The organism is Haloarcula hispanica ATCC 33960 (assembly GCF_000223905.1).
GTDB lineage: Archaea > Halobacteriota > Halobacteria > Halobacteriales > Haloarculaceae > Haloarcula > Haloarcula hispanica.
Genome location: NC_015948.1, coordinates 275,806 through 384,503, shown reverse-complemented (window position 1 = coordinate 384,503; position 108,698 = coordinate 275,806). Strand labels below are relative to the sequence as shown.

The 108,698-nt window shown below is 63.5% G+C and carries 120 protein-coding genes and 1 pseudogene (1 of these 121 running past the window's edge); 63 read left to right on the top strand and 58 right to left on the bottom strand.

What is annotated here, in order from left to right; all coding sequences use genetic code 11:
- Positions 1-24 precede the first annotated feature (24 nt).
- Genes HAH_RS01975 through HAH_RS01965 form a run of 3 tightly spaced genes read left to right on the top strand, consistent with a single transcriptional unit; the run spans position 25 to position 1,627 of the window.
- On the top strand, positions 25-588 hold the full coding sequence (locus HAH_RS01975; RefSeq protein WP_014039401.1) for an AAA family ATPase: 564 nt from the start codon (positions 25-27) through the stop codon (positions 586-588).
- Positions 585-1,007 carry an RNA-binding domain-containing protein gene (locus tag HAH_RS01970; RefSeq protein WP_014039400.1) on the top strand — a complete coding sequence of 141 codons (423 nt, stop codon included), beginning with the start codon at positions 585-587 and terminating at the stop codon, positions 1,005-1,007. Before HAH_RS01975 ends, HAH_RS01970 begins: the two co-directional genes overlap by 4 nt.
- Entirely contained in the window at positions 1,004-1,627 is a 624-nt protein-coding gene (locus HAH_RS01965; protein ID WP_014039399.1) for an HAD family hydrolase, read from the top strand. The genes HAH_RS01970 and HAH_RS01965 overlap by 4 nt, the downstream gene beginning before the upstream one ends.
- Positions 1,628-1,684: 57 nt before the next feature.
- Here the strand turns inward: HAH_RS01965 and HAH_RS01960 are convergent, their stop codons facing one another.
- The 3 genes from HAH_RS01960 to HAH_RS01950 all read right to left on the bottom strand — a co-directional run bounded on the left by HAH_RS01960 (position 1,685) and on the right by HAH_RS01950 (position 4,335).
- A complete protein-coding gene (locus tag HAH_RS01960) occupies positions 1,685-2,029 on the bottom strand; it encodes a hypothetical protein (protein WP_014039398.1) in 345 nt (114 codons plus the stop codon).
- 242 nt (positions 2,030-2,271) lie between these two features.
- Positions 2,272-3,327 carry a molybdopterin-dependent oxidoreductase gene (locus HAH_RS01955; RefSeq protein WP_014039397.1) on the bottom strand — a complete coding sequence of 352 codons (1,056 nt, stop codon included), beginning with the start codon at positions 3,325-3,327 and terminating at the stop codon, positions 2,272-2,274.
- A 51-nt stretch (positions 3,328-3,378) separates the two neighbouring features.
- Positions 3,379-4,335 carry a lamin tail domain-containing protein gene (locus HAH_RS01950; RefSeq protein ID WP_044952137.1) on the bottom strand — a complete coding sequence of 319 codons (957 nt, stop codon included), beginning with the start codon at positions 4,333-4,335 and terminating at the stop codon, positions 3,379-3,381.
- A gap of 87 nt (positions 4,336-4,422) precedes the next feature.
- Here HAH_RS01950 and HAH_RS01945 point away from each other — a divergent pair, with 87 nt between their 5' ends.
- Both HAH_RS01945 and HAH_RS01940 read left to right on the top strand, forming a co-directional pair.
- Positions 4,423-5,316: a CBS domain-containing protein gene (locus HAH_RS01945; RefSeq protein ID WP_014039395.1), complete on the top strand. Its 894-nt coding sequence runs from the start codon at positions 4,423-4,425 to the stop codon at positions 5,314-5,316.
- A gap of 123 nt (positions 5,317-5,439) precedes the next feature.
- Entirely contained in the window at positions 5,440-6,174 is a 735-nt protein-coding gene (locus tag HAH_RS01940) for a GNAT family N-acetyltransferase (RefSeq protein ID WP_014039394.1), read from the top strand.
- Between the two features lie 21 nt (positions 6,175-6,195).
- Here HAH_RS01940 and HAH_RS01935 read toward each other — a convergent pair whose 3' ends face one another.
- The 4 genes from HAH_RS01935 to HAH_RS01920 all read right to left on the bottom strand — a co-directional run bounded on the left by HAH_RS01935 (position 6,196) and on the right by HAH_RS01920 (position 9,393).
- Positions 6,196-7,242, bottom strand: coding sequence for a nucleoside recognition protein (locus HAH_RS01935; protein WP_044951650.1), 1,047 nt, complete (start codon positions 7,240-7,242; stop codon positions 6,196-6,198).
- A 101-nt stretch (positions 7,243-7,343) separates the two neighbouring features.
- Positions 7,344-7,910: a magnesium transporter gene (locus HAH_RS01930; RefSeq protein WP_014039392.1), complete on the bottom strand. Its 567-nt coding sequence runs from the start codon at positions 7,908-7,910 to the stop codon at positions 7,344-7,346.
- Entirely contained in the window at positions 7,911-8,489 is a 579-nt protein-coding gene (locus HAH_RS01925) for a magnesium transporter (RefSeq protein WP_014039391.1), read from the bottom strand.
- Between the two features lie 55 nt (positions 8,490-8,544).
- Positions 8,545-9,393, bottom strand: a complete 849-nt coding sequence (locus HAH_RS01920) for a DUF7537 family lipoprotein (RefSeq protein ID WP_014039390.1) — start codon at positions 9,391-9,393, stop codon at positions 8,545-8,547.
- A 131-nt stretch (positions 9,394-9,524) separates the two neighbouring features.
- On the opposite strand from HAH_RS01920, the gene HAH_RS01915 reads away from it, so the two are divergent.
- The 6 genes from HAH_RS01915 (at position 9,525) to HAH_RS01890 (ending at position 15,254) form a co-directional block, all read left to right on the top strand.
- Positions 9,525-10,916 (top strand): substrate-binding protein, encoded by a 1,392-nt coding sequence (locus HAH_RS01915; protein ID WP_014039389.1) that lies wholly within the window; start codon positions 9,525-9,527, stop codon positions 10,914-10,916.
- 132 nt (positions 10,917-11,048) lie between these two features.
- Positions 11,049-11,987, top strand: a complete 939-nt coding sequence (locus tag HAH_RS01910; protein WP_014039388.1) for a branched-chain amino acid ABC transporter permease — start codon at positions 11,049-11,051, stop codon at positions 11,985-11,987.
- Positions 11,984-13,075: a branched-chain amino acid ABC transporter permease gene (locus HAH_RS01905; protein ID WP_014039387.1), complete on the top strand. Its 1,092-nt coding sequence runs from the start codon at positions 11,984-11,986 to the stop codon at positions 13,073-13,075. The genes HAH_RS01910 and HAH_RS01905 overlap by 4 nt, the downstream gene beginning before the upstream one ends.
- Positions 13,072-13,830, top strand: coding sequence for an ABC transporter ATP-binding protein (locus tag HAH_RS01900; protein WP_014039386.1), 759 nt, complete (start codon positions 13,072-13,074; stop codon positions 13,828-13,830). The genes HAH_RS01905 and HAH_RS01900 overlap by 4 nt, the downstream gene beginning before the upstream one ends.
- A complete protein-coding gene (locus HAH_RS01895; protein ID WP_014039385.1) occupies positions 13,827-14,570 on the top strand; it encodes an ABC transporter ATP-binding protein in 744 nt (247 codons plus the stop codon). The genes HAH_RS01900 and HAH_RS01895 overlap by 4 nt, the downstream gene beginning before the upstream one ends.
- Positions 14,571-15,254: a thioredoxin family protein gene (locus HAH_RS01890; protein ID WP_014039384.1), complete on the top strand. Its 684-nt coding sequence runs from the start codon at positions 14,571-14,573 to the stop codon at positions 15,252-15,254. It begins immediately after the preceding gene.
- Between the two features lie 8 nt (positions 15,255-15,262).
- On the opposite strand, the gene HAH_RS01885 is transcribed toward HAH_RS01890, so the two are convergent.
- Positions 15,263-15,661: a universal stress protein gene (locus HAH_RS01885; protein ID WP_014039383.1), complete on the bottom strand. Its 399-nt coding sequence runs from the start codon at positions 15,659-15,661 to the stop codon at positions 15,263-15,265.
- A gap of 109 nt (positions 15,662-15,770) precedes the next feature.
- On the bottom strand, positions 15,771-17,183 hold the full coding sequence (locus HAH_RS01880; RefSeq protein WP_014039382.1) for a signal recognition particle protein Srp54: 1,413 nt from the start codon (positions 17,181-17,183) through the stop codon (positions 15,771-15,773).
- A gap of 262 nt (positions 17,184-17,445) precedes the next feature.
- Between HAH_RS01880 and HAH_RS01875 the strand changes: the two genes are divergently transcribed.
- The 3 genes from HAH_RS01875 to HAH_RS01865 are packed head-to-tail and all read left to right on the top strand — an operon-like array spanning position 17,446 to position 19,484.
- Positions 17,446-18,354: an AEC family transporter gene (locus HAH_RS01875; protein ID WP_044952133.1), complete on the top strand. Its 909-nt coding sequence runs from the start codon at positions 17,446-17,448 to the stop codon at positions 18,352-18,354.
- A gap of 48 nt (positions 18,355-18,402) precedes the next feature.
- Positions 18,403-18,777 carry a cupin domain-containing protein gene (locus HAH_RS01870; protein ID WP_044951649.1) on the top strand — a complete coding sequence of 125 codons (375 nt, stop codon included), beginning with the start codon at positions 18,403-18,405 and terminating at the stop codon, positions 18,775-18,777.
- A 56-nt stretch (positions 18,778-18,833) separates the two neighbouring features.
- Complete coding sequence (locus HAH_RS01865) at positions 18,834-19,484, top strand: bifunctional 4-hydroxy-2-oxoglutarate aldolase/2-dehydro-3-deoxy-phosphogluconate aldolase (RefSeq protein ID WP_004964639.1); 651 nt, start codon at positions 18,834-18,836, stop codon at positions 19,482-19,484.
- Positions 19,485-19,535: 51 nt separating this feature from the next.
- On the opposite strand, the gene HAH_RS01860 is transcribed toward HAH_RS01865, so the two are convergent.
- From HAH_RS01860 to HAH_RS19830, 6 genes are all read right to left on the bottom strand, one after another.
- A complete protein-coding gene (locus tag HAH_RS01860; protein ID WP_044951645.1) occupies positions 19,536-20,081 on the bottom strand; it encodes a hypothetical protein in 546 nt (181 codons plus the stop codon).
- A 350-nt stretch (positions 20,082-20,431) separates the two neighbouring features.
- Entirely contained in the window at positions 20,432-20,671 is a 240-nt protein-coding gene (locus HAH_RS19070) for a hypothetical protein (RefSeq protein WP_129755952.1), read from the bottom strand.
- Positions 20,672-20,980: 309 nt separating this feature from the next.
- Positions 20,981-22,267: a signal recognition particle-docking protein FtsY gene (gene ftsY, locus HAH_RS01855; RefSeq protein WP_014039376.1), complete on the bottom strand. Its 1,287-nt coding sequence runs from the start codon at positions 22,265-22,267 to the stop codon at positions 20,981-20,983.
- Between the two features lie 7 nt (positions 22,268-22,274).
- Entirely contained in the window at positions 22,275-22,736 is a 462-nt protein-coding gene (pfdA, locus tag HAH_RS01850) for a prefoldin subunit alpha (protein WP_014039375.1), read from the bottom strand.
- Complete coding sequence (rpl18a, locus tag HAH_RS01845; RefSeq protein ID WP_004594032.1) at positions 22,733-22,906, bottom strand: 50S ribosomal protein L18Ae; 174 nt, start codon at positions 22,904-22,906, stop codon at positions 22,733-22,735. The genes pfdA and rpl18a overlap by 4 nt, the downstream gene beginning before the upstream one ends.
- A 122-nt stretch (positions 22,907-23,028) precedes the next feature.
- The gene (locus HAH_RS19830) at positions 23,029-23,166 is read right to left on the bottom strand and encodes a hypothetical protein (protein WP_014039374.1); all 138 of its coding nucleotides are present in this window, start codon (positions 23,164-23,166) and stop codon (positions 23,029-23,031) included.
- Positions 23,167-23,262: 96 nt separating this feature from the next.
- Here HAH_RS19830 and HAH_RS19825 point away from each other — a divergent pair, with 96 nt between their 5' ends.
- Positions 23,263-23,427: a hypothetical protein gene (locus HAH_RS19825; protein ID WP_023843110.1), complete on the top strand. Its 165-nt coding sequence runs from the start codon at positions 23,263-23,265 to the stop codon at positions 23,425-23,427.
- A gap of 24 nt (positions 23,428-23,451) precedes the next feature.
- Here the strand turns inward: HAH_RS19825 and HAH_RS01840 are convergent, their stop codons facing one another.
- From HAH_RS01840 to HAH_RS01830, 3 genes are read right to left on the bottom strand one after another with little or no spacing between them, the layout of a single operon-like run.
- Positions 23,452-24,117, bottom strand: a complete 666-nt coding sequence (locus tag HAH_RS01840) for a translation initiation factor IF-6 (RefSeq protein WP_023843109.1) — start codon at positions 24,115-24,117, stop codon at positions 23,452-23,454.
- 2 nt (positions 24,118-24,119) lie between these two features.
- On the bottom strand, positions 24,120-24,398 hold the full coding sequence (locus HAH_RS01835) for a 50S ribosomal protein L31e (protein ID WP_004518347.1): 279 nt from the start codon (positions 24,396-24,398) through the stop codon (positions 24,120-24,122).
- Positions 24,398-24,550 carry a 50S ribosomal protein L39e gene (locus HAH_RS01830; protein WP_004518346.1) on the bottom strand — a complete coding sequence of 51 codons (153 nt, stop codon included), beginning with the start codon at positions 24,548-24,550 and terminating at the stop codon, positions 24,398-24,400. Before HAH_RS01830 ends, HAH_RS01835 begins: the two co-directional genes overlap by 1 nt.
- 186 nt (positions 24,551-24,736) lie before the next feature.
- Between HAH_RS01830 and HAH_RS01825 the strand changes: the two genes are divergently transcribed.
- Positions 24,737-25,189, top strand: a complete 453-nt coding sequence (locus tag HAH_RS01825) for a hypothetical protein (protein ID WP_014039372.1) — start codon at positions 24,737-24,739, stop codon at positions 25,187-25,189.
- On the opposite strand, the gene HAH_RS01820 is transcribed toward HAH_RS01825, so the two are convergent.
- The 3 genes from HAH_RS01820 to HAH_RS01810 all read right to left on the bottom strand — a co-directional run bounded on the left by HAH_RS01820 (position 25,186) and on the right by HAH_RS01810 (position 27,262).
- Positions 25,186-25,998, bottom strand: coding sequence for a ZIP family metal transporter (locus HAH_RS01820; RefSeq protein ID WP_014039371.1), 813 nt, complete (start codon positions 25,996-25,998; stop codon positions 25,186-25,188). The two genes, HAH_RS01825 and HAH_RS01820, sit on opposite strands and share 4 nt — an antisense overlap.
- A 258-nt stretch (positions 25,999-26,256) precedes the next feature.
- Positions 26,257-26,820 carry an RNA 2',3'-cyclic phosphodiesterase gene (gene thpR / locus HAH_RS01815; protein ID WP_014039370.1) on the bottom strand — a complete coding sequence of 188 codons (564 nt, stop codon included), beginning with the start codon at positions 26,818-26,820 and terminating at the stop codon, positions 26,257-26,259.
- Positions 26,821-26,863: 43 nt separating this feature from the next.
- Entirely contained in the window at positions 26,864-27,262 is a 399-nt protein-coding gene (locus HAH_RS01810) for a hypothetical protein (protein ID WP_023843107.1), read from the bottom strand.
- Between the two features lie 84 nt (positions 27,263-27,346).
- On the opposite strand from HAH_RS01810, the gene HAH_RS01805 reads away from it, so the two are divergent.
- The 7 genes from HAH_RS01805 (at position 27,347) to HAH_RS01775 (ending at position 34,897) form a co-directional block, all read left to right on the top strand.
- On the top strand, positions 27,347-28,075 hold the full coding sequence (locus tag HAH_RS01805) for a tetratricopeptide repeat protein (protein WP_014039369.1): 729 nt from the start codon (positions 27,347-27,349) through the stop codon (positions 28,073-28,075).
- Positions 28,072-28,362, top strand: a complete 291-nt coding sequence (locus HAH_RS01800) for a DUF424 domain-containing protein (protein WP_004594041.1) — start codon at positions 28,072-28,074, stop codon at positions 28,360-28,362. The genes HAH_RS01805 and HAH_RS01800 overlap by 4 nt, the downstream gene beginning before the upstream one ends.
- Before the next feature lie 64 nt (positions 28,363-28,426).
- Positions 28,427-28,873 (top strand): hypothetical protein, encoded by a 447-nt coding sequence (locus HAH_RS01795; protein WP_014039368.1) that lies wholly within the window; start codon positions 28,427-28,429, stop codon positions 28,871-28,873.
- A gap of 546 nt (positions 28,874-29,419) precedes the next feature.
- Positions 29,420-31,156 carry a hypothetical protein gene (locus HAH_RS01790; protein WP_228841583.1) on the top strand — a complete coding sequence of 579 codons (1,737 nt, stop codon included), beginning with the start codon at positions 29,420-29,422 and terminating at the stop codon, positions 31,154-31,156.
- Positions 31,157-31,162: 6 nt separating this feature from the next.
- Entirely contained in the window at positions 31,163-32,143 is a 981-nt protein-coding gene (locus HAH_RS01785; RefSeq protein ID WP_233425844.1) for a DUF1616 domain-containing protein, read from the top strand.
- A 151-nt stretch (positions 32,144-32,294) separates the two neighbouring features.
- Complete coding sequence (locus tag HAH_RS01780) at positions 32,295-33,350, top strand: DUF354 domain-containing protein (protein WP_014039365.1); 1,056 nt, start codon at positions 32,295-32,297, stop codon at positions 33,348-33,350.
- A gap of 128 nt (positions 33,351-33,478) precedes the next feature.
- A complete protein-coding gene (locus tag HAH_RS01775; RefSeq protein ID WP_023843105.1) occupies positions 33,479-34,897 on the top strand; it encodes an oligosaccharide flippase family protein in 1,419 nt (472 codons plus the stop codon).
- On the opposite strand, the gene HAH_RS01770 is transcribed toward HAH_RS01775, so the two are convergent.
- Entirely contained in the window at positions 34,872-36,080 is a 1,209-nt protein-coding gene (locus tag HAH_RS01770) for a glycosyltransferase family 4 protein (protein ID WP_014039363.1), read from the bottom strand. The genes HAH_RS01775 and HAH_RS01770 overlap by 26 nt on opposite strands.
- A 213-nt stretch (positions 36,081-36,293) precedes the next feature.
- Between HAH_RS01770 and HAH_RS01765 the strand changes: the two genes are divergently transcribed.
- The 14 genes and pseudogenes from HAH_RS01765 (at position 36,294) to HAH_RS01705 (ending at position 51,052) form a co-directional block, all read left to right on the top strand.
- Positions 36,294-37,616 (top strand): twin-arginine translocation signal domain-containing protein, encoded by a 1,323-nt coding sequence (locus HAH_RS01765; protein ID WP_014039362.1) that lies wholly within the window; start codon positions 36,294-36,296, stop codon positions 37,614-37,616.
- A gap of 101 nt (positions 37,617-37,717) precedes the next feature.
- On the top strand, positions 37,718-39,442 hold the full coding sequence (locus tag HAH_RS01760) for a right-handed parallel beta-helix repeat-containing protein (protein ID WP_233425843.1): 1,725 nt from the start codon (positions 37,718-37,720) through the stop codon (positions 39,440-39,442).
- A pseudogene (locus HAH_RS20455) lies at positions 39,420-39,887 on the top strand (polysaccharide deacetylase family protein); the annotation flags it as partial. The gene HAH_RS01760 and the pseudogene HAH_RS20455, both read left to right, overlap by 23 nt.
- A gap of 327 nt (positions 39,888-40,214) precedes the next feature.
- Entirely contained in the window at positions 40,215-40,427 is a 213-nt protein-coding gene (locus HAH_RS20120; protein WP_233425842.1) for a polysaccharide deacetylase family protein, read from the top strand.
- A 161-nt stretch (positions 40,428-40,588) separates the two neighbouring features.
- On the top strand, positions 40,589-41,581 hold the full coding sequence (locus HAH_RS01750; RefSeq protein WP_044951633.1) for a glycosyltransferase family 2 protein: 993 nt from the start codon (positions 40,589-40,591) through the stop codon (positions 41,579-41,581).
- 55 nt (positions 41,582-41,636) lie between these two features.
- Positions 41,637-42,560 carry a glycosyltransferase gene (locus HAH_RS01745; protein ID WP_023843102.1) on the top strand — a complete coding sequence of 308 codons (924 nt, stop codon included), beginning with the start codon at positions 41,637-41,639 and terminating at the stop codon, positions 42,558-42,560.
- Positions 42,557-43,636 carry a GNAT family N-acetyltransferase gene (locus HAH_RS01740; protein ID WP_014039357.1) on the top strand — a complete coding sequence of 360 codons (1,080 nt, stop codon included), beginning with the start codon at positions 42,557-42,559 and terminating at the stop codon, positions 43,634-43,636. The genes HAH_RS01745 and HAH_RS01740 overlap by 4 nt, the downstream gene beginning before the upstream one ends.
- Positions 43,637-43,663: 27 nt before the next feature.
- Positions 43,664-44,689 (top strand): GNAT family N-acetyltransferase, encoded by a 1,026-nt coding sequence (locus tag HAH_RS01735; protein WP_014039356.1) that lies wholly within the window; start codon positions 43,664-43,666, stop codon positions 44,687-44,689.
- Positions 44,690-44,935: 246 nt separating this feature from the next.
- Positions 44,936-45,520, top strand: a complete 585-nt coding sequence (locus tag HAH_RS01730; RefSeq protein ID WP_014039355.1) for an acyltransferase — start codon at positions 44,936-44,938, stop codon at positions 45,518-45,520.
- Entirely contained in the window at positions 45,517-46,590 is a 1,074-nt protein-coding gene (locus tag HAH_RS01725; protein WP_014039354.1) for a DegT/DnrJ/EryC1/StrS family aminotransferase, read from the top strand. Before HAH_RS01730 ends, HAH_RS01725 begins: the two co-directional genes overlap by 4 nt.
- Positions 46,583-47,575 (top strand): Gfo/Idh/MocA family protein, encoded by a 993-nt coding sequence (locus tag HAH_RS01720; RefSeq protein ID WP_014039353.1) that lies wholly within the window; start codon positions 46,583-46,585, stop codon positions 47,573-47,575. Before HAH_RS01725 ends, HAH_RS01720 begins: the two co-directional genes overlap by 8 nt.
- A complete protein-coding gene (locus tag HAH_RS01715; RefSeq protein ID WP_023843101.1) occupies positions 47,559-48,938 on the top strand; it encodes a nucleotide sugar dehydrogenase in 1,380 nt (459 codons plus the stop codon). Before HAH_RS01720 ends, HAH_RS01715 begins: the two co-directional genes overlap by 17 nt.
- A gap of 216 nt (positions 48,939-49,154) precedes the next feature.
- Entirely contained in the window at positions 49,155-50,402 is a 1,248-nt protein-coding gene (locus tag HAH_RS01710) for an aminotransferase class V-fold PLP-dependent enzyme (RefSeq protein ID WP_014039351.1), read from the top strand.
- Between the two features lie 110 nt (positions 50,403-50,512).
- Positions 50,513-51,052 carry a cupin domain-containing protein gene (locus HAH_RS01705; protein WP_014039350.1) on the top strand — a complete coding sequence of 180 codons (540 nt, stop codon included), beginning with the start codon at positions 50,513-50,515 and terminating at the stop codon, positions 51,050-51,052.
- A 24-nt stretch (positions 51,053-51,076) separates the two neighbouring features.
- On the opposite strand, the gene HAH_RS01700 is transcribed toward HAH_RS01705, so the two are convergent.
- Positions 51,077-51,553: a protein-tyrosine phosphatase family protein gene (locus tag HAH_RS01700; protein WP_023843100.1), complete on the bottom strand. Its 477-nt coding sequence runs from the start codon at positions 51,551-51,553 to the stop codon at positions 51,077-51,079.
- A 159-nt stretch (positions 51,554-51,712) separates the two neighbouring features.
- On the opposite strand from HAH_RS01700, the gene HAH_RS01695 reads away from it, so the two are divergent.
- A complete protein-coding gene (locus HAH_RS01695; protein WP_014039348.1) occupies positions 51,713-52,141 on the top strand; it encodes an iron-sulfur cluster assembly scaffold protein in 429 nt (142 codons plus the stop codon).
- 57 nt (positions 52,142-52,198) lie between these two features.
- Positions 52,199-52,960, top strand: a complete 762-nt coding sequence (locus HAH_RS01690; RefSeq protein WP_014039347.1) for a class I SAM-dependent methyltransferase — start codon at positions 52,199-52,201, stop codon at positions 52,958-52,960.
- A 19-nt stretch (positions 52,961-52,979) separates the two neighbouring features.
- Here the strand turns inward: HAH_RS01690 and HAH_RS01685 are convergent, their stop codons facing one another.
- Positions 52,980-54,989, bottom strand: a complete 2,010-nt coding sequence (locus tag HAH_RS01685; protein ID WP_014039346.1) for a heme-binding protein — start codon at positions 54,987-54,989, stop codon at positions 52,980-52,982.
- 123 nt (positions 54,990-55,112) lie between these two features.
- Here HAH_RS01685 and HAH_RS01680 point away from each other — a divergent pair, with 123 nt between their 5' ends.
- Positions 55,113-56,039, top strand: coding sequence for a S49 family peptidase (locus tag HAH_RS01680; RefSeq protein ID WP_014039345.1), 927 nt, complete (start codon positions 55,113-55,115; stop codon positions 56,037-56,039).
- Position 56,040: 1 nt separating this feature from the next.
- On the top strand, positions 56,041-57,117 hold the full coding sequence (locus HAH_RS01675) for a DUF4350 domain-containing protein (RefSeq protein WP_014039344.1): 1,077 nt from the start codon (positions 56,041-56,043) through the stop codon (positions 57,115-57,117).
- Positions 57,118-57,195: 78 nt separating this feature from the next.
- Here HAH_RS01675 and HAH_RS01670 read toward each other — a convergent pair whose 3' ends face one another.
- The 5 genes from HAH_RS01670 to HAH_RS01650 all read right to left on the bottom strand — a co-directional run bounded on the left by HAH_RS01670 (position 57,196) and on the right by HAH_RS01650 (position 60,309).
- On the bottom strand, positions 57,196-57,513 hold the full coding sequence (locus HAH_RS01670) for a DUF5783 family protein (RefSeq protein ID WP_014039343.1): 318 nt from the start codon (positions 57,511-57,513) through the stop codon (positions 57,196-57,198).
- Positions 57,514-57,636: 123 nt separating this feature from the next.
- The gene (locus tag HAH_RS01665; protein WP_014039342.1) at positions 57,637-57,870 is read right to left on the bottom strand and encodes a hypothetical protein; all 234 of its coding nucleotides are present in this window, start codon (positions 57,868-57,870) and stop codon (positions 57,637-57,639) included.
- A 95-nt stretch (positions 57,871-57,965) separates the two neighbouring features.
- Positions 57,966-59,429, bottom strand: coding sequence for a single-stranded-DNA-specific exonuclease RecJ (locus HAH_RS01660; protein ID WP_014039341.1), 1,464 nt, complete (start codon positions 59,427-59,429; stop codon positions 57,966-57,968).
- 75 nt (positions 59,430-59,504) lie between these two features.
- Positions 59,505-60,050 (bottom strand): hypothetical protein, encoded by a 546-nt coding sequence (locus HAH_RS01655; protein ID WP_014039340.1) that lies wholly within the window; start codon positions 60,048-60,050, stop codon positions 59,505-59,507.
- A gap of 4 nt (positions 60,051-60,054) precedes the next feature.
- The gene (locus HAH_RS01650) at positions 60,055-60,309 is read right to left on the bottom strand and encodes a hypothetical protein (RefSeq protein ID WP_023843099.1); all 255 of its coding nucleotides are present in this window, start codon (positions 60,307-60,309) and stop codon (positions 60,055-60,057) included.
- A 216-nt stretch (positions 60,310-60,525) separates the two neighbouring features.
- Here HAH_RS01650 and HAH_RS01645 point away from each other — a divergent pair, with 216 nt between their 5' ends.
- Positions 60,526-61,251 carry a PspA/IM30 family protein gene (locus HAH_RS01645; RefSeq protein ID WP_014039338.1) on the top strand — a complete coding sequence of 242 codons (726 nt, stop codon included), beginning with the start codon at positions 60,526-60,528 and terminating at the stop codon, positions 61,249-61,251.
- 36 nt (positions 61,252-61,287) lie between these two features.
- Here the strand turns inward: HAH_RS01645 and HAH_RS01640 are convergent, their stop codons facing one another.
- The 6 genes from HAH_RS01640 to HAH_RS01615 form a co-directional block, all read right to left on the bottom strand.
- A complete protein-coding gene (locus HAH_RS01640) occupies positions 61,288-62,076 on the bottom strand; it encodes a uroporphyrinogen-III synthase (RefSeq protein WP_014039337.1) in 789 nt (262 codons plus the stop codon).
- Positions 62,076-62,837, bottom strand: coding sequence for a uroporphyrinogen-III C-methyltransferase (cobA, locus tag HAH_RS01635; protein ID WP_014039336.1), 762 nt, complete (start codon positions 62,835-62,837; stop codon positions 62,076-62,078). The genes HAH_RS01640 and cobA overlap by 1 nt, the downstream gene beginning before the upstream one ends.
- Positions 62,834-64,003 (bottom strand): hydroxymethylbilane synthase, encoded by a 1,170-nt coding sequence (gene hemC, locus HAH_RS01630; RefSeq protein WP_014039335.1) that lies wholly within the window; start codon positions 64,001-64,003, stop codon positions 62,834-62,836. The genes cobA and hemC overlap by 4 nt, the downstream gene beginning before the upstream one ends.
- Positions 64,004-64,059: 56 nt before the next feature.
- Complete coding sequence (locus tag HAH_RS01625; RefSeq protein ID WP_044951630.1) at positions 64,060-64,332, bottom strand: hypothetical protein; 273 nt, start codon at positions 64,330-64,332, stop codon at positions 64,060-64,062.
- Between the two features lie 64 nt (positions 64,333-64,396).
- Complete coding sequence (locus HAH_RS01620) at positions 64,397-64,942, bottom strand: CDP-2,3-bis-(O-geranylgeranyl)-sn-glycerol synthase (protein ID WP_014039333.1); 546 nt, start codon at positions 64,940-64,942, stop codon at positions 64,397-64,399.
- 122 nt (positions 64,943-65,064) lie between these two features.
- On the bottom strand, positions 65,065-65,439 hold the full coding sequence (locus tag HAH_RS01615; RefSeq protein ID WP_014039332.1) for a NifU family protein: 375 nt from the start codon (positions 65,437-65,439) through the stop codon (positions 65,065-65,067).
- 145 nt (positions 65,440-65,584) lie between these two features.
- Between HAH_RS01615 and HAH_RS01610 the strand changes: the two genes are divergently transcribed.
- A complete protein-coding gene (locus HAH_RS01610) occupies positions 65,585-66,109 on the top strand; it encodes a helix-turn-helix domain-containing protein (protein ID WP_014039331.1) in 525 nt (174 codons plus the stop codon).
- A gap of 28 nt (positions 66,110-66,137) precedes the next feature.
- Here the strand turns inward: HAH_RS01610 and HAH_RS01605 are convergent, their stop codons facing one another.
- On the bottom strand, positions 66,138-66,611 hold the full coding sequence (locus HAH_RS01605) for a DUF6789 family protein (protein ID WP_014039330.1): 474 nt from the start codon (positions 66,609-66,611) through the stop codon (positions 66,138-66,140).
- A 148-nt stretch (positions 66,612-66,759) separates the two neighbouring features.
- On the opposite strand from HAH_RS01605, the gene HAH_RS01600 reads away from it, so the two are divergent.
- Positions 66,760-67,332, top strand: a complete 573-nt coding sequence (locus HAH_RS01600; RefSeq protein WP_014039329.1) for a peroxidase-related enzyme — start codon at positions 66,760-66,762, stop codon at positions 67,330-67,332.
- A 25-nt stretch (positions 67,333-67,357) separates the two neighbouring features.
- On the opposite strand, the gene HAH_RS01595 is transcribed toward HAH_RS01600, so the two are convergent.
- Positions 67,358-67,525, bottom strand: coding sequence for an FmdB family zinc ribbon protein (locus tag HAH_RS01595; RefSeq protein WP_014039328.1), 168 nt, complete (start codon positions 67,523-67,525; stop codon positions 67,358-67,360).
- A 144-nt stretch (positions 67,526-67,669) separates the two neighbouring features.
- Here HAH_RS01595 and HAH_RS19820 point away from each other — a divergent pair, with 144 nt between their 5' ends.
- From HAH_RS19820 to ribB, 5 genes are all read left to right on the top strand, one after another.
- Complete coding sequence (locus HAH_RS19820; RefSeq protein ID WP_004964745.1) at positions 67,670-67,807, top strand: hypothetical protein; 138 nt, start codon at positions 67,670-67,672, stop codon at positions 67,805-67,807.
- Between the two features lie 82 nt (positions 67,808-67,889).
- The gene (gene twy1, locus HAH_RS01590; protein WP_044951627.1) at positions 67,890-68,870 is read left to right on the top strand and encodes a 4-demethylwyosine synthase TYW1; all 981 of its coding nucleotides are present in this window, start codon (positions 67,890-67,892) and stop codon (positions 68,868-68,870) included.
- Positions 68,871-69,184: 314 nt separating this feature from the next.
- The gene (locus HAH_RS01585; protein WP_023843095.1) at positions 69,185-69,589 is read left to right on the top strand and encodes a hypothetical protein; all 405 of its coding nucleotides are present in this window, start codon (positions 69,185-69,187) and stop codon (positions 69,587-69,589) included.
- A 265-nt stretch (positions 69,590-69,854) separates the two neighbouring features.
- Positions 69,855-70,553, top strand: a complete 699-nt coding sequence (locus HAH_RS01580; protein ID WP_008311261.1) for a DUF120 domain-containing protein — start codon at positions 69,855-69,857, stop codon at positions 70,551-70,553.
- On the top strand, positions 70,540-71,214 hold the full coding sequence (gene ribB, locus HAH_RS01575) for a 3,4-dihydroxy-2-butanone-4-phosphate synthase (RefSeq protein WP_014039325.1): 675 nt from the start codon (positions 70,540-70,542) through the stop codon (positions 71,212-71,214). The genes HAH_RS01580 and ribB overlap by 14 nt, the downstream gene beginning before the upstream one ends.
- Positions 71,215-71,350: 136 nt before the next feature.
- Here ribB and HAH_RS01570 read toward each other — a convergent pair whose 3' ends face one another.
- The gene (locus HAH_RS01570) at positions 71,351-71,581 is read right to left on the bottom strand and encodes a hypothetical protein (RefSeq protein WP_008311264.1); all 231 of its coding nucleotides are present in this window, start codon (positions 71,579-71,581) and stop codon (positions 71,351-71,353) included.
- Between the two features lie 214 nt (positions 71,582-71,795).
- Between HAH_RS01570 and HAH_RS01565 the strand changes: the two genes are divergently transcribed.
- On the top strand, positions 71,796-72,728 hold the full coding sequence (locus HAH_RS01565) for a branched-chain amino acid transaminase (protein ID WP_014039324.1): 933 nt from the start codon (positions 71,796-71,798) through the stop codon (positions 72,726-72,728).
- A gap of 20 nt (positions 72,729-72,748) precedes the next feature.
- Here the strand turns inward: HAH_RS01565 and HAH_RS01560 are convergent, their stop codons facing one another.
- From HAH_RS01560 to HAH_RS01550, 3 genes are all read right to left on the bottom strand, one after another.
- Complete coding sequence (locus HAH_RS01560; protein WP_014039323.1) at positions 72,749-73,408, bottom strand: DUF502 domain-containing protein; 660 nt, start codon at positions 73,406-73,408, stop codon at positions 72,749-72,751.
- A gap of 124 nt (positions 73,409-73,532) precedes the next feature.
- A complete protein-coding gene (gene dgoD, locus HAH_RS01555) occupies positions 73,533-74,708 on the bottom strand; it encodes a galactonate dehydratase (RefSeq protein ID WP_044951623.1) in 1,176 nt (391 codons plus the stop codon).
- A 142-nt stretch (positions 74,709-74,850) separates the two neighbouring features.
- Positions 74,851-75,735 (bottom strand): ketopantoate reductase family protein, encoded by an 885-nt coding sequence (locus HAH_RS01550; protein WP_044951620.1) that lies wholly within the window; start codon positions 75,733-75,735, stop codon positions 74,851-74,853.
- Positions 75,736-75,824: 89 nt separating this feature from the next.
- Between HAH_RS01550 and HAH_RS01545 the strand changes: the two genes are divergently transcribed.
- Entirely contained in the window at positions 75,825-76,382 is a 558-nt protein-coding gene (locus tag HAH_RS01545) for a hypothetical protein (protein ID WP_014039320.1), read from the top strand.
- Positions 76,383-76,408: 26 nt separating this feature from the next.
- On the opposite strand, the gene HAH_RS01540 is transcribed toward HAH_RS01545, so the two are convergent.
- The 3 genes from HAH_RS01540 to HAH_RS01530 all read right to left on the bottom strand — a co-directional run bounded on the left by HAH_RS01540 (position 76,409) and on the right by HAH_RS01530 (position 79,319).
- The gene (locus tag HAH_RS01540) at positions 76,409-76,711 is read right to left on the bottom strand and encodes a DUF7130 family rubredoxin-like protein (protein ID WP_008311270.1); all 303 of its coding nucleotides are present in this window, start codon (positions 76,709-76,711) and stop codon (positions 76,409-76,411) included.
- A gap of 116 nt (positions 76,712-76,827) precedes the next feature.
- A complete protein-coding gene (metX, locus tag HAH_RS01535; protein ID WP_014039319.1) occupies positions 76,828-78,036 on the bottom strand; it encodes a homoserine O-acetyltransferase MetX in 1,209 nt (402 codons plus the stop codon).
- Positions 78,033-79,319, bottom strand: a complete 1,287-nt coding sequence (locus HAH_RS01530; protein ID WP_014039318.1) for an O-acetylhomoserine aminocarboxypropyltransferase/cysteine synthase family protein — start codon at positions 79,317-79,319, stop codon at positions 78,033-78,035. The genes metX and HAH_RS01530 overlap by 4 nt, the downstream gene beginning before the upstream one ends.
- Positions 79,320-79,462: 143 nt before the next feature.
- On the opposite strand from HAH_RS01530, the gene HAH_RS01525 reads away from it, so the two are divergent.
- Entirely contained in the window at positions 79,463-80,422 is a 960-nt protein-coding gene (locus HAH_RS01525) for an AAA family ATPase (protein ID WP_014039317.1), read from the top strand.
- Between the two features lie 27 nt (positions 80,423-80,449).
- Here HAH_RS01525 and HAH_RS01520 read toward each other — a convergent pair whose 3' ends face one another.
- Positions 80,450-81,235: a TrmB family transcriptional regulator gene (locus HAH_RS01520; RefSeq protein WP_044951617.1), complete on the bottom strand. Its 786-nt coding sequence runs from the start codon at positions 81,233-81,235 to the stop codon at positions 80,450-80,452.
- 194 nt (positions 81,236-81,429) lie between these two features.
- Between HAH_RS01520 and HAH_RS01515 the strand changes: the two genes are divergently transcribed.
- Positions 81,430-81,762, top strand: coding sequence for a DMT family transporter (locus tag HAH_RS01515; RefSeq protein WP_014039315.1), 333 nt, complete (start codon positions 81,430-81,432; stop codon positions 81,760-81,762).
- A 96-nt stretch (positions 81,763-81,858) separates the two neighbouring features.
- Here the strand turns inward: HAH_RS01515 and HAH_RS01510 are convergent, their stop codons facing one another.
- Genes HAH_RS01510 through HAH_RS01490 form a run of 5 tightly spaced genes read right to left on the bottom strand, consistent with a single transcriptional unit; the run spans position 81,859 to position 88,739 of the window.
- Complete coding sequence (locus tag HAH_RS01510; RefSeq protein ID WP_014039314.1) at positions 81,859-82,254, bottom strand: SHOCT domain-containing protein; 396 nt, start codon at positions 82,252-82,254, stop codon at positions 81,859-81,861.
- A 44-nt stretch (positions 82,255-82,298) separates the two neighbouring features.
- A complete protein-coding gene (locus HAH_RS01505; protein ID WP_014039313.1) occupies positions 82,299-83,912 on the bottom strand; it encodes a DUF7519 family protein in 1,614 nt (537 codons plus the stop codon).
- A gap of 2 nt (positions 83,913-83,914) precedes the next feature.
- Positions 83,915-85,351, bottom strand: coding sequence for a DUF58 domain-containing protein (locus tag HAH_RS01500; protein ID WP_023843092.1), 1,437 nt, complete (start codon positions 85,349-85,351; stop codon positions 83,915-83,917).
- A gap of 2 nt (positions 85,352-85,353) precedes the next feature.
- Entirely contained in the window at positions 85,354-85,953 is a 600-nt protein-coding gene (locus HAH_RS01495) for a DUF7269 family protein (RefSeq protein WP_014039311.1), read from the bottom strand.
- Positions 85,953-88,739 carry a transglutaminaseTgpA domain-containing protein gene (locus tag HAH_RS01490; RefSeq protein ID WP_014039310.1) on the bottom strand — a complete coding sequence of 929 codons (2,787 nt, stop codon included), beginning with the start codon at positions 88,737-88,739 and terminating at the stop codon, positions 85,953-85,955. The genes HAH_RS01495 and HAH_RS01490 overlap by 1 nt, the downstream gene beginning before the upstream one ends.
- A 235-nt stretch (positions 88,740-88,974) precedes the next feature.
- On the opposite strand from HAH_RS01490, the gene HAH_RS01485 reads away from it, so the two are divergent.
- The 5 genes from HAH_RS01485 (at position 88,975) to HAH_RS01465 (ending at position 92,985) form a co-directional block, all read left to right on the top strand.
- A complete protein-coding gene (locus HAH_RS01485) occupies positions 88,975-90,306 on the top strand; it encodes a NosD domain-containing protein (RefSeq protein WP_014039309.1) in 1,332 nt (443 codons plus the stop codon).
- A gap of 54 nt (positions 90,307-90,360) precedes the next feature.
- Positions 90,361-90,636, top strand: a complete 276-nt coding sequence (locus tag HAH_RS01480; RefSeq protein ID WP_008311289.1) for a hypothetical protein — start codon at positions 90,361-90,363, stop codon at positions 90,634-90,636.
- A gap of 94 nt (positions 90,637-90,730) precedes the next feature.
- On the top strand, positions 90,731-91,666 hold the full coding sequence (locus HAH_RS01475; RefSeq protein WP_014039308.1) for an ABC transporter ATP-binding protein: 936 nt from the start codon (positions 90,731-90,733) through the stop codon (positions 91,664-91,666).
- Complete coding sequence (locus HAH_RS01470) at positions 91,663-92,640, top strand: ABC transporter permease subunit (protein ID WP_014039307.1); 978 nt, start codon at positions 91,663-91,665, stop codon at positions 92,638-92,640. Before HAH_RS01475 ends, HAH_RS01470 begins: the two co-directional genes overlap by 4 nt.
- An 84-nt stretch (positions 92,641-92,724) precedes the next feature.
- Positions 92,725-92,985, top strand: a complete 261-nt coding sequence (locus HAH_RS01465; protein WP_014039306.1) for an ABC transporter permease subunit — start codon at positions 92,725-92,727, stop codon at positions 92,983-92,985.
- A 119-nt stretch (positions 92,986-93,104) separates the two neighbouring features.
- On the opposite strand, the gene HAH_RS01460 is transcribed toward HAH_RS01465, so the two are convergent.
- From HAH_RS01460 to HAH_RS01430, 7 genes are all read right to left on the bottom strand, one after another.
- On the bottom strand, positions 93,105-94,268 hold the full coding sequence (locus HAH_RS01460; protein ID WP_014039305.1) for a PAS domain-containing response regulator: 1,164 nt from the start codon (positions 94,266-94,268) through the stop codon (positions 93,105-93,107).
- A 145-nt stretch (positions 94,269-94,413) separates the two neighbouring features.
- Complete coding sequence (gene ligA, locus HAH_RS01455) at positions 94,414-96,498, bottom strand: NAD-dependent DNA ligase LigA (RefSeq protein ID WP_014039304.1); 2,085 nt, start codon at positions 96,496-96,498, stop codon at positions 94,414-94,416.
- 79 nt (positions 96,499-96,577) lie between these two features.
- A complete protein-coding gene (locus tag HAH_RS01450) occupies positions 96,578-97,288 on the bottom strand; it encodes a bacteriorhodopsin (protein WP_014039303.1) in 711 nt (236 codons plus the stop codon).
- Positions 97,281-98,882, bottom strand: coding sequence for a methyl-accepting chemotaxis protein (locus HAH_RS01445; protein ID WP_014039302.1), 1,602 nt, complete (start codon positions 98,880-98,882; stop codon positions 97,281-97,283). Before HAH_RS01445 ends, HAH_RS01450 begins: the two co-directional genes overlap by 8 nt.
- Before the next feature lie 187 nt (positions 98,883-99,069).
- Positions 99,070-99,339: a HalOD1 output domain-containing protein gene (locus HAH_RS01440; RefSeq protein ID WP_008311299.1), complete on the bottom strand. Its 270-nt coding sequence runs from the start codon at positions 99,337-99,339 to the stop codon at positions 99,070-99,072.
- 187 nt (positions 99,340-99,526) lie between these two features.
- Positions 99,527-100,630, bottom strand: a complete 1,104-nt coding sequence (locus HAH_RS01435; RefSeq protein WP_014039299.1) for a pyridoxal-phosphate-dependent aminotransferase family protein — start codon at positions 100,628-100,630, stop codon at positions 99,527-99,529.
- A gap of 296 nt (positions 100,631-100,926) precedes the next feature.
- A complete protein-coding gene (locus HAH_RS01430) occupies positions 100,927-101,400 on the bottom strand; it encodes a hypothetical protein (RefSeq protein ID WP_014039298.1) in 474 nt (157 codons plus the stop codon).
- 137 nt (positions 101,401-101,537) lie between these two features.
- On the opposite strand from HAH_RS01430, the gene HAH_RS01425 reads away from it, so the two are divergent.
- Together HAH_RS01425 and HAH_RS01420 are read left to right on the top strand one after the other, a co-directional pair.
- Complete coding sequence (locus HAH_RS01425; protein ID WP_014039297.1) at positions 101,538-102,164, top strand: hypothetical protein; 627 nt, start codon at positions 101,538-101,540, stop codon at positions 102,162-102,164.
- Positions 102,165-102,197: 33 nt separating this feature from the next.
- Positions 102,198-103,943 carry an excinuclease ABC subunit C gene (locus HAH_RS01420; protein WP_014039296.1) on the top strand — a complete coding sequence of 582 codons (1,746 nt, stop codon included), beginning with the start codon at positions 102,198-102,200 and terminating at the stop codon, positions 103,941-103,943.
- Between the two features lie 109 nt (positions 103,944-104,052).
- On the opposite strand, the gene HAH_RS01415 is transcribed toward HAH_RS01420, so the two are convergent.
- Positions 104,053-104,769: a fumarylacetoacetate hydrolase family protein gene (locus HAH_RS01415; RefSeq protein WP_014039295.1), complete on the bottom strand. Its 717-nt coding sequence runs from the start codon at positions 104,767-104,769 to the stop codon at positions 104,053-104,055.
- A gap of 261 nt (positions 104,770-105,030) precedes the next feature.
- Between HAH_RS01415 and HAH_RS01410 the strand changes: the two genes are divergently transcribed.
- The 3 genes from HAH_RS01410 to xacF form a co-directional block, all read left to right on the top strand.
- Positions 105,031-105,945 (top strand): M48 family metallopeptidase, encoded by a 915-nt coding sequence (locus HAH_RS01410; RefSeq protein ID WP_023843087.1) that lies wholly within the window; start codon positions 105,031-105,033, stop codon positions 105,943-105,945.
- A gap of 389 nt (positions 105,946-106,334) precedes the next feature.
- Positions 106,335-106,523, top strand: a complete 189-nt coding sequence (locus HAH_RS01405; RefSeq protein ID WP_014039293.1) for a hypothetical protein — start codon at positions 106,335-106,337, stop codon at positions 106,521-106,523.
- A 734-nt stretch (positions 106,524-107,257) separates the two neighbouring features.
- Positions 107,258-108,698: the 5' portion of a 2,5-dioxovalerate dehydrogenase gene (gene xacF, locus HAH_RS01400; RefSeq protein WP_014039292.1), read on the top strand. It continues 5 nt past the right edge of the window; the window shows 1,441 of its 1,446 coding nt (coding positions 1-1,441); its start codon is at positions 107,258-107,260; the stop codon falls past the right edge of the window.

Genomic DNA, 108,698 nt, shown 5'->3' with positions numbered 1-108,698 from the left:
CCCGCTGCTCGATTACGCCCGGCAATGACAGTTATCGGTATCGTCGGGCTGCCGGGCAGCGGGAAAAGCGAGGCAGCGAACGTCGCCGCCGAGATGGGCGTGCCGGTCGTGACGATGGGCGACGTCATCCGCGAGGAGTGCCGCGACCGCGGGCTTGACCCCGCGACAGACCACGGGACGGTCGCGAAGGCGCTCCGAGAGGAGAACGGCCCCGCCGCCATCGCCGAACGCTCGCTACCGATGATCGAGGTGGAACTCGAATCGAACGATACCGTCCTCGTCGACGGTATCCGGTCGGACGTAGAGGTCGAAGCGTTCGAATCGGCGTTCGGCGACACGTTCCTACTCGTCGAGGTAGACGCTCCGTTCGAACTGCGGGCCGACCGCCTCGACCTCCGTGGACGGGACACCTCGGCGGAGGACGGCGGCGAATCGCTCGAGGACCGCGACGCTCGCGAACTCGGCTTCGGAATGGGCGAGGCCATGGAGATGGCCGACCTGACCATCGAAAACACGGAGACGCTGGCCGCGTTCCAGCGGACTGTTCGTACACTGATTCGGGACGGTCCGGAGGCACTCGACCAATGAGCGCCGTCTACTCCGTCGACATCCGAATCGAAGTCCCCGTCAACGACACTGAAGTGACCGACCGGGTCGCTGACGCGGTCCGGAATCTCTTCCCTGAGGCTGACCCGACTCACCAGCAGGGTGCACTCGTCGCCGAAGTCCACACGATGGACGGGTTTTCCGAGCTGCTCCACCGGCGGGAAATCCTGGATACAGCCCGGTCGGTCTTCTTCGATAATCTAGAGGGCGACACCTTCGCGTTCGACGTGAAGAAGCAAGCGGCGTTCGAAGGCCGAATCAACTTCGCGGTCGGTGACCCCTCTGAACTGGGCGACATCCATGTGAACGTGACCGTCCACGAACCGACGGCCGAGGAGTACATCGACTACGTCGCGCCGCCGACCGAGGACGGCCAGCCGGTCTACGACGAGGAGACATGACGACGACCATCTGTTTCGACCTCGACGACACGGTCGTCCACTACCCGGAGCCGTACAAGAACATCATCCGCCGGACGGTCGAGGCCCACGGTATCGAGTACACGGACGAGCTACGGGCCGTTAGCAAGGACGTGTTTTACACGGCCTTTGAGGCGCTGGAGCCGGAGCCGTACCGGCAGTCGATGGCCGCCGTCGTCGAAGCGGCCGGGGCAGACGTGGACCTCGATGCACTGGTCGAGACGCTCAGAGAGACCGAATACGCATCGACGACCGTGCCCGAGGCGGCCCGGGATAGCCTGACCGCACTCGCTGCCGACAACCAGCTCGCGATTGTCACCAACGGCATCCGGGAGCGCCAGCTCGGCAAGCTCGACCACCACGGGCTGACCGACCTGTTCGACCGCTTCGTCGCCTCCTACGAGGTTGGCGCACACAAGCCGGACAGCGCACCGTTCGACCGGGTCCGAGAGGAACTGCCGGCCGACGAGTACGTGATGGTCGGCAACGAGTACGAAACCGACGTGGAAGGGGCCCGCAACGCCGGCTTCGTGCCGATTCACTACGAGTCGGGTGAGGACGGCGGGCCGGACCTCTGGGATTCTATCGACGCGCTGGTGTAGCACATACAACTGCCGGCACAGAACGCCGTGGGTATCAGAGGCGGTCAGCCGGCGGTTTCAGGCCAGAAGGGCGGTGAGGATGATGCCGGTGTTCCACGCCGTCACCACGACGCCCAGCAGCGCCAGTCCGAGCGGGACACCGATGGAGTACGGCCAGGAGACGTACTTCCAGATGGCGAAAAAGCCCACGAACACGGCGGCTTTCAGGCCAGTCAGCACCAGCAGTGCGTGCTGTTCCAGCAGTAGCTTGACGACCGGACTGAGCTCTGTCACGCCGGTAATGCTGTAGCCGACGAGCGTCGTGACGAGGTCGCCGACGCCGAAGAAGGCGACGGCAACCACCCACAGGGCGACGGCGGTGTTCGATGGGCCGGTGAGTCGGGCGGGCTGCCGCCAGTTCATAGCCCCCGCTACTGCTCCACAGCACTTCGTTAGTGGTAGCTTCAATGACAACTACAGTGGTAAGCTGCTCTTTCGACCGCTGGGCCTGTCGTACTGTGCTGAGCGCCGAGTCAGCGTAGAGAGACAGTGCGTCGGGGTGTTCCCGTCCGAAGTGAGCAGATACTGCGGGTAATCTCCTCTTTCCAAACGGGATTTCCTGAAGGAACAGCGACCGCGCTACCGCTGGGAGCACATGGACAAATTCAGAGCCCGCTCACGAATATCGCGAGCCACTCACCGAGTTCGCGGCGCTTGCTGACCCGGACCGACTCGACCCACTTCACCCACTGGAAGCCACGGCGGCCCGGTGCGACGAGTCGGAGCGGGTAGCCGTGCCCGTGGGCCAGGCGCTCGCCGTCGACGTGGGTGGCCAGCACGGCATCGCGAGCCTCCGACAGCGGGAGGCTCCACCGGTAGCCGGTCACCGAGCGGAACTGGACCCACGCCGCCGCGTCGTCGGGGTCAACGGCGTCGAGCAGGTCACCGACCCGAACGCCCTGCCACTCGTGGCCGGAGTACCAGCCGCTCGTACAGTCAAGTATCGCCGATTCGGTCGCGTCCGGCGAGAGTTCGTCGGCGGCGTAGCTGGTCTCCTGAGCGACTCGGCCGGCAACCGACAGCGACCAGTCGGCCGCGTCGACCGGGTCCGGGTCGTCGGCGACCCAACTGGTGACGGGGTACCGGTTGCCGTCGTCAGTCCCTTCCTCCCGCGAACCGGTGTACCGGCGGTCCGCGCCGGCCGAGTCGAGCGCGTCGTTGACTGGCCCCTGAACTCGCCAGAGGAGCGCGCCGGCAGTCACCAGCCCGGCGTACCGGAGGACGTCCCGGCGGCCGCCACGGGTGGCCTGTCTTGGAGAGTAGAACCGAGCACGGAGATGCACCAGTAGCAGTGGCGGGACCAGCAGGCCGAGCGCGACGTGCAGGTGAAACAGCCCCCACGGCCCGAGGTCGAGCGTGCCGCCGAATATCCACCAGACGCCGGTGCCGAGCGCGCCCAGCGCGACTGCCGCCAGGACGACCGAGAGGACGCGAGTCCCGGTCAGCCGCGACGGAGCGACGCGGTGGGAAACGCGGTGGAGCTTCACCGGCAGGAGGAGGATCAGCACGACGCCGGAGAGTGCGTGGATGTCGATTATCCACGCGCTGCTGGGGATGCCTGCGAAGATGGTGGCGACACCGGTGACAAGCAGCGTCGCCACTGCCGCGAACAGCCCCCAGTCGACCGCCCGTGGCGTGGGCGTCAGCCGGCGGATGGCCATGACAGCGGTTAGCACTGGAGCGGCTTATACTGCCGTGGCAGCGTGGCGGCGTCAGTACGACTGCCGCAGGACCGTCTCGCCGCTGGCGTTCCGGACGACGACAGTGTCGCCGTCGTTGTTCCAGACCGCCCCGTTCCGGCCCCAGTACCGTTCCGTGTCAGTGTCGGTTCCGCTTCCGGTGTAGAGGGTCACCGACGCGTTCGGGTCGAGGGTCAGGTCCGTGAACGCGTACTGGTGGCCGGCTTCGTCGCTGACTGTCCACCCGGAAAGGTCGAGAGCCGCGTCACCGGTGTTCGTGAGCGTAACGTACTCGTCGTTCAGGTTCTCGTTGTCGTTGCCCGTCGCATCGGGATGGATTTCCGCGATTTCGACGCCGCTGGCACTCTCGGTCCCGCCGTCGGCGATAGCCGTGTGGGTCACTGCGTCCGGGTCCGTACAGCGCCAGAGCCCGCGCCGGTCGGAGCGGGCAGCGTCCTCGGCCACGTAGAATCGGTCGGTGCGGGAGAATTCACTGTCGTATACCCTCGCATGACCAGTCTCGACGAGTCGGTAGTTGAACAGCGTCCCGTCGAGGACGACGTAGGCCAGCAGTCGGTCGTAGTAGCCGCGGCGGTCCAGATTCTGGTCGAACGCGAGCCCGACTGTCTCGCCCAGCAGTTGTTGCTTGGCGAGCGACGACGCGTTTGTGCCGGCCCTGCGGAGGCAGGACGCACCGGCGTCGGTCTCGGGGACGCCCTCGAACTCCGCGGGGTCGTTCTCTGTGTGGACTTCGGGCGTGTCGACACCGACCAGTCGGACCGTGTCACCAGTCCCGTTCTCGTAGGCGACCTGTATCGTATCGCCGTCGACGACAGCCGTGACGGTCACGGTGACAGCGGGCTCCGGAACGTCGACTGCTGACTGGCTGTCAACGGCGGTCCCCGCGGGCTGAGACGGAGAAGTAGTGAAGCCGCTGCAGCCGGCAGCGACCACGAGGACGACGACGAGACCGAACGCGAGCCGACGCATTGTCGAGATGTCGGTGGCCGGCGACACAAGGGTGCCGGTGTCGTCGGGCGGACTGTTATACGTCTGCCATGTCTGGGTTCCGGTAGGATGCTCGTCCCGCTACCAGTCAGAGATATCATGCGGACGCCGGTCAAAACGATCAGCCCCGACGCTCCGGTCATCGAGGCGGCTCAACGCCTCCGCGACGAGGATATCGGTTCACTCGTCGTCGAGGACGATGGCGGCTGTGTCGGCATCATCACGGAGAGCGACATCGTCGCCGTCACCGCAGCCGAGGGAGATACCAGAGCGCTGTCGGTCAGCGACGTAATGACCGAGACGCTGTTGACGGTCACGCCCGACGCGGACATCGAAACGGCCGTGGATCGGCTGCGGACGAACAACATCAAGAAACTGCCCGTCGTCGAGGACGGGTCTCTCGTCGGCATCGTCACGACGACCGACCTCTCGGACTATATCCCGCACCTCTCGCGGGCAAGGGGAGCGTTCGACGACCAGACCCAGCGAAAGCGGTTCACCCGGCCGGACACGCTGTACGAGAACGAGGACTGGACGTTCGAGAGCTACGGGACCGCCGACGGTATCGACGTGGGTGACCACGTCCAGTTCAGCAAGACGATATCCAAGGCCGATGTGGAGGCCTTCGCCGAGGCGAGCGGCGACACGAACAGACTCCACCTCGACGCGGCGTTCGCCGAGGGGACGCGCTTCGGCCGCCGGATCGCCCACGGAACGCTCGTTTCCGGAATTATCAGTGCAGCCCTGGCACGACTCCCCGGGCTGACAATCTACCTCTCCCAGGAACTGAGCTATCAGGGGCCCGTCGACATCGACGAGGAAGTCACGGCCCACTGCGAAGTCGTCGAGCGCATCAAGGACAACCGGTTCCGCCTGGCCACGGCCGTTGACGATTCAGAGGGGAACTGCGTCATCGAGGGCGACGCCGTCGTCATCTCCGACCCGATTCCGGACACAGCCTGAGCCGACAATCGGGCGCATCCTGTCACGTTCGAACGGGGCTGCTCGGACAGAACTCCCACCGCGTTTCATGTTTTGTGTTACCAAATAACAATTGTTAATAATCTGCTAGTAGATGTGTCTGTTATGGACGCTGTCGAACGGCCGACTTTCGAGACCAGCGCGGCGATGGAGGTGTATCAGCACGTCGAGCGACACGGGACGGCGGCACGGCACAGAGTCCGTGAGATGGTTGACCTCTCGCCGGAGGCGTTCGAGGAGGCACTGACACACCTCCTGTCGAAGGGGTACATCGAGGACGACGGCGGGACCCTGACGCTGGCGCTCGATGTCGGCTCGGTCGAGCAACACACCACAGACGGGCTGACGTACACGATTCGGCCGGCCCACAACGACGACTTCGAGGGGCTCGTCCAGACCATTCGGAACGTCTCCAGCGACGGCACGTACGTCGTCGCCGAGAGCGTCGCCGAGCAGTTGCTGTACGAGGACGCCGTCACGCGACACAACACGGTCGAATCGCGGGTGTTCTTCGTCGCCACAGTCGACGGGGAGGTCGTCGGCTGGTGTCACCTCGATATCCCGCAACTGGACAAGCTCCGCGAGACGGCCCAGCTCACCGTCGGCGTCAGGGAAGAGCAGCGTGGCCAGGGCATCGGCAGCCAGCTCATGCAACGCGGGCTGGACTGGGCGAAGGCCAACGGCTACCGGAAGCTGTACAACAGCGTGCCGGCGATCACGGAGAACGCGATGGTGTTCCTCGAAGACCACGGCTGGAACACCGAGGGTATCCGCCGGAACCACTACAGCATCGACGGCGAGCAGGTCGACGAGGTGATGATGGCCTACACGTTCGACTGACGGCGGACCACCGGTTTCTCACTACAGCAGGACGGCCAGCGCCAGCGCGATCCAGACGATTTTCAGCCCCGTGTTGACGACGATGACTTTCGAGCCGAACTCCCGGCCCCAGATGCCGAACTGGAAGGGAATCGAGCGCTTGAACGTCGAGACGGCAAAGGAGATGATGCCGCCGACGAGCATCGTCGCCACGGCGGTCCGGGCAGTGAAGGTTCCGTTCCGGATGAGCGGCGCGATGACCGTCGCCCCCGAGGTCGTATCGAGGGCGTAGGCGGCGATGACTGGGATGGCCGCGCCGGGCAAGCCGAGCAGCCCAGCGAACCCGTCGGCAGCGGCGGTGACGGAGGCCCCGTCGCTGCCAGCCAGCACCAGTAGTTCGTCGCCGTAGGCGACGAGCAGTGAGACGACAGCGTAGATGGCCGCCAGCCGCGGCAGGATATCGCGGACCTTCTCGGCTGTCGCGTCGAACGCCGTCCTGACGGCCGCCCGGCGGCTCTCCGGACGCTCGTCGAACACGTCGCCCGCGTCGTCGGCCGTCCCGCCGTCGGGGGCTGGGCCGGCACCGGCGGCCGACCGGCCGACGTTGGACGCGTCCAGCAGGACCGCGCCGGCGGCGATGCCGGTCAGCGTAATCGCCAGCGCGATGAGCCCCCGCGTGGCGACGTACAGCACCCCGACCCGAAAGCCAAGAATCGGGATGAGTATCGGGGCGTAGAACGTGATGATGTGCTGGGCGAAGCCGAAGAACGTGTTGATGGTGACGGCGATTATCGTCGCACGGTCGGACAGCACGCCCGACTCGCGGAAGTCGGCGAGCATCCCGTAGCCGGCGGTCGTCGACGCCGTCGTCGTCAGGATAGCGGTGCCGACCTCGTCCGGGAGGTTCGCCGGCGACGTGAGATAGCGCGAGACGACGGCGATTTTCTCGACCAAGCCGAACGCGACCGCCAGTTCCGCGAGGAACACGCCAAAGGAGAGGAAGAGCGTGATGCGGAGGACCCTGATAGCGACCTCTCCGAGGACACCGACGACCGGATGGCCAAGTACCGCGGCGACGAGCGACTGCACGCCCGAAAGTAGGAGTCTGGCCGGCAAATGCCCATCGGTAGCGACAGAATCGCGTCGAGCGAGCAATCGCGTCTGTGGCTTAGCACAGCCACTTCACCAAATCACACGAGCACGCGGACAGCACCGAACAGCACCACCACGCCCAGCACGTCACAGACGTTCGTGACGACGGGGATGACCACGTCGTCGGGGTCCAGTTCGAACCGGTAGGCGGCGTAGGTCGTCACCGTCGTCACGACGATAGCAAGCACCGCCAGCAGACTCCCGCTGACGAGCGCGACCAAAACGACCGTCCGGAGCGGGAGCGCAGTGCCGCCGATGACGGCCTGGAGGAGCCACGCACCGGCACCGACGAGCGGGAACAGCGTCACCGCGAGGGCAACGGTGGCGATTGCGTTGCCGGCGAGCCGGTCGTCAGTCGCCGCGAACGACAGGAGGCCGAGGTGAAACGCCGTCGAAAACCGCGCCGCGAGGATGCTGCCGAGGTTGCCCGCCATCCCGATGGTCACCGGGACGAGCACGAGCAACGACGGGTACTGCAGCAGCGTTCCCTCGAAGGTATCGAGCACGAGGCCGCTCCCGAGTTCGATAGCAGTGAGCACGACAAGGATGGGGAACATCGTCCGGACGATACCTGAAACCGACCACTGGGACGCGAACTCCGCCACTCAGCCACCCCCCAGTGCGAGGACGAGGCGGGTCGCGCCCAGCAGCGTCGCGATACCGACCACATCGCCCGTCGTCGTCACGACCGGGCCGGCCAGCGTGTCGGGATTGAGTCCGTGGCGGTAACCGACGAACACGACCGAGACGACGGCGATGGTCAACAGCAGTCCGGAGACGAAGCCCGCGATGAGCGCGATGGCGACGAGGGTCGTGAGCGGGGCCGACGGTCGACCGACCAGCGCGAGCAGGGCGACAGCCATCACCGCAGCGACGCCGCTGATGAGCACGCCGTTTGCCAGTGCCGCCGCGACGGCGGCGTTGATGCGGTCGTCGTCGAAGGAAAACCGAGGGTCGATAAGCCCCTGATGGAGTGCCGACCCCAGGCGTGCGCCGAGCGAGCCGTAGACGTTCCCCCGAGTGGCGAGCAGCGCCGGCACGAGCACGAGCAGCCCGGCGACGTCCTGTAGCTCCGCGTCCATACCGCCGAGGACGACGCCCGCGAAGAGGCCACCGACCGCACTGAGTGCCAGCACCGGGAGCGATTCCCGGTAGGCTTCGAGTGCCACCTCGCGGACAGTCATTGCAGGGCGAAGGGCGGCGAGCGAAAAAAAGCCCCCTGATAGCGCTGGCGCGCCCTCAACCGGTCGACTGCGCCCTGTCACGCCACGGCGGCGGTCCGACCGTCGTGTTGCCGACCGCGGTAAACCTGACAGTTCTGGTTACAGTGACTGGTTCGTCGCCGTCCGTGAGCGTCGTATACTCGGTCCGGTAGTGCCGGACAAGGCCCGACTGCGTGACGTGGGCGACGAGCGTCGCGTTCTCCCGGGACGCCCACGCTGTCGACGAGGTGTTCTCCCGTAGCCGGTCCCCTCTGATGACGTAGGTGGTCCCGTCTGACTGCTGGGGCTGCAAGGTCCGGGTGTGGAACGGGGCAACGGTCCGAGTGACGTCGGCGGCCGGACGGCCGTTCAACGCGGCGGCGTGAACCCAGTACCGCCACGTTCCGGCGTAGCTGTCCGGCGGGTCGTACTCGTTGTAGATCGTCTGGTTGTCGCGCACGAGTCGGCGGAGATACGTATCGCCGTCGGACCAGAACGACGCGGTCGCCGGCGGCCGACCGAGGAGCACCGGGGCGGCAGGGCCGCGGACAGTGACGTTGGCGAGGTGTGTCCGGTTCGCGTCCAGCACGACCTGGACTCGGAGGTGGGACCGCAACGACCCGTTTGCATATCTGACGGTCCGGTTCATCGTCAGCGTGTACCCGGTTCCGTTGAGACGGTCACCGTGTGCGGAACCGAGCAGAGATGGGCTGGTGACGCCCGTCGCCCCGACGCCGGCCGGATACGTGGTCGCGGAGTCGGTCGGCACCGGGGCGGGCGTCACCGGCGTCGCCGAGTCGTCGCCGCCGCTGAACCCGAACCCCCCACAGCCCGCGGTAACGACGACGATGAAGACGAGTAACTGCCGACGCAGATTCCTCGCCATGCTCTAGCAAACCAACCAGATCGGAATAAGTCTACGGATCGCCATTTAGCCGATATCTGTCAGTGCATGGATGTGAAACCGTTGGTTAACCTACCGAAACTATTATGATAGATTGAACCACCGTATGGAACATGCCAACTAATGGCAGTACGGTCAACCGACGACAGTTGCTGAAGAGTACGGGCGTTGCAGGTGTGGCGGGGCTGACGGGACTGGCCGGTTGTTCCGGTGGCGACGGTGGCGATGGTGGCGGCGATGGCGGCGATGGTGGCGACGGTGGCGGCGACGGTGGCGACGACTACCCGTCGCTCGGGAACTTCCCGGTCGAGGGCGACACGGTCACGTTCGGGTTCAACGTTCCACAGTCCGGGCCCTACTCCTCAGAGGGCCAGGACGAACTACGGGCGTACGAACTCGCCCAGAAGCACCTCAACAACGGGGGTGGCTGGGTGGACAGCTTCGAGGACCTCAGCGGCGACGGCGTCCTCGGGTACACGGTCGATTCGGTGAACGGCGACACGGCGACCGACGCCGATACCGCTCGACAGGCCGCCTCGCGGATGATAAACCGGGACGACGTGGTGATGATCTCGGGCGGCTCTTCCAGCGCAGTGGCCATCGCCGTGCAGGGCCTCTGTCAGTCGCAGAACGTCATGTTCATGGCCTGTCTGACGCACTCGAACGACACGACCGGCAAAGACTGCGCCCGGTACGGGTTCCGGGAGATGTTCAACGCGTACATGACCGGACAGGCACTCGCGCCGGTGCTTGAAAGCGAGTACGGCTCGGACAACGAGTTCTACCAGCTGTACGCCGACTACTCCTGGGGCCAGACCCAACAGGACTCGATGAACCAGTTCCTCTCGGAGATCGGCTGGGAAGAGGTCGACAGCGTGCCGACGCCGCTCGGGACCAGCGACTTCTCCTCGTATCTCTCGGAGGCCGCAAACAGCGGCGCGGACGTGCTCGTCCTGAACCACTACGGGCTGGACGGCGCGAACTCCGTCTCGCAGGCCGTCGATGCCGGTATCGACGAGGACATGGAGCTCGTCGTCCCGTTGTACAACCGCCCGATGGCACAGGCCGCCGGTGGCTCCATCGAAGGCATCTACGGAACGATCGCCTGGGACTCCCAGATCGACAACGAGGCGTCGAACGCGTTCACGCAGGCCTTCCAGGACGAGTACGACCGCGTCCCGTCCGGTCCGGCCCAGCTCGCCTACGCCCAGACGCTCCAGTACGCGGCCGCCGCCGAACGAGCGGGCACGTTCTACCCGCCGGAGGTCATCCGCCAACTGGAGGACTACGAGTACAGCAACATCGGCATGGGTCAGGAGACGATGCGTGCCTGCGACCACCAGGCCCAGCGTGACATTCCGGTCGCACAAGGGCTGCCGGAGAGCGAGCAGGGCGACGGGAACTTCATCGAGATTGTCGAGATCACGTCCCGAGACGACGTCGGATACGGGTGCGATTCCGGACCGGCCGCGGAGTGTGAACTCGGCGAGTACGGCGACGAATAGGGCAGAATCCGGGCAGGGGACCGTACCCCTCATGATTTATAGTGCATGAGGTTGCCTTACTTGATACACAAAAACTAGCATGATTAGGAATACGCAGAGAGTACGAGAAGAGTGCGGTGGGGGGGATCCGGCGTGACGCTACTCGCGGACATCCTCACCATCTTATTGAATGGGTTGCAACAGGGCGCGATTTACGTCCTGCTCGCGGTCGGACTGTCGATTATCCTCGGGACGCTAAAATTCGTTAACTTCGCGCACGGGGCACTGTACCTCGTCGGTGCGTATCTGGGGCTGTTCATAACTGGAAGTGTTCCATTGAATGACGGCCAACTGGTAGAATGGGGCATCCAGTCATACGGCATCGGACTGGGATTCATTGCTGCACTGGTCATCGTGCCGATTGTCGTGTTCGTTATCGGCCTCCTGATGGAGCGATTCCTTGCACAGGCGTTCTACGACCGCCCCGACACCGACCAGATTCTCGTCACGTTCGGACTCGCAATCATCGTCCAGGAACTGCTCAGAGCGATGCTCGGCGGGAACAGCCAGCCGTTCCCACAGCCCTCGTGGGCATCCGGTCCCATCGCGCTGCCTGTCGTCGGGAACTTCCCGCGCTGGCGACTCGGCGTCATCGCGATTACGGCAGTCCTCGTTCTGGGCGTGTACGCCCTCGTCGAGTACACTGACTTCGGCCTCATCGTTCAGGCCGGTACCCTCGACGACGAGATGGTTCGCCTCCTGGGAATTAAACTGAGCCGGCCGTACCTCGTCGTCTTCGGCATCGGTGCCGCCCTCGCCGGCGTGGCCGGCGTCGTCGGCGGCCCGCTCGCCAACGTCAACCCCAACATCGGCACTGAACAGTTGGTGCCGGCGTTCCTGACCGTCGTCATCGGCGGCGTCGGGAAGATAGAAGGGGCCGTCGTGGCCGGGCTGATGCTCGGGACGCTGCAGGTACTCTTAATCCAGACCGGCTACGCCGCCTGGAGCCAGGTCGGCATCTACGCGCTCGCGGCGATAATCCTGCTGGTGCGTCCACAGGGGCTGCTGGGCTCGGAGGTTGATGTCTCGTGAGCGACGAACCGCGCGACGCGACTGCCACGGCGGCGGCCGACGCCGAGGCGGAGGTCACCGGCGGTCTCGGTGACCGCTGGGCCAGCTTCCGCGACCGGGAGATATCGACGGTGCTGCTCACGGTCGTGGGTGTGGCCGTCTTCCCGTTCCTGTTCAACAACTTCCTCAACGGCTACACGCAGCTGGCGACGCTAATACTCATCTACGGCATCTTCGCCGTCGGATTCGACATCTTGCTGGGGTACACCGGCCTGCTGTCGTTCGGCCACGCCGTCTTCTTCGGCGGCGCGGCCTACGCCGCCGGTATCTTCAGCGCGAGCGTGAGCAGCTCGCCGCTGCTAGTGTTGCTCGCCGGCACGGTGTTTGCAGTGTTGATGGCGTGGATCGTCGGTTTCCTGTCGCTGCGCCGCGGCGGGATTTACTTCGCCATCCTGACGCTGACGTTCGGCCAGATGTCCTTCTATCTGGCGGCGTCGCCGCTGGCGTTCCTCACGAACGGTGAGAACGGGTTCACCTCCGTGGATATCGGCCACCTGCTGGGCGTCATCGACATCCACGGCGGGGTGCCGTTCCCGCTGTCGATGCTGGTCGACAACATGCTGTACGTGTTCGTCGCCGTCATGACTGTGCTGTCGGTCGCGATGGCGAACCGCATCCTGCACTCGCCGTACGGGACCGTGTTCCGCGCGATTCGGGAGAACGAGCGCCGAGCGGAGTTCGTCGGGCTGGACGTCTGGCGGTACAAGCTCATGGCGTTCATCATCTCGGCGGCCTTCGCCGGCATCGCCGGGAGCCTGTTCACCATCGAGGGGAACTACGTCCCCCTGCAGTCGCTGTACTGGACCGAGTCCGGGCGCATCGTCATCATGACTGTGCTCGGCGGCGTCGGGTCACTGTTCGGGCCGCTGTTCGGTGCTGGCCTGTACCTGTACATCGAGAATATCGTCAGCGGGTTCGAGACGCTCGGCCCGTTCTGGCACCTCATTCTCGGCATCGTGTTCGTCGTCGCCGTCGTCCTCTTCCCGAACGGAATCTGGGGCGGTATCGACTACGTTCGTGACATGGTCGTCGGAGGTGAGGACGAATGACAGTCCTCAAAACGGAGCGGCTCACCAAGCAGTTCGGCGGCCTCACGGCCGTCGACGAGGTGGACCTGGAAATAGAACAGGGTGAAGGCGTGAGCCTCATCGGACCCAACGGCGCAGGGAAATCGACGTTCATCAACCTCGTCACCAGACGGCTCGAACCGAGCTACGGCGAGATCGCATTCCAAGGGGATTCCATCATCGGAATGGACCCACACGAGGTCGTCCAGCGGGGGATGAGCAAGTCCTTCCAGACGGCCTCTATCTTCCCCGAACTGACCGTCAAGGAGAACGCGACTATCGCGGCGCTGGCGGCCGAGCACGGCTCGTTCCGGTTCAACTTCTTCCGGAACCAGAACAGCTATCCGGCGGTCGACGAACTGGCGAACGAGGTCCTCGAATCAGTCGGGCTGTACGACGAGCGCGAGAACCAGGCTGATAGCCTCGACTACGGGAACAAGCGCCGGCTCGAACTCGGCATTGCGCTGGCCGCCGAACCGGATATGCTGCTGATGGACGAGCCGACCGCCGGGATGAGCCCCGAGGAGACGAAATCGACCGTCGACCTGATCAAGCGAGTCAAGGATGAACTCGACCTGACCTTCCTGCTGGTCGAACACGACATGGAGATCGTCTTCGACATCTCCGACCGTATCATCGTCCTCAACCGCGGGTCAGTCATCGCGAAGGGGACCCCCGACCAAGTGCAGGACGACCCCGCTGTGCAGGAAGCGTACCTCGGAGGTGTCGAAGAATGACGCTGCTCGACGTGGACAACATCAACGGCTACTACGGCGAGAGCCACATCATTCAGGACGTATCGATGAACGTCGACGACGGCGAGATCACGGCCCTGCTGGGCCGCAACGGAGCGGGGAAGACCTCGACGCTCCGGTGTATCTCCGGGGCGACGCCGCCCGACGTCCGGAGCGGCACGATCCAGTTCGACGGAACGAACATCACCAACGACCCGCCAGAGGACATCGCCGTCCGCGGCATCTCGCTGGTCCCGGAAGAACGGCGCGTGTTCACCGATCTCACTGTCGCGGAGAACCTGCACCTCGCGGACACCGTCCGCAACAAGACAAACACCTGGCGGCGGAAGCTCGATTTCCGCGACGAAGGGATGTCGACGGCGGAAATCTACGAGTACTTCCCGAGACTCGACGAACGACGCTCCCAGAAAGCCGGAACACTCTCGGGCGGCGAACAGCAGATGCTCGCAATCGCCCGCGCGCTCCATCAGAGCACCGACCTGTTGATGCTCGATGAGCCATATGAGGGGCTTGCTCCGCAGATCATCCAGTCCGTCGAGAACGCCATCGAACGCATCAGCGAAGACGGTACGACGATACTGCTGGTCGAACAAAACGCCGTGGCGGCGATGAAAATCGCCGACCGGTGTTACGTGCTGGACCGCGGGCAAGTGGTCTTCGAGGGACCGGCCGAGGAACTGCAGAACGACCAAGAGACCCGCGACAAGTACCTAGGTGTCTAAATGTCCCAAACACAGTCCCCCGAAGCGTTACTCGACGCACTGCAATCGGAAGGTGTCGTCGTCATCGACGAGGAAACGGACGAAGTCAGCACGACGGAAGCGTTCGAGGCCGACCGCGAGGTGTACTACGACACCTACGTGACGATGGGCGACACGGAGTTCCACGAGTCCGTCGCCGACGTGTTCGGCCTCGATTCGGCCGCCGAAGCGGCCGAGCGGGTCGACGAACTCGACGTGTCGCGCGAGGAGTTCGCCACGTTCCTGACCCTGCGGTCGAACGTCGACGACTCGTACACCACCGTGGAACTGACGACGATGGCACAGATGGCGACCGAGCTAGGTCCGGAGACGCCGGTCCCCGACGCGGTCGAACACCTCGACGACGACAGCTACGCGGCCTTCGTCGACGCCCACGACCGGTGTGTCGTCACCGTGTGGAAACTGTTCTGTGAGCCCTGCGAAGCGATGAAAGAGGAATTAGACGACGTGCTGGCCGCGTTCCCTGAGGGCGTTCCAGTCGGTGGCCTCGCCGGCGAGCGGTCCCCGGAGTTCTGTCAGTCGGTCGGCGTCAACGCGGCACCCGCCGTCGTGCTGTTCGAGGACGGCGAGCCCGTCGAGCGGATCACTGGCCGGACGGACCCGTCGCCGCTCGCTGAACGGGTCGAGGAAGTGTACGGCGTCTGACTGCGGCGTTACTCCTCTTCGCCGCTGCAGACCAGCACGGAGCGATCCGTGCCGAGAATCACGCTCTGCGTGACACTGCCGAACAGCACCTTGCCCGTCGGCGTCCGCTTGCGTCCGGCGACGACAATCATGTCGGCGTCCTGCTCGTCAGCCAGGCGGAGGATCGCGTCGGCCGGTTCGCCGCTTGACTCTTCCAGCGCCACCTCGACGCCTGCCTCCTCGAGGACTTCCCGGGCCCGGCGCACGGAGGCCACCTGATCGACGGACGCGCCTTCGGGGTTCTCCTCGAAGTCGTGTAGCAGCGTAACACGGACCTGGCTGGTGTCCATCGGAACTTCGGTTATCGCTTCCGCGATGGCGGTCCCACGAGCCTCACTTTTGTCTATCCCAGCGACAATTTCGTACATGCTCGCTTCATCCGTAGGACGGGCCAACCCTTAGTTCTGGCCCGGATTTCGAGCATAGATCATCAAAAATACCGTCGCGTCTCACGTCGCGCGGACCGAGAAAGCGGCGTCAGTCGCCGAACGGCCCCATACCGCCGCCACCCATGCCACCCATGCCGCCACCGCCGCCTCCGCCGCCCTGTTGCATCTGTTTCATCATCCGCTCCATGTCGCCGTCGCCCATGCCCTGGAACTGCTTGAGCATCTGCTCCATCTGCTTGTGCTGCTGGAGGAGTTCACGCACCCGCTCCTCGGGCTTGCCCGAGCCCCGACAGATGCGCCTGGTCCGGGACTGGCCGACGACGCGGGGGTTCTCCAGTTCCTCCTCGGTCATCGAGTCCATGATGACGTCGAAGTCCCGCATCCGCTCCTGGGTCACGTCCATCGCGTCGTCGGGGAGTTGGTCCATCAGCCCGCCGCCCAGCCCGGGAATCATGTCCATCACCTGGTCCAGCGGCCCCATGTTGTTCATCGTCTGCATCTGCTTGCGCATGTCCTTGAGGGTGAACTGCCCCTCCAGCATGTCCTCGGGGTCCCAGTCCTCCTCGTCGCCTTCCTGGGTTTCCTCCATCGCGCGCTCGACGCGCTCGGTGAGCTGTTTGAGGTCGCCCATCCCGAGCAGGCGCGAGATGAACCCGGAGGGCTCGAACCGCTCGATGTCCTTGACCGTCTCCCCAGAGCCGAGGAAGGCGATGGTGGAGTCAGTCTCGTTGACGGCGGCGAGCGCGCCGCCACCTTTCGCCGTCCCGTCGAGTTTCGTTATGACGACGCCGTCGATGCCAATCGCCGCCTCGAAGTCGGCGGCCTGGCTCTTGGCGCTCTGGCCCATCGCCGCGTCCAGTACGAGCAGGTCCCGGTCGGGCTGGACCTCCTGTTCGATGCGTTCGATCTGTTCGATGAGTTCCTCGTTCAGGCCGTCACGGCCCGCCGTGTCCACGATGCGAACGTCCGCGTTCGCCGTCGCTTCCAGCCCGTCCCGGGCGATCTTCACGGGGTCGTCCTCGTCGGGGTCGCCGTAGAAGTCGACCTCGGCGCGCTCGGCCATCTCCTTGGACTGGTCGTACGCGCCGGGCCGGTCCGTGTCGGTCTGGATGATAGCCGGCCGGAGCCCTTTCGTCGAGAACCACCACGCCATCTTCGCGGCCGTGGTCGTCTTCCCCGACCCGTACAGGCCGGCGAGCATGATGGTCTGCTCTTCTAGCGGTAGTTCGGTCGACTCGCCGACGAGGTCGACCAGTTCCTCGTAGACGATCCGAAGGACCCAATCGCGTGGGGTCGTCCCCGCCGGCGGTTCCTCCTCCAGCGCGCGCGTCTCGATGCTGTCAGAGAGGTCCTGTACGAGCCCGACGTCCACGTCGGCCTGCAACAGCGACCGCTGAATCTCCTTGACGATGTCCTCGATGTCCTCCTCGGAGAGCCGGGACTTCCCCCGGAGGTCATCAAGTGTCCCCCGGAGCGAACTCCCAAGATCGTCGAGTACCATTGTTAGCGCGAGATACGCGACGGCGCGGGTAAAGGCTTGTTGTCATGCTGTCGCCCGCTAACCGCTGGGATGACTGCCGTATCCGTTCGGCTGAGGCTGATTCGCTCATTGCTATCGGAGCGGGGCCGACCGGCAGGTCCATCTCACGTTTCCGGCCATCTTCGGGCGAGACGTGTTATCTGTGTGCGACAGCATCTGCATGATTAATTCCACGTCTACCGGTGGCGAAAGGGTGAAGAGGTCGAACCGACTGGTCGACAATATGGGCGTTCTCGGGCAGCTCGGATTCATGGTCGCCTTTCTTTCGGCCGGCGTCGCCGCCGGCCACTTCGGGCTGTTGACCGACCGGCGGACGGATATCCTCACCACACTCGTCTTTACTGTCGCCCTGCCGGCGCTCATATTCCGGTCCACGTACAACCGCCCGCTACGGGAGATTATCTCGCCGGCGTTGCTCGGGGGCTTCTGGGCCGTCATCGCGCTGACGATAACGCTGGGCTGGCTCGTCCACCGGCGGCTGGAATCCCCCGACCGCCGCAGCGTCTCCGTCGTCCAGTCGTATCACAGCAATATGGGGTTTCTCGGGCTGCCGCTCGTGGCAGCGACGATGGGCAGCGAAGCGACGGCCGTCGCCAGCGTCATCCTCGGTATCGGCGCGGTGACCCACGTCCCGGTGACGGTGTTCCTGCTGGTCCGCATCAACGGCAGCGACGCCTCGCTGCTGGGCGAGTGCAGGAAACTCGTGACGAACCCGGTGCTCATCGCGCTGGCGGCCGGCATCACGGCCTCGGTCCTGTCGCTGTCCGTTCCGGAGCCACTCGTCGGTGCGCTCGGTCCGCCGGCCGAACTGGCGCTCCCGGTCGCCCTGCTGTGTATCGGTGCGACGCTCGACACGGACCTCCCGGTGTCGGACCTGCAGAAGACCGTCAGCGTCGTCGGGCTGAAGGTGCTGTGGATGCCGGCGCTGGCGTGGCTGGTGTACTCCTCGCTGTCGATGGACACGACGGCGCTGGGCGCAGCGGTCGTGATGCTCGGCACCCCAACGGCAGTGTCGACGTACGTCTATACGACGGAACTCGGCGGCGACGCGGCGTTCGCTTCGCTGAATGTCTTCACATCAACAGTGGTCTCCATCGGAACGCTTTCGCTCCTCGTCTGGCTGTTCACCTGATGCCCCAGCGTGGTCACGCTTTTGCCCGCCGACGCCCCCACCGACGATATGGGCTATCACCAGATCGACCCCGAGTCGCTGTCGGAAACTGCGGACTACCCCTGTGACCGGCGCGGCATCTCCGACGCCGCCGAACTCCACGCACTCCACGCGGCTACCTACGAGATGGCACCCGGCGAAGACCTCTCGCGGACCTACCACTACCACGAGACGCGCGAGGAACTGTTCTACGTGCTCGAAGGCACGCTTCACGTCGAAACGCCCGACGGGGAGTACGTCGTCTCGGCCGACGAGGTGTTTGTCGCCGAGCCGGAGAGCCCACACCGCGCGCACAACCCCGCCGACGCCGACAAGCCAGTCACGGTCCTCGGCGTCGGCGCGCCGCCGACCGACATCGCGCTGCCGTACGACCCCGACACGTAGCGAGGGGGCTCGGCGGTTCAGACACGCTTTTCAGCCACCCCATCACAGTTGCGCCCATGACGAGCAAACAGGCGGTACAACAGGAACTGGTCGACAGCGGCGTCACGGCAGTCCTGCGCGGGATTCCCGAGGAAAAGATGGTCGACGTGGCGACAGCCGTCCACGAAGGCGGCGTCACGGCGCTGGAACTGACGGCCGACGCGAAGCGCTGCTCGGACATGATCGCCGCGGTCGACAAGGCTCTGGACGACACCGACGCCATCATCGGGGCCGGCACGGTCATGGACGCCGCCGCCGCCCGCAACGTCATCGAGGCCGGCGCGGAGTTCGTCCTCGCACCGAACCTCAACGAGGACGTCATCGACGTGTGCAATCGTGAGGGCGTCCTCGCCATCCCCGGCGTCATGACGCCGACGGAGGCCGCCGACGCGATGGAGGCGGGCGCGGACATCCTGAAGATGTTCCCAGCGAAAACGGTCGGCCCGGCACACATCGGCGCGCTGCAGGGTCCGCTCGGCGACGTCCCGATTATGCCGACCGGCGGCGTCTCGACCGACAACGTCGACGAGTTCTTTGATGCCGGCGCGGTCGCTGTCGGCGCGGGCTCAGCGCTGGTCAACTACGAGGCAATCGAGAATGACGACATGGACGGCGTCCGCGAACAGGCCGCGGCGTTCGTCGACGCCGTCGAGGCCGCCCGAGAGTAGCAACAATCTCACCCGGCCGAGCAGAACGAGGCCCGGCACGGCGGCAGCGGCTTACGTTCCGGTGTCGTTCTCGGTCGTCTCGTTGCCTGTCTCGTTCCCAGCCGTTCCAGTCTCATTGCCGGGCAGGTCAGTTTCGTTGCCCGGAACCGCAGTCTCGTTTCCGGCCGTCCCAGTTTCGTTCTCTGGTCTTTCCGTTTCGTTACCGGGCACGCCTGTTTGGTTGCCTGGAGCCTCGGTCCCGTTGCCAGGCATTTCAGTTTCGTTCCCCGGTACTCCGGTCTCATTGCCGGGCAGATCTGTTTCAGTATCCGACATCTCCGTCTCGTTTCCGAGAGCATCGGTTTCGTTCTCGCCCAGTTCCGTCTCGGTATCCATCCCGGTTCCTTCTTCGGTCTGGGCTTCAGTTTCCGTCTGCGATTCCGTACCGGCTTCCGTCATCGCGTCAGTCTCTGCTGCCGTAGATGTGCCCGGAGCTTCGGCACCGCCGCCACCGCCAGTCTCCGTACCGCTGCCGCCAGTGTCACTACAGCCAGCCAGCGCCACGAGTGCGCCGCCTGCGATTTTGATAACGTTCCGTCGAGATGTGGGTCGTCCCATAGCGTTTGCCCGAAGAGAAGCCGGACAGTTTATGAATGACCTGCTAAGCGTCTGACGGAGAGCCGACAGAACGGCTTAGCAACACCCGAAGGTGGGCCGGTTCGCAAAGCAAACATAAACGATCTGTTTCAGATCATGAATGGTTCGAGTCCGGTATTTCGGCCAGTTCACGGGTGGTTCTACACCTCGATAGCCGAACATCGGCCTGTTGCGGTGTGGTTCGAGACCCGAGTTACAACTATCCGTACTGTTCCCGAGCGGTTATCGAGCGCATAGGTATCTTCGTCCCCGGGTCACGATATCAGGCCCTGCGTTGTGAGTCAGACAGCCGTTTTAGCTGTCAAAATCGCTCAGTCGCCGTTTAGCAACGTCATAACCTGGACGCAGTGGGCAGCATCCCCATGCCCGCGGGAACTCCCGCAGCCGTAATTGTCGCCGCCGTCGTCTGGAACACCGGGTATCGGTCCGCCTCCGTCAGTTACGAGCCGTGTCTCGTCAACAGGGAGACCACGGTCACCCGACGACAGCACGATGAGTTCGGGTGCGACATCAGCCGGCGCGACCTGCCGGCAGTAGCGTCCATCAGACATCGGTGGCTCCCTCTGCCGGACCACTGTCAGCCCCATTCCTCACATCGCCGGAAACGTCGCGTCGTTCGATTGTCTGCATTGGTATCACGCTACGATACTGTGTGGACCAGTCATGAACAGCAAACGACTTCAACGCGCCCCTGTCGGCGAAAACGACCACACCTGCGATGGAGTGGCAGTATTTGCCGCATCGCACGCGGTGCGTTCCCGTCAGAAGAGCGCGAACTCGCCGGGTTCTACACAAACAGGGTCGACAATGGCCGCTCATGTGCCGCAGGTAGCAGCAAAAGTAACCGCGAAGTCCGAGGCCTACTCGCCGATGAGGCTGTCGACGATTTCCTCGGGGTCGAACGGTTCGAGGTCGCCGTAGTCCTGGCCGGTCCCCAGGAAGAGGATCGGCTTGCCGGTGACGTGCGCGACGGAGATGGCCGCGCCGCCCTGCGGGTCGGCGTCGGCTTTCGTCAGAATCGCCCCGTCGATCTCGGCCGCATCGTTGAACTCGCGCGCCCGGTTGACGGCGTCCTGACCTGCGACCGCCTCGTCCACGAACAGCGTCATGTCCGGGTCGATGTTGCGGTCGATCTTCTCCAGTTGGGCCATTAGGTCGTCGGAAGTGTGGAGTCGGCCGGCCGTATCGCCCAGCACCACGTCGATGTCGTTGGCCTTGGCGTACTCGACGGCGTCGTAGACGACCGCCGTCGGGTCCGACCCCTGTTCGTGGGTGATGATCTTCTTGTCGAGGTTCTCGGCGTGTTTCTCCAGTTGCTCGTTCGCTCCGGCGCGGTAGGTGTCGCCGTTGGCGAGCACCGTCGAGAGTCCGCGCTCCTCGAAGTACTGGGCGAGTTTCGCTATCGAGGTCGTCTTGCCGACGCCGTTGACCCCGGTGAACACGATGGTTACCGGCTTGTCTGCCTGCTGGACGCGCTCGTCGAAGTCGAACTGGCCGACGTTGATAACGTCGTACAGCGACTCCCGGAGCGCGTCCCGGACGAGGTTCCCCGTGCTGGAGAGCCGTCGGCGGGTCTGACCCGTGAGGTTCTCCTTGACGCCGTCGAGGATCTCGTTGGCGACGCTCATCTCCACGTCGCTCGACAGCAGGGCCAGTTCGAGGTCGTCGAGGTGGCTCTGTAAGTCCTCCTCCTCGATAACCGTCTTCCCGGTCGCCATGAGCTTCGCCTTCGCGGCGAGACCGCGGCCGCCGTCGTCGTCTTCTTCGGACTCCGAATCGGTGTCGGATGCCGAGTCGTCCTCTACCTCTGTGGCGTCGTCAGACTGGGAAACTTCATCCTGGATCGCGTCTGTGTCTTCGACTGCCGTAGACGACGCTGTGGCTGGCTCGTCTATCGCGTCGGAGTCAGCGGCCGGCGGTTCAGAACCAGTCTGTGGCTGGTCGCTCTCGACCGCAGCCGCCTGCGTGTCGTCTTCGGACGGCTGCGAGTCCGTTGCGGGCTCAGCGTCGGCCGCCTGGTCGGCAGTTGCTTCCCCGTCAGCCCCGTCGGCGTCCGGTTCGTCCTCCGCTTCGAGTGCGTCGTCGTCGACGTCCTCCTCGACGTCACTCGTGAACCCGCTGAGTTTGTCCTTCAGTCCGTCGAACATGGCGGCCTTACTCGTCTTCCTGCTCTTGCTGTTGCATCATCTGCTGCATCTGCTGCTGTTGCATCTGCTGGGCCTGCTGTTCGAGCTCTTCCATCTCGGTCTCGACTTCGGCCTTCTCTTCCTGCAGGTCGCTGATGTGGTCGTCCAGCGTCTCCTTCTTGGTTTCCAGCGTGCTGACAGCGCCGTCCTGCTCGCGCTCCGCGGAGTAGCCGCCACCGAGGGAGACGACGACCTCGTCGATGTCCTCGATAGTCGCGCGGATGTAGGCGTCGCCGCCGAGCGGGACCTGCACCGTGGAGCCGGAGTCAAGCGTCTCGATGGCCTCGATTGCCTCGTCGATGTCAGTCTGCTTGTCGCGGAGGCGCTCGATTTCCTCGTCGATAGCGTCGACTTCCTGCTCCATCTGCTCGATCTCCTGTGCGACCTGCTGCATCTGACCGCCGCCGCCACCGCCGCCACCACCCATCATGCTGCCACCTCCTCGATTGTGATCTGCGTGCGCTTGAGGTTGTGCTGGGAGCCGAAGTCGCTGTAAACGCGCTCCTCAGCGACGTTCTCGTTTGGCGCGTCGACCTCCTTCTCGAACTGCTGTGGGCCGTCTCGGGCCGGGAAACTACCGCGAACAGTGTACGTGCTCATACACGCAGGTGCGGGCAGGGCAGGGAAGTATCTTCCCCTTCCGTCCGTCCCACCATCCACAAGAGTAGCCGCCGCTACCCAGCGACTGCGACGGCCACACGGCTGGAAAACGAGCGACGGGCCTACTCCTCGGACGCCGGGGCGTACACCATATCGCCGCCACACTCGGGACAGGACGGGCGGAGTACACCTGTCGAGTAGTCACACTTCCGGCAGACGAGGCGGTTCTGGTCTTCCGCGGGCGGTGTTCGCTGGACCATACGTGACGTTTGGGGACGCACTATATTATTCTTTGACACGAGCTGTCATGGTTGCCGGCCCCGATGGATTTCCCGGGGCAATACGTACAGCCAGCTATGAGCGAGACGACTTACCAGTGCGAGTGCGGTGCGGCCCTGCGATTCAGGCAGGACCTGACGCTGGAGCGGGGCGGAACCAGTCGGGCCTGGGCGTGTGGGGACTGCGGACTGCCCGTTCCGAGCGTGGTGGCGGAGAAACTCAGCCACCAGCATCCGTCCTGAGCGGGCGGCAGAATGAAAACCGCGTCAGTCGATGTAGCCGAGCGCCGCGTCGATACGGCCCAGTTCCGGCCCGGAGGTGTCCGAGCCACAGACGTAGCCGTGGTCGTTGGCGAGCAACCCGGAGCCGACGAGCGGACCACCGTAGTTGATGGTCCCGATGTCGGCCGGCACGTCGAGGATGTCCTCGAGGGCGTCGAGTTCGCCGTCCGTGGCCTTCGGATGACAGAGCACGCCCTTGTTGGTGGCGACAGCGGCGGTCCCGACGGTCGTGACACCGGCGATGACGCCGCGTTCGACGGGTACGTCCAGCCCATCCTTGACCGCTTGCACGGCATCCCGAGAGAGGTCGGGGTGGACGTACGCGCCGTAGTCGTTACAGCAGACGACGTTGCCGGCGGCGTTGATCCGGCCGGGCATTCTGGTGATGGGCACGTCGACGACATCCTGAATCCGTTCGATTTCGGTCTCACGGACGCGTTCGGAGACGACCAGCCCGTTCTCGTTGCCGGTCGCGAGCGCACCGACGGTCCCGGAGCGGCCGACGGTCGTCGGCACGGCCGGAACGCCGAGTTCGTCGCTCAGGTCGTCGAGCAGCGATTCGTCTAAGTCTGGGCGAACCAGCACGCAGTCGTCGGTCGCACGGGCGAACACACCCACGTACGACGACCCGGAGAAAGCCGCGCGGAGCAACGTTACTCTGCGGTCTCTGCTTCGACGATGGCTTCGCCCTCTTCCTCGAAGCGGGCGGCGCGAACACGGATCTTGCTCGGCGTGTTGGCGCGGCCGCGGGCCCAGGCCGCCTCGTTGATCGAGGGGTCGAGGCGGACGGCGTCCTCGTCGACAGAGAAGTGCTTGGCGAGGTGCTCGCGGATGAGGATCATCGCCTTGTCTGCGCGCTTGTGGTTCGGTTCGGCTCGCGCGTCTCGGAGCGGGACGGTGACGACACGCTCCTCGAAGTCACTGGCGCTCATTATTCGTCAGTGTCGTTGCGCCGCCAGTGGCGTCGTTTGTGGTTGCGCTGGACCTCGCGGTCCGTCTTGAGCATGACCCAGGCCGGGACTCGACTGTTCTGGTTGTCGAGTTTGGCCAGTCGCTTCTTCGTAGCCTTCGATTTCTTACCCATGGTATGGTGCTTGTTCCGCGCCGTGGTTTAAATTCCTTCCTTTTCGAGCCGGTCGCGGCCCGTTATCAGCGGCTATAACTGCGGACGTAGAACTAAGTAGTCCGTGGCCCTGATTATCAATGGATGAAGCGCCGGAGATTCCTCCAGACAATGGGTGTCAGTGCGACAGCCGTCGGCTCTGGTTGCATGGGTGGGGGCGGTGAGGTCGTCGTCAGCGTGCAACAGGACGTCAGAGTCAACCCGCACAAGGCGTGGATCAAGGAGGAGATCCCTGACGTGTCTGACCCCGGCGGTGAGCTACGGTATATCGTCAAAGCGGACATCCCGTTCAACGTGTACTTTTTTACTGACCGCGAGCAGTTCGAGCAGTACGACACGTTCATCAAGGGTCGGGAGCCCGACGAGACACCGCCGGGGAACCCCAAGTTCAGCCAGACAGCGGTCCAGCCGGCGGGGTCGGATATTTATCAGGCGTCCACGGACGACGGCGGCGCACGGGAGTCACTGGACGAACCCGGGCCGTACTTCTTCGCCGTCGACCACTCGAACTACCGGATGGAAACACGCGTCGATGACTACGACGATCCGTTGAAGGCCTTCGTCGACCTCACCGTCATCCGAAGCAAACTGCCCTTCTAAACGAACGCCAGCGGTACCATCGCCAGCACCCCGACGGCGACGCCGGCAGTTAGTTCGCGTTTACCGCCACCCGGCAAGCCGTCGCCGTACTCCAGCGCTTCGGGGACGAACTCCGTGAGCACGAGATACACCATCGCCCCAGCGGCGAAGCCGAAGCCGAACGGGAGAAATGCCTTCGCCAGCGTGACGAAGTAGTACGCGATAACGGCCCCGACCGGCTGTGGCAGCGAGGAGAACACCGCCCACCAGACCATCTTCCACTCGCTGACACCCAGCGAACGGAGCGGGATGGCGATAGCAGTCCCCTCAGGGACGTTGTGGATGGAGATGGCGACAGTCATGAACACAGCCAGCAGCGGGACGGAGACGCCGAGGATACCCACAGCGGATTCGGGCGTGGCCGACTCCAGCCCGAGTTCCGCGAAGGAGACGCCGACGGCGACGCCCTCTGGGAAGCTATGGACAGTCAGAATGCCCAGAATCAGCAGAAGCTTCTTGAAGTCGGCCCGCTCGAACTGCTCGGGTGACTGGTCGAAGTCATCCAGAAGTTCGTGGGCAACGACGACGAGCAGGACGCCAGCGAGAATGCCGGGAATCATCAGCAGCGGCGACCCGTATGCCAGCCCCTCCCGGACGAGTCCGAAGAGCGATGCGGCGACCATGATTCCCGAGGCCAGCCCCCACAGCAGGACGTTCCATCTGTCGGAGAACTCATCAACGAGAAAGAACGGGATCGCACCGAGGCCGGTGGCAAGCGCCGTAAGCAACCCCGCAACGAACACGAAAGCAACGTTCTCAACGGCGACCATATCGGTCCTACGCCGCTCGGACCGATAAAAATTGTCACTAACCTGATTTGTTTTGGTCGGCCTAAACAGTCTGCTGGCACGCTGTAAATAGGTTCTCAAGCGGCTAATTGACGCCCCTCACTCGGTTATAGGCCAGTGCTACGATAGTCCCGACGCCACAACACGCATTCTAACAGATATATGACAACAAATGCACGCCAACAGTGTCCGTGTAGAACACGCACCGACAGCAACCCCGCTGGCCGAGACGGCACACACTCATAATGACACTGACTCGACGGTCCGGTACGTCGGGCCGTCAGGTCCCAGCTCACTCTCTTTCAGCCGGATTTCCTCGACACGCAGGCGACCGACATCCGGGTCCTCGTTCTTGACGGTGTCCTGTACCGTCTCTTTGCCGCCGGCGTGGTCCATCCTGGCGATGGTTGCGTGCGGCGTGAACTCGTGGTCCTCCGGGTCGAACCCCATCGCGACGGTCCGGGCCTCGACGGCTTCGTGCAACGCGGTCAGTTCCGCGCCACCCTGTCCGTCGCGGACACCGACCCAGACGACACTGATGTAGGACAGCGCCGGGAACACGCCGAGACCGCCGAACTCGGCTTCGAACGGCTCGACGCCGCTGTCTTCGACCGCCCCTTCGAGAGCAGTGACGATGTCGTCAACGCGGTCCGGGTCGGTGTCGCCGAGGAACTTCAGCGTGATGTGGGCCTGTTCGGGGTCGGTCAGCCGAAGCCCAGAGACGCCGTCGAAGCGTTCCTGTACGCTCTCGATAGCGTCTTCGAGCCCGTCCAGATCGACGCTGACGAACAGGCGGTTGGCCATAGCTAGCGGTTCCGGTCGTGTCCGCAAGAAAGCTACGACGGGGTCAGTGACTGCTGTGATCTGGGGCTGTATGCCACCGCCAGAGACTATGTCCGAGTCCCAGAGCGACCATTGCGACCGCGACGCCGAAGAGAGCGGGGATGGCGGTGTCGGGAAGGAGACCGAGAGATAGCCGGACGAGAATGGCCGCCACAATCAGGAGGGCTACCCGCGCTCGTGCCCGGGGCGTCTCTGCCGGACTGGATACCCAGCGCCCGAACGCCGGTAGCTGCGCGTAGTAGCGTCCGACGAGAACCGCCAGAACGACCGTTCCTGCAACGCCCGCTCCAGCGGCGGACAGCGACAGCGAGGTCTGGTTTGAGGTGAGAGCAGCCCAGCTAACGACTGCGAACACACCCCCGAAGAAGACGAGCAACGCGTCTACTGCCAGTGGGTCCCGCATATCCGGGAATCCGACCGCAGGACACCTAAATCTTCACGAGCCGTGGACGTAGCCCTTAACCGGATTGGCCGTCAATCAGGAGGCATGACAGACCACGACGACGACCACGCCTTCTCCGAGGGCCAGGGGTTCGACGACCCCTACGAGGGGTTCGATCTCGAACCGCCGGAGTTTGAGGTGGACCCGGACAAGGTCGACCCCGTCGACTCGCGTGTCGTCACCGACCTGCTGGACCAGCGGAACGTCTCCTCTGACGCCGTCGACCCAGAGCAACTGCTCGATGTCGGCCTGGAGTACATGCACATCAACCGCCACGAACAGGCCGCCGAGACGTTCGAGCGCGTCGCCCAGTACACGGACGACGACCGGCTCAAACAGGAGGCCTGGACGAACAAGGGCGCGGCCCACGCGGAACTCGAAGAGTGGGACGCCGCCATCGGCGCGTACAAGGAAGCGCTCAACTTCGACGAGGAGTCCGACCACGCCGCCACAGCGGAGACGAACCTCGCGTACGCGCTCTGGAAGTCCGGCCGCTCCGAGCAGGCACTCGAACACGCCGAGCGCGCCGTCGAAATCGACCCGCGCTTCGGCGAGGGCTGGTACAACCGCGGCTTCTTCCTGCTGGAACGCGGCCTGGCCGACGAGGCCATCGACGCGTTCGACAACGCAGTCCGCCTCGGCTTCCGCAACGCCGACGTGCTCGAAGAGAAGGCCCGCGCCCTCGAAGAGGTCGGCGAGTTCGACCGCGCCGAGGAGCTGGCCGAGGAAGTCGACGAGATGCGCGAGGAGGCCGAACAGCAACTGCTTGAATGATACTCAACGAACGCGACACCGACGAGGGGTTGCTCGTCTCCGTCTGTGACCCTGACATCATGGGCGAAACGTTCGAGAACGGCCCCGTATCGCTCACGGTCAACGAGGAGTTCTACGGCGGCGAAACGGCTACCGAAGACGAAATCGTCGACAGTCTCGCACGCTGTTCGGTCGCCAACATCGTCGGCGACGACGCCGTCAATGTTGCTGTCGAACACGGCTTCGTCGACGAGGAGAACGTCCTCGATCTGGGCGAGACGCGCCACGCACAACTGCTCTGGATGTAACTGCGGTCGCTACCGCAAGCCCGACCCCGACAGTCTTTGCGAACGCCCATCGAGAGGGACACGTATGTATTCCCGAGATCACGCCATCGTCTCCGCGGCCGTCGGGGCCGTCGGCGTTGCCGTCCTGCCGGTCCCCCTTCCGTGGTGGGCCGCCGTCGGCTACGCGGTCGTCGTCGGCGTCGCCATCGACTTTGACCACTTCGCCGTGGCCAGACTGGAGACCGGCGACTGGGCCGCCCTCCGCCGTTGTCTCCGGAACCCCGAGATAGTGGTGTTCGACCAGGACGTAATATTCGGCCCGCAGGACCTCTGGCCGCTCCAGCGGCTCCTCAGCCATCACCTCATCGGCGGCGTGGTCGTGGTCGGCCTCTGGCTCGTCTCCGAGCCGCTATCGCTGTTTACCGCCCTCGTCCTGTACGCCCACGTCCTCGGAGACCTCGTCTGGGACAACTACCTGCTTGATACCTACCGGGAACAGCACATGATGGCTGCTGAGTCTGACTCCGAGTAGGTCCATATGTTCCCGCTATCGATAGCGGACGACAGCCAGTGTACAGGGTGCCCCGAAAGAAGCCTCATCAGTCTAATAACGCCTCATTACCGGTTTTTTAGAGAGTAGAGCACCTCTTAGGCGGTACACAACATATCCCGAAATGTCTGACTAGCGAGAGATTGCGGACTTTGCTCACCACGCCTGTGTGCCGTGGTATTATTACACATTCATTCGCGGAAAGTAGCCGTTTTCAGGCTGGTTACGCCGAAAGATCTGGTTAACAAAGTATCGTATCACGCAAGGGGGGACCATGATCTGGTGGAGGACAGCTGACGGCCAAACATGAATCTGCCGTCGGTCCCGAAAATCAGTCGCAAGTCCGTTCCGAGAGACGTTGTTATCGCCTGTGTCGGAATAGTTGCCACAGTACTGCTCGCGCCACTGGTGCTGTTCACAACAGAGATATTTGTTCTCATAGTCCCGTTATGTGGTGGGGTTGCTGGCCTGACATATCTGGCGGGGTGGCTACGAACCGACGAAGCACGCACGCACACGACAGCGTTCGTGGGAAAGAACGCGGTACGGGTCGTAGAGACGGCTGTCATCGTTGGAATTGGATCCCTGGCGTTGCTTGGGGCTCTCCAGAACGGCCGGACGATTCAGTTCCATCTCGTGAGCGGCGTCATTGGCACGGCAATCATTGCGCAGATCGTTTTCGCTGAGACATCGGCATTGCGCCCCCGGGTCGTGCTCGCAGAACTGCTCGGGCTCCTGCTCGTGATCCAGTACACTGCCCTGCTGACCACTCCAGGATTCATTGGCGTCGACACATGGGTTCACGTAACCCAGTTCATCGCGGACATACAGTCCGCCGGAACAACCGCTGCTATCTCCGAGTCGAAGTACTCGGTGGCGCCGGTGTATCACATACTCGTCGTCAGCGGTGCGGCGCTGTTCGGATCCAGTCTCCGGACAGCCATGTTTGCGAGCGTCGCACTCGTCATTCCGATGACGCCACTACTAGTATACAGTACAGCCCGGTATATGCTGGCAGTACGGGGCTCGCTTCTCGCTGCAGCGTTGTTCACGATGAGCGATTATATGTTGCGCTGGAGTATCGACGTTATCCCGAACAGTCTTGGGCTCGTTTATTTCGCCGCCGTCCTGTTCGGACTAACGAAGCTGTTCTACACCGACACCCGACGCCCACTGTATGCGCTTACGCTGTACTGCTGTCTGTCGGTCGTGCTGGTCCATCAGGTGTCGACGTTCATCGTGCTTACACTGCTTGGTGCCGGTGTCGTCGCCAAGTTCGTCACAGACCATACGGACTATCTCAGTGGCGTCGCGGACCGCGTCCCCTCGGAGATTCCAACGGTAAACACGATTGGACTGTTCGGTACGACGACGGTACTGGCAATGGGGTTCTGGTCGGTTACGCCCTATGGAGACCAGTCATTCATCGGCCGGATGATTGTACTGCTCAGCAGCGACCTCTCAGGTGCCGGCTTCCTCAACCTGCGCAGCAGTAACGCCGCCAGTGAAAAACTGCCCGCCTCAATCGTGCAAGATGTCCCCACTGCAGTGACTCTCGTTGACGCAATGGGGTTCTCGATCCTGCTGTGTCTGCTAGTGCTGGGACTACTGGTGTTGCTTCAGCGACACCGCCTCACCCAACTCTCCGCGATATTTGTTGTCGGCGCGGGGATTATGCTTGTATTCACACTGGGGCTCCCATTGTTTGGCATCAACGTCTTCATTCCGGATCGATGGTTCGCGTTCCTCTATGTCCTGATGGCAATCGTTGGCGTATTTGGCCTGCGATACGTCACACAACAGTTTGGGACCCGTACTGTCGTCGCCTGTATGCTGATTCTCGCGCTTGTGTTCCCCGGGTCAGTCTTCGTCTCACGTAAGGCGACGCTCGAGAACCCTGCCTTTGAGGAAGCATACCCGCGGTACTCACACACGGAATCTGAGCTGGCCGCGGTGGAATCGATCTCAGCGCTCCGGCCACAGGATCGGAGTACAGTCGTGACCGATCACCCTTACCGGATGGTGTTTCCACTCTGGCAAAACCAGTCGTCGCGGCCGTTAGAGTACGACACCGATAGCGGTGGCTTTGAGAGCAGAGACCGGGTGTACCGGCGCTATCAGTCCACTGGGTCGCCAATCATCACTGCTAACGGTCGGTTCAAAAAAGTACAGCTTGACAGGGAACTCGTCTGTCCGTCCGATTCGGCCGTAGTTTATAACAATGGGGCGGTCCAGTACTGCCGTACTTTCGAGGTGTCAGGGTAGCTACCGATGATTCACTCACTGTGTAACCGGCTGCTACACCGGACGGGGCCGTACGCCGATTTGCTACTCGTCGCCAGCTATACGACCGTGGTGGCTTCGGTGTTGCAGTCTCCGGGATGGCTGGGACCGACGGCACGGATCCCCGTTGCCCTGCCAGTGTTGCTGTTCGCGCCGGGATATGCTCTGGTCGCTGCGATCTTCCCAAGCTTGACTGTCAAATCAGTCACAAGCGATAGCCGAGCCCCGCCTACGCGACCTCGTAACCGGCTAAACGGGCTTGTCCCGGTCGAACGTGTGACACTCGCAGTTGTCGCAAGCGCATCGGGACTTCCGATGGTGTTGTATGGCCTCTCGATGGTGACTCGGATTCGCCTCTCGCTGATCTGTGCTGTCGCCGCTACCGTGACAGTTGGGTGCTGTGCCGTCGCTGCGGGCCGGCGGACTGTTACAGGCTGGGAGCCGCCGGTGGACGGCGGGATTGGACGCGAAGTGCTCGGCATCGAGTCACGTATCGACGTGTTACCGGTTTTGGCCGCCGTCGTTGCAGTGGTACTGGTCACCGTCGCTGGCGTAGTGGTTCTCGATGGAAACGGAGCAACGGCGAACGCCGAACTCGCAATCGGAACTGAGAACGCTGCAGGAAATGTGACCATCGAAGGCTACCAGGGCGTCTATTTCCCGGGTGATACGGGTAACTACACAGTCCAAATCGAACACCACGGCGATACGTCCCAAGAGTACACGTACGTTGTCGGATTTGAGCGCCAGTCGGGGAACGGCTCCGGTTCCTGGTCAGTCAGGCAGCGGACGTCTGTTACCGCTCGACCGTCGATCCCGGTAACGGACGACGTGAGCGTGCAACTCGATGGACCGTCGGGCAACGGCACCGTCGTCGTGCTCCTGTATGAGGGACAAGCCCCGGAAACACCCACGCGGGACAATGCACTCAGAGTGGTGTCTGTCCCTGTCGAGGTACGATTACCATGACCCCATCCGCGTATAGCCTCGGACTCTCGACAGCTAATTCGAGTATAAATTACTGGCCATCGCTTGCAGGAATACTAGATCTTATGCACCGATGGATACTGGCCCACGAGGGACCCAGTTCTGAAACTGCAACGTCGACGAGAGACAGCCGATGAGTGAACGAGTCCTGTTCAGCGTCAATCATCCCGCACAGGTCCATCTTTTCAAATATGCCGCCCGGGAGCTCGAAGCAGAGGGCTTCGAGACGCTCGTGGCTGCTCGCGAGAAGGAGATGACGGTTGACCTGCTCTCGGCCGAGGGACTGGACTACGTCACACTTACCACCGAAAGCGACGGGCTAGTGGAGCTGACAGCCGAGCTTGCGAAGCGAGAGCGGCGGCTCTACAACTTGGCCCGTGAGTTTGATCCCTCCGTAATCGTCGCGCGGTTGGCCCCGCCAGCGGTCCACGTCGCCACTGCGCTTGGCTGTCGGAACCTTGTGTACATGGACACAGTCCTTCGCCCGCGGACGGTTCGGCTGCTGTATCACGGACTCACGCTCCCATTCGTCGACGATATCTGTTCGCCACCGGGGATGGACTTTCACGTTCCCTTTGGACAGTCACACACGGTCGGGTTCCAGGAGCTAGCGTACCTCCACCCCGACCGGTTCAAGCCGGACCCAGAGCGTCTACGAGCCCACGGTGTCAACCCAGATGCGACCTACACCGTGGTCAGACTGGCGGGCTGGGATGCGTACCACGATATCGGTGAAAAGGGACTCGACACGGACGCCAGGTCACAGCTCGTTGAGCAGCTATGTGATCGGGGCGAGGTGTATATTACCTGTGAGGGGGACTTGCCGACAGAGTACGACCGGCATCAGCTCGCTGTCCCGCCGCATCTGGTCCATGACCTCCTCTACTTTGCCGACCTCTATATCGGTGATTCACAGACGATGCCAACTGAGGCTGCCCTGCTGGGGACACCAGCTATCCGAATAAATTCCGTCGTCGGAGACAACGATATGCACAATTTCCTCGAACTGGAGGAGCGGGAGCTGTTGTACTCGTATACAGATGGGACAGCGGCCATCGACCGGGCCGACTCTCTGCTGTCTGACGACGACGCGGAGCGCTGGGAGCGCGAACGTAAGCGGCTCCTGGCACAGCAGCGTGACGTAACGGAGCACATGGTCGAGCTTATCCGAACTGGTGGTAACGATTGAACCGATACAGGCACCGTCTATCCCGTCGGTATGCATCGGTTTCAATCGCGGTACGCCTTGCTATAGCTAGATAATCCCCTGCTAACAAATGGATACCAGCGCAGTCCACGAGGTACTGGTGTTGCTATATGGAAGTTAGAACGGCCGTCCTGAAGTTATTCTCCGGAAATATCGCACTCGCGATCATCGAGTTTGCAGCGGTTGCCGGGTTCACTCGAGCCATGGGCACTGGGGCTATCGGGTCGTTCTTTCTTTTTCAGGCAGTCATTGGGATGCTCAATATCCCCGCTGATCTGGGCATCTCGAAGGCGGTTGAAAAACAGCTTTCGGCTGCTGCCCCGATGGGCGAGGTTCTCGGGACGGCACTCGTCGTCAAGACACTGCTGGTGCTGCCGTGGCTGGCCGGTCTAGTGGCATTTGCCTCCTATGTTGAGCAGTATATCGGCATTCCGGGCGTTGTACCCATTCTGGTCACCGGCCTCGTCATCAGACAGGTCCGAGAGCTTTCGCTGCGCCTGCTCGCGGGGGAATTCCAGGTTGAGCGTAACGCAGCGGTGAAAGTATTCGGGAAGCTGACCTGGGTTGGAACGGGTGCCGTTTTCGTGGTAAATGGAATGGGTGCAAGTGGCCTCGTTCTCGGGTTCGTGCTGGGCGACCTCGCGGCCGCGCTCGGAGCCATGGCACGGCTCGATATCAGAGTGGGCTGGCCTCGACTGGACCGGGCGCACGCACTCGTTGGATTCGGGCGGTACCTGTTCGTCGGGAGTGTCAGCGGAATCGTCTACGAGTGGATCGACGTGGCGATCCTCCGTCTGTTCGTCCCGGTATCACTGGTCGGTGTGTACGAAATCGCCTGGCGGGTTGCCGCTGTCGCGCTGCTGTTGACCAACGCTATCCGCACATCGTTGTTCCCACAGATCTCAAGATGGCACGACCGGGACCGGTTTGAACGCATTGAAGACGCCTTCCGAACCTGGGTTCAGCTGTCGCTGTACGCGACTATTCCAGCGTTCGCCGGTGCAGTCGTCCTTGGCCCCGATCTTTTGACTACTATCTTCGGAAGCGCGGCTGCCGCGGGCTATCCTGTGCTGGTTGTGTTTATGCTAGAGAAGATCCTCCGGTCAGTACAGCTTGTTATCGGTCCGGCACTGTACGCAATGGATGCGCCGCAACTGGGCTACCGGGGCAGTGTCGTCGCTATCAGTGCGAACGTTGTTCTTAATCTCGCGCTCATTCCGTCTTTCGGTATCCGTGGAGCAGCGGTCGCAACGACTCTGAGCGCGGCGGCGGCCGCCGTGGTGTCAATCTATTACGTGCGGCAGTTCGTCCGCATTCCACTCCCCCGTAAACGAATCGTTTGGAGCGCTATCGCGGCGACACTGATGGCTGGTACGGTTGCGCTGGTGATTCGTCCCTTCGATCCCGGCTGGCTTCGTCTCAGCGTTGGCCTCGGAGTCGGCGTGTTGAGTTACGCCGGGCTGTTGTTGGCTAACTCCGGTATCCGAATCCAGTTGCGGCAGGCTATGGGGTCGCTTGGTTGGGCGTAGTTGGGAACAGCGCTACGGCGTGTTTGTCGACAACAGTGTCCCAGTCATGCGCCTCAGCAGTTTCTCTGGCCGTGCGCTCGATTTGACCGGCAAGAGCCGGGTCATCGAGACACTGCTCGATCGCCGAGCAAAGCCCCGTTGCTGTTCCATCGTACAGGAGCCCATTGTCTCCGTCCGTAATCAGGCGCTGGTGTGGCGGAATATCTGTTGCCATGACGACTGCGCCGGCTGCCATGTATTCGAGCAGTTTCGCCGGGTAACTGATTCGATACGACTCGATATCCTCTAGCGGAGAAATGGCCACGTCAGTCCGGGTCAACAGCCCTGGGACGTCACTGTGGGGCACTCGTCCGTACCAGACGATCTGGTCAGCCACTCCCAACTTCGCAGCCTTTGCCTGCATTGCATCGATGTAACCGGATTGGCCATCACCCGCGATATGGAACTCAAACGTCTCGCCACACTCTGCGAGCGCTTCAATAACGTGTGGGAGCCCCCTGGCTGCGCCGAGCGATCCAACGTATGTCACGGTCAGTGGTCTAGAGAAGGAGTCACCAGTCTGTCGTCCGTCAGCGGGCTCGAACGTCTCAGTATCAACGCCCATTCCGATGACTGTCGCCGACGAGAGGTCCAGCCCGTACTCCTGTTCGGTGACTTGACGGATCCCCTCAGTCAAACAGGTGACCTGATCACACCGCTGCAAAGCCACTTTGACTGCGGCGGCGTACCCTGCCCAGATCATGACGGAGAGGCGCTCCGCGGGCGACATATCTGCCTGTCTAGACATGACAAAGTCACGCTTCTGTCGGACCGGAACCACCTGAAGACCAGCGACAAAGCGCGAGTCACCAGCAATAGCGCCAACCCATGCCTGAACGAGGGTTCTCTGGAAGCCATAGGTGGCATCGAACCGATGCCGAGCCCCGAGTACGGTCGCGTACAGTGTGGCGATGATGAAGAACGCTATCGTCGAAACGAGGCGGGTATTGCCGGTTCGGATCGGATGGTAAACGACTGACGTGTTACCAGTACCGCCTGCATCGTGGTCTTTGTCGGCGCTACAGATGACATGAACAGTGTGTGTAGCTGCAAGCTTTGTCGAGATGTAGTGTGGGACAGTCGCGCTGAACGGTGACCTAACATCGCGGTGATGAATCAATAGGAGAGAGCGACGCTGTGCCATCGGCTCAGGGGTTACAGACCCACCGGTACGGGTCGAGTGCCTCGTGTGATTGTTCCTGCTATCATTTGCACCGAAAGTCTACGGTTACGGTCATAAGTAAAGGGGAGTTATGCGCACACAACCCGGAGACCGCACGGGAAGGCAGCGAGAGCCACCCGACCTATCGATGGTAAGGGGTGTATTATATAATACCTCAGACGGCTACAGGCAGCAATGAATGGAGGTCAGCGGACGCGGCGGAGATTTATTAAGGGGATCGCCGCTACGGCCTTGACAGTCGGTATTAGCTACCCCGGGACTGTCACGACCCAGTCGCGATTCGACACTGTCGTCAACGCCATTGCAGCGGGTGCAGACCCCGATGGGTCGGAACGGATCGACAACGTCCTCGAGGGGTACATCGATGATGATACACTCATCGAGTTCCCCGCGGGAAGGTACCGTCTTGGCTCCCTCGACGTCGGCCCTGTTCGTAACTTGGGTCTACGAGCGAAGCCCGAGGCGCAGGTCTTGTTTGAGCCCGCGACACCAGCCAGCGATCAGCGCTCACTCATTACGTTCGAGGGTATCGAAGACCTTCTTTTAAAAGGACTGACATTTGACTTTTCACGGCCGGGATTCGGAAACACCCTGAGGGTGATTGCTAATGGTGACTTTCTGGCTCAGGACCTCAGAATCCGTGGTCAATTGCCGGATCAGGACCGGACGACACCACATGTCGGGTTCCGGTTTGACGTGCGCGACCCGGATTCGACAGGGGTTGTGAGAGATGTCTCTGCCCCCGACGGTGGACATCAAGGGGGGAACGGTGTTGGTGTCTTCGTCGGTAAAAACCACGCCGGGACACTTCGGTTCGAGAACTGCACTGTCGCTAACTTCCCCAATAACGGACTCTACGCCTCCGCACCGGGCCGAAGCAGTCGGAACTATACGGGTCGGGACGGCGTTGTACACGTCAGAGGGGGTCTGTACGCAAATAACAACATCGCTAACGTTCGGCTGGGATCGACCGGATCGACGGCTTACGGAGTCACGGTTCGCGTCGATTCGGTACCACCGTACCCGTCACTGGAGAAGCTAAACGTCCGCGGCATCAGGCTACGTGCCCAGTCCGGGCAGTTCATCAGCGACTGTGATATCACTATCACTAGTGACGCAGGCCCCGGATTCGGTGCTATCGTCTATCACCCCGACCACGACTCTGCAACCCTTCGCAACACGACGATCCACGTCGACAAAGACGAGTACAATGCGGTCAGGGCCATCAGTGGGGACAGTGGCGGCACCGGGGCACCACTTACTCTCCAGAACGTTAGTGTGACTGGCGACGCAGCCGACGGTGCTGCCGTTGTTATCGCTGATCGAGACAGAACAGTACTGCGGGACTGCGTAATCAAGCAGTCGGGAGCGGGGCGCGATGGAGTTAGGTTCACCAGTGCAGACGAGTGCCTAATAACCGACTCAACCATTCAGGTTCCCGGCGAGCCGCTGTCTCTTATCGACTCATCCGTGCGGAAGGTTCGGCTTACTGTCTGAATCTGTTCCTGCCAACTGAATCGTAACTGGTAGTTACTTGGCCTCGAAAGATGCGGTAGTCGTAATTACGCTTTATTCCATTATTAGTAATGTACTCCTGAATGGTCGAAAAGGATTACATACTACCCCACAGTTATGATGGGGCCAGTTCTAGTGCGGACTCCACCAAAGAGGGACGGTCACTACTGACACGAAGGCAGCTACTGGGAGGCATACTGGCTGCAAGTACAGTACCGATGATTCCGAATGGACTTGGAATGCCATCTTCTCGTACTCTCGAAATAATTTCAACGGATCAGCAAAGCGAGACTGGCTCCCTTGACGTGCGCTACGAGTTCACTACAACAGGCGAGATCGTCCCGGTAAATGACGGCGAGAACGCAGCAGAGGCCAACGATAGCGTGGCGAAAAACGACGACGAAACGTGGACTGCAATTGGGCGGACAGGCAATGGATTCGGCGATAGCTACGAGATCAACGGTATCGTTACCGGTTTCAATGCCAGTGGGAACTACGAAATCCGGCTGGACGGAGCGGTAGTGACAGTCTCGGAGGTAGTTGCGCCTGCTGACCACGTCGTTGAGATACAGACCACGGAAGACCCTTCTGAACTCGATTACGAACTGACGACGACGGGTGAGCCGATTCCGTGTACTGGTGATACGGAAAACGCCGCTGACGACAATGACAGCATCGTCCGTAACGACGACGACACCTGGACGATCGACGGATATACTGGTAACGGCTACGGCGACCAGTACTACTTTTCCGGCGAGATTGTCGACTTCGGGCCCGTTGAGCCGTTCGCTGCGGTATACGTTGATGGGAAGCAGATCGACCTCTCGCCGTTTGAGCGGTCTCCAGATCCGGCTACAGAGATCGGCGGTGGCAGCGGGTATGCCAACACGGTTCCTGAGTCAGATGCCAACTACGTAGTCGAGACACTCTCCGAGTTGCTTACTGCACTGGATGCTGCCGGCCGCGGCGATACTGTCTACGTTGCTGGCGACGCTACCATTGATGCCTCACCAGTTACCGGAAGTGACCGGCTAACTGTGCCTACCGGAGTAACCCTCGCTTCTAACCGTGGTATCGACGGCGCGTCGGGTGGCCAGATCTCCACTGGCGTCATCGATTATGAACACCTCATGGGCCTGAGCGAGGATGTCCGATTGACCGGACTCCGGATCAGTGGACCCGAAACCGGATATCGCGAGTACGGTACCCCGGTATCCAGTGGCGTCACCGTTGAGGGAGCAGGCTGTGAAATCGACAACACCGAGCTATGGGGTTTCAACCACGCAGCACTCAAACTCCGAACGTCGACACATATCCATCACTGCCATATCCACGACAACCCCATGGGCGGACTGGGCTACGGTATCCAATGTTTAGACGGGGACAATACGCTTATAGAGTACAACAGATTCAACTTTAATCGCCATTCTGTTGCGAGTGGGACCGGGGAGGCCGGATACGAGGTCCGATACAATCACTTTGGCGGCACCGAAACACCATCCTACCAGGTCGGAACACATCAGCCGGGTGGAACGACGCTGCTGATCCATCATAACACCTTCACGCCCCTCCGACACGTTGGTCAACATCCTGAGGAACCGGGAACGCACGTCAGCATCCGTGGCGTCCCCGAAGACCGTGGTGAGATCCACCACAACTGGTTTTACAACCCAAAGCAGCCATCGGCGGGTCGGGGTAACGAAGCAGTCATCCAGCCACATGTCGAATCATTAACAAACCTTCATTTCGGGAACAACCACTACGGACAGAACATTCCTGACGGCGATGTGGGGTGTCCACGGCGCTAAAAAGTACTCTAAGGAGAACGTTACTAACACCCTAGATCCTGAAGACACCCAATCGATGGGGACCGTCGTCATTTCGCTGGACGCCGAACTCGCATGGGGGTTTGTCGATTTCCCGGTCTTACCAGAGCGACGACTCGCGCGCGCCCGAGAGATGTGGCTAGAGTTGTTGGACCTGTTTGAAAAGTATGATCTTCCCGCCACTTGGGCGGTCGTTGGCCACTTGTTCCTTGAAGACTGTGATGGTCGACACCCGAACCACCCGCTCAATGCGGCGTGGTTTGACAGAGAACGGCCCTCAGAGCATGAGGAACTGTGGTGCGCGCCGGATCTCATTGACACAGTTGCCGACGCGACAGTCGACCACGAAATCGCTTGTCATTCCTTTTCGCACGTTAATTTCCAGTCTAGCAGGGCCTCGAAGTCTGTTGCGGCGGCCGAATTGGGGCGGTGTCACAAGCTCGCCGACCGTTGCGGAATTGAGTTGTCCAGTTTCGTGTTCCCACGTAACCGTGTTGCACATCGCGATGTCCTTGCGAGATCGGGTTTTCGTTGTTACCGTGGGCGGCAACCACCGTGCTGGCACACCGACAATCGATTGACGCCACTGGTTCGGGCCGTCAGTGGCTCGCCGCTAGGAATTACGCCGCCCATTGTCCATCCTCGTGTCGACGAGCATGGACTCGTTGAGATCCCGGCGTCGCTGTTACTGTTTTGCTTCGAAGGATGGGCTCGCCAGATAACAGAGACACTGTGGGCTGACCCCGTTGTCAAAATGGTCCAGCGAGGGGTCGATCAGGTCGACGGTGGTGATGGAATCTTCCACCTCTGGCTTCATCCAAACAATCTCATCAACGACGCGGGGATCAAGCGGATGGAGTCGGTATTATCATATATCGATCAAAAGCGTGGGCCGGGTCTCGCGGTCCGGACCATGGAGACAGTCGCACAGCGGACTGTCGGCTCGGCCCCGCAGCAGACCTGGTAAGGATATCCTTCTACCGATAATGAACTTATAATTAACTGAGAGTCAGCCATCGCCACACTATCTGTGGAGTTAGCAGAGAGATATGATACTATACATATGTGCTAGGCGATCGAGCGAGGCCTTGGTGGGGCCAGTTGACTGTCTCAGCCTGATGGGTGAGGATGTATAGAGGGCACACTGTTGGTGTGGTTGTCCCAGCGTACAACGAAGCAGGACTTGTCGGTACTGTCATCGATACAATTCCGGAATACGTCGACCGGATTTACGCTATCGACGACTGCTCGATGGACGACACATGGACAGAAATTCAGGCACACGCAAGACTGGACCAGGCGGATGCCCCATCCAATCCGGAGCAATCCGTGCAAACAGATGGTGGGTTTGAACAGCGAGTCTGCCCGATACGCCACGAAACCAATCGCGGCGTCGGTGGCGCGATCAAAACAGGCTACCGCCATGCGTTGCGGGACCACATTGACGTAACTGCCGTGATGGGCGGTGATGGGCAGATGGACCCGAGTATTCTCGACTCATTCCTCGATCCCATCATCGACGGCGAGGCGGACTACACGAAGGGTAACCGTCTCCACAGACCGGCGTATCGTGAATCGATGCCCCGTGCCCGGCTTGTCGGCAATGCGATCCTCACAGCGTTGACAAGGGTCGCGTCGGGCTATTGGAGGATAACAGACCCCCAGAACGGGTATACAGCCATATCACGGCAGGCGCTGTTGGCGATCGACCTTGACGAGATGTACGAGTACTACGGGTACTGCAACGATCTGCTTGTGGAACTCAGCGTCAGTGAGATGCGGGTTGCAGATGTTCCGATGCCAGCGAAGTACGATGAAGCCGAGTCGAGTATTCGCTACCGGGAGTACATTCCAAAGGTCTCGTGGCTGTTGGTGCGGAACTTCTGTTCACGACTGGATCGAGCATACGTCCGAGAGGGAGTCTACCCGCTCGTACTGTGTTACGTCGCTGGTTTCAGTGCGATCTGCGTCGGACTGGTCGCCGGCGTACTGGGGCTGGCACAAGACACTGGACTTACAGCGGCGGCGCTCGCAAACCTGTTTGGCGTCCTCGTCTTTTCGCTCGGAGTGGTCCTCGACCACCGGAAGAGTTCTGGGACAGAGGTGGATGTGCGTGACTGAGTGTCTCTGGCAGGACCCAGCGACCACTCCTGCCACAAAGAGGGAGTAAATCCCGATGGACGTTCTTCAGCTTGTGACAACCCGGCGGCCGTTTTTTCACAAGCAAGTCGAAGCGCTGGAGCGTCACGGCATCAACTGTACGGTTCTGGAGGTGCCCGGTGGCGACGAAGCTACTCGGTCACCGATGGCGTATCTCCGGTTCTACACGGAATCGCTCAGTGCCGCCCCGTGGCAATACGACCTCGTCCACGCTAACTATGGATTGACTGCGCCGATGGCACTGGCACAGCCGACCCGTCCGGTCGTCCTGTCGTTATGGGGATCGGACATTTTCGGCCAGTACGACCGGCTGAGTCGCCAGTGTGCCACGCTCGCTGACGAAGTCGTCGTAATGTCTTCGGCCATGGCTGATGCGCTTGGAGAAGCGTGTCATGTGATCCCTCATGCCGTCGATTTCGAGCAGTTCGAGCCAGTCCCGACCGAAACTGCCAAAGAGACGTTGGGCTGGGATGACAGCAGGTATCATGTGCTGTTTCCTTACGACCCCGACCGTGCCGAAAAGGACCATCCCCGAGCCGTCCGTGTCATAGATGCGGTCAACGAGCGTCTCGACACGCCGGTCTCGCTTGAGGTCGTCCATGGGGTCGCCCACGACCGGGTCCCGACATACATGAACGCCGCAGATGCGCTCATACTGACCTCGACCCACGAGGGGTCACCGAACGCGGTCAAAGAGGCGCTGGCGTGTAATACACCAGTGGTCTCGGTAAATGTCGGTGACGTCGCGAGTCTGATCGATGGGGCCGCTCGGTCTGCCGTCTGCGCGGACGACGAAGAACTCACGACGGCACTTACAGCGACCCTCCAGTCGTCAGAGGCTGTCCACGGACGGGCTGCTGTCGAGCCGCTACGTCTGAATCGGATGGCAGAGCGTCTGACCGCAGTATACCGATCAGCTATCGACCGGAGGTGTGCATGACTGCTCACGAGACGACGATCCACAGTACAGTTAGAGCCGTCAACGCGAACCAGTGGAACAATCTCGTCACACAGTCGGACCTCGGAACGGTGTTCCACCGGTACGAATGGCTCCGGGCAGTCGAAGCAGGTCTGGATCGGCCGGCCTATCATGCGGTCGTGACGAAAGGATCGAACCCGGTTGCCGTGCTTCCGACCGTCCTGGTACCGGTTGCAACCCCCGACCCAGCGGATCTACCGGGCCCCGATCGGGTTGTGGAAGCGACGGCTTGCCACCTGCCAACTGAGCGTCTAGTGTCGCTCCATCCCGGCACTGGCGGTCCAGTAATCGCCACAGACCACGAGGCGTGTCTCGATGCGATGCTGTCGGCACTCATAACAGCAGCGCCACGGCAGGCGCTTTCGCACAAAATCCGGACGGGGAGCCAGGCACAGAACAGATACAGTAAGTATCTCATCGGTCAGGGGTATGAATCGACGGTCACTTCCTGCCGACTCGTACTTGACCTCACGCCCGGGTGGGACCGTATCGAGTCCGGAATGGACCGGACACGACGGACGGAACTACGCAACGACGCAGTCACCGTCGAACGGACTGACTTCGATGGCTCGATGCTGGCCTCGATCCATGCTGACTACGTCCAGAACATGGAGCGAATCGGAGCGGATAGCTTTCCAATGGCCTTCTTTGAGGCGCTTGCCGAACACATGGACGAACGAGTCGAGGTGTTTACTGCTCGCCGCGAGGGCGATACCCTCGGCCGACACATCTGCATCGTAGATGAGGAGCAGTCAGCCCTCAGATACTACTTTTCGGCAGTTCCGGAGACGTCAGCCTACGAATACGGGACATCGGAACAGCTCCATGGCGCGGCCATTCAGTGGGCCATTGACGCTGGCTTCGAGAGCTACGACTTCGGCACGACAGGTGCGGACTTCAGAGACGGATTGTTTTCGTACAAGTCACAGTACGGACCAGCGGTCCGCCCGATCGTCCAGTGGGACAGAGGGCTTTCGGCGGTCGCCTGGCGTGCGTTCAAATTCGGGCGCCGGCTCTATCGCGGACAGAACTACTGAGATGACAATTGGAACCAAACCACGACAATGAGTATCGAGATTGAGTGCGTCGGGACAGACCGACATGAAGAGTGGGATAGCGCTCTTGAACATTCGCCACACGCTACTGTCTTTCACCGGTGTGCGGCTCTAGAGCAACTGGCAGCCGAGTCAGGGACGGAACTCCACCGGCTGATGGGGTTCAAGGGACAGGAACCGATCGGTGTCTTGCCGATCTTCGAGCTTCGCAAGGGGCCGTTCAGTGCTGTTTTTTCCCCGCCACCGAACCTCTGGATTCCCCGACTTGGTCCGGCGTTCGTCGTTCGAGGGGACCCCAAACAACGCAAGCGGGAGCGACGTCGGCAGGGATTCATCGATGCGGCATTCGAGTATATCGAAGACACGATTGATCCGAAGTACCTCCGAGTGCGGTCGCCAACCGGGCTCGATGACGTCCGGCAATTCAAGTGGAATGACTGTACAGTTCGGCCGGAGTATACGTATGTCACCGACCTCTCTGGTGGAAAAGACGCCGTTCGAGACCGGTTTACCAGCGAGGCGCGTCGGCGGCTCCGTATCGGGCAGGAGTCGGAGTCCGAGTACACGATCTCTGAGGAAGGACTCGACGCGACTGAGACGGTGATGCACCACGTTGAAAGCCGGTACAACGAGCAGGGCGAGCCGTTCCCCGTTCCCACTGGGTTCCCCGGGCGGCTCTACGAAGCGCTTCAACCGGGGCAAATCCGCCCCTACGTTCTCCGAGTGGATGGCGATGTCGTCGGCGGGCACATTTATTACGACGACGGAGACACAATTTCGGGCTGGCTCGGGAACGTCAAGCCCCCCGATCATGTGGACCTCCCGGTCAATGAGTTGCTCATCTGGCGAGGGATTACTGATGCGATCGAGCGGGGGCGAACAGCCTATGAACTGGTGGGTGCAGGTGACCCCCGTCTAAACAGGTATAAACTCCATTTCGGGCCCGAGCTAACCGGGTTCTACTCTATGGAGCGGAGCGGAGCCGGTATCGATTCACTACTGCAACTGTATCGGTGGTTTGTACAGTACTCCTGATTTTACAGGTACTGTGCATATAATTATTCGTTGAAAAGAATAACTTACTGATAGGTATGGTAGTATTATATAGAATATATGCTTTATAATAAAACCTGTATAGTAAAAATAGCCGCTTGGACATGCCTTCTAACCATAGGGCTTGTTGGTGGTATGGAGAGCAGTACTCGGCCAGTAACACGCTGGTTCCTTTCCTGCTGAACAACGTATTTACGAGCAACAGGGTGAGCGGAGGTATCGAATTCTATGCAAGCTGAGGTGGGTGAGAGCGCAACTATTTCGCCACAGGCGACGGTGGGCTACGAGTACAATGACGATGTCTCACCGACAGTCCTCGGCACAGCGGCAACAGTACGTGCCGGGACAGTAATCTACTGTGACGTCGCCGTTGGAGCATCGTTTGTCACGGGACACAACGCACTGGTGCGGGAGCATACAACCATCAGTGACGATGTCGTACTCGGAACGAACGCTGTTATCGATGGGAAGACGGACATTGGCTCTCATGTTAGCCTTCAGACAGGTGTGTACGTCCCGTCTCAGACAACCATCGGGGACAACGTCTTCCTCGGCCCACATGCAGTCCTGACAAACGACAGATATCCAGTGCGTAGCGACGGTGGACTGGCGGGGCCAACTATTGAGGACGGAGTCACTGTCGGGGCGAACGCCACGGTGTTACCCGATGTGACCATCGGCGAGCACAGCTTTGTTGCTGCAGGGGCAGTCGTCACGACGGATGTTCCGCCGAATAGCTTGGCAGTCGGCGTCCCGGCCAGCCACGAACCACTACCGCCTGAACTAGATACACGAAACAGGCTAGAGCAATGATCAACCTTGCCACACCCGACATCGGGGATGCGGAGCGCGAGCGGGTGCAAGCAGTGCTCGATAGCGGACAGCTGGCGGATGGCCCGCAGGTGCGAAAGTTCGAAACCGAGTTCGCCACGCACTGTGGGGTGTCCCACGCCGTTGCTACCGCTAACGGGACCACAGCCCTCCACGCCGCGCTGAAAGGACTTGGCATCGGAAGTGGCGACCGTGTCCTGACGACGACGTTCTCGTTCATCGCGAGCGCGAACGCAGTTCGCCTCGCCGGGGCGGAGCCGATATTTGCCGACATCGCTCCGGCAACGTACACCTTAGACCCCGACAGCGTTGAACGGACTATTGCGGCCCACGATGGGGCCGTCGACGCTATCATCGCTGTTCATCTCTACGGATTACCTGCCGACATGACCAGATTGCGAAGGATCGCTGACGAGCATGACATCCCGCTGGTGGAGGACGCGGCACAGGCCCATGGAGCGGCCGTCAGCGGCGAGCCGGTCGGTAGTCTCGGCGATGTGGCCTGTTTCTCCTTTTATCCAACAAAGAACATGACTACTGGCGAGGGTGGGATGGTTGTCACCGACGATCCTGTGGTCGCGGGTCGGACCGAGCGGTTCGTCAACCACGGTCGTGGCGACGAGGGATACACCGACGTAGGGCATAATTTCCGGATGACGAGTATCGCCGCCGCTATCGGCCTGGCACAACTAGAATGCCTTCCAGAGTACGTCGCGACCCGGCGAGAGTACGCGACGATACTAACTGACGCACTCTCGGCAACTGACCTAACGACTCCTGTCGAACCGTCCGACCGCCGGCACGCCTACAATCAGTACACTGTTCGCTGTCGGGACCGAGATGGATTGATCGACCATCTCACCGCACACGATATCGGATGCGGTGTTTATTACCCGACCCCGATCAACGAACAAGAGGCGTACAGCGGTGTTACTGCCGACACGCCCGAAGCGAAGCGCGCAGCTGCGGAAGTATGCTCACTTCCGGTACATCCGGCGCTGGAGCAGCGTGAGATCGAGCGAGTTGGGGAGGTGGTCCAGACGTATGGGTGAGACGCTCGATGTCGGAGTTGTTGGCGTCGGAGCAATGGGTCGACACCACGCCCGTGTCTACAACGAACTGTCCGGTGCGACGCTGATCGGTGTGGCCGACGCCAACGCGGACCGAGCAAAGCAGATCGCTGACAAAAATGAGGTCCGGGCCTGTGACAGCGCGGACCTGTGCAAGCAAGCCGATGCGGTCTCAATCGCCGTCCCGACGCGGTACCACGCCGAGGTTGCTCGACAGTGTATTGACGCTGGGACTGGGATGTTGATCGAAAAGCCGTTGGTCGTGAAGACTGCGACCGGACGCGACCTCATCGACGCTGCGGATGCCGTGGACGTGACCCTTCAGGTAGGCCATATAGAGCGGTTCAACCCTGTGACAGAGGTCTTAGAGGAGATCCTCGCAGATATCGATGTTATTTCTGTGTCGGCCAAACGGCTAGGGCCGTCAGTCGATCGCACCGTTGAGGACTCGGCAGTCACCGACCTCATGATACACGACATCGATCTGATCTGTCATCTCCTGCCGTCCGCAGTATCAGATATTCAGGTCAGCGGCGCTGCACAGGGCCGATACGCGACAGCAACGTTAGAGTTCTCCTCCGGAGTCATCGGCTCACTGACGGCGAGCAGGGTCACAGAAAAGAAGATCCGCCAGTTCAAAATCACCGCGGATTCCTGTTACGTGACTGCTGACTTCATTGATCAGTCACTAGAAGTCCATCGCCAGTCAGTTCCGGAGTACGTTGCGACGGACAACGAGGTCCGGTACCGCCATGAGAGTATCGTCGAGAAGCCGGCAGTACGCACCGGGGAACCACTCAAACGCGAACTCGAGTCCTTCCTCGATGCTGTACAGACGAACAGCCAACCGCGTGTCACAGGTGAGGACGGGATCCGAGCCGTCGAGTTAGCACAGACAATTGACCGAAAAGCGTTCGACGCGGGGTCTTCGGAAAGGGAGTTCACCACCAATGCACAGACAGACTGAGTCAGTAGGTGGCGTTTACGGGAACGACGCCACTGCCGAGCAGGTTCAAACCGCGTTTGAAAACGGAACCCTTCCGGTGGCAGTGTACGGACTCGGCAAGATGGGGCTCCCTCTGGCTGCTGTGTTTGCCGACGTCTGTGGCGCTGTCATCGGTGTCGACATCGATCCGGCAGTCGTTGAAAGTGTCAATGCTGGCAACTGCCACGTCCAGCGCGAACCGGGACTGCCCGATTTAGTGGCAGACTGTGTCGCCGCCGGGGAACTTCGCGCGACGTCTGACCCGGCCGCTGCGGCGGCTGCAGCGACCGTTCACGTCGTCATCGTACCAACACCACTTACGGACACGTCTGAGCCCGATCTCTCCATGCTTGACGCTGCTATCGACGGGATTGCGGAGGGCGTCGCGCCCGGCGACCTCGTCCTCGTTGAGTGCACCGTTCCACCACGGACGACTGCTGACCACGTCCGGCCCGGCATCGCTGCGGCAGCCGGCTTAGAGACCGATGCGTTCGGTGTCGCATTCTGTCCCGAGCGGACCGCGAGTGGACGCGCTATTCAGGACATCCGCGGCGCGTACCCGAAGGTCGTTGGCGGTGTCGACGATGAGAGCACCCGACTGGCAGAGTGCATCTACGCCAGTATCAACGACAGCGGTGTTATCGCTGTCGCCGACGCAACCACTGCCGAATGTGTCAAGCTGTTTGAAGGGTTGTACCGTGATGTCAACATCGCGCTGGCAAACGAGCTAGCGACGTTCACCGACGAGCTTGACGTCGACGTTCGGGCAGCAATCGAGGCTGCCAACACGCAACCGTTCTGTGACATCCACGATCCTGGACCCGGAGTTGGTGGCCACTGTATCCCGGTCTACCCCCACTTCCTCATCGAACCGTTTGACACCGAGGCGCCGTTGCTCGAAACCGCACGCGAGGTCAACGATTCGATGCCGGTGTTTACAGTCGAGACACTCCGCGAGGAACTGGCCGCCGACGGCGTGGAACTGGCCGCGGCCAGCGTCCTTGTGCTCGGGCTGACCTATCGACCCGGTGTGGAGGAAACGCAGACATCGCCGGCCCGTCCAATCGCAGAGAGGCTGTCAGCGGCCGGGGCCGACGTCGACGGGATCGACCCGCTTCTCGACGATACCGCCGAGTTCGACCTGGAGCAGCTACCACTTTCTCGGGCGTCAGAGCGGGACTACGACGCTATCGTCATGGTCACACCGCACGACGAGTTCGGGGCGCTAGACTGGGACTCGATAGGCCGACCAGCGGGCTCAGTCGTCATCGACGGACGGGACACACTGACCCTGTCTGACACCAGTCATCGCGTCTACACCGTCGGGCGCGGACCCGTAGAGTAGACGGAGATACGCCAGTCAGTTGTCCCGCCTGTCAGGAAACCCCGCCGGTTCGCGCTCCGGAACGCCACTAATCGTCAACGCGGCTGCGGTGGTGCTGAGCGCTCGTTTACTGGCCCGTCTGCAGGCTGTCACATTGACTGGCCGCACTCTCGTCGAACCGTTCCGTAATACCTGCGACCGAAGGAATGTTGCCTGTCGAGTCCCTGTATAGAGGTAATGGGACACGCTGAATCTGAACTACTGGACGTGGAGCGTATCCGCGAGGACTTCCCCATCCTCCAGCGCGAATTCGACGGCGAGCAGGTGGTGTACCTCGACAACGCGGCCACAACGCAGACGCCCGAGCCGGTCGTCGAGACCATCGCTGACTACTACCGGACGACGAACGCCAACGTCCACCGCGGCCTCCACCAACTCAGCCAGGAGGCCAGCGTCGCCTACGAGAAGGCCCACGACCGCGTCGCCGAGTTCATCGGCGCGTCGGGCGAGCGCGAGGAAATCGTCTTTACGAAGAACACGACGGAGAGTGAGAACCTCGTCGCCTACGCCTGGGGCCTGAACGAACTCGGGCCAGAAGACGAGGTCGTCCTCACGGAGATGGAACACCACGCCTCGCTGGTCACCTGGCAGCAGATCGCCAAGAAGACCGGCGCGACGTGTCGGTACATCAGCGTCGACGAGGACGGCACGCTCGACATGGACCACGCCCGCGAGATCATCACCGACGATACCGCGATGGTCAGCGTCGTCCACGTCTCGAACACGCTCGGCACGGTCAATCCGGTCTCGGAGCTGGCGGACATCGCCCACGACCACGGGTCGTACATCTTCGTCGACGGCGCGCAGTCGGTCCCGAACCGCCCAGTCGACGTGGAAGCCATCGACGCTGACTTCCTGGCCTTCTCGGGCCACAAGATGGCCGGTCCGACCGGTATCGGCGTCCTCTACGGCAAGAAGCACCTGCTTGAGGAGATGGAGCCGTACCTCTACGGCGGCGAGATGATCAAGAAGGTCACCTTCGAGGACGCTACCTGGAACGACCTCCCCTGGAAGTTCGAGGCCGGCACGCCCGTCATCTGCCAGGGCATCGCGCTGGCGGAGGCCTGTGACTACCTCGACGACATCGGTATGGAACGAATCCAGCGCCACGAGGAACAACTCGCCCAGTACGCGCTTGAACAACTCCGGGACGAAGGCGACGTGGAGACGTACGGCCCGTCCGCGGGAACGGAACGAGGCGGTCTGGTCGCGTTCAACCTCGATTCGGTCCACGCCCACGACCTCTCCTCGATCCTCAACGACTCCGCCGTCGCCATCCGCGCCGGCGACCACTGCACCCAGCCCCTCCACGACAAGATGGGCGTCCCCGCCTCCGCACGAGCCTCGTTCTACATCTATAACACGCGTGAAGAAGTGGACAAGCTCGTTTCAGCTATCGACGACGCCCGCCAGCTGTTCGCGTAATCCCACTCGCAGTCTCCGTCGGAGTTGCGGAGTGATTTATTGGCAATTTTTTACATTACCGCGGTGCACGCCACCTATATGACACACCGCCGATAACTTTCGGCGGAACAATGACTGATACCGATGAAGCGGAGCGGCCGCTGACGCCGGAAGCCCTCGATTACACGCACCTTCCCGATCAAACGATGTACAAGGTGTCGCTCGACGACGCCAGCCACTTCGAGCAGGGTGGGGACGACATCCGGACGTACCCGGTGTGTATCACGAACGAATTCAAGTTGCTGTACTTCGAGATGGACCCTGGCGCGGTCATTGACTGGCACACGCACGCACCCAGTTTCGACGAGGTGTGTCTGTGCCTCGATGGTGCCGCCAGATACACGCTGAAACGCGAAGACGGAAGCGAGCAAGTAATCCGGGCTGAACGACTCGAGTTCGTCTATCTACCCGGTGGGGCACGACACAAGATAGAATCTGTGGGAGAAACCAGTCACGAGGGACTGGTCGCAATGCCGTCGGACTCGGTCGGACGCCTCGAATTGCTCGAAGGGAATGAGCCGTACCAGACAGAGGACTGGCCGGTTGCGCTGTGGGTCGACCGAGTCCGCGACGAAGTCGTCACGAAAGACGAGAACGCCGTCACGGAGTAGGTCCAATAGGTACGTATCGGGAAATCACGGGTCCGCAGCGAGGTAAATGACAGCTAGCTCATAGAGAGCGGGGTTCGGCGTCGCAATCGGCCGGGCCTCCTGTACAGCCGCCAGCGCGTTCGAGAGCGGGCGGTCCTCCTCGGCGGCGATGGCCGTCGCAAGCAGCGTCGAACTCCGGGAGACGCCAGCCTTGCAGTGAATCAGTGCCGGACCGTCCGCTCGGACGAAGCGCCGGGCGGTATCGACGGCCGCCTCGAACGCCGCCCACTCGTTCCCCGGGCCGTCAGTGAGCGGATGGTGGGCGGTCGTGAGCGGGTACGCCTCGCTCGTCGCTGAAAGCACGTAGTCGAAGGACTGGTCGTGTGTCTCGGGTCGTGCCGCGTGTTTGTTTCCGAGATACAGCGACCGGTCGCCAATCTGTCGGATTACCGGCGCATCGCTGACGAACCCCACGGGTCGGACAGCACAGTCGGTCGAAGCCGAAGCGTCGTTCTGCCCCATGTGTTGACAGAACGAGCTGCGATAGTAAATACTGCTTACTGACGGGAGAGCGTCGGTCAGTGCTCACAGACCGTCGGGGCGGTCCCTGCCGAAGGAAAATACATGCGAACCGATACCTCGGAACGCTTTTCCGACTGACAGCCGTATCATAGTTTAATTATGGGTATCGGTGGCTCGGACATGTACCGGCAGCAGATCCTCGATCACTACAAGAACCCGCGGAACTACGGGGAGATCGAGGACCCGACGTTTACCCACATCGGCGAGAACCCGATGTGCGGCGACGAGATACGGATGGATGTCGTCCTCGACGAGAGCGAGGAGACCATCGAGCGGGTCGCCTTCCAGGGCGACGGCTGTGCCATCTCTCAGGCTTCGGCGTCGATGCTCTCACAGGAGCTAGCCGGGATGGCGGTCGAGGACCTAGAAGCGATGGACCGCGACGACATCACAGAGATGCTGGGTGTCGACATCTCGCCGATGCGGGTGAAATGTGCCGTCCTCGCCGAGAAGGTGGCTCAGGACGGGGCGGAGATCTACTTCGGCGAGAAGGACATCGACCGGACGACGACCGAAGACGACGACTGAGACGGAATCACACACCGGCAGTACGCTTTTCATTCCACTCGGGCGATAGCCCAGTCAATGCCGGAAAACGAGTGGGACCCCGACGACTACGACGGGGGACACAGCTTTGTCGCCGAGTACGGAGCGGACGTGGTCGAGTTGGTGGACGCGCAGCCGAGCGAGCGCGTCCTCGATATCGGCTGTGGCACGGGCCACCTGACGGCCGAAATCGCCGACCGGGGTGCGGCTGTGGTCGGCATCGACGCCGCCGAAGAGATGGTCGCTCAGGCTCGCGAGCAGTACCCCGACCTGACGTTCGAGGTCGCCGACGCCCGGGACTACGACCCCGGCACGTTCGACGCTGTCTTCTCGAACGCCGCACTGCACTGGATACCCAGCGACGACCACGACGCCGTGTTGTCGATGGTCGCCGAGGCCTTGGACGAAGGCGGTCGCTTCGTCGCGGAACTTGGCGGCCAGGGGAACGTCTCACAGGTCGAAACAGCGGTCCGTTCGGTACTCGCCGAACGGGGCTACGAGACCGGGAACCCGTGGTATTTCCCGAGCCTCGGCGAGTACACGTCGCGTCTCGAAGCGCACGGACTGGAGGTCACCGCAGCGTGGCTGTTTGACCGTCCGACACCGCTTGAAGGCGGTAGCGCGGGCTTGAGAGAATGGCTCGAAATGTTCGGCGATTCGGTGCTGGCTCCGGTCCCCGAACGCGACCACGGAGCCGTTCTGGACAGTATCGAGGACCGGCTGCGACCGACGTTATACGACACCGAGACTGAGACGTGGACCGTCGACTACCGGCGGCTGCGGTTCGTCGCCAGTCACTAACGAACAGTTGGCCTCTGATTCAGGCCAGGAAGACGTGCCGCGGTCGGTCAGCCAGTACGTCGCGACCCCAGTCGACCGTCTCCGAGAAGTCGTCCGAACGGAAGAACGCCATCGCATCCTCCTGTGAGTCCCACTGGCTCGCGATGAACATGTCGTTCGCGTCGTCGTGGTTGAACAGCAGCGAGGTCTCGCGGTGGCCGTCCATCTCTTCGAGCAGGCCGCCGACAGTGTCGAACTTCTCGACGAAGTCGTCGTGGTACTCAGGCTTGACCGTGTAGAACATCCCCATCGTCCCGAACCCGTCGCCCTCGCCGTGGCGGCCGACGACACCGGGCAGGTCGGTGAGGTAGTCGCTGGCGGTCTGGGCGGCGTCTTCGGTGTCCCACAGCGACGCGACAGCCGCGACATCGCCGTCGGTGTCGCCGTACACCGTCGTCTGGACGTGGGTGTCGTAGCGGTCGAACGCGCTCCGGAGGTCTGCGACTTCCTCGTCGAGCGTTTCGGCGTCAGCTTCGGAGTATACGACCAGCGCGTACACGTCCTCGCCGTGCGGTTGCCCGGCGTAGACGCCCGCCGACTCGAGCGTCTCGCGGATCGACTGCGACGACTCGGCGGTCTGGGCGTCGCTGTTGGCCTCGGTCTCGCTACTCTCGGCACCCTCGCCGAGCGGGCCGCCGAGTTGCTCCTCGACGCCGTCGATATCGGACAGGAACCCGGCCGCCGTCTCGGCGGCGTCTTTCGCCGTCCAGATGCTGACGACGTAGGTCTGGCCACTGTCGGCGCGCACGGCCGTCCGGACGTGGCGGTCGTAGTGGTCGAAACTGCTCTCGAGGTCGGACACGTCGTCGACGATGTCCTCCGCATCCGCCGAGGAGTGAAACACCAGCGCGTAGTCCCCGGCGTCGTACGCGTCGCCCTCGTGCAGTCCCAGCCGACCGAGCCGCTGTGCGGCGTCGTCGACCTCTTCGAAGTCGGCCGAGACGTCCGGCCGGCCGCCCGAACTGCTCGACGACCCCGAGTCATCCCCGTCGGACGATTCCTCCGAATGCGGATGGTCACCCTCGCTGGCGCTGCCGGGGTGGGCACCGCCGTGACTATCGGTGTCCCCGCCGGCGTGTGCCCCGGCCTGTGCGTCGCTCGCCGTCGGCTCTTCGGCGTGGCTGTGACTCGTGCCGGCATCAGTCGGAGCGTGCTCGTGTTCCGCAACGTCCGCCGGCGTCTCCGGAACCGACTCGTCGTCGGTCGGCACCCGCTGGCCGGCCAGCACGGCCGGCAACTCCGAGGGATCGAACCGCCGGCCGACGTAGAAGGGGCCGAACTCGGCGAACTGCGAGGTCGAGGGGTCAAAGCGCATCTCGGTCAGCAGCTCCTTGATGTGGCGCATGTCGTCGCTCCAGAGCGTGATGCCCCACTCCCAGTCGTCGAAGCCGATGGAGCCGGCGATCATCTGGTTCACGTCGCCGCCGTAGGTGCGGCCGATGTCGCCGTGGCGTTTGATGTGGGCCGCCCGCTCCTCGAAGGAGGTGTCGTACCAGTTCTGGTCGGGCTGGCGGCGCTTGCTCATCGGGTAGAAGCAGACGAACTCGTCGTCGGGCACGTCGGGGTGGAGTCGGGCCTGGATGTACTGGGCCAACCCGGAGTCGTCGTCTACCTCACCCTCGAAGTACTCGCGGGACTTCTCGGTGTAGCCTGAGGCCTCCGTCACGGAGACGTACGAGAACTCCTGTTCGGTGAAGGCGGCGAACTCCGTCTGCTCGAAGTGCCGTTCGGCCGCGTCGAGGTCGCCCATCGTCGGCCGCAGGTGGAGGATCATGATGTCCGCCTTGTGACCCATGACGGTGTACACTGCCGTCTGTCCCTCCTCGGCGTCTTCGACGGCTTCGTACGCGTCGAGGAAGCCGATCCCCTCCGAGAGCGCACGGTCGCGGACTCGCTGGGGGGCCTCGCGCCAGGCGTCCCAGTCGATACTCCGGCAATCGTGCAGCGCGTACCAGCCCTCTTCCGTGGCTGGCGGCTTTCGTTGATCCATAGATATCAGTTGCAGGTCGACAGTAAGGAAACTTCTCATGTCGTTCCGGTCCGGCGACTTCTGACCCAGCAGTTCAGGCTATGCTTTTATTAGGCTAACGTGACAGCGAATCTATGTTGTCGCATGAACAACCCAATCGATAGACGGGTCGCAACTGCCCTCCAATCATATACGGTACTTGCGGTTATCGCCATTCTCATTGGTGCCGCCGTCGTGCCGTATGCGGCGTCGGTCGCCGAGGGTGACGAACAGTACGTCGCTGTAGTGAACATCGACGAAACAATCTCCGGCTCTAGTTCACAGGACACGATACAGGAGCTCCGCGAACTCCGCAGCAACGAGTCGGTCGAAGCGGTCGTCCTCCGGGTATCGAGTCCAGGGGGAAGCGCCGCCGCCAGTGAATCGATGTATCTGGCGGTCAAGCGGCTCTCGGCCGAAAAACCGGTGTATACGAGTGTGAACCAGTACGCCGCTTCCGGCGCGTACTACACCGCGGTCCCGAGCGACCGCATCTACGTGACGCCGGCCAGTCTCGTCGGCCACGTCGGCGTCATCGGAACCGCGCCGAGCGACGGTCTGAGCTCCGCCGCCACCACTGGACCCGACAAAGCCCATCGAGGTATGACGCGCGACCAATACTACGCCAGTCTCGAATCAATGAAGCGGGCCTTCGTCGGGGCAGTCATGACCGAACGCGGTGACAGGCTCAACGTGTCCCGCGAGACTGTCGCTGAAGCGTCAGCCTATCAAGGCGGTCGCGCAGTCCAGACCGGCTATGCGGACGAAGTCGGTGGACTCGAAGCCGCGATAGCCGGCGCGGCCGAAGCCGCCGACCTCTCGGAGTATCAGGTCGTGTACCGCAACCCCGCGGACCCACGGGGGCTGTTCCTGCTCAGTGGCGGGAGTGAAGCCGGTGGGAACGCTACCGTCGCCGCCGAAGGCGCACCGTACACGTTCCAGGGCGTCGACACAGTCCACTTCCTCATGATATACGGCACGCCGGAAAATCAGCAAGTCGTCTACAACAGCAGCGCACAGGGAGGTGCCTGAAATGGCAGCCAATAGCTCAAGTACGGTCGTTCGAGCAGGATTCTTCGTCGGTATCCTCATCCTCTCGGCGGTCGTCGGCACCGTAGCAATCGGCGGTGGTGGTGGCAGTCAGGCGGCCCCCGATGTAACCCAGGTGAACGCCCCGTCGTTCAACAGCGACGAGTCCGTCGCGACGCCGGCAGCCGAGAGCGGTGACCTCTCGATGTCGGCTGACGCGTCCGGGAAGGTCGTCGTTATCGACGTCGCTCACGCCGGCGACATCGACCGCGAAGCGCTCACACCGCTCGTATCGACCCTGACCGAGAACGGAGCGACGGTACGCTACCACGTCGGTGAGCGACAGAGCGGAAGCCCGCTCAACGAGTCACTGCGTTCGGCTGACGCCTTCGTCGTTCTCGGCGCGGAACAGCGCTACACCGAGAGTGAGATGAACGGTCTGACCGAGTTCAGCGATGCAGGCGGTCGCGTGCTCTTGCTGAACGAGCCGTCACAGGCGAGTCCCGCCGGACTGGGGCTGTTCGGCCCGGTTCGCTCCGATAGCGTGACCATGCCGATGGCCCCACTGGCGAGTCAGTACGGCCTCTCGTACGGGAACGGCTACCTGTACAACATGCACGAGTATGACACCAACTACCAGAACGTCTACGCGACGCCGACGGGCGATACGGAACTCACAGAGGGCGTCGACCGAACGGTCTTCTACGCCGCACTCCCCGTTCAGGGTGGCGACACCGTGGTCACTACGACGGAACAGACAACGCTCTCGAAGACCCGGCGACAGGACACGTACGGCGTCGTTGCCCGCTCGGGGAACGTCGTCACCGTCGGTGACACGAACGTCTTCACACAGGAGTTCCTCTACCGGGCCGACAACGAACAGCTAGTCGGGAATCTGCTTGACTTCCTCGTTACAGGCGAGAAATCACCCGCAGACGCACCACAGCCCGCAGACTCCGGCGAGTCCGGACCTGGCGGCTCGCTCCCTGGTGCCGGAACGGGCGGTGGCGGCGCACTGCCGTCCGAGCCGGATTCAACCCCAGCGCCCGAACCGAACGAGACCATGAGGGCCGACCAGTAGGGCGTCACCGCCCGCTCTCGTCGGAGATACCGGCAGAACAGGAATAACGCAGCAATTGCCGAACCGCGGCGAGTGCAGTCAGTCGTCGATGTCGAAGACGCGGCGCAGTTCGCGCTCAATCTCGTCGACGTATTCGGAGAGCACGGCGTCGAGTTTCTCGTCGTCGACGATGATCGCCGAGAGCCGCTCGGTCGGGTTCTCCGGCAGTTCGACACTGAACTCGCCGTCCTCGTAGAACGGCTCCGACTCGTTGAGGACCTGCTGGTCGATCGCGTGGACCAGTTCTGAGTCGTACGCGTCGTTCATCCGCTCGAAGGCGTTCTTGTAGGCCTTCTGGAGCTCCGGGAAGTAGTTCGCGTACTTGTCCTCGAACTTCTCGGGGTCGAACTCTGTCATTGTCAGAACGGTACAGGGCTGGGGATAAAGATGGCCCGATGTTCATACTGTCGGCTGTACGTCTGTGACGAATTTCGCCTCCCAGGGGTGGCGACTATCCAGACATAGTTACGGCCGACAGTATCACCGTTGTATCGTGCGTGCGTCCTTCTGGGGGAGATACATCGTGAGATACGCGACGAAGCAGATGCCGAAGATGCCACCCAGGACGAGAAAGACACGGATGTCCAGCCTGGCGATAGCTGCGATAATCTCTTGCAGCGTCGTCCGCGGATTCGCGAAGCCGAACGTCTCAGTGTAGGCTAACAGGCCGGCGACGACGACGAGCGCGATATCGAACAGGCCCCGAGAGTCCATCGTGGGGTGTTCGGAGAAGCGGACGTATAGCTTTTATTGCTGATACTGGTGGCAGCGTCGTCAGTCACCCTACCGCGCTGTTTGTGACGGCTTGGTTACGAGACTTGCTCGCTGATAATCTCGTCGGCCGCCTCGATGAACGCTGATTCCTCGCCGGTCGGGATAGTCGCGCCCGCTGCGATGTCGTGCCCGCCGCCATCGCCACCGACGGCCTGGGCGGCGTCGCGCATCACGACCGAGAGGTCCACGCCTCGGCCGACCAGCGGGCCGGTCGCCCGCGAGGACACTTTCGTCTCGTCCTCGTCGGTGCTGGCAAAGGCGATGATTGGCTTGTCCGAATCGACGCCGTCGGTCCCCAGCGCCATCCCGGCGACGATGCCGACGATGGTCTCGCGGATGGCGTCACCGGCGTCGAACCACTGGACGGTCCCGGCCTGGGTGACGCCGCGCTCCTTGACGAGCGTGAGTCCCTCCGAGAGGTTCCGGCGGTGGTTCGACAGCAGTGTCCGCGCCCGCTCCAGCGGTGCGTCGCGCTCGCCGAGACAGACCGCCAGTCCCACGTCCGCTCGTTCGTAGCGGGCCGTGGCGTTCAGGAGCGTCGAGAACTCGCTCGCATCCCGGAGTTCCGTGCCGCGCGGTTCCGCAGTCAGCGTGTAGGTCGTGCCGATGAGCGTCTCGATCTTGTCCGCCGGGACGCCGCGCTCGACGGCACGCTGGACCAGCCCGCTGGCGACGGTCTGGCGCTCGTCGTCGGAGAGGTCCGCCCACGTCCGCCAGTCTCCATCGGCTTTCAGGTCCAGACCGAGGCCTTCGAGGAACCGCGTCGCGCCAGCCTGATCGTTCGAAATCCCTGGAATCGGAACTTCCGTGGCGTACTCAAGTAGCTTCGGCAGCGGTCGGGTCTGTTTGCCATACAGCGAGAGGTCGGTGCCCTCCTCCAGCACGTCGGCGGCGATGCCCTCCTCGACGAGACCGGCGTTGGCTCCGACGAGTTCCCCGCCGACGGCCTGCATGTCCCCGACTGCGCCGACGACCGCCAGCGCGGCGAGGTCGCGGTTGTCAGTCTCCCCGGTCGAGAGCGCGCGGGCAAGGACGTACGCTGCGCCTGCACCCGAGAGCTCCGACGCGCCGTTGATACCTTCGAGTAGCGGATTGAGATGCGTCTCGAAGTCGGCGTAGCCGTCGGTGTCGACGACCGCGTCGGAGTGGCAGTCGTCCGGGGCCGACGGCTGGTGATGGTCGGCAATGATCGCCTCAAAGTTGCCCGCGGCGACGTGTTCGGAGATCACGTCGAGCTGGCCGGACCCGAAGTCCGTGAACAGCACGGTGTCGTACTCCCGAGCCGCGATGCTCTCGATCTCAGCGGCGTCGAGTTGCTTCTTGAACACGGTCTCGACGGGGATGCCGGCCCGCGACAGCGCCGCGGTGGCGATGGCGGCGCTGGTCAGCCCGTCGGCGTCGATGTGGGAGGCCAGCAACACGCGGTCGGCCGCCCGGAGTCGGTCGGCGCAGGCGGCCGCGCGGTCGGCGAGCGCTGGAACGGGGCCGGTCGTAGTCATCGTACCGAGGATAGGTGCGCTCCGGCATAAAAACGTTCAGACGCGCAGTCAGTCGTCCCGGAGCGGCCTGCCCCGTCAGGCGACCTTCCGCTGGTCGCTGAGCGTGACGGTCCGGTCGGCCGTCTCGACAGTCGTCCGGATGGTTATCCAGCCGTCCGCCTGTTCGATAGCGTAGGCGTCGCGGAACGACAGGTCGACGCGCCGGGTCGTGGTGTAGGACTCGTCAGCTTCGAGCGTCCCCACGTCCTCGGAGCCCTCCCAGACCACGTCACCGTCGTCGGTGGAGTTCCCGGCGTAAATCCGCGTGTAGACGGTGATTTCCGCCGCCGTACTGTTCTGCTGATTCGTCAGCGTGGAAGTCACGTCACGACAGGTCTGGCCACACTCCTCGATGGAATCGACGGTGAACGCAAACGGCGGGGTACTGGCCGCGCCGCCGTCAGCATTGGTTCCGTCCTCAGTGCTGGCGGTATCGCTATCAGGCGTCTCCGTCGGGAACTCCGAGAGGTCCTGCCCGCTGCTTTCCGCCTGGAACGGGCCGAGGCCGGCGACGAACGCGCCGCCGACACCCGCGAGCAGGAGCACGACAGCGCCGCCGACGGCGAGCAGCTTTCCGTTCATCGGTCTACGTCCCGGCCCCTGTCGCCGCCCCACTCACGTCCGAGCCGGGGCTGTCGTCGCTCCCACCGGCGAGGAACTCCTGAATCGCTTCGATGATCGTTGTCACAAAGTCAGGGACCTGATCCGGGAGACCGCCGGGCGGGCCGACGGCGTTCGTCCCGTCGTCACCGTCCACCGCGGGCGCAGCCGCGGCCGCCGCTGTGAAGAGTGTCAGCGCGAGCACCAGCGTGCCGACCGTGCGCAGTAGGGTTCGTGTCATCGTCGTCCATCGATTGATTCCGGCACCCCATCAAGTAGTCAGACGGTAAGCTCGAATAACCGCGGATTTCCGTCGTTTTAGCCGATTAACCCCGTATTAAATCGAGTAATACCCTGTTATTATAATGGCTACAGTCATACGAGGTGACATGAGTGTTGTCACGACCGAGCCGCAGTCGGTATCGCTTCGAGTTCCTGTCCGACCGGAGCAATCCCGATGAGTCTGCTCCAACGGTTCGCGTTCGCCATCCGCGCCAAGCTCAACGCCCTGCTCAGTCGGACTTCGGACCCGGCGGCGGAACTTGACTACTCATACGAACAGATGCGAGACGAACTGCAGGACGTGACCCGCGGTATCGCCGACGTGACGACCCAGAAGAAACGCCTGGAGATACACCGAACCCGATTGCGGTCGAACGTCGAGAAACACGATACGCAGGCCCGGGCCGCCCTGCAGGAGGGGCGCGACGACCTCGCACGCCGAGCGCTTGGGAAGAAGCAGGTGAACGTCAGCCAGATAACGGATCTAACGGGCCAGATCGACGACTTACAGGAGACCCAGGACCGGCTGGTCGGCAAGCGGGCCGAACTGAGCAGCCAGATAGAGCAGTTCCGGACGAAAAAAGAGACGATGAAAGCCCGCTATCAGGCCGCCGAGGCGTCGGCGCGGGTTTCGGAGGCGTTTACCGGCGCTGGCGACACGATGGCCGACGTGCACCGCTCCATCGAGCGCGCGACTGAGCGCACGGAGCAGATGGAGGCGCGCGCGGCCGCGCTCGAAGAACTCGAAGAAAGCGGCCAGCTCGAATCGGTACTCGACGACGGTGACTCCATCGACCAGGAACTCGACCGGCTCTCCAGCGAGCGGGCCGTCGAGAACGAACTGGCGACGCTGCGGGCCGAGATGGACGAGCGCGAGGCCGTCGAAGAGGCCGCAGAATAGCTCCGAAGAAACGCCGAAACCGCCGTCCGAGTCTCGTTACTCGTAGTGTGTCGGGGCCGCCGCCTCGACGGCCTCGCAGGCCAGCGCCTCGAAGTCGGCCTGGTCGGGGACGACGTCGACCGAGATGCCGGCGTTTTCGGCCGTCTCCCGCGTCGGCTCGCCGATCGCGCCGACGGTAGCCTCGTTCAGCCCGTCGATGGCGGCCTCGCGGACGCCGCGCTCCGCGGCCGCATCGAGGAAGTGCTCGACCGTGAGCGAGGAGGTAAACAGCGCCGCGTCGAGGTCCCCGGTGGCCGCCAAGTCCGCGGACTCGCCCGATCCCGCTGGCCGGACCAGCCGGTACAGCACGGTTTCGTGGACGTACGCGCCGGCAGCCTCCAGCCCGTCAGTCAGCACCGCAGAGCCGTGGTCCGACCGGGCGACTTCGACTCTTGTGCCGGCCACCGCCCCGGACAGCGTTTCGACGAGTCCCGTCGAAGAGTACTCCGCGGGGATGATGTCGACGCCGTAGCCGGCCTCGTGAAGCGCCTCGGCGGTCGACTGGCCGATGGCACACACCGTCGCCTCGCCGGGGTCCCAGCCGGCTTCGGCGGCGAGTTCGACGCCGGTCTTGCTGGTCAGGACGACGTAGTCGGCGTCGGTGCGCGGCGTGACCGGGCCGTCGTCGCCGTCACCGTCGGTGTCGCCGGCCGCCGCTGGTTCGACCGCCAGCATCGGGTCCGGGACCGGGTCGGCGCCGAGCGATTCCAGCAGTTCGACCGCGCTATCGAGGCGGTCGTCGGCAGGCCTGAAGGCAGCCACGCGGAGGCGCGGTTCCTCGCGCATCAGTACCCCTCCAGGAACTCCACCACCCGCTCGCGCTCGCCGGCCACCTCGCCGATGACGGTGATCGCGGGGGGTTCGATATCGGCCTCATCGCGGACCGAGACGATACTGTCGAGCGTCCCGGTAGCGACTTGCTGGTCCGGCCAAGTGGCACGTTCGACGAGGGCGACCGGCGTATCGGGGTCCATCCCCGTCTCGCGCAGGGCCTCGGTGTACTGCGGCAGTTTGCCGACGCCCATCAGGACGACGAGCGTGCCGCCGGTCGCGGCCAGGGCCTCCCAGTCGACGGCCGATTCGTCCTTCGTTGGGTCCTCGTGGCCCGTGACGAAGGAGACCGAGGAGGTGTAGTCCCGATGCGTGACCGGAATCCCGGCGGCTTCGGGGCCGGCGATAGCGCTCGTAATTCCCGGAACGATCTCGACGGGAATTCCGTTCTCCGCGAGATGGGCCAGTTCTTCGCCGCCGCGGCCAAACACCATCGAGTCGCCGCCTTTCAGTCGGACAACGGTGTTACCCTCCTCGGCGAGTTCGACCAGTCGGGCGTTAGTGTACTCCTGGGGCGTCCACTCGCCGCCGGCGCGTTTGCCCACGTCTTCGCGTTTCTCCTCGGGAATCATCCCGATGATTTCGGGGCCGGGGAGCTTGTCGTGCAACACCACGTCGGCCTCCTCCAGCAGGCGCTTTGCCTTGACTGTCAGCAGGTCCGGGTCGCCGGGACCGGAGCCGACCAGATACACCTTGCCGGGTGCAGCGTCCGTCATTCCTCGTCTTCCTCCCGCGCCGTCGAAGCGTCGTCGTCTGCCTCCGTCGAGTCCCGCTTGGCCTCGGCGATGAGGTCGTCAGCGCCCTGTTCGGCGAGTTCCGCTGCGAGGTCCTGTGCCGCGTCAATGTGGTACTCGGCCGGGATGTCGCGGCCGACCGAGACCTCCTCGGTGCCGTCCTGTGAGAGTACGCGCACCCGCGTGTGGACGACACCGCCTTCCAGGTGAGCATGGACGCCGATCGGCGCGACGCAGCCGCCGCCGAGTTCTTCGAGAATCGTCCGCTCAACGGTCGTCTCGACGCGGGTCTGTGGGTCGTCCAGTCGGTCCTTGATGTCCAGCGCGAGGTCGCCGTCGACGGCGGTCACCGCAAGCGCGCCCTGCCCTGGGGCCGGCACAAACCGGTCGGGGTCGAGGTCGGACATGCCGACGTAACGCGTGAGCCCGGCCCGGTGGAGGCCGGCCTTCGCCAGCACGATGGCGTCGTACTCGACGTCCGGGTCCCGCTCCATCGCCCGCCGTTCGAACTCGGTGAGGTCGTCGAACCACTCCTCGACCGTGCGGTCGTAGGGGTGTTCCTCTTCCTCGTCGGCGTCGAGGTCAGCGTCGTCCCCGTCGCCGGCGTCGCCCTTGTGCTCCTGTTCGGCCTCGTGGCGCTCCTGGTGTTCCTGCTGGAGCGACGGGGCCAGCAGCTTCGCGATGCGCGTGTCGACGTTGCCCCGGAGCGGCTCCACGGTGAGGTCGTCGCGCTCGGCGAGCAACTGCGCCTTGCGTCGCAGGCTCGACGTACCGACGGTCGCGCCTTCCGGTAGTTCGTCGAGTGAGCGGCCATCCGGCGTCACCAGCACGTCCTCGGCGGCGGCCCGCTCGGGGACCGCCGCGACGACAAGGCGCTCGGGCCGTTCGGTCGGCATGTCCTTCATCGAGTGGACCGCCGCGTCGAGTTCGCCGTCGAGCACCTTCTCGTCGAGGCTGCGAACGAACGCGCCGGTCTTGCCCAGTCGGTGGATGAGTTCATCCCGTATCTGGTCGCCCGTCGTCTCCACCTCGACGAGTTCGACCGACAGCCGGCGACTGCTCAGCGAATCCCGAACCGTCGCCGCCTGCCGTAACGCGAGGTCAGAGCCCCGCGTCGCTAGTTGCAGTGTCTCCCCGCGTGTTGTCATACCCGACACTCCTCGGTCAGCGCGTAAAAGCGCACTTCTTCGTCGGTTCGATGTCGTTATGCAGGCCGCTTGGCGAGGAACGTCTCGGTCAGGAGCTGCGAAACGAATCCCGCGACGAACGTCGTCAGACCGCCGGCGACGAGTGCAAAGTCGATCAGTCCGTTGAGTGTGTCGACGGGACCCACGCTTACTGTGAGGACTACGTACGCGTGCAGGAGCACGTACATGACCGGCAGAAAGACCGCCGTACAGAGCACGCCGGCAGCCATCGCGCGTCGAATGACCGGCGGGGCACGTCTAACAACCGGGAGGGAATTGGTCAGGGCCATCGAGAGTGGTTTCGTGGGCGACACAAGTAGCTCTAGGGTGCACTCTGCGGGCCGCTACGGGGCGTTACCACGGCTCGTTTTTCAGCCCGAGCAGGTAGGCGATACCGTTGGTGACGACGTGTAACACCGGCGTCGCGACGACAACGACGACCAGCACCGGGAGCGTGAACGTCTCGGTGAACCACGACGGCGCGGCCACGACCGCACAGAGCAACGCTCCGACGACGAAATCCAGTTGATCCAGTCCGGGGAACGCGGCGCCGCGCTCGCGGCCAGTCCGGCGTTTGAGGAAGGACGCACCGATATCTCCAAGCATCGCGCCGAAGGCGAGTCCAAGTCCCGCACGGAGCGAAAACGTCGGGAGGTCGGTCCCCAGTGCAGCGCTCACGCCGGGCGCGGCCTGCGTCAGTCCGAGCGCGAGCAACGTCCCGGCGGCGGTTCCGATCAGCGTCCCGCGCCAGGTCTTGCCGTCGCCGAGCACCCGCCGCCCGCCCCACGTTCGGCCGCCGTCTATCGGTCTGCCGCCGCCGGCGAGAACCGCGGCGTTGTTCGGGATGTACGCCGGCAACATCGCCCACAGCGCCCAGACGACAGTGTCGACCGTCTCCATATCCCCGCCGTCTGCCCCCGTCGTCTTAATCTGTGTGACTCGCTGGTGCAGCACCGGCGACTCACAGAGACGCTTCCACACCTGCGGCTAGCCACGAGTCTAAAAAAGATCGAGAGCTGGCCTCAGAACGGCGCTTCGGGGCCTTCGTCTTCGTCGCCGCCGACGTCGCCGCCGCGGGACTCGCCGGGGAACGAGGGGCTCATGCCGCCGCTGCCGCCGGACATCCCTTCCTGCTGTTCCATCCCGGTGCGCGCGGTGACCTCGTTGATCTCCGGGATCTCCTTGGTCATGCGCGTCTTGATGGCCTGGATGGTCATCGGTGAGATGCCACAGCCGGAACAGGCGCCGCCGAGGCGGATCGTGACGCTGCCTTCCTCGCGGTCGATCTCCTCGATGGCCGCGCTCCCGCCGTGCATCTGGATCTGGGGGAAGTTGCGACGCAGGAAGTTCGTGATTCGCTCGCGCAGGTCGTTGGCGTCCTCTGTGTCAGTGCTCATAGTGAATTGTATTCCGTCCCGGGAGGGCTTAGACCTTTGGACTAACATCTATATGACGGGCGAGAAACCGCGACCCGCCGGCACCCGCCCGTAGTTACTCCGACCATACCTGAAGCTTCTACCGGCGGGGTGAGTAGCCCGTCGTATGACACCCTCCGCCGACGAACCGCGACTGTTCGAGTGTGCGACCTGCGGCGGCATCGGTATCGGCGAGAACCGGCCGGAGTGCTGTGGCCAGCCGATGGCGGCGACCGAGGCGACGGACGCGGCGGTCAGCGAGCCGTCGCTCGAAACCCTGCTGCAGACCGTCTTCGAGATGTCCGGTACCGAGCTGGACGTCTGTCTCTGCGTGATGGAGGGCGGTGAGTTGACCGTGGCAGCACTGGCCGAACAGATCGGTTACGACCGGAGCGTCGTCGCGCGCCATCTCAACCATCTCGCGGAGTTCGGCGTCGTCGAGAAGCGCCGGCGAATCAGGCCGGAGGGCGGGCATGTGTACGTCTACACGCCACAGCCGCCTGAAGTAGTGCGTGAGCGGCTCCGCGGGGAGTTCCTGTCGTGGATTCGGCTGGCGACTGCGCAGTTGGACGACCTGCAGCGCGAGAAGGTCGAGGCGATAGCCGACGCCAGAACCGACGAGCGACAGTGGACCGTGTTTCAGGAGCAGTAGCGGCGACCGCGACGGCTCAGGTTGGGTCTCAGATGCGGTCCACGGTCGCGGCGTAAACGACCGCGAGGACGCCCCCGTAGACGACGTGCCACAGCAGCGACGGCGGCGCGAAGTTCGGGAACGGCGGGGAGGCCGGCGAGCCGACCGCACCGAGCCAGACTGGCATCAGAAGCGCGGCAAAGAGCACCCAGGTGGCGACGCCCCAGCCGACGCCGAGCCCAAGCAGTTTGCCGGACGATTCCAGATTGAGGACCCTCGCCAGCCCGGCGAACATCACGCCCATCACGGCCCCATGGGAGAGGTGGACGACGAGGCCAGCCGCTGGGCTCGGCGGCGGCGCGAGCCCGTACAGGGACGGGATTGCGACGGCGAGCGTCGCGGTGTTCATCACGAGAATCAACGCGCCCATGACGGCGCTTCCGGCGATACCGCCGAGCACGCCGGCTTTCCAGTTGCCGGTACTGACATCGTACGTCTGTGTCGTCTCTGTCGTCGTTGACATGCATACGAACGGTCGCGCCGCCTAGCAAAAGAGCCGGCGTGGCTGTTCGACCTCGTGCCACGTCCCCGGAAGAACTATACAGCAGCTCTCGCCAGCCATGGCCAGACAGGCAGCTAACTTTCAAGCCGCGGCCGGACGGACGTGTGGTATGGCAGACTCCGACACAGTGATGGCTCGGTTCGAAACCCCCGACATCGACGACCTCCCCGAAGACCTGCAGGAACGCATCGAAGAGGAGACCGAACGCGCCGGCTTCACGCCGAACATCTTCCCGGCGATGGCCTATCGTCCCTCGCACTTCCGGGCCTTTTTCGCGTACCACGACGCGCTGGTCGAGCAGACGGCGCTGGAACGCGAGGAAGTCGAGATGATAATCGTCGCCGTCAGCGGCGTCAACGACTGCCTCTACTGTATCGTCGCCCACGGTGCGCTGCTGCGTATTTACGCCGACGCACCCAAGCTCGCCGAGCAGGTCGCCGCGAACCACCGAACTGCGGACATCAACGAGACGCACAAGGCGATGCTGGATTTCGCGGTGAAGCTGACAGAATCGCCCGCCCGTATCGAGGACGCAGACCTCGAACGGCTGGAGGACCACGGCTACAGCCGCCGCGCGATCTGGGACATCGGCAGCGTCGCCGCCTTCTTCAACCTCTCGAACCGGCTGGCACAGCTCGCCGACATCCGTCCGAACGACGAGTTCTACGATCTGGGCCGCTGACTCGGGGCTTAGTGGCACCCCAACCTCACGCCGCTTCGGCCGGCCGCACCGCCCCAGCGCCACACTCCGGACAGGTCAGGTCCTCGACTGTCGCCACGCGCTGTGCGAACTCGGTCCCGCAGTCGTCACAGCGGAACCGGTAGTGCTGGTCCCCGGAGCCGAACAGCTCGGAGACCGTGTCAAGCACACCCATACTATGTACTCACTATCCGGAGCCCCCAAAATCTTCCGGCTGAGATACATCTCCGCCGGGGTTTGATACATATAGCATACATCACAGCGCGTATCTATACACCTAGTAGTTCTGGTCTTGCCTATCAGGGGCATCCACAGGTGTATGAACAAAACACTCTATCTGATGCAGAAGGACAGCGAAACCCGAATCGAAGTTGACGACGATGGCTACGACCGGATCATGGAGAACGGCAACGTCGTCGGCCACCACATGAGCAACCCCATCGTCAAGCTGACGTAAGTTGCCACACGCGGTCCGAGCGTATCGTGACTGACGCGCAACATCCGGGAGTTTTTGCCGCTGGCTGTTGAAGCCGACAGCAATGAGTGACGCCGACGGCGGTCCGAAGCAGGTCTCGGACCCGGCCTACCACAGCGAGAACCACACGGCCGCCCAGACCTGCGGCTGGACGAAAAACGCCCTTCGCGGCGAAGGGAAGTGTTACAAGTACATCTTCTACGGTATCGAGTCCCACCGCTGCATCCAGATGACGCCGGTCGTGAAATGCAACGAGCGGTGCGTGTTCTGCTGGCGGGACCACGCCGGCCACGCCTACGAACTCGGCGACGTGGAGTGGGACGACCCCGCGGCGGTCGCCGACGCCTCCGTGGAACTCCAGCGGAAACTGTTGTCGGGCTTCGGGGGCAACGATGAAGTCCCGCGCGAGGTGTTCGACCAGGCGATGGAACCGCGCCACGTCGCCATCTCGCTGGACGGCGAACCCACGCTCTACCCGCACCTGCCGGAACTCATCGAGGAGTTCCACGACCGCGACATCACCACCTTCCTCGTCTCCAACGGGACCAACACGGAGATGCTGGAGCGGTGTGACCCCACGCAACTGTACGTCTCCGTCGACGCCGCCGACCGCCAGACGTTCGACTCGACGGTGCAGGCGATGGAGGACGACGCCTGGGACTCGCTCATCGATACGCTGGACGTGCTGGCCGAGAAAGACGACACCCGCACCGTCATCCGGACGACGCTGGTCAAAGGCCACAACATGCACCACCCCGAGTGGTACGCGGCGATGTGTGACCGGGCCGATGCGGACTTCGTCGAGATGAAGGCGTACATGCACGTCGGCCACTCGCGGGGCCGCCTCGACCGCGACTCGATGCCCGACCACAGCGAGGTCCGGGAGTTCACACGAGAGATGGGCGAGTACCTCCCCGACCACGACGTGCTGAAGGAGGTCGAAGACTCCCGCGTGGCGATGCTCGCCGAGGACGAGAACACATGGGTTCCGAAACTGGAGAAGTCGAGCGAGTTCTGGGAGCAGGATTCGCTCGTCGAGTACTGAGTGCCATGTACGACATCGGGACGCAAGTCGAGCGGAGTGGGACCACAATGCGAACAGCGAAACCGTGAGCGAAGGCAGTCGCTTTTTCGCCTGCTCCGTTGAATAGCGGTTAATCCGCTTGTTCTTACAGATCCAGAGGAATGGAGCCGGTGGGTTTGATTCTGTCCTATCGAGAGCGCTCTTTTCGAGTTTGCGTAGGAGTGGAAAGAACTGGCCAGACACCACTCAGGAGTGCCACTCGTAGTGAAAGATCGTAGTCCGAAAGAATAGTATTAAATACATAAGGGGGCGTATTTTCAATCGCGTGAATATTAATGGATCTAAAAAGTAAGCGAAAAGTAAAGGAGTTTCAGGAAGAAGAAATGCCGTCGCTAAAGGATTCAATTGACGACGCAGCGGGTTTTGAGGTCGATCTCGATATCCAGTGGGAATCACTTATCGACGAGAGAGTCAACGAAGAGCTCTGGTTCGAAGGGTGGACGAAAGTCTATTTTCTACCGACAATCAGTGCCTTCGAGGCAATCTGTAGCGACAAATTGGGGCGGGAAGCGCTTGAAGCAGAGCTGGAGTCGGTCGTGTTCAAGAACGTCGCAGGGATGACTGGTGAGATCAACTACAGCGATGGAGTCCTCACGGTTGATAAAGAGCCATGCACCAACATGGACAAAGTCGACAAACGGACAGAGTCCATTGTCTCGTTGCTCGAAGGCAGCCTCTGAATAGCCCAATCGAAACGAATCGGGGCCGATACCCGGTTTCGCGGTCTCATGATGCATTTTCGACCAGTGTCTCCCAGCCGCGTCTTATCATCTATCACAGCAGTGTGATAGGGCCGAACGTGTTAGGCAGCGGCTTGAATTGTATCCAGTAGAAACGGTAAGACGCGCTTCTGCTACCAACCCCGTACCAGTTTTTCTCCATTCCAAAAGTGGAATGCATTCCACCTTCGGTATGCTTATCCGGCGGGAATCCCTACTGCAATGCATGGCTGAATCAACGGGACAGGGCGTCGGTCGGGACGAACTGGCGACGCTGAAACTGCTCGCCCTCGACGGTGCGCTCGACGAGTCGGCAAAGGTATCCTGTGCCGATCTCGCGGAACGGCTGGACGCCTCGAACCAGACCGCCTCGCGGCGGCTCCAGCGGCTCGAAGACGCCGGGCTACTGGCCCGGGACATCGTCAGCGACGGGCAAGAGGTCGAACTGACCGGGGACGGTGAACGCCGCCTCCAGTCGGAGTACGCCGACTACCGGCGGATCTTCGAGTCCGACGCCAGCGTCGACCTGACCGGCGTCGTCACCTCGGGGATGGGAGAGGGACGACACTACATCACGCTGCCGGGCTACATGGAGCAGTTCATCGAGCGACTGGGGTACGAGCCGTTCGCGGGCACGCTCAACCTCGAACTCACGGCCGAGAGCGTCCGCAAGCGAGCGCGGATGAGCGCCATCGAACCGGTCACCATCGAGGGGTGGGAAGACGACGAGCGGACGTACGGCCCCGCGTACTGCTACCCCGCTTCGATAGAGGGCAGCGACGGCGAGTACGAGCCGGCCCACGTCATCGCGCCCGAGCGAACCCACCACGGCGAGGAGCAACTCGAAGTAATCGCGCCCGAGAAGCTCCGCGAGGTGCTGGAACTGGCCGACGGTGACGAGGTGATCGTGCATGTCTCGGAGTGAGGAAACCGCCGTCGACGCCGACAGCGTGGCCGACGCCGTCGCCGCCTTCGCCCGCGGCGAGCCGGTGCTGATCCACGACGCCGCCGACCGCGAAGGCGAAACCGACCTCGTCTACCCGGCCGGGGCCGTCAGCCCCGACGCCGTCGCCCGGATGCGCAACGACGCCGGGGGCCTCGTCTGCGTCGCGCTCTCGGACCGCGTCGCCGAGGCGCTGGAACTGCCGTTCATGCAGGAGGTCCTCGACCATCCGACGGCGGCCGACCACGACCTCGCCTACGACGAGCGCTCCTCGTTCTCGCTGACGGTGAACCACCGCGACACGTTCACCGGGATCACCGACGACGACCGCTCGCTGACGATTCGGGAACTGGCCGCCGTCGCGGCGGACCCGGCCCCGGACGCGTTCAGCGATGCCTTCCGGTCACCGGGCCACGTCCACCTCCTCCGGGCAGCCCCGGACGGCCTGGCCGACCGCGAGGGCCACACCGAACTCGCGCTCGCGCTCGCGGCCGCAGCCGACCAGCCAGAAGCCGCTGTCGTCTGTGAGATGCTGGACGATGAGACGGGCGCAGCGCTGCCCCCGGCAGCAGCGCGGGCCTACGCCGACCGCGAAGGGCTTGTGTACGTCGAAGGTGCCAGCCTGCTAGAGCGATTCGACTGATACTGGTGGCTGTAGCTGAGACAGAGTAGTCACCACTCCGTGCCGCAGAATTATTGAGAGAGCAACGTCCGACAGTGTGGGAAGCAGACAGCCAGTGTTTATTTCCAGCAATCACGGGACTGGACCGGTTTGCGAGTCAGAATGGAGTATCCGCCGCCGCTGCAAGTTGTCTGAGACCGCTGGCGACGAGGTACAGCGTCGCTCCAGTGAACAAAGCGATACCCACGGCCCGAGAGAGCCCGGGCACCGGTGATTCGACGACGCCGGAGAGATTTCGCGTGATGACCTCGGCCTGAATCAGGAGCAGGCCCAGCGGAAGCAACAGGACAGCGACGCTGCGGTGGAGCGACCGCTTCAGGGAGGACATGTGCGGTGCGGACGGCCAGATTCCACTAAAGCGTTTGTGCTCGCCGGGGCAGTGCTCCGTACTGGCCGTACGAGACAACGCGACCCTGACCCGCGGGGGTATCGTCAACACTCTTAACCAAGGGAATCAATGGGGTAGATATGACACACGACGAGACAGCAGGAGGCATCACCCGCGGGCATCACGACTGTCAACTCACCGGAGGGGTCGTGCGATGAGCGACCGTCCAGAGATGTTCGAGGGAACCGACCGCATCTGGATGGACGGCGAGTTCGTCGACTTCGAGGACGCTCAGACCCACGTCCTCACGCACGCGCTGCACTACGGGACCGGCGTTTTCGAGGGCGTTCGCTGTTACGACACCGAGCAGGGGCCGGCCGTCTTCCGCTGGGAAGAACACCTCGACCGCCTGTACAAGTCCGCGAAGCCCTACGACCTCGACATCGAGTTCAGCAAGGACGAACTCACCGAGGCGACGACGGAACTCATCGAAACGGAAGGGTTCGAGTCGTGTTACATCCGCCCCATCGTTTACTACGGCTTCGATTCGCTCGGCGTGAGCCCGAAGGACTGCCCGACGAAGACCACCATCGCCGCGTGGCCGTGGGGCGCGTATCTGGGCGAGGAAGCGCTGGAAGAGGGCGTCGACGTGATGGTGTCGTCCTGGCGCAAGCACGCCTCCAGCCAGATTCCGACCAACATCAAGACGACGGGGCTGTACGTCAACAGCATGCTCGCCGGCGAGGAGGCCCGCCGGAACGGCTACACCGAAGCTATCGTCCTGAACAAGGAAGGCAACGTCGCCGAAGGGCCGGGCGAGAACATCTTCATGGTCCGGGACGGAGAAATCTACACGCCCGGACTGGCCGAGAGCATCCTCGAAGGCATCACCCGCAACACCGCAATCACGCTCGCCGAGGAGATGGGCTACACCGTCCACGAGGAAGCGACCATCTCCCGCGGTGAGCTATACACCGCTGACGAGCTGTTCTTTACCGGCACGGCGGCGGAGGTCACGCCCATCCGAAGCGTCGACGACAACGAGATCGGCGAAGGGACCAAGGGACCGGTCACCGACGAACTCCAGTCAGCCTTCTTCGACGTCATCGAGAGCGGCGACCGCGAAGAGTGGTTCCACTACGTCTGAGCGGGTACTGAACCGCGCGGCTAATCGTCCGCGAGGTCTTCCTCGTCGGCGACCGGAATCGGCGTGGCGGTACTACGGTCCGTATCGCCGAACCCGGCGCTGAGAATCCGTGTCAGCGCCTCTTCGACGCGCTCGTCGATTTCCTCGTAGCGGTGCGGTTCGACCTCGACGACGTAGCCGGTCGTGATGTTCGGCGCTGTCGGCAAGAAGAGCACCTCGCGGCCGTCCTCGGTCGTCTGGCCCGTTTTGAACGCGGTCATCCGCATCCCGTCCCACACTTCGAGTTTCACCGGCGCCTGGAGTTCTTCGGTTCCCCCGACAGCCGTCTCGACCGCCATCTTCGAGGCGTTGTACACCACCCGGAGCCCGGGGACGTGGTTCATCGCGTCGTCGATGGCCCGTTCGACGATGTCGCCGAAGGCCGTCCGCATCAGATAGCCGATAGAGAACACGATGAGGATGAAGATAATCAGCGTCGTGAACACCCGTGCGAGTTCGACAGACGACGTTCCCGAGGGGAGTCCGAGCGCCGCTAGCAGTTCGCCGTCAATCGCCGGGATGACCGCCGCGGACGCGAGGATAGAGTAGAGATAGATGATAACGTAAACCGTCACCAGCAGCGGCAACAGGATAATAAGGCCGCTCGCGAAATCGCGCTTCCACGACGTTGAGGAGGCCATACAGGTACGTATCGGGCGCGGAATATGAGCCCTTTCCTTTGGTGCGTGTCCGTGCTGCCGGTCTCACAGTTGTCCGGTGAGAGAGTGCGAGAGGATAGCCAGTTACCGATGAGGAGCCGCCGAGCTACCACTCGGCGACGCTGCCGTCGTCGTGTCGCCAGACGGGGTTGTGCCAGTCGACGTCCTGCTGGGACTGCTCCCGGAGGAACGCCTCGTCGATGTCGATAGCCAGTCCGGGGTCGGTGGGGACAGTGACGAACCCGTCCTCGTAGTCGAACACCGACGGGTCGGCAAGGTAGTCCAGCACGTCGGTGGTTTCGTTGTAGTGGATGTCGATGCTCTGCTCCTGGATGAGAGCGTTGGGCGAGCAGGCGTCGACCTGAACACAGGACGCCAGCGCGACCGGGCCGAGCGGGCAGTGCGGGGCCATCGCCACGTCGTAGGCCTCGGCCATCGACGCGATCTTGTACACCTCGGTGATGCCGCCGGCGTGGGAGAGGTCCGGCTGGATCACGTCGACGGCCCCGTCCTCGAACACCTCCTTGTAGTCCCAGCGCGAATACATCCGCTCGCCGGTCGCAATCGGGATGTCGGTGTGGGCCGCAAGCGCCGGCAGCGCGTCGTTGTGTTCGGGCAACACCGGTTCCTCGATGAACATCGGTTCGTAGGGCTCCATCGCGGACGCCAGGCGCTTGACCATTGGCTTCGTGACGCGGCCGTGGAAGTCGACGCCGATGTCGACCTCCGGGCCGACGGCCTCCCTGACCTCCCGGAGGCGGGTCGCGGCGGCCTCGACAGTGGCCGGGTTGTCGACGCGCTCGATCTCGGGCGTCGCGTTCATCTTCAGCGCTGTGAACCCGGCGTCGACCTGTTCCCGAGCGGCGTTCGCCACGTCGGAGGGCTCGTCACCGCCGATCCACTGGTACACCCGAATCCGGTCCCGGGCCTGCCCGCCCAGTAGCTGGTGGACCGGCGCGCCGAGTTGCTTGCCCTTGATGTCCCACAGCGCTTGGTCGATGCCGGCGATGGCAGACATCAGGACCGGGCCGCCGCGGTAGAAGCCGCCGCGGTACATTGCCTGCCAGTGATCCTGAATGTTCTCGGGGTTTTCGCCGACGAGATAGCTGTCGAGCAGTTCCTCGACAGCCGCACGCACGGTGTGGGCCCGTCCCTCGACGACGGGTTCGCCCCAGCCAACAGTACCGTCGGCCGTCTCCAGTCGAAGGAAGAGCCACCGGGGCGGCACCTCGAACAGTTCGTAGTCGACGATGCGGTTCCCGGCCGCGTCGTCGGCTGTCATGCCAGTGGTCCCCTCGCTGTAGTACACGAAGCAGTCCCGCTGGGAGCACTACGCGGCGCGTCGAGCCGCGCTCCGTCGGTCTGTGGAGTCATGTGAGACACACATAGGAGACGTGTATATAGTCGTTGTGTGATTCCAGAACCTACCGCTCGCGGTGTCGCTCCCACGTACGGACGAGCCCGGCAAGCGTCTCGTTGACCGGGACCCGCTCGGTCGCAGTCTCGGCGACATAGCCGTTGATGGCATCTATTTCGGTTTGCTGACCGGCCGAGATATCCTGATACATCGACGAATGGTTGGCGGCGGTGTCGTCGACCACACGCTCGACGAGCGACACCGCACGCTCGTCGGGGAGGTCGATGCCCTGCTCCCGGGCGACAGCGGCCGTTTCCCGTACAGCGTCCGCCGCGATGTTGTCGGCCGGCGAGTCGGCCAGCGCGCCGTTCGCCACGCGGGCGAGCGCGGTCACAGCGTTGATACCGGCGTTGACCGCGAGTTTCTCCCAGAGGCGGGTCGGCATATCCGCTGCGACGGTTGTCTCGATACCGGCCGCACGGAACGCCGCCCCGACGTCGTCGGCGGTTGCGGACCGGCCGCCGTTGCGGTCCCCGAGTACGATGTCGCCGCGGCCGGTGAACGCCACGGTGCCCGGTTCCCTGAGCCGCGCGCCGTAGGAACACGTCCCAGCCAGCACCGGACAGTCGAGTTCGGCGGCTAACCGCTCCTCGTTGCCCATCCCATTCTGGAGCGAGAGGCAAGCGTCGAGCGTGCAGTCCGCGAGGTCCGCTGCAACGGCGGCGGTGTCGTAGGCCTTGACCGTCACCAGCGCGAGGTCGGCACGCTGTGGAATCGTCGTCTGTGCGCCCGGACGGACCCGGAACTCCTCGGTTCCCACCACCGACAGACCGTTCTCGCTAACGCTGCCGGCGTGTGGCTCGCGGCCCACGAGCGTCACGTCGTGTTCGCGGGCGAGCAAGCCACCGACGAGGCTGCCGAGGCTTCCGGCCCCGACGACGACGATATCCATACCGACGAGCAGGGACGGCCCGAACAAAAACCTACCACCGGCGTGCCGGAATCAGCACGCACTTGACCGGGAGCAACGAACGAGCGGCCATGGGCGACTCCGACGACGCCGAGGCGGTAGTTCGGGCCATCGACGAGATCGGTATCGACCGGCTGACCGAGACAATCGTCACGGCGTGGGAGGGCATCGGCGGCGGCGTCGAACCGGGACCGACCTGGCCGGAAGACGAAACCAGGCGTCGGTTCGAACTGTCCGACCCGGACGAAGCGGTCGGGCTGGACGTGCTCGCGGCGGTGCTGGACGCGTCACCGCGGTCCTCGGAAAAGGCGTTTGTCCACCTCGGTGTCGGCCGGCGAGACACCCCCCAACACGAACGGTTCGCTGTCGAGACGCTCGCGGGCCACACCGACGTGTCGGCTACCGACACCCACACGACCGGAACGGTGCCGATGACGGCAGAAACGTTCGACGCGCTGGCGCGCGTCTACGGGGGGACGCTGGTGTACGTAGTCATCGGTGATGCGGACGGGCACGCGGTTCTCGAACTCGACTGGACGACACTTCGGTTCTCGCTCCCGCCGTCGGCCGTCGAGACCGTGCGGGAGTCAGTCGGACCGGCCGTCGCCGAGCGATTCGAGCGGGCGTAAGCCCGGCCTGTCACGCGGGCGTCGCCTCAGTCCTCCTGCCAGTAGTAGATGTCTTCCTTGGGCGCGTTACAGGACGGGCATTCGTCGGGGATGTCCTCTATCTGGCCCATCTCGCCGCATTCCCAGCAGCGCCACATCAGTTCGGCCTCGCCCGCGGCCCCGGCGCTGAGATGCTCGCTCGACAGCGACTCGATGCCGTCCTCGACCGTGACGTAGAAGCCGTGTTCGTCGAACCCGCGGATGGTCCCGAGTGCGTCCCCGTCCTCGTCGTACACCGTCTGGCCGAACGAATACTCCTCGCTTTCGATGTTCGTGGTCATGTCAGCCATACATAGAGCTAGTCGTTCCGAAATGTGTTAAATGCTACCGTAAGACAGAATATGCATGATTGACGAGCCGAATCGGGGCCAGCGAACCCGCCTGTCGGCGAACGGCACTCGCGTCGCTACTGCGAGAACAGGCTGTTGTGGACGGGTGCGAAATTGCTCTCCTGACTATCCTCGACAACGGAGTCGGTGACGGCGTTACCGTCGACGCCCGCGTCGAGGAAGTCCGCGAGCGGCGGCCCAACGTTGTCTGGTTCGACGAGGAACGCGTCGTGGCCGTGGTCGGAGTCGATGACGTGGTGGGCGACGTTCGCGTCGGCCGCCCGGAGCGAGTCGGCCAGCGCCTCCGCCTGCTGGGTGGTGAAGTGCCAGTCGGCGGTAAAGGACATCACCAGCGCGTCGCCGTCGAACGCCGCCAGCGCGTCCGCGTCGGACTCGAACCCGGCGGCGAGGTCGTAGTTGTCCATCGCCCGCGTCAGGTAGAGGTAGCTATTGGCGTCGAAGCGCTCGGTGAACTTCTCGGCGTTGTAATCGAGGTACGACTCCACGTCGCGGTACGGGAAGAACGCGCCCGCGGCGTCGGTGGGGAACGTGCGGACGGCGTCCCGGCCGGCGGCGCGGCGGCCGAAGCGGCGCTCCATCGACGCCTTCGAGAGGTACATCACATGGCCCAGTTGGCGGGCCAGCGCCAGCCCGTCGCTGGGCGGGTCCTGGTCCTCGCCGTAGTAGTGGCCCTGGTTCCAGTTCGGGTCGGTCGTGATGGCCCGTCGGGCGATGGCGTCGAGCGAGAGGCACTGTGTGTCCAGTCGCGCGGCCGCGGCGATGGGAACGATGCGGTCGACGTGGTCCGGGTGGCGCTTGGCCCACTCGATGACGTTCATGCCGCCGACGCTGCCGCCGACGACCGCGTGGAGGTGGGGAATCCCGAGTTCGTCGAGCAGCGCGCGCTGGGCCTCAGTCCAGTCCGTGACAGTGACCGGCGGGAAGTCGGTGCCGTAGGGCTCGCCCGTCTCCGGGTTCTCGCTTTTTGGCCCCGTCGACCCGTAGCACGAGCCGGGCACGTTCGCACAGACGACGTAGTACTCCGTGGTATCGATGGCCTTGCCCGGGCCGACGATGTCGTCCCACCAGGCGCGGGCCTGGTCGGCGCTGTCGACCCGGTCGCGGCCGGCGACGTGGGCGCTGCCGGTCAGGGCGTGACAGACCAGCACCGCGTTGTCGCCGTCGAACTCCCCGTAGGCCTCGTAGGTGATTTCGAGATCCGGAATCGTCTCGCCGCAGTCGAACTCGAACTCGCCCAGCGAGACTGTGTTGTGTTCGACGTTCATGTGATTCGCTCGATTGTGTCGTCGATGTCCGCGATGATGTCTTCGGGCTCTTCGATGCCGACGCTGAACCGGAGGAGGTCCGGCGTCACGCCGCTGGCGCGTTGCTCTTCCTCACTGAGCTGGGCGTGGGTGGTCGAGGCCGGGTGAATGACCAGCGTCTTCGCGTCGCCGATGTTGGCGAGGAACTGCGCGAGTTCAGTCTCCTCGCAGAACCGTCGGCCGGCATCGTAGCCGCCCTCCAGTCCGAAGGTGACGATACCGCCGAACCCGCCGGAGAGGTACTGCTGTGCCAGGTCGTGGGTCTCGTGACTCTCCAGTCCGGGATAGGTGACCCAGGCGACATCGGGGTGGTCGTCGAGGTGCTGTGCGACGGTCATCGCGTTCTCGCAGTGGCGCTCCATCCGCAGGGAGAGCGTCTCGACCCCCTGAAGCGTTGCCCAGGCGTCGAACGGTTTCTGGCCGTCGCCCAGCGAACGGAGGGCGCGCTGGCGGGCGGCGACGGAGAAGGCGCGGTCGCCGAATGCCTCGGTGAAGTTCTTGCCGAAGGCCTCGTTCTCGCCGCCCAGTTCCGGGAACTTCTCGGGGTACTCGTCCCAGGGGAACGAGCCGCCGTCGACGAGGACGCCGCCGACGGTCGTTCCGGAGCCGTGGATCCACTTCGTCGTCGACTCCCAGAGGAGGTCCACGCCGTGGTCAAGCGGGTTACAGAGCGCCGGCGTCCCGAACGTGTTGTCGACGAAGACGGGGACGCCGTGGTCGTGAGCCACCTCGGCGATGTCTTCCATCGGCGGGACCACGAGCGAGGGGTTCCCGATGGTCTCGAAGTGGACGTAGGCCGTGTCCTCGTCGATGGCCGCGGCGTAGGCGTCCGGGTCGAGCGTGTCGACGAACCGCGTCTCGATGCCCCGCCGGCTGGCGGCCTTCGAGAAGTACGAATGCGTGCCGCCATAGATAGAGGAGGCCGTCACGATGTTGTCGCCGTTGGCCGCGAGGACGAACGTCCCGGCGTCGAGCGCGGCCATCCCCGACCCCGTCGCGACAGCGTCGACGGCGTTTTCGAGGGAGGCGATGCGGTTTTCGAGCATCCGGACAGTAGGGTTGTCGAACCGCGAGTAAACGTTGCCGTCGTCCTCCAGGGCGTACCGGTCGGCCGCGGTGTCGGCGTCCTCGAAGACGTACGACGAGGTCTGATAGATGGGCGGCGCGCGAGCCCCCGTCGCCGGGTCCGGCTCCTCCTGGCCGGCGTGGACACAGCGCGTCCCGAATCCGTAGTCGTTGGTCATGTGCAGTATGCATATATCCCTAGCTATCTATAACTCAGAGTTACGGCAATACTCTCTTATTGTGATAGGATGACATGGTATCGGTACGCCGACCGGTGGACCCGAGGGAGAGGGTATTTGTCGGTGGCTGTCTACACGCCGGTATGGACCACGACACTGCCGGACGAACCAGCCGACAGATTCTCGACGCCGTCGGCAGTGCCGTTATCGCTGACGACCACTTCCTCGAAACCGTCATGACCGGGGTTCTCGCCCGGGGCCACGTCCTGCTGGAAGACGTGCCGGGCACGGGGAAGACGCTCACCGCCCAGTCGTTCGCGACGGCGCTCGATCTCTCCTTCAAGCGGGTGCAGTTCACGCCGGACCTGCTGCCGTCCGACATCACCGGCTCGAACGTGTTCAACGAGGCCACCGGCGAGTTCGACTTCCAGCCTGGCCCCGTCTTCGCCAACGTCGTGCTGGCCGATGAAATCAACCGCGCACCGCCCAAGACGCAGGCCGCACTGCTCGAAGCAATGGGCGAGAAGCAGGTGACCGTCGACGGCGTGACCCACGACCTGCCCGAGCCGTTCTTCGTCATCGCCACGCAGAACCCCGTCGAACAGGAGGGGACCTTCGGCCTGCCCGAGGCCCAGCGGGACCGCTTCATCGTCAAGACGTCGATGGGCTATCCCGACTTCGGCGGCGAGCGGGAACTCATCGACCGGCGGGCCGACCGGACGGCACAGGCCCCGAGCGTCACCAGCGTCATCGACGGCGAGCGCCTGCCGGCGCTCCAGCGGACTGTCGAATCAGTCACCGTCGACGGCACGCTCCGGGACTACGTCGTCGAACTCGGCCGGGCCACCCGCGAGGACGACCGCGTGGACGTCGGCGTCTCCCCGCGTGGTATTCAGCGACTGTTCGAGGCGACTCGCGCCGCCGCGGTCCTCGACGGCCGCGACTACGCCGTCCCGGACGACGTGAAAAGCGTCGTCGGGGAGGCGTTCGCCCACCGACTCGTCCTGACCGCCGACGCGGGCGTCCGCGGCGTCGACCCGGCAACGGTCGTCGATGATGTGCTGGACCGCGTCGAGGTGCCTGCAGTCAACCCTGGCCGCTGAGACGGGGGGCCGTCAGTCGGTTCCGGATTACCGCCCCAGCAACGGCTCCGCCTCGACCCACAGTCGCTCGAAGCGGGCCTCGAACGCCGCCGCGACCTCCGAATCGGTGATCCCGACCACGCCGAGCCTGTCGGCGGGCGAGAGCGGGTCCGGAACGTCGACCGTCACCGCCGCGGCGTCGATCACGTCGAAGGAGACCCCGACCGTCGGCACCGCCCGGACCGCCGCGTTGCGGTCGGCGAGCAGGTCGGGGAGCGACTCGGGAAGCACGTCGAGTACCGCCTCGCTACAGAGCAGGTCGACCCGCACGTCCTCGCCCACACCGTCGAGGAACGCGTCGACCTCGGTCTGGAGCGTCTCCCACGACGCGCGCTCGTACGGCGGACCGACGGTCGCCCGGACGTGCTCTCGGGCGGTCCTGACGTGCCGGCTCATCGCCGCCCGCATCTCCTCGCTTCCGAGCGATCCGAGCCAGAAACTGCTGTCGACGGGCGGCGCGGGCAGGAGGTCCGCCCTGACGGACGCGGCGACGGACCGGTACCGATCGAACTCCGATGCCAGTTCGCGGGTCCGCTCCGAGAGCAGCCTGTCGACGACCGTCTCCGGGTCGACGGGGGTGTACCGCGTCGGGTCAGTCGACTGGGTCCGGACTATCCCGCGGGCTTCGAGGCCGTTGAGCACGTCGTAGATCCGCCCCCGGGGGACGCCGCTCGCGTCGGAGAGGTCGCTCGCGGACACCGCACCGGTCACCAGCAGCGTCCGATACGCCGTCTCCTCGTAGTTCGAGAGCCCGAGTTCGGCCAGTTCGGTCATCGTCGGGTGGTCGAGCGGCCGGTACAAAGGTCCACAGGACCGGACTCGACGCGGGTGCGGCCGGCGCGAGGAGCGCCCCCGACGTGGGTTCCCTGCCACCGGAAGCGCCGCCAGGGCCGCCGAGCGGCCGAAACACACCGAAAGTGGCGGGGCGTTTCAGTACGTTCATCCCACCGCCGGCCGGCGTTCTCACTATGAATCCGTACGTGTTACTCGGGGCCGCAATCGCCTCGGAACTGCTCGGAACGACCGCGCTCAAGCTCTCGGAGGGGTTCTCGAAGCCCGTTCCCAGCCTCGGCGTCGTCCTTGGCTACGGTGTGGCGTTCTACCTCGTCTCGCTGACCCTGGAGGAGCTCCCCATCGGCGTCGTCTACGGGACGTGGGCCGCCCTGGGTATCGTCGGTGTCGCGGCCATCGGAACCGTCGTGTTCGACGAACCGGTCGACCCCGTCGGCGTCGTCGGAATCACGCTCATCGTCGCCGGCGTGTACTGCCTCAACGTCCTGTCCTCGATGGCCGCCCACTGACTCATAGGCGGCGGAACCCATCGCTTTCGCCGAGGAAGTCGATGCCCGGCACCCGCTCAGCGTGAGAACGACACCGACCGGCGACGCTACTCACACTCAGCTCCGCTCGAACTCCCGTTCCCGCTCGTCCCGAGTCGCGTCCTCGACGTCCTCCAGCGTCTCCGTCTCCAGCAGCCGCTCCAGTTTCCGCTCGAACTGCTCGTCGGTCAGCTTCCCCTCGGCGTACCGGCAGCGCAGACGCTCCAGCGGTGTTTCGTCGCCAGTATCGCTCGACGGTGCTGGGTCCGCTTCCTCGATATCTTCCACCTCCTCGTCCGCATCGCCGTACAGCAGTTCGGTCAGCGGAACGACCACGACGTAGCCGACGAGCAGCGCCACGAGCCACCACTCCTGCCCGGTGAGGAGAGCAACGAGCCAGAACCCGGTGACCGCCAGAGAGGCGAGTTCCGTCACGTTGTCTCTGGCTCGCTCCAGCGGGGACCGGTCGGTCATACTGCTTGCTTGTCACCACACCACAATGGATTGTTCGGTGCGCCCTACCGTATCGCACCCACGAGTGCCAGCACGGCGACGAGACAGACCACGAGACCAGCCACGGCGACCGACGGCTCGACAGCGACGGAACCCCGGGCGACGCCGGCCAGACCCAGCGTCGCCGCCGCGCCGACGCCGCCGACCGCGACGGTTCCGCCGGTGTGGACGAGTTCGGTGCGGCGCGTCGCGGCCCCGGTGCCGACCTCGTGTCCCAGCGTCGTCCCGAAGGAACCGGCATCCCAGACGACGACCGCACCGACCAGCCCCGCAAGCACCAGCCACGTCGAGGTGTCAAGCGTCGCGGCGAACGCGCTCGCACCGAACAGGCCGGCCGCGGCGAGCGTGACACCGGCCGTCCGCTCACGCAGATAATTCGTCGCCAGCGCCAGCCACAGCTGTCCAATTGCGCCGACGACGGTAAACAGCGCCACGACGGCCAGTGACAGCGTGACGGTCTCGGGGCCGTACACGTCCAGTATCGGAACGAAGAACTGTTCGACGGCCGCCGCGGCCGGCGTCGCCCGGAGCGCCGTTTCGATGGCATCGACTGCCGGCCCCGCGACCACCACCGCGGCGAGCGTGATGACGCCCCCGCCGACGTACGGTGCGAGAACGGTCCCGACGCGGTCGGCCGAACTCTGGACCGTCCGCCGGAGGAACCAGACAGCCACCGAGACGACCGTCCCACTGAGGAACAGCCACCAGAGGAGGCCGCGGAGGCCCGGCGCGGCCGTGACTGTGACGAGCAGGTCGTACAGTCCGACAGGGAGTAGTTCGGCCATGGATTCCTGGCCGAGGCCCAGTTCGAACAGGCCGGCAACCGGAGCGACCAGCAAGGCGAGTCGGCCCGTCCACCGGAGCGTTCGCTCGGCGGCGGCGACGGCCCTGTCGATATCGGGTGCGTCGCTCGTTTCCGGGACGAGTTCGGCCAGCGGCAAGGCGTCGAGCCCGTGAGCCAGCGCCGCCGCGGCGAGGGCGAGCAACAGACTGAAAATGGCGATATGCGTTCGCCCCGGAACCGGGTCGAAAATCGGTCCCAGCACCCGAGTGAGGAGTTCGCCGGTCAGTTGCTGGACGCCCGGCGTCCCGGTGTTGGACTGCAGGAAGTCGACGGCACCCCGGATAAACAGTGTGAGGCCGGCGACGAACGGAACGGCGGTCGTCCGCACGACGAGGCCGCCGTAGGCCCCAACCCGCTCAGTGTCGACGACGCCGCGGGTGGCCGCGGTCGCACCGAAGACGGCGGTCAGGCAGCCGAGGACGACGACCACCTGCGACAGCAGCGTAACGACCGCCGGGCGGACGCCAGTCTGCGAGGTGACGGGAAACAGTTCGGCACCGAGCGAGGCGACCGTGCCGCCGGTGGCGACCATGAGCCCGACGGCGACCGGCAGCGCGAGGGCGCTGGCCAGAACCGTCCCGACCGCCTGCCAGTGATCCCAGCCGCTCAGCCACAGCGACAGCGCCAGCAAGACGCCGGTGGCCACACCGACGAGCGCGGCCCGGTCGGCGGAGACGGTTCCCAGCAGTCCCGCGACCAGCAGCGCCGTCACGCCGACGACGGTCACGAGGCTGGTCCAGGGCATCCGGGTCGAGAGCGGGATCGTATCATCCATAGTTACACGCTGAACAGGTCCGCGAGCGAGGCACGGAGCGCCACGTCGATGGGGCTGTCGAGGTCCCAGTCGATGACGGTCGCGCCGGACAGTTCGGCCCGCTGGAGCCGGGCGATGCGTTCGGTGCCGGCGACGGCCGCGCCGAGCGAGTCCCCGCGGGCCAGCGACGGACTCACGAGCGTCGTCGGATAGTCACGGACCGCGAGTGACGACACCAGCGAGACGGGCCAATCGTCGGCGGCCGGCGAAAACACGACTACCTGCGCGGTCGGCGGGAGCCGAGCGAGCACGGCGAGCAGGCCCGGGTCCTCGATGGTCCCGCCGTCGGCCGTCGTCACCTGCGCGTCGCCCCTGTGAGGCTGCTGTGGGGACTCGTCCTCGGACGCGCCAGCGTCACCGGCCGCGTCGGTGTCCGACTGTCGGGCCGCGGCGCGACCCACGCTATCGAATATGTCGGTGTCCGACTGTCGGGCCGCGGCGCGACCCACGCTATCGAATATCTGTCTCGCGTGGGCGGCCGCGTGGCCACCCGAGGCGTCGACCCACGCCAGTCCGTCGGGGCCGAGCCCGCCGGGGACGTCCTCGGGGGCCAGTCCGACGGCACAGACGCTCGCGACGACGCTGGTCCGGGAGAGGGCATCGAACAGGCGCTCGGCGGCGTAGGCCGACAGTTCGGCTCCGGTCGGGAAGCCAGGCTCCGGTGTCACGCGGGCCGGCGGCCGCGCGTCGACGACCAGCACCGTTCTGACGGCCTGTTCCTCCCGGTAGTCGATGGTCGTCAGCTCGTCGGTCTTTGCGTAGCGCCGCCAGTCGATTCGGTTGACCGGGTCCCCGGACTGGTAGCTTCGGGTCGAGTGGAACTCAAGGCCGCTCCCGCCAGTATCGGTGGGAAGCGTTCCCGCCCGTGGGAGCGTGGCGTCGGCCATCGGCACCTCTGAGACGGTGTTCGAGCACGTCAGCGACCCGTCGCCGGCCACGGGCAAGTCGACGGTCACTTCATCGCTGGCCGACAGCGTCCGTACCCGCACCGCGGCGGCGTCGAACGTGTAGGTCCCGCGCTTGGCCATCACCGCGTATGACAGCGTCACGCTCTCGTCGGGCCGCAGTGAGGTACAGAGCCGCGGCGACCCCTCGACGACAGCCAGTTCCTCGGGCACGCCGTCGATGACCCGCACGTCGGTCAGCGAACTGCTGCCCGTATTGGTCACAGTGAGTTCGACCTCGACCGGTTCGCCGGGCGTCGGCTGGGCGTCGGAGACGGACCGTGCCGCCTGCAAGTCGGTTCCCGCCGGCATCCGCGACAACGCGCCGTAGGCGACGTAGATGAGGGGGATTGCGGTCGCCGCGAGCAACAGCGGCTCGGCTGTCAAAAGCGAGACGCTGACGAGAAACAGCGCGGCCGCGAGGCCGCCGCTCCAGCGCCGCACGCGGCGATGCATCGTCAGCGCCCACCCCCCGACACCCGCTCGATAGCGTCGACCGTCCGGCGGATGCGGCGGCGGCGCTCGCTCTCCGGGTCGAGCCACAGCCGGAGTCGGGCCAGCAGCGACTGCGGCTCTGTCGGGGAAAGGAGTGCCGCCGCGACGGCGTCGTCGGTCCACGTCCCTGCGCGTACTGCCTGGTGGGCGGACGCCTGCGAGACACTGCTGCCGACAGCGTAGGCCGTCGTCGCCGCCGCGGCGAGTCGCTCGGTGACCGTGTCCATCGCCTCGTCGTCGCCCGCAACCGCGTCGTCGATGGCCGCGTCGATGTCGGCGGCGAACAGCCGACTCTCCGTCGCTGTCACGTCCTCCGGTGGGGTGTCGATAGCCACGTCGAAGGCGGTCGCCGAGCCACCGCCGAGAAGTCCACCGAGCCAGCCGGCAAAGACCGCACAGAGTCCGACAGTCAGACTCCCAGCGAGGAGGATGGTTGTCGGGGCAACACTGCCGAACACGGCGACCAGCGACTCGCCGGCGGCCGTCGGCGCGAAAACAAGAGAGGCCGCGACGGCGGTCGCCAGCAGCCCCACAGTCCCGAAGACGACCGTTCGCAGGCGCATCAGGGCCGCCCCTCCGTCGCGTCGTCAGCGTCGTCGGTCGCACTGGACTGCTGTCCGGCGGCCGCCTCGATAGTCCGAATCGCGTCCTCGACGGCCGCGACGTGCTCCTGTGGGTCCCGCTGACCGTACTCGACCGCCCGGAACGCGTCCCGGACCGTCCGAACCGCGGCCGGCGGGAGGCCGTCCCGTTCGATGGCATGGGTCGCGATTTCGCCGGGTGTCCGCGTCCAGTACCGCCGGAGGGAAACGTGGGTCAGGAAGCGCGTCCACGCCTCGCGGATGGTGACGCGGGCGGCGGGCGTTCCGTTGTCCCCGTTTGATTCAGTCGTAGAGACAGCCGCCACCGCATCGCTGGCTGCGTCTTCGGCCGCTGCAAAGCGTTCAGAAATCCACGCTCGCAACGCGTCGAGCAGCGCCGCTGGCGACCGGTGGCCGGCGAGCAGGTCACGGAGCGCCGTGACAGTGAGTTCGAGTCGTGTTCGGAAACGGCCCAGTAAGTCATCGGCCATCACCGCGATGCCGACGAGCGCCCCGACGGCGAGTTCGCGTGCGGCCCGAACCCAGCCCCATACCGTCCCCGGCGTGACGTTTCTCCGACGAGCACCGATGACCGTCCCAGCGACGAGAACACCGAGAGCGAGCACGACGCCCGCGGCGTTGACGAGCAGGCCACCGACCGTCGTCGTGGCCGTCTGGCCGTACTTCGAAACGGAAATTTCGGCGCTGGCCGCAAACGGCATCCCGACCGTTGCCTGACCGGCCGCGCCGGTCCGTGCTGTCGGCTCCCCGCCGACGGCGACTGTCGCGTTCGTGACCGGGTCTCCGCCCATCGTCGCGTTCACCGTCTGGCCAGCGACGGGCAAGGCCAGCGGGAGCGACGGCGACGTTGCCACGGAGAGCTGTTCGAGCACGACGGTCGTGTTCCCGCTGACAGCGTCGCGCTCGACGGCAATCGAGGCGTTGCCCGGCTCGGTCGGGAGCGTGACCGTTGCCCGCCCCTGTCGGTCCGTCGTCGCCACCTGCTCGCCGTCGAGCAGCACGTCGCCGTCCCGCACCGGCACGCCGTCGACGGTCGCGGTGACGGTCACCTCGCCGCCGGTGACCTGTTGGCCGGTGATGCTCACCGACGCGTTCGTGTTCAGTTCGTAGCTCGCGTTCGTCGACTGCTGGGTCTGCGGGCCGGTCACAGCGAAAGCACGAGTGCTGTCACGCGGGACCGACGGAGCGATGAGTGGGTCCGCATCGCTGGCTACATCGACAGTAATCGTCAGTTCGGCTTCGTAGGGGACCGTCCCGGAAACGGTGCCGGCCGGCCCCGTCGTTCCGACCGGCTCACCGTTGAACGAGACCGTCGCGCCTTCGACCGGTGCGCCGTCGCGGGTTACCGTCGCGGCCACCGCCGCGCCCGGCGTCGCCGTCCGATTGAGTTCGACGATGAACTCACCGGACTGCGAGACCGTCTGTCCGTCGCCCGAGTCGCCAGTTCCGTCGCTGTCACCGGTCCCGTCTGCACCGGTCTCAGTGCCCTCAGTTTCGTCACCGCCAGACTCCTGTCCACCTCCGTCGGTCGGGGTCTCGGTCTGTGGCTCGCCCGCCGGCGTCCCGACGGCGAACTCCTCGTCGGGGCTTCCGGACTCCACGGCGCTGTAGTCCTGACTGCTGTTTTGCATCGCCTGCTGTTCGGACGCAAGGCGCTCCTGTCCCGGCGTTGGGTCAAACTTCACCCAGCCGACGTCCTCGAAGTACACCTCGACCCACGCGTGGGCGTTCATCCCGCGAACAGTGTACTGGTTCTGGCCGGTCCGCTCGCCAGTCGAGTAGCCGACGACGTAGCGCGCCGGGATGTCCTGACTGCGCAACATTACGACCATCGACGTGGCGAAGTACTCGCAGTACCCCTTGTCCATCTGGAAGATGAACTCCGAGGCCACGTCGTCCTCGGGCGGCTGGCTGACGTTCAGCGAGTAGTTCTTGTTCGCCTCTAGCCACTGCTCGATGGTCGCCGCGGTCTGATAGGGCGAGTCGCTGTCTTCGGTCAGCCGGTCGGTGAACGGGCCCACCTGCGCCGAGGTTGACGCCGGCACGCCCGTGTAGCGTGATTCGATGTCCGCAGGGTAGTCGCGGCCACTCGTCCGCAGCACTTCCGGGTCGTCGGGCGGCGTGACGCTGGTCGCGCTGTAGGTCGTCCCGGCAGGCAGCGGTCGCTCGGAGGTGACCGCGCCGTACTCGGTAACCATTACGTCGTCGCGCGAGACGGATTTCGGCCGCCAGACGGTCGGCAGCGACGTGGCGGGCTTGGCCAGTCGCACCTCGTAGTCGACTGTCGTGTCGGACATCCCGTCGACCGCCATCGGCCCCTCGTAGGCCTGCGGTTCCGCACGCCCGTCCCACCCCGTGCCGGTGTAGGTTTCGTACGCGCCGGTCCGCCAGTACGCCGGTTCCGAACTCGTGACGGTGAAATGTGGCTCCGTGTCCTGTGACTGGTACGGGCTGTCGCCGCTGTCGCCACTATCGAGCGAGCCGCCAACATCAGTCTGGCTTCCCGGGTTCAGCGCACCGAGTTGCCCGCCGCTGCCGCCAGTCGAGGTCCCCCCAGCCTCCCCGAACGGGTTCTCCTGTGGGAGGGGAATAAGGGACTCCATCGGGCTCTGTGTCCCACCAGGGGCCAGAATCGGGAGCGTCGCCGTCGCCAGCACCACGGCGACGACACAGACGGCAGTGAGCAGGACCCGAAGGTAGTCCCGGTCAGCCGACACGTCGTCGAACGGCGAGTCGTCGGAGCCCACGTCGGATTGTCGTACTGTCCCGTCGCTGTCGGCATAAATCTGCTGTCAGCGGTGGGGATAGTGAGCCCGGGTGTCGCGTTCTGTCGTCTCGAGTACCACGTCGCCAACAAATTGACACCCCAGAGATTCACTAGTCGGCGTCAGTCGGCCCGGACAGTTCAGGTATTGACGGGTACGTATGGTTCAGACCGCTATTATAAGCGGTTATTGCGAACGGCTGGGCAGCCGTACTTGAATGACTGCTGACACAAATGAAGCTAGTACTGGGTCGCGACAGTCGGACTGGGGCGCGTCACGACGGTCCGTTCTGTCGAGTATCGGTGCCGTAGCGGGCATCGGACTGTTCAGCGGAACCGGGCAGGCACAGACGGGCGCTGGACTATCGGGGACAGGGGCAGTGTACGTCGTCACGACCGGAGCCGGCCAGTCGAACGGGAACGGCAACGGTACGGAGTATCTGGTTCTCGATGGCGACCGCGGCAGCGTCGCGTTCTCGACCGGCGGTACTGCCGATGAGGCGTTCCAGTATGCCTTCGACAACGTGCCGGACAGCGGCGGGGCCGTTATCGCGAGCGCCGATACTTTCCGATTTGGCGAGCCGGCGACGATGGGCGACAACACCACACTGACCGGACAGCAGGGAACCCGGTTCGTTGCGTCACAGACGGGAACGGGCGAGGACCCCGCACCGTCCGAGTCCCAGTCGAACCCGCTGCCGGCCGGCCACGACCTCGTTCGCGTGCGCGGTGACAACGTCGCAGTCACCGACATCGAGTTCGACGCCAACGGGACACAGCTGAACAACCAAGCCATTCAGGCCGATCAGTGCGACGGCGTCTACATCGCTCGCAACCGCACAGTGAACGGTTTCCAGATGGCGCTGTCGTTCACGCGGTGTACCGGCGTGACGGTCGAGCACAACGAGGCCGTCAATCCGAACTGGTACGGTATCACCAGCCGGGCCGCACCGACCGGCAGCGACCGCGACCTCCGGCAGTCCAGCGATGTGGTCATCGCCGGGAACCGCGTCGTCGGCGTGAAGTTCAATAACATCGCGCCGTACAACGTCGCGAACTTCGCCGTCATCGGTAACGTCACCGTCGACGGCGGCCACAGCCTCATCGCCTGCTCGCCGGCCCAGCGCGGAACCATTGTCGGGAACGTCTGTCAGGACCTGACGGAGTTCGCACCCGACCCTGGCGGCGAGGCGGGCATCGAAATCGAGTACAAGGAGACCCACCTCCGGGACGAGGTAGCCGGGACCCCCAAAGCCCGGTCGTCCGACATCACTATTTCGGGTAATCAGGTCGACAACTGTCCGGTTGGCATCCTTGTGCGAACGGTCCCAGCGGATGCGGACAACACCGACGCACGGAGTGCAGAGCGACCGTACAGTTTCACCATCACGGGCAACACGGTCAGCAACGCCTCAGCGGCCGGCATCCGACTCCGGTCGGGCAACGCGGGCGTGGTCGCGACGAATACGGTCCGGAACGCCGGGACTGCGGTCGACATCGACGAGGAGTTCACCGCGGACATTGAGCAAGGGCTGAACGTGACCCGGTGACGGCGGTCTGGAGCGTTGTAAGATATAAACCGCCGGCCCGCAAACGACACAGCAATGACCGACGACGAGGAGACGGTCCAGTGCTGGCTGGTCGAACGCTCCAGTTTCGGCGACGAGCGGATGGTGACGCTCATCTACGCGCCCCCAGAGGGCGACCGCCACCTGACCAAGCAGCTCTCGCCGAACCTGCTCAGACGGAAACGGATTACGGCAGCGACGGATGTCGAGGTCGACAAGCTCGAACCCGTAACCGACGAGGAGACGCGGGAGCGCTACGCCACGGAGGCCCAGCGGATGGCCGAGCGCCACGACCCCGACGCTGAGGTATAACCGACCCTGAGACGGTGTGTAGCCGCGTTCTGACTTTCTTGCGTGATAACTGGAACACGAAAGACTATACAGGCGGCCGTCACAAACCGGCCGTATGGCAGCGATAGAACTGGATGGCGTCACCAAGCAGTTCGGGAGTCTCACCGCGCTGCAAGGGGTCGACCTCACCGTCGAGGAGGGCGAGATCTTCGGCTTCCTCGGCCCGAACGGGGCCGGGAAGTCGACGACGATCAACATCCTCCTAGATTTCGTCCGCGCGACCGACGGGTCGGCGACGGTGCTCGGCCACGACATCCACGAAGAACCGAAGCGAATCCGTGCCCGCACTGGAGTCCTCCCCGAAGGCTACGACGTGTACGACCGGCTCACCGGTCGCCAGCACCTCTCCTTTGTCATCGAATCGAAAGACGCCGACGCCGACGCCGACGAACTGGCCGAACGGGTCGGCATCGCCGACGCCATCGACCGCAAGGCCGGCGGCTACTCCAAGGGGATGCAACAGCGGCTTGTGCTCGCAATGGCCATCGTCGGCAAGCCCGACCTCCTCATCCTCGACGAGCCGACGACTGGGCTCGACCCGAACGGCGCACGGCTGATGCGTGAGATCATCCGCGAGGAGAACGAGCGCGGCGCGACTGTCTTCTTCTCCAGTCACATCCTCGGCCAGGTCGAGGCCGTCTGTGACACGGTCGGTATCCTCCAGAACGGCCGCCTCATCGCGAAAGACAGCGTCGCCGGGCTGCGCGAGGCCGCCGCCGGGGACACCGTCCTCCGTGTGACGCTGGCCGACGGCGATGGCACTGACGACGTGATTGCAGCAATCGAGGGAATCGATGCGGTGTCGGGGGTGACCGCGGACGGAAATACGCTCTCAGTCACCTGCGACGGCGACGCGAAGATGGCGGTCCTCAACGCCGTCGAGAAGAACGGCCACGAGGTCGCCAACTTCGACACTGAGGAGGCATCACTCGACGAAGTGTTCGCCGCATACACCGAGACAGAACAGAGTCAGCAGGAGGTGGACGCATGAGCACCGAACAGAACCCCGTCAGGCGCTTCGTCGCGGACGTGGATACCAGCATCAAGAACTCCGAGTTCGCCGACTGGTACCCCATCGTGAAAAAGGAGTTCGCCGACTCGATCCGGACGCGGGCGCTGCTCTTGCTGTCGCTGCTGTACGTCGGCGTGATGGTCTTCCCGCCGATCGTCATCCTCTATACGGATCTCGGCGAATCCGCACAGGGCGCGTCAGCCATTCTGTTAACCCTGACGCCACAGATCCTCTCGGTCCTCGTTCCCCTGACCGCTATCGCGCTCGCGTACGCCGCGCTGTCCGGCGAACGCCAGAGCGGCTCCCTGAAGCTACTGCTGTCGCTGCCGTACACGCGCAGGGATGTGATCATCGGGAAGCTGTTCGGCCGGTTCGTCGCCATCGCGACGCCGCTTGCCGCGGTCATCGTGTTGCAAACGCTGGTCATCCTTCCGGAACTCGGTTCAGACCTGGATCTCAGTAATCTCGCCGCCCTGACGGTCGTCAGCCTGTTGCTGGCGCTGGCGTTCGTCGGGCTGTCGCTGGGCGCGTCTGCGGCGACCTCGACGACGAGGCGGTCGCTGATGGTCGCCGCCGGCGTCTGGATCTATCTGTACCTCATCTGGGACCGAGCGGCAGGGGGCATCTTCACGCTACTACAGGAACACGCGAGCGTCGAACAGGCGACGGCGCTGAAAGTCGAACTGTTCGTAAAACTGGTGAGTCCGATCGCCTCGTACAACACGCTGCTGAACTCACTGTCGGGCGGCATGTCCACCAGAGAGGCCCGGATAGCGATGTTCAGAGGGCTAGGTGGGTTCCTGCCGACGCAGAAAGAACAGCTCGCGGCACAGGTGCTTCAGGACTCCGTCCCGTGGTATCTCACGGACCCGGTGGCCGTCGTCGTGTTGCTGTTCTGGTGTCTCTTTCCCCTATTCATGGGCTACCGCGTGTTCAGTGAAGCTGACCTATAGGACGCCTCGCTGTTCCAGCAGGGCTTCGAATTCGCCCTCACTGACCGTTTCAACGTCGAACTGTTCGTCTCGCTTCTGAGTCCTATGGCGGCCTACCGAACGCTCGTTCAGGAGATATTGCAGGGCTCGCCGATCCGCTCGCGGCTCCTGCTCACGTCGAGTCCGCAGGTGACATGTGAGGGGATGCTGGGCGGAACACTCGAAGTGACAGAGGCCGGAGCTGAGTGTACCAACGCCGCGCTGCCGCCCCAGTACGGGACGGTTGTGGTCATCGGTTACCTCCTGCTGTGGCTGGTCGTCCCGCTGGTCGCCGGCTACTACGTCTTCGAAAACAAGGACCTGTAGCGCTCCGTCGCTGTTCACACGCCGGTTCACAGTTTTTATGTGCGTGCTGACTACCGCAGTGAACACGTCACCCGGGGGATTTGACACCGCCAATCTCGAACCGAACGCTGCTTGGCGACCTATCTTTCGTGCTCCCACTGTTCCGTCACTTCGCGAGTGACGGCAACCACTCCCGTGACCTGCCCATCGACTTCCAGCGGCGTGAGGCGGTACTCCAGCACTTCGTACCCGTGGCCGGAAAACTCGCCGCTCACCACCCCTCGGAGTTCGTCGCGGTCGCCGTCAATCAGCTCTTGGTATGGGTCCCCCTCGTACTCGCTCCGGATCTTGGGCAGGAGCTGGCTCGGTTCACCTTCCAGTTCGTCCTTCGATGTCCCGTAGAACGAGGCTAAGTACTCGTTGACAACCTCGAACCGACCCTCCGTGTCGTAGATGCAGGCCGACTCCGGCATCGTGTTTACCATCCGCTCGTACCGTCGTAGCTCCCGTTCTCGCTCCCTGAGGTCGGTAATGTCGGTAACGAATCCCTCCAGCACGGCCGAGTCAGCACCCGTACCGGGGACCCGGTGGCCGCGTTCCCACATCCACTTCGTGGCGCCGTCTGCAGTGATAATCCGATAGGTCATCTCGAACTCGCCGTCGGCCGCGAGCGCCTCCCGGACGGTCTCCGTGATTCGGTCTCGATCCGCCGGATGGAGGACGTCCTCACCCCAGGTTACCGCCCCGGTCTCGAAGTCCGTGGCTGTGTAGCCGGTGAGCGGTTCGATTTCGCCCTCGACGGTTTCCATTGGCCATCCCGGTGCGTTCAGGCGGCGATAAACCATGCCTGGGAGGCTACTGATGAGCGATTCCAGCCGACGGGTTCGCTCGTCGAGTTTTCGCTGGGACCGATGTGCGTCGACAGCGTTTCTGATCCGGTTTGCGAGCAGTGTGTACTGCTCGGCGCCCGAACCCTTCTGGAGGTAGTCGGTCACACCCGCAGAGATCGCATCGCTCGCGATTTCCTCGGACCCTTTCCCGGTGTAGAGAATGAACGGGAGCTCCGGGTAGCGCTGGCGGACGGCTTCGAGGAACTCGATCCCGTTCTGGTCAGGCATGTCGTAGTCCGAGACGACGCAGTCGTACTGGACCGTAGAGAGTGTCTCTAGCGCTTGTTCGGCACTCGCCGCCGTCTCGACGCACAACCGGTCGTCCTCGTGTTCGAGCAACGCCGCAGTCGTGTCGGCGAAGTTCGAGTTGTCATCAACGTGGATAATACGGACCGAATCACCAGAATGGTCCATTATTTTGTGTAGTTGACGGTGCACGAACAAATAAATATGGCCGAGACCGAGGGTCACCGCCAGACAGGGATCGGCGCGATCAGTCGTATTGACTTCGGTTCCGGGAAGTCTCACCACGGCCGACGGCTGCGTCCGGGACCCGCGATTACAGCACGCCCGCGTCGTCCAATAGTTCTTCGAATTCGCCCTCACTGAGCGTCTCGACGCCGTATTCGTCCGCGTCGTCCTGTTTTCGCTGGCCTGGGTTGTCGCCAAGCACCAGATAGTCCGTGTTGCCGGAGACACTGCTCGTCGCTGACCCGCCGTTGCGCTCGATTAGGTCCTGTGCGTCGCTGCGGGTGTAGCCGTCGAGCGACCCGGTGAAGACGAACGTCTGGCCGTTCAGGGCGTCGCCGCCCATTTCCTCAGCGGCCTGCGGGTCGACGTGGTCGAGCAGGCGGTCGATGACGGCGCGGTTGCCCTCGCCCTCGAAGAACTCTACGATTGAGCGCGTGACGGTCGAACCTACGTCGGGCACGGCCTCGAAGGCGTCGGTGTTGCCCTCGTCGGCAGCGTCCAGTATCGCCTCGAACGTGCCGAACTCCTGAGCGAGGTTTCGTGCGGTGACGGTGCCCACTTCGGGGATACCCAGCGCGACGAGGAAGTTCGCAAGCGGCGGCTCGCGGGCGTCCTCCATCCCTTCGACGAGGTTCCGGGCGCTGGTCTCGCCCCACCCCTCTAGGTCAGTGAGGTCCTCGACGGTGAGTTCGTACAGGTCCGCGGGGTCCGAGACGAGGTCGGCGTCCAGCAGTTGCTGGACGGCCTTCTCGCCCAGGCCCTCGATGTCCAGCGCGTCGCGGCTGGCGTAATGTTCGACGCTGCGCTCGCGCTGGGCGGGGCAGGTGAGGCCGCCGGTGCAGAACGCCATCGGGCCATCGCGCTCGACCGGGCTGTCACAGGCTGGGCAGGTGTCCGGGAACTCGAAGTGGCCGTCGCCGTTGTCATCGAGCACTTCGACGACGTCCGGGATGACGTCCCCGGCCCGCTTGATGCGGACGCGGTCGCCCACGTCGACGCCGAGGTCGGCGATGAGCGAGGGGTTGTGCAGCGAGGCGCGGGAGACGGTGACGCCGCCGACCTCGACGGGGTCCATCAGCGCGACGGGGGTGAGCCGGCCGGTCCGGCCGACCTGCACGACGATGTCCCGCACCGTCGTCTCCTCCTTGCGGGCCGGGAATTTGTAGGCGAAGGCCCACCGCGGGGCGCGCGAGGTCGAGCCGAGTTCGTCGCAGGCGTCCATGTCGTCGACTTTGATGACGACGCCGTCGATCTCGTAATCGAGGTCGTCGCGGGCCTGCTGCTGGTCGGTCCGGTAGTCGATGGTGGCGTCGATGTCGTCGACGACAGCGGTCCGCTGGCACACCCGGAGGCCCCACTCGGGGAACCGCTCGTGTATCTCGCTGTGGCTCTCGAAGCTGACCGAAGCGTCAAGGACGCCGAAGAAGAACACCGACAGCGGGCGTTCTGCGGTCACCGCCGGGTCGAGCTGGCGGAGCGTCCCGGCGGCGGCGTTGCGGGGGTTCGCGAAGGGGTCCTCGCCGCGCTCGACGCGCTCGCGGTTGAACGCCGTGAAGGCGTCCCGCGGGATGTACACCTCGCCGCGGACGGCCAGGAAGTCGGGGTAGTCACCGCGGAGCCGCTGGGGGACACTGGAGATGGTCCGGACGTTCTCGGTCACGTCCTCGCCGACCTCGCCGTCGCCGCGGGTCGCAGCGCGCTGATAGACGCCGTCCTCGTAGACGATCTCGATAGAGAGGCCGTCGAACTTCGGCTCGCAGAAGTACTGAACGGCGTCGGTTCCCAGCCCGTCGCGAACCCGCTCGTCGAACTCCCGTACGTCCGCTTCCTCGCCGCCCTGGTCGATAGAGCCCATCCGGGCGACGTGTTCGACGTCGGGGAGTTCGTCCAGTGGCTCGCCACCGACGCGCTGGGTCGGACTGCCGTCGGTGTCGAGGTCGAACGCCGATTCGAGTCGCTGGAGCCGGGCAAACAGCGCGTCGTAGGCCCGGTCGCCGATGACCGGGTCGTTCTCGACGTAGTACCGGTAATCGTGGTAGCGGAGCGCCTCGCGCAACTGGTCGGCTTGCTCGCGGGCCGTCGCTTCGTCGAGAGTCGTTGTGTCCTCGAACTCGGTCGGGGGTCCCTCGACATAGGGGTTGTCCGCGAGATCAGCGTCGTCGGCTACAGCCATTACAGTCTGTTCTGGGTGCCGACCACTAAGCAACTCCGTCTGGGATTGCAGAGTGTTATACCAACAACAGCGGCCCTCGTCAATCAGCGTGCTGAGCGCCAGCCGACTCCGATGCTACGTCGGCAAAGCCGGTCCGGTCGACCGCGATAGCATCGACGTTGGCAAACAGGAACCCGGCGAAGCCGACGCGGATCAGGAGCCCCATGTACTCGCTGATGACGGTCAACACGAACGGGTCGAACACGTCCGCAACCGCAAGCAACGAGTAGGCGATGAGCATCCCGATGAGGAACAACAGGAGGTTCCGGGACTTCCAGTGCAGGAGCCGCTGGTCGTCGGGCAGGTCGGCCGCACGACGCCAGACTGGGCCGAGTAACAGGTACGCAAGCAGGAGCTGGCCGATAACGAGGACGCCAAAGCCGACGAGTCCGATAGCGCCGCCGACGATCGTCCCGCCGTTGAAAGCGATGACCTGTACCGCCGGGATGGCGGCGGCGACAGCCAACGTTCGGCGGGACGCCCCGGCTATCGCGACCGTGAGCGTCCACAGCACCGTGTACGCGACGAAGTCGTCGACGATGTTCGGGACAGTGAGCTGGGACCCGGGCACTGGCAGGACGCCGGCCGCCGTCAGCGCGGTCGTCACGGCCGAAATCCCGACGACGGCCACCACCGGGTAGCAGTAGTGTCGGTGGGACGACGGAATGCGCCTGAGCCACCCAGAGAGCACGACGGCCGCGACGGCCAGCAGGACCGCGGCGATCTCGTAGACGGCCGACCCGCTAATCATCGTCGCCCCCGACGCGCTGTTGTCCGGCGGTCGGTGTCGCCCCGTCCGTTCCACCGTGACCGACTGCCCGCGTCTCGAACGCATCGAGTCGATCGATGAGTTCTCGGGTCCGTGTCGAGAGGTCCTCTGCCCGCTGCCGGACGGCACTCATCGTTTCGGCGGTTTCCTGGGCCGTATCGGCCAGGTCGTGGGACTGTTCGGCGACGTCGCTGGCGACCTCGCCGACGGTGTCGATAGTCGCGGCCAGTTCCTCGGTCGCGCTGGCACCGTCGTCGGTCGCCCGTGAGATCTCGGCCATCGCAGCGTCGACATCGTCGACAGTGTCAGTCAACCGCTCGACGGCGTCACCGACCTGATTGACCGTGGTAACGCCCGCGTCGATGCGCTCTCTGGTGTGGTCCATCTCGTCGGCCACCTCGTCGACTTCCCCGCGAGCCCCCTCAACGATACTCTCGATCTCGTCGATCGCCGCCTGGGTTTCCTCCGCGAGCGTCTTGACTTCCTCGGCGACGACAGCGAACCCGTCACCGCCGTCACCGGCGTGTGAGGCCTCGATGTTGGCGTTCAGTGCGAGCATATTCGTCTGCTCGGCGATATCATCTATCAGCCCGGTCGTGGCCGCGACGTCGTCCATGCGGTCATCCAAGTCAGTCACCAACTCGTCGAGGTGGGTCACAGCGGTTTCGATTCCTTCGATGGCCTCAATGGCCTCTGCCGTACGGTCTGTCCCGGTCGCGCCTACGTTCGCGGCTTCCCCGGCCTGTCGAGCGACTTCGTCAGTCGTCGAGGCGACTTCTTCGACGGTCGCGGACAGGTCGTTCGTCTCTTCGATGGCCGTTTCGAGCTGGGTTGCCTGTGCTTCGATATCGCCGGCCAGTTCCCGGATATCGACGGCAAGAGACTGATTGAGTTCCTCGACCTCTGTCGCGTCGGCAGCGACGGCCGTGCTTGCTTCCTCAACATCAGTTGCGAACTGCCGGATATCGACGACAGTTTCCGAGAGGCCGTCGGCCATCTCCTCGTAGGCGACCGAGATCCGTTCGACGGCATCGACACCGGTGTCTGTGTCGAGACTTCGGGTGAAATCGCCGTCAGCCGCGGCCGTCATTGCGTCACCGATGTCCGTCGCATGATCAAGGAGCGTTTCGTTGAACTCCTCGGCCTCCTGTCGCGCCGCCTGTGCGTCTTGCTTGGCCTGTTCGGCCTCCTTACGTGCGGTTTCGGACTCGTCGAACGCGTCGCTGAGAGAGCGGCGCATACTGTCAAAAGCCGATGCGAGGCGACCGAACTCGTCCGCGCGGTCGACGTCCGGACTAGTCTCAAGGTCGCCGTCCTCGATAGCTGTCGCGGCGTCGGTCAGGCGCCGGAGTTCGACCGCCGCGTTCCCGGCCAGAACAATCGCGAGCAGTCCGAGATTGAGCGTTACCACGAACAGCGTCCCAGAAATGGCCGCGAGTCCAGCCCCCTGATTTGCCGCGTGCGCGGCAAACACAGCCCCGAACGCGAGCGTGACTGCGAGCGTCACACCGATTGCGACCCCGATTCGTCGGCTGTAGTGGGTCACAACCCTCGCTCGCACGTTCGTCCCAGTCATACGTACGAATTTCTGACCTCCTGACTTATGCCTACCTTTTCGAATTCAAACACTGATAATTGGGGTGTCGAGGCCTAAAAACGGTTTTTTATAGATATTCGGAACTGGGCGTTTCGATCCTGCACAAGCACAATCGCTATCAGGGGCAAAACAGGAGAGGAGGAGCAAAAACTCCGCAAACCGAAAGTTATCGGCCAATACTGGCGCTTGGTGCCTTGATAACGAGTTCCCCGTCGCTTCGGACAGTGACCGAGTGACCGGCATATTCAAACGAGATACTGACAGGCGTCGAGCGCTTCGAGGAGTCGACGAGTGAGTCGAGCGCTTCGGGGTCGACAGTCTCGTACAGCGGTGCGAAGTCAGTTTGTTCCCGGCCGGTCATGGCGGAGATGTACTCAGTCACTGCCGCGCTCGGTCGCGTCTCGCTCCAGTCGAACTGTTTTCTGGTCACGTTCATCGGTGTTGAGGAGTCGCTGTCCCTACTCCGCCTGTTGCTTTTACTCATATGGTTCGTCTATCTACATCAAAGTAGTCGGCAGTAATATAGTCTTCCCAGCATTATCAAACTGTGAAAACGCCAAGTGGTAGAAGCGAACCGCCCCAGAACGGCCTATAGCCCCGGCCTCAGTCGATTATTTCTCAATTTACAGATCGGCGACGTCCTCGATTGCGTCGGTTAGTTCTTTGATACTCTCGACGGTGTGTTCGCCCATGTGCCCGATGCGGAAGCTCTCCTCGCTGATGTCGCCGTAGCCGCTGGAGAACACCATGTCGTATTCTTCGGAGACGGTCTCGACCGTCTCGGCGACGTTGATGTCCTGCGTGTTCTCGATGCAGGTCACCGTCTGGGACTCGTAGCCCTCCTCGGGGTAGAGGTCGAAGTGTTCGCGCGCCCACTCGCGCGTGTACTCGGCCATCTCCTGATGGCGCTGGTCGCGGGCGTCGTGGCTCTCATCAAGCATGTGTTTCATCTGCTTGCGGTACGCGAGCATGAGCGGAATCGCCGGCGTGGAGTGGGTCTGGCCCTTCCGGTCGTAGTAGTCCAGACAGCGCTGGAAGCCGCCGTACCACGACGCCGAGTCTTTCTCCAGTTCCCGCTCGTAGGCCGCGTCGCTGACGGCACAGACCGCGAGCCCCGGCGGCATGGCGAAGGCCTTCTGCGTGGACGTGAAGATGGCGTCGATGCCGTGTGCCTCGATGTCGATCTGGTCGCCGCCGAGACAGGAGATGGCGTCGACGATGAAGTAGGTGTCCGGGTACTCCGCGACCACGTCGCCGATCTCCTCGATAGGGTTCCGGACGCCGGTCGAGGTCTCGTTCATCACGGCCCCGACGGCGTCGTAGTCACCGGATTCGAGCGCGTCACGGATGTCGCCGGGCTTGACCGCCGTGCCCCAGTCGTACTCGATGCGGTCGACGTCCTTGCCGAGGCGCTCTGCGACGTTGGCCTGGCGCTCGCTGAACGCGCCGGAGGTCGGCACGAGCATGCTGTCCTCAACCAGGTTGAGCGTCGTCGACTCCCAGAACTCCGTGCCCGACGCCGTGAGCACGATGACGTCGTTGTCGGTGCCGAGGAACTCCTTCGTGTCCTCGACGATGGTGGTGTAGAGGTCCGTCATCCGGTCCATCCGGTGGCCGAACATCGGTTCGGCCATCGCCTCGATAACGTCCTCACGCACCTCGGTCGGCCCCGGGAGATACAGCGTCTTGTCCTGATAGTCGTCTTTGTATTCGCGTTTTTCGGTCACAGAACCACCTGTAGTAGATGACCACTCGAATCCGGGAGGCATGGTAGTTTTGATACCGGGCGAAGCGAACCGGCGTGCGGCCTGAGAAGAGCGGACCGCTCACGAGGAAAAGACACAGATGGCGGTTGTACCTTCCACGAAGTATTTATCAGTTGAATAACCACATTCGTCCATGGGCCGCCCCACCCCGCTCACGGACGCCCAGCGAGCGGCCGTCGCCGATAGAGCGGTCGAGCAAGTCGCCGACACGCTGGTCGAGATGCACGCCAACTCGGGTTCGGGTCACCGAAGACCGCTCAGCGACGACGATACCGGCGGACACCGTACATGACCAGACCGGCGTAAATTGCCGGGCCGAACAGAACTGTGGCACTGGTCGCTACCGCTCCGCTGAACAGATATCCGAGGAACACGTCGAGAAACACCAGCAGGAAGGGAGCGAGTGCGAGTGCCTTCCCGCCGGTTCTGAGCGCCGCGTCGAACGTCGACTGTGTCGCGGCAATTGCCCCGACACCGGCAACGACGAGGAGATACAGTGCAGCGCCCGGGGGCGAGACGAGTGGGAGGGTAAACAGCGCGATACCGGCGAGTACGACACCGACGAGTGTCGGCCCGTTGTCGCTCTGTGCGAGAGCGTTCTGGATACCGTCGACGTCGCCGGCGTTCAGCGCCGCTTCGAGGTCTGACGTGGTCTGGCTGCCGCCGGCATCGAGAACCGTCGTTCCGGTTCCGGCGTCGACCGGGCTCTCGAAGTCCCGGCCACAGTGCATACACCACGTCGCGGTCGCACTGACCTTCTCCGAGCAGTGAGGGCAGCGGGGGTCGGCGGTCATACTGTCATGTTCGAGGGCGCACAGTTAGCGGTTACGGGGGGAGAATATACAGGTGTCCGCGGTAAACGGGGTGTATGGATTGGGTCGCACGGGCCGAGAGCCTCCTGTACGACGGCGAGGTGATCGAAGCGGACGTCAGGCTGGACCGTGGCGGGGTCGTCGTGACGAGTCACCGCGTCCTCGTGTTCACGCCGGACCGCGAGGGGTCGAACTACCGACAGGTCGACCGCCCCAACGTCGAGGGCGTCGACGTCACCACCAGCGGCGACTGGTCGTTTCTCGAACTCGGCGTGAAGGCGCTGGTCGTCGGTGTCGTGCTTGTGGCCGCCGGGATGACCGTGAGCCTCGACAGCCTCGTGGGCAACGTCTCGCTGGACAGCGGCGGTGCCGCGAGCGCCGTCGGTATCGGGGGCATGCTTGGAATGCTCCAGACGATGCTGACGCTGATGGCGCAACTGGACGACCTGATGCGACTGTTCGGCGGTCTCGCACTGGCCTTTGCCGCCGTCGTCCTCGGTGTCTACCTCTGGAGCCGCGACCGACTGCTCGTCGTGCGCGTCGCCGGCGACGACGATATCGAGCTGACTGCACCGGACGACGAGAGCGTCGTCGACCGGATCGAAGCTGCCATCGTTCCGGAGGCTCCGCCTGCCGATGCCGGCAGTGCGGCCCAGTCGGCGCCAGACGACCCGCTCCCGTGACGTTCAACCCCGCCGAGCGCCAACCCTGTGCTAATGGACGCCGACGAGGTTCGAGAGCGCGCGGGGTCGTTGCCACGGGAGCCCGGCGTGTACCTGTTCGAACAGGGCCGGGACGACAAACGCCGGGTCCTCTACGTCGGGAAGGCTGTCGACCTGCGGGACCGCGTGCGCTCGTACGCCGACCCGCGGAGCGAGCGCATCGCCAAGATGGTCGAGCGAGCCGAAACCATCGACTTCGCCGTCACCGACACCGAGACACAGGCGCTGCTCCTCGAAGCGAACCTCATCAAGCGCCACCGGCCGCCGTACAACGTCCGGCTGAAAGACGACAAGTCCTACCCGCTGGTCCAGTTGACCGACCATGCCGTCCCCCGAATCGAGGTGACCCGCGACCCCGCGGACGGCGCAACCGTCTACGGGCCGTTCACCGACAAGGGGCGGGTCGAGACGGTGGTGAAGGCACTGCGGGAGACGTACGGGCTCCGGGGGTGTTCCGACCACAAGTACAGCAACCGGGACCGGCCCTGTCTCGACTACGAGATGGGCATCTGTACCGCACCCTGCACCGGCGAAATCAGCGAGGGCGAGTACGCCGAGGACGTCGAAGCCGTCACGCGGTACTTCGAGGGTGAAACCGGTGTTCTGGCGGACCCGCTTCGCCGCGAGATGGAGGCCGCTGCACAGAACCAAGAGTTCGAACGCGCCGCAAACCTCCGGGACAAGCTCGGGGCCGTCGAGGCGCTCCACGGAGAGGGAGATACCGCCGTCAGCGACTCTGGGGGGTATCAGACAACAGACGTGCTTGGGGCTGCCATCGAGGGCGAGCGCGCCATCGTCGCCCGGCTCCACGCCGAAGGCGGCAAGCTCGTCGAACGGGACCGGCATACACTCGAAGCACCGGATGGCGAAGGGACTGCCGGCGTGTACCGGGCGTTCATCCCGCAGTACTACGCCGAGCGAGAGCTCCCCGACCGGATTCTCTGTGCCGAAGCCCCTGCCGACCCGGACATCGAAGCGTGGCTTGAGAGCGAGGGCGTCACGCTCGGCGTGCCCGGGGCCGGTCGGGAGGCGACGTTGGTCGACCTCGCGCTGAAGAATGCCCGCCAGCGCGGTGGGACCGACGACGAGAGCGGCCGTCTAGCCGACGCACTGGGTATCGACCGTCCGGGCCGTATCGAGGGCTTCGACGTGAGCCACGCACAGGGTCGGTCAGCCGTCGGTTCGAACGTCACCTTCGTCGACGAGACGCCCGAGAAGAGCGACTACCGGCGGAAAAAGCTCACCGAACAGAACGACGACTACGCGAACATGCGCGAACTCCTCCGCTGGCGGGCCGCGCGCGCCGTCGAAGGACGGGACGACCGGCCGGACCCGGACCTGTTACTTATCGACGGCGGCGACGGCCAGCTCGGGGCGGCCCGCGACGCCCTCGCCGAGACCGGCTGGGACGTGCCGGCCATCGCGCTGGCGAAGGACGAGGAACTGGTCATCGCGCCCGACCGCGTGTACGACTGGGACAGCGACGCCCCGCAGCTCCACCTGCTCCAGCGGATTCGCGACGAGGCCCACCGCTTTGCCGTCCAGTACCACCAGACGCTACGGGACGAAGTGTCGACGACCCTTGACGACGTGCCCGGCATCGGCCCCGAGACGCGGAAGCGACTGCTCCGGCGCTTTGGCAGTGTGGACAACGTCAGGACAGCCTCTGATGAAGAACTGACGGCTATCGACGGTATCGGCGAGCAAACCGCGGAGACGATTCGGTCCCGGCTGCAGTGATTTTGTATAGCGTTTAGTGGTTTATCGAGCCATAGCGCTCAGATTCACTAATCTGTCGAGAAGAGGCTAAAGAAGGCCGCTATATGGCTATTCCAGCGTCTTAATGCCGTTATAGCGAAACGACCGAGTTCCGGAGCGTCCCGACACCCTCGTAGGTTATCTCGATTGTGTCACCGGGCGCGACCGTCCCCGGGTTGGCCGGACTGCCGAACGCAACAACGTCGCCCGGACGGAGCGTGAACCGCTCGGAAAGGTACGCGACCACCTCGTGGGGACCGAACAGCATCTCGCTGGTGTTGGCAGACTGCCGGCGCTCGTCGTTGATATCGGTGTACATGTCGATACCGGTGGGGTCGACATCAGTCTCGATCCATGGCCCCAGGGGCCCGGACCCGTCGAAGGCCTTGCGTGCGGTTCGGCCCTGCTGGTCCAGCGCGTCGACGTCGTTCAGGATCGTGTATCCCGCGACTGCGTCCGGAACATCAGCTGGGTCGATATCGTGGCACCGCTCGCCGATGACCGCAGCTAGCTCGCCGGCGTAGGTGAGCTCGTCGGTGAATGGCGGGTAGGGAATGTCCTGCTCGTGGGCGAGCAGTGACGTCGGCGGCTTGATGAAGAAGTCAGGCTCCTCGGGCCGGTCGTAATCCATCTGGTCGTTGGTCGCGGCGTAGTTCCGACCGACGCAGTACAGCGCGGTCGGTTCACACGGCGGGAGCAGTCGTCCATCGCGACCGACCACGTACTGGCCGTCGTCAGCGTGGACGACGCCATCGACGTATTCGCCGGTGAGCGGTCCATCCTCGGTCAGAAGTCGTGCGGTTCGCATACTGAGTGGTCCGTGTGGCGGTGAAAAAGGCGTGTCGGCTACAGTGTGCGCTGCTTCGTATCTATCACCGGCAGCAAGGCCTGAAACGCTGATTTGTCGCCGGTCCGGCGAAGTAGGTATTCCGTTTTTGGAGCCGAAGTAAATTCGATATCGCTATACCAAATCCTCGATGGCCGCGAAACTGGCATCGCAGTATTCGAAGGACGGAACAGTGGTGACGCCACCGAAGCGATTTTTTCGCACAGCGGCGTACCGACGAACATGGCTGTGACCCGACGGCTCCTCATGGCCGTCGTCGGAGTGTTGTCGTTGCTGGTCTATCTCTCGGCGGCATACGTGGGGTACGCGCTGCTTCTACCAGTGTGGGACAGCCGTCCGTCGCCGCTGATAGCCGCCCTTGTCGTTATCGTGACGGCAATTGTTTTCGGCATCGTGAACTACTGGGCTGCTACGGCGCGGCTCAAGCGGTCTCTCGACGCAGTCGAACTCTCGCGGGCGCGTGTGCCGGAGGTCTACCGCCGCCTCGACACGCTCGTCGATCAGATGGACGTCGAGACGCCGACGTTGCTACTGGCGGAGCTGCCGATCCCGAACGCGTTCGCCATCGGCGGCGGCGCTGGGGTCATCGTCGTCGACCGGCGGCTGTTCCAACTGTTATCCGCGACGGAGTTCGAGGCGCTGCTGGCACACGAACTCGCACACTTAGAGACCCGCGACGCGCTCGTTCAGACTGTCGCGTACAGCCTCGTCCAGACGTTTGTCGGGCTCGCTGGCCTCGTGGTGTTCCCCACCGTGGTGCTAACCGGCGGTATCGCCCGTTCGCTCGCGTTGCTTCGCGGCGACCCGTCGTCGTGGTCGCGTTCCTGGCTCGGGCGGGCACAGCAGTACGCGCTACAGGTCGTTGCTGGTCTCGGGTTCGCGGTAACGCTGCTGATACTCGGCTACTCCAGGCGTCGAGAGTTGGCAGCCGACGACCGCGCGATCGAGATAACGGGGAATCCCGTTGGACTCGCCCGAGCCCTCACGAAAATCGAGCAGGCGTCGAAGCCGGAGACCGGTCTCCTGCGACAGTTATACGTTCACAGCGAAGCGGACAGCGAGCTTTCACGTCTCCTATCGACGCACCCGCCGATAGACGAACGGATACAGCGGCTACAGGAGATCGCAGCACGGTAGTTCCGCGAGGGTGAGTGAGTCGTCAGGCAGCCGTCGGTAGCTGCGTCGTTCAGCGACGGTCGGTAGCGCCGTAGTATATGCAAACGATTACTTATAGAGATGGACAAACCCATTCAACAAACATATAGGAGATATATGACTAAGAATCGGTCTTCTTCGTGGTAGATACCGGTCGAAACACGTCGGTTTTGGCGGGCGTGTCTGACCAACGACAGTCTCGTTTGAGGCGTGAGAGGGATACGAACATTGTACACCAATCTCGTCGAGGTGAGTGAGCAGCCGGATGTGTCGCGTCTGAGGCTGACACGGGGAGAGTCTCTATATGCACATTGAGAGCAACATAGCGGTCCTAGAAACCGCTATGTTCGGCAAGGCCCTTACATCCGCATATGCAAGCCAGCATCCCGCAGCGAGCGACCGAGGGGGCAAAGAGCCACACATACGGATGCCCGCTGTGTAACTGTGGTGCGGACAGCGAAGACGACATTTACTGCCATCTGCTTGTCTCACACCGGAAGAGCGCACTTGTTGACGCGCTTCTCGAAAGAGTGGACAGCGACGAGTTGGCCCGGGTTTAATTTCGGTACGGGCGTCAGTATCGTCTAGTAGTACTAAATAGTTAATACTGGAGAGAGTGTTACGGTATTTGTGTTCATACTTGTTCACTTGTTACCCATATTCTGAAGTCGAAGGGTAAAATTGGCACCGTTCGCGTAGTAGATTCGACCCGGTTCAAGAGCCTTTGGGCGTACTACAGCGCATTGGCTGATATTTTTTCGTCGGTGCTGTTTATCGCTATAAATTAAATACCGCTATATCAAATGTCGGGAGAGCGACTCGGGCGGCGGCCAGTCCAGCAACTACCAGCAGCGGATCAATAACATACATACACATGTTATACTATGAAATAGATTTATATACTAGGAGGAGGCGCAGCAGCGATCAGTCGTAGCGACACGGCAACAGAATGCGAATAGCTCAGGGAGACCGGTACGGACCGACGAATAGTAATTTCCAAGCAACGCAGATACCGCAACGCGGCCACGCTGACGTTGTGACAGATCTGGCAACACACAGATCGTATTGTCGTGCTGTTTGACAGCGGTAGCTATTTTAGTGCCTTCAATTGCGGTTCCGCTGTGAGTCGGGCATCGCGAATTCGGGGTTGGACCGGCGACGCTGGGTACACTGGCTACGGTGCCTGTTATCCAGCATTCCCCCGTGACCCACCGGTCGTTCCATACCGTCGAACGACGCGGCACAGCGAAGGATGGGAAACGCGTAAGTATTGGGAATGAGATGAATCAAACGTATGACGCAGACGTATGAGAACTATATCGGCGGTGAGTGGACCGGGAGCGGAGAGACACAGGACGTCACGAACCCGGCAGACGAGACTGACGTCGTCAGCACGGTTCCGGTGGCCTCGGCGGCGGACGCCGACGAAGCGGTCGCGGCCGCGGCGGAAGCAACAGACGAATGGGGCGGAATGTCTGGCCCGGAGCGCGGCGTGCTCCTGCGTGAGACCGGTGAAATCCTGAAGTCCCGGAAAGACGAGCTTGCGGAGACGCTGACCCGCGAAGAGGGGAAACCGCTCGGCGAAGCCGAGGGCGAGGTACAGCGTGCGATTGATATCTTCTATTACTACGCGGAGAAGGCCCGCGACTTCGGCGGCACTGTCAAACAGCCAAGCGGCGGCCGCGCCGGTCTGCAGACGAAAAAAGAGCCGATGGGCGTCGCGGCGCTTATCACGCCGTGGAACTACCCCATCGCGATTCCGGCCTGGAAGATCGCCCCGGCGCTTGCGGTCGGCAACACCGTCGTCATCAAGCCCGCGATGCAGGCGCCGACCGTCGGCGCAATGATCGTCGAGGCGCTTGACGAGGCCGGTATTCCGGACGGCGCTATCAACCTGGTCTGTGGCCCCGGGAGCGAGGTCGGCGAGCGACTGACCACCCACGAGGATGTCGACGTAGTGTCGTTCACCGGCAGCGCGGCCGTCGGCGAGCACGTCTACGAACAGGCGACAAGCAACGGGAAGCGCGCGCAGGCAGAGATGGGCGGGAAGAACCCGACCGTTGTCATGCCGAGCGCCGACGTGGACAAAGCGGCCGACATCGTCGGAGCAGGGGCCTTCGGCGGGACGGGCCAGGCCTGTACGGCCACGTCCCGGGCCATCGTCCACGAGGACGTGTACGACGAGTTCCTCGACGCCGTCGTCGACTATGCAGAGTCGCTCGAGATCGGAAACGGCCTCGACCGGGCCGGCATGGGTCCCCACGTCAGTGAGGATGAGCTCGCGGGGAGCCTGGAGTACATCGACATCGCACAGTCGGAGGGAGCAACCCTCGAAACGGGCGGCGAAGAGCTCGCTGGTGGCGAGTACGACGCCGGGAACTTCATCTCGCCGGCCGTCTTCTCCGACGTCGAACCTGACATGCGCATCGCACAGGAAGAGGTGTTCGGGCCGGTGCTCGCCGTGATTCCTGTCTCCGACTTCGACGAAGGTGTCGAGGTCGCCAACGACATCGACTACGGGCTCTCGGCCAGCATCGTGACCGACCGAATCGAGGAGGAAAACGAGTTCATCGAGCGCTCCGAGTCTGGTGTGGTCAAGGTCAACGAGAAGACGACCGGACTGGAACTGCACGTTCCCTTCGGCGGCCTCAAGCGCTCCTCGACGAACACCTACCGCGAGCAGGGCGACGCCGGGCTGGAGTTCTTCAGCTACATCAAGACGGTGTACCGCAACA

Excerpts from the sequence above, each read along its gene's own strand:
- HAH_RS01975 (WP_014039401.1), top strand. The coding sequence starts at position 25 with ATGACAGTTATCGGTATCGTCGGGCTGCCGGGCAGCGGGAAAAGCGAG.
- HAH_RS01970 (WP_014039400.1), top strand. The coding sequence starts at position 585 with ATGAGCGCCGTCTACTCCGTCGACATCCGAATCGAAGTCCCCGTCAAC.
- HAH_RS01965 (WP_014039399.1), top strand. The coding sequence starts at position 1,004 with ATGACGACGACCATCTGTTTCGACCTCGACGACACGGTCGTCCACTAC.
- HAH_RS01960 (WP_014039398.1), bottom strand. The coding sequence starts at position 2,029 with ATGAACTGGCGGCAGCCCGCCCGACTCACCGGCCCATCGAACACCGCC.
- HAH_RS01955 (WP_014039397.1), bottom strand. The coding sequence starts at position 3,327 with ATGGCCATCCGCCGGCTGACGCCCACGCCACGGGCGGTCGACTGGGGG.
- HAH_RS01950 (WP_044952137.1), bottom strand. The coding sequence starts at position 4,335 with ATGCGTCGGCTCGCGTTCGGTCTCGTCGTCGTCCTCGTGGTCGCTGCC.
- HAH_RS01945 (WP_014039395.1), top strand. The coding sequence starts at position 4,423 with ATGCTCGTCCCGCTACCAGTCAGAGATATCATGCGGACGCCGGTCAAA.
- HAH_RS01940 (WP_014039394.1), top strand. The coding sequence starts at position 5,440 with ATGGACGCTGTCGAACGGCCGACTTTCGAGACCAGCGCGGCGATGGAG.
- HAH_RS01925 (WP_014039391.1), bottom strand. The coding sequence starts at position 8,489 with ATGACTGTCCGCGAGGTGGCACTCGAAGCCTACCGGGAATCGCTCCCG.
- HAH_RS01920 (WP_014039390.1), bottom strand. The coding sequence starts at position 9,393 with ATGGCGAGGAATCTGCGTCGGCAGTTACTCGTCTTCATCGTCGTCGTT.
- HAH_RS01915 (WP_014039389.1), top strand. The coding sequence starts at position 9,525 with ATGCCAACTAATGGCAGTACGGTCAACCGACGACAGTTGCTGAAGAGT.
- HAH_RS01900 (WP_014039386.1), top strand. The coding sequence starts at position 13,072 with ATGACAGTCCTCAAAACGGAGCGGCTCACCAAGCAGTTCGGCGGCCTC.
- HAH_RS01895 (WP_014039385.1), top strand. The coding sequence starts at position 13,827 with ATGACGCTGCTCGACGTGGACAACATCAACGGCTACTACGGCGAGAGC.
- HAH_RS01890 (WP_014039384.1), top strand. The coding sequence starts at position 14,571 with ATGTCCCAAACACAGTCCCCCGAAGCGTTACTCGACGCACTGCAATCG.
- HAH_RS01885 (WP_014039383.1), bottom strand. The coding sequence starts at position 15,661 with ATGTACGAAATTGTCGCTGGGATAGACAAAAGTGAGGCTCGTGGGACC.
- HAH_RS01880 (WP_014039382.1), bottom strand. The coding sequence starts at position 17,183 with ATGGTACTCGACGATCTTGGGAGTTCGCTCCGGGGGACACTTGATGAC.
- HAH_RS01875 (WP_044952133.1), top strand. The coding sequence starts at position 17,446 with ATGGGCGTTCTCGGGCAGCTCGGATTCATGGTCGCCTTTCTTTCGGCC.
- HAH_RS01870 (WP_044951649.1), top strand. The coding sequence starts at position 18,403 with ATGGGCTATCACCAGATCGACCCCGAGTCGCTGTCGGAAACTGCGGAC.
- HAH_RS01865 (WP_004964639.1), top strand. The coding sequence starts at position 18,834 with ATGACGAGCAAACAGGCGGTACAACAGGAACTGGTCGACAGCGGCGTC.
- HAH_RS01860 (WP_044951645.1), bottom strand. The coding sequence starts at position 20,081 with ATGGGACGACCCACATCTCGACGGAACGTTATCAAAATCGCAGGCGGC.
- HAH_RS19070 (WP_129755952.1), bottom strand. The coding sequence starts at position 20,671 with ATGTCTGATGGACGCTACTGCCGGCAGGTCGCGCCGGCTGATGTCGCA.
- ftsY (WP_014039376.1), bottom strand. The coding sequence starts at position 22,267 with ATGTTCGACGGACTGAAGGACAAACTCAGCGGGTTCACGAGTGACGTC.
- pfdA (WP_014039375.1), bottom strand. The coding sequence starts at position 22,736 with ATGATGGGTGGTGGCGGCGGTGGCGGCGGCGGTCAGATGCAGCAGGTC.
- rpl18a (WP_004594032.1), bottom strand. The coding sequence starts at position 22,906 with ATGAGCACGTACACTGTTCGCGGTAGTTTCCCGGCCCGAGACGGCCCA.
- HAH_RS19830 (WP_014039374.1), bottom strand. The coding sequence starts at position 23,166 with ATGGTCCAGCGAACACCGCCCGCGGAAGACCAGAACCGCCTCGTCTGC.
- HAH_RS19825 (WP_023843110.1), top strand. The coding sequence starts at position 23,263 with ATGAGCGAGACGACTTACCAGTGCGAGTGCGGTGCGGCCCTGCGATTC.
- HAH_RS01835 (WP_004518347.1), bottom strand. The coding sequence starts at position 24,398 with ATGAGCGCCAGTGACTTCGAGGAGCGTGTCGTCACCGTCCCGCTCCGA.
- HAH_RS01830 (WP_004518346.1), bottom strand. The coding sequence starts at position 24,550 with ATGGGTAAGAAATCGAAGGCTACGAAGAAGCGACTGGCCAAACTCGAC.
- HAH_RS01825 (WP_014039372.1), top strand. The coding sequence starts at position 24,737 with ATGGGTGGGGGCGGTGAGGTCGTCGTCAGCGTGCAACAGGACGTCAGA.
- HAH_RS01820 (WP_014039371.1), bottom strand. The coding sequence starts at position 25,998 with ATGGTCGCCGTTGAGAACGTTGCTTTCGTGTTCGTTGCGGGGTTGCTT.
- thpR (WP_014039370.1), bottom strand. The coding sequence starts at position 26,820 with ATGGCCAACCGCCTGTTCGTCAGCGTCGATCTGGACGGGCTCGAAGAC.
- HAH_RS01810 (WP_023843107.1), bottom strand. The coding sequence starts at position 27,262 with ATGCGGGACCCACTGGCAGTAGACGCGTTGCTCGTCTTCTTCGGGGGT.
- HAH_RS01805 (WP_014039369.1), top strand. The coding sequence starts at position 27,347 with ATGACAGACCACGACGACGACCACGCCTTCTCCGAGGGCCAGGGGTTC.
- HAH_RS01800 (WP_004594041.1), top strand. The coding sequence starts at position 28,072 with ATGATACTCAACGAACGCGACACCGACGAGGGGTTGCTCGTCTCCGTC.
- HAH_RS01795 (WP_014039368.1), top strand. The coding sequence starts at position 28,427 with ATGTATTCCCGAGATCACGCCATCGTCTCCGCGGCCGTCGGGGCCGTC.
- HAH_RS01785 (WP_233425844.1), top strand. The coding sequence starts at position 31,163 with ATGATTCACTCACTGTGTAACCGGCTGCTACACCGGACGGGGCCGTAC.
- HAH_RS01780 (WP_014039365.1), top strand. The coding sequence starts at position 32,295 with ATGAGTGAACGAGTCCTGTTCAGCGTCAATCATCCCGCACAGGTCCAT.
- HAH_RS01775 (WP_023843105.1), top strand. The coding sequence starts at position 33,479 with ATGGAAGTTAGAACGGCCGTCCTGAAGTTATTCTCCGGAAATATCGCA.
- HAH_RS01770 (WP_014039363.1), bottom strand. The coding sequence starts at position 36,080 with ATGGCACAGCGTCGCTCTCTCCTATTGATTCATCACCGCGATGTTAGG.
- HAH_RS01765 (WP_014039362.1), top strand. The coding sequence starts at position 36,294 with ATGAATGGAGGTCAGCGGACGCGGCGGAGATTTATTAAGGGGATCGCC.
- HAH_RS01760 (WP_233425843.1), top strand. The coding sequence starts at position 37,718 with ATGGTCGAAAAGGATTACATACTACCCCACAGTTATGATGGGGCCAGT.
- HAH_RS20120 (WP_233425842.1), top strand. The coding sequence starts at position 40,215 with ATGGTCCAGCGAGGGGTCGATCAGGTCGACGGTGGTGATGGAATCTTC.
- HAH_RS01750 (WP_044951633.1), top strand. The coding sequence starts at position 40,589 with ATGTATAGAGGGCACACTGTTGGTGTGGTTGTCCCAGCGTACAACGAA.
- HAH_RS01745 (WP_023843102.1), top strand. The coding sequence starts at position 41,637 with ATGGACGTTCTTCAGCTTGTGACAACCCGGCGGCCGTTTTTTCACAAG.
- HAH_RS01740 (WP_014039357.1), top strand. The coding sequence starts at position 42,557 with ATGACTGCTCACGAGACGACGATCCACAGTACAGTTAGAGCCGTCAAC.
- HAH_RS01735 (WP_014039356.1), top strand. The coding sequence starts at position 43,664 with ATGAGTATCGAGATTGAGTGCGTCGGGACAGACCGACATGAAGAGTGG.
- HAH_RS01730 (WP_014039355.1), top strand. The coding sequence starts at position 44,936 with ATGCAAGCTGAGGTGGGTGAGAGCGCAACTATTTCGCCACAGGCGACG.
- HAH_RS01725 (WP_014039354.1), top strand. The coding sequence starts at position 45,517 with ATGATCAACCTTGCCACACCCGACATCGGGGATGCGGAGCGCGAGCGG.
- HAH_RS01720 (WP_014039353.1), top strand. The coding sequence starts at position 46,583 with ATGGGTGAGACGCTCGATGTCGGAGTTGTTGGCGTCGGAGCAATGGGT.
- HAH_RS01715 (WP_023843101.1), top strand. The coding sequence starts at position 47,559 with ATGCACAGACAGACTGAGTCAGTAGGTGGCGTTTACGGGAACGACGCC.
- HAH_RS01710 (WP_014039351.1), top strand. The coding sequence starts at position 49,155 with ATGGGACACGCTGAATCTGAACTACTGGACGTGGAGCGTATCCGCGAG.
- HAH_RS01705 (WP_014039350.1), top strand. The coding sequence starts at position 50,513 with ATGACTGATACCGATGAAGCGGAGCGGCCGCTGACGCCGGAAGCCCTC.
- HAH_RS01700 (WP_023843100.1), bottom strand. The coding sequence starts at position 51,553 with ATGGGGCAGAACGACGCTTCGGCTTCGACCGACTGTGCTGTCCGACCC.
- HAH_RS01695 (WP_014039348.1), top strand. The coding sequence starts at position 51,713 with ATGGGTATCGGTGGCTCGGACATGTACCGGCAGCAGATCCTCGATCAC.
- HAH_RS01690 (WP_014039347.1), top strand. The coding sequence starts at position 52,199 with ATGCCGGAAAACGAGTGGGACCCCGACGACTACGACGGGGGACACAGC.
- HAH_RS01685 (WP_014039346.1), bottom strand. The coding sequence starts at position 54,989 with ATGGATCAACGAAAGCCGCCAGCCACGGAAGAGGGCTGGTACGCGCTG.
- HAH_RS01680 (WP_014039345.1), top strand. The coding sequence starts at position 55,113 with ATGAACAACCCAATCGATAGACGGGTCGCAACTGCCCTCCAATCATAT.
- HAH_RS01675 (WP_014039344.1), top strand. The coding sequence starts at position 56,041 with ATGGCAGCCAATAGCTCAAGTACGGTCGTTCGAGCAGGATTCTTCGTC.
- HAH_RS01670 (WP_014039343.1), bottom strand. The coding sequence starts at position 57,513 with ATGACAGAGTTCGACCCCGAGAAGTTCGAGGACAAGTACGCGAACTAC.
- HAH_RS01665 (WP_014039342.1), bottom strand. The coding sequence starts at position 57,870 with ATGGACTCTCGGGGCCTGTTCGATATCGCGCTCGTCGTCGTCGCCGGC.
- HAH_RS01660 (WP_014039341.1), bottom strand. The coding sequence starts at position 59,429 with ATGACTACGACCGGCCCCGTTCCAGCGCTCGCCGACCGCGCGGCCGCC.
- HAH_RS01655 (WP_014039340.1), bottom strand. The coding sequence starts at position 60,050 with ATGAACGGAAAGCTGCTCGCCGTCGGCGGCGCTGTCGTGCTCCTGCTC.
- HAH_RS01650 (WP_023843099.1), bottom strand. The coding sequence starts at position 60,309 with ATGACACGAACCCTACTGCGCACGGTCGGCACGCTGGTGCTCGCGCTG.
- HAH_RS01645 (WP_014039338.1), top strand. The coding sequence starts at position 60,526 with ATGAGTCTGCTCCAACGGTTCGCGTTCGCCATCCGCGCCAAGCTCAAC.
- HAH_RS01640 (WP_014039337.1), bottom strand. The coding sequence starts at position 62,076 with ATGCGCGAGGAACCGCGCCTCCGCGTGGCTGCCTTCAGGCCTGCCGAC.
- cobA (WP_014039336.1), bottom strand. The coding sequence starts at position 62,837 with ATGACGGACGCTGCACCCGGCAAGGTGTATCTGGTCGGCTCCGGTCCC.
- hemC (WP_014039335.1), bottom strand. The coding sequence starts at position 64,003 with ATGACAACACGCGGGGAGACACTGCAACTAGCGACGCGGGGCTCTGAC.
- HAH_RS01625 (WP_044951630.1), bottom strand. The coding sequence starts at position 64,332 with ATGGCCCTGACCAATTCCCTCCCGGTTGTTAGACGTGCCCCGCCGGTC.
- HAH_RS01620 (WP_014039333.1), bottom strand. The coding sequence starts at position 64,942 with ATGGAGACGGTCGACACTGTCGTCTGGGCGCTGTGGGCGATGTTGCCG.
- HAH_RS01615 (WP_014039332.1), bottom strand. The coding sequence starts at position 65,439 with ATGAGCACTGACACAGAGGACGCCAACGACCTGCGCGAGCGAATCACG.
- HAH_RS01610 (WP_014039331.1), top strand. The coding sequence starts at position 65,585 with ATGACACCCTCCGCCGACGAACCGCGACTGTTCGAGTGTGCGACCTGC.
- HAH_RS01605 (WP_014039330.1), bottom strand. The coding sequence starts at position 66,611 with ATGTCAACGACGACAGAGACGACACAGACGTACGATGTCAGTACCGGC.
- HAH_RS01600 (WP_014039329.1), top strand. The coding sequence starts at position 66,760 with ATGGCAGACTCCGACACAGTGATGGCTCGGTTCGAAACCCCCGACATC.
- HAH_RS01595 (WP_014039328.1), bottom strand. The coding sequence starts at position 67,525 with ATGGGTGTGCTTGACACGGTCTCCGAGCTGTTCGGCTCCGGGGACCAG.
- HAH_RS19820 (WP_004964745.1), top strand. The coding sequence starts at position 67,670 with ATGAACAAAACACTCTATCTGATGCAGAAGGACAGCGAAACCCGAATC.
- twy1 (WP_044951627.1), top strand. The coding sequence starts at position 67,890 with ATGAGTGACGCCGACGGCGGTCCGAAGCAGGTCTCGGACCCGGCCTAC.
- HAH_RS01585 (WP_023843095.1), top strand. The coding sequence starts at position 69,185 with ATGGATCTAAAAAGTAAGCGAAAAGTAAAGGAGTTTCAGGAAGAAGAA.
- HAH_RS01580 (WP_008311261.1), top strand. The coding sequence starts at position 69,855 with ATGGCTGAATCAACGGGACAGGGCGTCGGTCGGGACGAACTGGCGACG.
- ribB (WP_014039325.1), top strand. The coding sequence starts at position 70,540 with ATGTCTCGGAGTGAGGAAACCGCCGTCGACGCCGACAGCGTGGCCGAC.
- HAH_RS01570 (WP_008311264.1), bottom strand. The coding sequence starts at position 71,581 with ATGTCCTCCCTGAAGCGGTCGCTCCACCGCAGCGTCGCTGTCCTGTTG.
- HAH_RS01565 (WP_014039324.1), top strand. The coding sequence starts at position 71,796 with ATGAGCGACCGTCCAGAGATGTTCGAGGGAACCGACCGCATCTGGATG.
- HAH_RS01560 (WP_014039323.1), bottom strand. The coding sequence starts at position 73,408 with ATGGCCTCCTCAACGTCGTGGAAGCGCGATTTCGCGAGCGGCCTTATT.
- dgoD (WP_044951623.1), bottom strand. The coding sequence starts at position 74,708 with ATGACAGCCGACGACGCGGCCGGGAACCGCATCGTCGACTACGAACTG.
- HAH_RS01550 (WP_044951620.1), bottom strand. The coding sequence starts at position 75,735 with ATGGATATCGTCGTCGTCGGGGCCGGAAGCCTCGGCAGCCTCGTCGGT.
- HAH_RS01545 (WP_014039320.1), top strand. The coding sequence starts at position 75,825 with ATGGGCGACTCCGACGACGCCGAGGCGGTAGTTCGGGCCATCGACGAG.
- HAH_RS01540 (WP_008311270.1), bottom strand. The coding sequence starts at position 76,711 with ATGGCTGACATGACCACGAACATCGAAAGCGAGGAGTATTCGTTCGGC.
- metX (WP_014039319.1), bottom strand. The coding sequence starts at position 78,036 with ATGAACGTCGAACACAACACAGTCTCGCTGGGCGAGTTCGAGTTCGAC.
- HAH_RS01530 (WP_014039318.1), bottom strand. The coding sequence starts at position 79,319 with ATGACCAACGACTACGGATTCGGGACGCGCTGTGTCCACGCCGGCCAG.
- HAH_RS01525 (WP_014039317.1), top strand. The coding sequence starts at position 79,463 with ATGGACCACGACACTGCCGGACGAACCAGCCGACAGATTCTCGACGCC.
- HAH_RS01520 (WP_044951617.1), bottom strand. The coding sequence starts at position 81,235 with ATGACCGAACTGGCCGAACTCGGGCTCTCGAACTACGAGGAGACGGCG.
- HAH_RS01515 (WP_014039315.1), top strand. The coding sequence starts at position 81,430 with ATGAATCCGTACGTGTTACTCGGGGCCGCAATCGCCTCGGAACTGCTC.
- HAH_RS01510 (WP_014039314.1), bottom strand. The coding sequence starts at position 82,254 with ATGACCGACCGGTCCCCGCTGGAGCGAGCCAGAGACAACGTGACGGAA.
- HAH_RS01505 (WP_014039313.1), bottom strand. The coding sequence starts at position 83,912 with ATGGATGATACGATCCCGCTCTCGACCCGGATGCCCTGGACCAGCCTC.
- HAH_RS01500 (WP_023843092.1), bottom strand. The coding sequence starts at position 85,351 with ATGCATCGCCGCGTGCGGCGCTGGAGCGGCGGCCTCGCGGCCGCGCTG.
- HAH_RS01495 (WP_014039311.1), bottom strand. The coding sequence starts at position 85,953 with ATGCGCCTGCGAACGGTCGTCTTCGGGACTGTGGGGCTGCTGGCGACC.
- HAH_RS01485 (WP_014039309.1), top strand. The coding sequence starts at position 88,975 with ATGACTGCTGACACAAATGAAGCTAGTACTGGGTCGCGACAGTCGGAC.
- HAH_RS01480 (WP_008311289.1), top strand. The coding sequence starts at position 90,361 with ATGACCGACGACGAGGAGACGGTCCAGTGCTGGCTGGTCGAACGCTCC.
- HAH_RS01475 (WP_014039308.1), top strand. The coding sequence starts at position 90,731 with ATGGCAGCGATAGAACTGGATGGCGTCACCAAGCAGTTCGGGAGTCTC.
- HAH_RS01470 (WP_014039307.1), top strand. The coding sequence starts at position 91,663 with ATGAGCACCGAACAGAACCCCGTCAGGCGCTTCGTCGCGGACGTGGAT.
- HAH_RS01465 (WP_014039306.1), top strand. The coding sequence starts at position 92,725 with ATGGCGGCCTACCGAACGCTCGTTCAGGAGATATTGCAGGGCTCGCCG.
- HAH_RS01460 (WP_014039305.1), bottom strand. The coding sequence starts at position 94,268 with ATGGACCATTCTGGTGATTCGGTCCGTATTATCCACGTTGATGACAAC.
- ligA (WP_014039304.1), bottom strand. The coding sequence starts at position 96,498 with ATGGCTGTAGCCGACGACGCTGATCTCGCGGACAACCCCTATGTCGAG.
- HAH_RS01450 (WP_014039303.1), bottom strand. The coding sequence starts at position 97,288 with ATGATTAGCGGGTCGGCCGTCTACGAGATCGCCGCGGTCCTGCTGGCC.
- HAH_RS01445 (WP_014039302.1), bottom strand. The coding sequence starts at position 98,882 with ATGACTGGGACGAACGTGCGAGCGAGGGTTGTGACCCACTACAGCCGA.
- HAH_RS01440 (WP_008311299.1), bottom strand. The coding sequence starts at position 99,339 with ATGAACGTGACCAGAAAACAGTTCGACTGGAGCGAGACGCGACCGAGC.
- HAH_RS01430 (WP_014039298.1), bottom strand. The coding sequence starts at position 101,400 with ATGCACTGTGGCCGGGACTTCGAGAGCCCGGTCGACGCCGGAACCGGA.
- HAH_RS01425 (WP_014039297.1), top strand. The coding sequence starts at position 101,538 with ATGGATTGGGTCGCACGGGCCGAGAGCCTCCTGTACGACGGCGAGGTG.
- HAH_RS01420 (WP_014039296.1), top strand. The coding sequence starts at position 102,198 with ATGGACGCCGACGAGGTTCGAGAGCGCGCGGGGTCGTTGCCACGGGAG.
- HAH_RS01415 (WP_014039295.1), bottom strand. The coding sequence starts at position 104,769 with ATGCGAACCGCACGACTTCTGACCGAGGATGGACCGCTCACCGGCGAA.
- HAH_RS01410 (WP_023843087.1), top strand. The coding sequence starts at position 105,031 with ATGGCTGTGACCCGACGGCTCCTCATGGCCGTCGTCGGAGTGTTGTCG.
- HAH_RS01405 (WP_014039293.1), top strand. The coding sequence starts at position 106,335 with ATGCAAGCCAGCATCCCGCAGCGAGCGACCGAGGGGGCAAAGAGCCAC.